The sequence below is a fragment of the Type-C symbiont of Plautia stali genome (genome assembly GCF_059730935.1).
Genome location: NZ_AP035923.1, coordinates 114,672 through 230,014, shown reverse-complemented (window position 1 = coordinate 230,014; position 115,343 = coordinate 114,672). Strand labels below are relative to the sequence as shown.

Below are 115,343 nucleotides of genomic sequence, written 5' to 3'. Positions count from 1 at the left end.
CAGTAAAGATATGAGTTTTAACCAGTTAACTTATGGCTATGCACAATCCACGTTATGCATCGTCATGATATGAAATTATATGGCTTGCAGCGACGCGATGATTCACGCCGCTAAGCCATAGTGACTGCTTACGACAACGGCGGATAAATATCGAAACGGTGGCTTTTGGTCACCACCGCTGATTGGGTGGCGACGCCGGCCAGCGGCGGTGCGTAATCCGGGCGCTTCACCACGATGCGCTTCTTCGCCAGACGGCGCGCCGGTTCGAGCAGCGCATCGGCATCCTCGTCCGGCCCCACCAGCGACTGAAACACCCGCATCTCCTTCTTCACCAGCGCGCTTTTCTGCCGGTGCGGATACATCGGATCGAGATACACCACGTCCGGTGCCGGCGTAATATCACTCAGCGCCTGCTGGCTGACCACATGCAGCAGCGTCAGGCGCTCGCGCAGCCAGCCGCCGATCTCCGCATCTTCATAACCACGCCGCAAACCATCTTCCAGCAGCGCCGCGACCACCGGATGACGCTCCAGCATACGCACGCGACAGCCCAGCGCGGCCAGCACAAAGGCATCGCGCCCCAGTCCTGCCGTCGCATCCACCACGTCGGGCAGGTAATCCCCTTTGATGCCCACTGCTTTCGCCACCGCTTCGCCGCGTCCGCCGCCAAATTTGCGCCGGTGCGCCATCGCGCCGGAAACGAAATCGACAAAGATGCCGCCGAGCTTCGGCTCGTCCACTTTACGCAGCTCCAGATGCTGCGCTGTCAGCACCAGCGCCAGCGTGGCGCTGTCGTCCTGCTCCAGCCCCCAGCGCTGCGCCAAATGTAATAAGGCGCCGTCTCCGGCGCCTGTTTCATCCACTAAACCGATCTTCACAAGCAGGCTTATCCCTGAATTCCGTAGTGTTCCAGCATCGCATCCAGCTGCGGTTCACGGCCGCGGAAACGTTTGAACAGCTCCATCGGCTCTTCGGAACCGCCGCGCGTCAGGATGTTATCGAGGAACGACTGACCGGTCTGGCGGTTGAAGATGCCCTCTTCTTCGAAGCGCGAATACGCATCGGCAGCCAGCACGTCGGCCCACAGATAGCTGTAGTAACCCGCCGCGTAGCCACCGGCAAACACGTGGCTGAAGGCGTGCGGGAAGCGGCCCCACTCCGGGCTCGGCACCACGGCAACCTGCTTTTTCACTTCACGCAGGGTTTCGAGGATTTGCGCACCCTGCGCCGGATCAAACTCAGTATGCAGACGGAAATCGAACAGGCCGAACTCCAGCTGACGCAGAATGAACAGCGCCGCCTGATAATTTTTCGCCGCCAGCATTTTATCCAGCAGCGCTTTCGGCAGCGGCTCACCGGTTTCGTAATGGCCGGAGATGAACGCCAGAGCTTCCGGCTCCCAGCACCAGTTTTCCATAAACTGGCTCGGCAGCTCGACCGCGTCCCACGGCACGCCGTTGATGCCGGATACGCCCGGCGCTTCGATGCGCGTCAGCATGTGGTGCAGGCCGTGGCCGAACTCGTGGAACAGCGTGGTCACTTCATCATGAGTGAACAGCGCCGGTTTGCCCTGGACCGGGCGATTGAAGTTACAGGTCAGGTACGCCACCGGCTTCTGCAGGCTGCCATCGGCTTTACGCATCTGCCCGACGCAGTCATCCATCCACGCGCCGCCGCGCTTGTGCTCGCGCGCGTAAAGGTCGAGGTAGAAGCTGCCACGCAGCTCGCCGCTCTCGTCGAACAGGTCGAAGAAACGCACGTCCGGATGGTAAACATCCACGTCGGTACGCTCTTTGGCGGTGATGCCATAAATACGCTTCACCACTTCAAACAGGCCGTTTACCGCGCGTGATTCCGGGAAGTACGGACGCAGCTGTTCGTCGCTGATGGTGTACAGATGCTGTTTCTGCTTCTCGCCGTAATAGGTGAGATCCCACGGATTCATCTCGTCCACGCCAAACTCTTTTTTGGCGAAGGCACGCAGCTGCGCCAGCTCTTTTTCACCCTGCGGGCGCGCGCGTTTGGCGAGGTCGTTCAGGAAGTCGATCACCTGAGACGGGCTTTCCGCCATTTTGGTTGCCAGCGATTTGTCGGCGAACGAGTCAAAGCCCAGCAGCTCGGCCAGCTCGTGGCGCAGCGCCAGCTCTTCCGCCATGATTGGGCCATTGTCCCATTTACCGGCGTTCGGGCCCTGATCGGAGGCACGGGTGGAATAGGCGCGATACATCTCTTCACGCAGCGCGGCGTTGTCGCAGTAGGTCATCACCGGCAGATAGCTCGGGATATCCAGCGTCAGCAGCCAGCCTTCCTGCTGTTTGGCTTCCGCCTGCGCTTTGGCTGCGGCCAGTGCGCTCTCCGGCATTCCCGCCAGTTCAGCTTCGTCGGTGATCAGTTTGCTCCAGCCCATGGTGGCGTCCAGCACGTTGTTGCTGTAAGCCGATCCCAGCTCGGAGAGGCGCGCGGCGATCTCGCCATAGCGTTTCTGTTTCTGTTTATCGAGGCCGATACCGGACAGCTCAAAGTCGCGCAGGCTGTTATCCACCGCTTTCTTCTGCGCGGTATCCAGCTGTGCGTAGCTCTCGCCCTCACGCAGGTTGCGATACGCCTGATACAGGCCTTCGTGCTGACCCACCCAGGTGCTGTATTCGGACAGCAGCGGCAGCGTCTGCTCGTAGGCTTCGCGCAGTTCCGGGCTGTTTTTTACCGAGTTGAGATGGCTGACCGGCGAGAAGATGCGGCCCAGGCGATCGTCCACTTCCGCCAGCGGCTGGACTAAATTTTCCCAGGTGTAAGGCGCGCCCTGCGCCACTACGCGCTCCACCGCCGCGCGACAGTCGTTCAGCGCTTCAGTTACAGCGGGAACCACGTGCTCAGGTTTGATGGCGGAAAAAGGCGGTAGCGTAAAAGGCGTGAGTAACGGATTGGTCATAAGCGCAGTCCTTTCATCATGGAGTGGGGCCGCGCGCAGGGGCGCGACGCAATTTTACTAACATGCGGCCAGACGAGGGGAAAATCAATGCCACCCGCAAGGGCAGAGAGAAAAACGCGCGATGAATCGCGCCGCTACAATAAGTGCACGTATCAGTAGCGGCGCGATCTAGCGCGCAATGTTGAAAAAAAAGCCCGCCAGACGGCGGGCCAGAGGTTATTTGATGGTCAGCTGATAATGGATCACATCATACGGCGCGACCCACGGTGGCAGCGGCTCGCGCTCGTAAATATCTTTCGCCAGCGCCCAGCCTTCCACTGCGCCGCCTTTACCAGTCAGCGACATGCCTTCCTGCAACAGTGGCGGCAGGCTGTCGTTGAACGGCACCTGATCGTGCGAAAAATCGTTGATTACCTTGCCGCTCAGAGTGGTGACGCGGACACTGACCGCTGCCTGCTGGTCCGGCAGCAGTTTGCCTTTGACGCTTTTCACCGCAAACCACTGCATGCCGAGATCTTTCTTCAGCGCTTTACGCTTCGCCACTTTCTTGTCCAGCTGCGCGTAACCTTTTTCAATCAGTGCGTTCAGTCCTTTGCCAATGGAGGCCTGCATAGTGGCGTAACGGCGCGCCATCTCTTCGCCATCAAGTAGCGAATCACCGCTTTGCAGCTGGGTGGTTAAGCCGGCAATCAGCTGATCCATACTGATGCTGAGGCCGATGTCTTTGACCATCTGCAGCTGCACCACCGCATTGCTGGCGATGAACTGACCCAGCGTGTAGCCATCGCGTTCGGCATCGCTCTTCGGGGCAGAAAGTTTCGGCGCGGCGGCCGGTTGCTGCTTCGCCGCCTCCAGTTCCCGCGTCAGCTGCGCCAGGTTGTGCGCCTGCTGCTGTTTTTCGCTATCCAGCGCGGCGAGTTGTTTTTCACGCTCGGCCTGCTGCGTCTGCAGCGCGGTGAGCTTCTTCTCGCTTTCCGTCTGCTGTGACTGTAACGCTTTCAGCTGTTTGTCGCTTGCAGTCTGCTGCGCGGCCAGTTTTTGGGCGCTCTCAGCCTGTTGCGCGCTGAGCTGCTGTTTGGTTTCAGCCTGTAATGCCGCCAGCTTTTTATCGCTTTCCGCCTGCTGGGCGCTGAGCTGCTTTTTGCTCTCAGCCTGCAGCGCCGCCAGCGCCTTGTCGTTTTCTGCCTGTAGCGCCGCCAGTTTTTTGTCGTTCCCGGCCTGCTGGGCGCTGAGCTGTTTTTTGCTCTCAGCCTGCAACGCCGCCAGCGCTTTCTCGTTTTCGGCTTTCAGCGCTTTCAGCGCGTCGACGCTCTGGGTGGCCGCTGCGCGCGCGTCGCTGAGCTGTTTCGTCAGCTGGGCGCTGCCGGCGCTTTGCTGCTGCTGAGCCTCTTTCAGCGCCTGCTGCAGCGTGGCGATGTTTTTCTCCTGCTGCTGCTTCTCCGCGCTGAGCGCTGCCAGCTTTTTATCGTTCCCGGCCTGCTGGGCACTGAGCTGCTTTTTGCTCTCAGCCTGCAGCGCCGCCAGCGCTTTCTCGTTTTCGGCTTTCAGCGCTTTAAGCGCATCGGCGCTCTGGGTGGCCGCCGCGCGCGCGTCACTGAGCTGCTTCGTCAGCTGGGCGCTGCCGGCGCTTTGCTGCTGCTGTGCCTCTTTCAGCGCCTGCTGCAGCGTGGCGATATTTTTCTCCTGCTGCTGCTTCTCCGCGCTGAGCGCTGCCAGTTTTTTATCGTTCCCGGCCTGCCGGGCGCTGAGCTGCTTTTTGCTCTCTGCCTGCAGTGCCGCCAGCGCCTTGTCGTTTTCCGCTTTCAACGCTTTAAGCGCATCGGCGCTCTGGGTGGCCGCCGCGCGCGCGTCGCTGAGCTGTTTCGTCAGCTGGGCACTGCCGGCGCTTTGCTGCTGCTGTGCCTCTTTCAGCGCCTGCTGCAGCGTGGCGATGTTTTTCTCCTGCTGCTGCTTCTCCGCGCTGAGCGCTGCCAGTTTTTTGTCGCTGGCAGCCAGCTGCGCCTTTAACGCATCGTCCGCTTTCACCGCAGGTGCCGCAGACAGCTTTTCGAGTTCCGCCACGCGGAGGCGCAGACGCGTCAGTTCCGCACTGTGATCGGGCGCTGTTGCGGCTTTTTTCTCTGCCTTGCTGACGGTTTTCGCCGCCGGTTTAGCGGCCGGTTTTGCAGGTGGCTGTGGTTTTGCTGCCGGTGCCGGCGGCAGGGTGCGCGCTGCTTCGCTGAACGCGCGCAGCATGTCATCATCAGCCGCTGACGCGGCCTGTCCGGGTAGCAGTAAGGCCGCGCTAATCAGCACCGCCAGCAGATGACGCTGTGTCATCAAAACCTCCAGTCGCGGCTCCTTGCCGCTAAGAAACAAAAGGCCTCATCTCAATATGTTAATTGAGATGAAGCCATCCACCGCGCGAGGTTGTCGCGCTGTTAAAAAAGGGGTCGGCTTACGCCGTTATTGTTAACCGGCCTGGCGAATAATCAGCTGTGACAGACGGGTTTTAATGCGGAAGCACAGTTCACGGATCTGGAACTGATAGCGCGGCATGACTAAATCGTTAATATCCGCGCCGATCGAATCTTTAATCTGCAGATATTTGTTGGTCTGCGCGCCAATTTTCTGGAATTCCGCCTGGTAGCTGTCATAAGACGCCTGGCTGTAGAGACGCATCGCATCCAGCTCTTTACGGCACTGCTGAATGTTGCTGGCGCGATCGTCAGCGAACGAGGCAGCGGCCGGCTGGGCTGGCGCTTCGGTTACAAACGGCTGGCCGTCAGGCCGTGCAGCGGATTCAGCCATCGGCTGAGCGTCGGCGGCGGGCGGCGTTACCAGGCTATGAACAGGCTGTTGTTTCGCGCAGCCGGCCAGTGCCAGCAGGCTTGCCACCGCGATACCAGTCATTTTTTTCATTATTGTCACCAGGAGTTATTAAGGATGCTTGAAGCAAAAAATTATACGGCCATGGCCGAAAAGTTTCCTTGCCAGAGACGCATTCCTGGCATTTCGCTCGCGACCGCTTCGTTTTCGGCTACTAACTTACTTAATCTGCGGTAAAATTTCGAGAGTCGAATTATCCCTGAGTGAAATTAGTTCTCTACCAGACCGGTCGCATTCCGCTAAAGCGACCCGCACGCTGAAAACTTAAGCGGATGGTAAAACGTCAGCAATTTTTATGCGGCGCGGCTATAATCGCGCCACACACGATCTATTCGACTTCATTGATCCAACCGCGGACCCCTCTTTTTTATGCTGAGTTATCGCCACAGTTTTCATGCCGGCAACCACGCCGACGTGCTGAAACACACCGTTGAAAGCCTGATCCTCACCGCCCTGATGGAGAAGGAGAAACCTTTCCTCTATCTGGACACTCACGCCGGTGCCGGACGTTACCAGCTGAGCGGTGAGCACGCCGAACGTACCGGCGAATATCTGGAAGGCATTGCGCGTATCTGGCAACAGCCGGACGCACCGGCGCTGCTGAAGCCCTATCTGGCGGCGATTCGCAACCTCAACCCAACCGGCACGCTGCGCTATTACCCTGGCTCGCCGCTGATCGCCCGCCATCTGCTGCGCGACGAGGATAAGCTGCAGCTCACCGAACTGCATCCGACCGATTACCCGCTGCTGCGCAGTGAGTTCAGTAAAGATGCGCGCGCCCGCGTTGAACGCGCGGATGGCTATCAGCAGCTGAAGGCCAAACTGCCGCCACCGACCCGTCGCGGCCTGATCCTTATCGACCCGCCGTACGAAATGAAAAGCGATTATCAGGATGTGGTGAAAGGCATTCAGGAAGGTCACAAACGTTTCGCCACCGGCGTCTATGCACTGTGGTATCCGGTGGTGTTGCGCCAGCAGATCAAGCACATGCTGAAGGATCTGGAAGCCACCGGCATCCGCAATATTCTGCAGATCGAGCTGGCAGTGCGTCCGGACAGCGATCAGCGCGGCATGACCGCGTCCGGGATGATTGTCATCAACCCGCCGTGGAAGCTGAAAGCACAGATGGAAGAGCTGCTGCCGTGGCTGCACCAGAAACTGGTGCCCGCCGGCACCGGTCACTACAGCGTGACGCAAATCGTGCCGGAATAAGCGCTACACCTCAAATATCGCAAAATCATGCGCCAGTTCGGTGGCCGGAAACACCGACTGGCACTCAGCCAGTAGCCTTTCCCGATCCTGTGACAAATAGCGCGAGCTAAAGTGCGTAGCGATCATGCGTTTTGCGCCAGCGCGCTGTGCCACGCTGGCCGCCTGCACCGTAGTGGAGTGGCCGCGCCCGTTGGCTTTTTCCGCCATCGCCGCTTCAAGCGTGGTTTCATGCACCATCACATCGGCGTTCGCCGCCAGCTGCAACGCCACCTCGGTAGGGCCGGTATCGCCGAAGATCGCCAGCACTTTGCCTTTGGTGGCCGGGCCAAGATAGTCGGCACCGTTGATCTCGCGGCCATCTTCCAGCGTGATGCGTTTGCCCTGTTTCAGGTCCTGATACCACGGGCCGCGCGGCACACCTTCCGCCTTCAGGCGCGGTGCGTCAAGGAAGCCCGGCTTATCATGCTGTTCGATGCGGTAGCCATAGCACTCAACCACGTGATTCAGCGCATAAGCAGTGACGCGAAACTCACCGTTATCCAGCACCGGACCGGCTTCGATCTCTACAATCTCCAGTGGATAGCCGGTATAAGAGCCACTCAGGCTGAGCGCGGTGTCGACAAACTGGCGCAATCCTTTCGGACCGTACAGCGTCATCGGCTCGGTCAGGCCCGCCATCGAACGGCTGGTGAGCAGACCCGGCAGGCCAAAGATGTGATCGCCATGCAAATGGGTAATAAAGATTTTTTCCAGCTTGCCGGGCTTAAGCGCCGATCGCATAAACTGATGCTGCGTCGCTTCGCCACAGTCGAACAGCCAGGTTTCGCCGCGCTTCGACAGCGTCAGCGCAATGGCGGTGACGTTGCGCTGCAGGCTGGGCGCGCCCGCGCCGGTACCAAGAAATGTCAGGTGCATGATAAGTTCCTTTGAGCCAACCCCTTGCCGGCATTCAACCCTATTACATACATAGGTGCAAACTTTGCGCCGGTAACTGAAGCGGCGTTACACTCTATGCCAGTTTTCCTCCAACAGATGGACACAACGGATGACCAGACATTTTGATTACCTCGCCATTGGCGGCGGCAGCGGCGGTATCGCCTCCATTAACCGTGCGGCGATGTATGGCCAGAAGTGCGCGCTGATCGAAGCGAAAGAGCTGGGCGGCACCTGCGTCAACGTCGGCTGTGTACCGAAGAAAGTGATGTGGCATGCGGCGCAAATCGCCGAAGCGATTCACCTGTACGGTCCGGATTACGGCTTTGATACCACCGTTAATCGCTTTGACTGGTCAACGCTGGTGAAAAATCGCAGCGCCTACATCGACCGTATCCACACCTCGTACGACAACGTGCTGGGTAAAAACCAGGTGGAAGTGATCAAAGGGTTCGCGCGCTTTGTCGATGCCCACACGGTGGAAGTCAACGGCGAGACCATTACCGCCGACCATATCCTGATCGCCACTGGCGGTCGTCCCAGCCATCCGCAGGTGCCGGGCGCAGAGTACGGCATCGATTCCGACGGCTTCTTTGAACTGGAGGCGCTGCCAAAACGCGTTGCGGTGGTAGGCGCAGGCTATATTGCGGTAGAGCTGGCCGGCGTGGTGAATGCGCTGGGCGCAGAAACTCACCTGTTTGTGCGTCAGCATGCGCCGCTGCGCAGCTTTGACCCGCTGATTGTTGAGACGCTGGTAGAAGTGATGCAGGCGGAAGGTCCGACGCTGCACACCGAATCGATCCCGAAAGCGGTGATCAGGAACGCTGACGGCAGCCTGACGCTGCAGCTGGAAAACGGTCAGCAGCAGACGGTGGATTGCCTGGTATGGGCGATTGGCCGCGAGCCCGCCACCGATAACCTCAACCTGGCGGTGACCGGTGTGGCGCTGAATGACAAAGGCTACATTCAGGTCGACAAGTTCCAGAACACTAACGTTAAAGGCATCTATGCGGTAGGTGATAACACCGGTGCGGTCGAGCTGACGCCGGTGGCCGTGGCGGCAGGCCGTCGCCTGTCCGAACGCCTGTTTAATAACAAGCCGGACGAGCATCTCGACTACAGCAACGTTCCCACCGTGGTGTTCAGCCATCCGCCGATTGGCACCGTCGGTCTGACCGAGCCGCAGGCGCGTGAGCAGTATGGCGACGACCAGGTAAAAGTGTACAAATCGTCGTTCACCGCCATGTATACCGCCGTGACCCAGCACCGTCAGCCGTGCCGCATGAAGCTGGTATGCGTGGGGCCGGAAGAGAAGATTGTGGGTATTCACGGTATCGGCAACGGCATGGATGAGATGCTGCAGGGCTTTGCGGTGGCGCTGAAGATGGGCGCCACCAAAAAAGACTTCGACAACACCGTGGCGATTCACCCGACGGCGGCGGAAGAGTTCGTCACCATGCGCTAACACCGCCTCAGCGCCATCATCGCAGCCCCCGCCTGGGGGCTTTTTTGTTTGCTGACTACTCAACAGCGCGCATACCCGCTATGATTTTTGCTTTGCTGGCCCGGCGGCCAGCGTTTTGCGGTAACGGGACGACGTCAGCACGTGAATATCATCAGCATAATTATGGAGTCGGGCAAAGCCGCGGTCGACGTCGCGCTTTATACCCTGATTCCCATCATGGTGGTGATGCTATTCATCATGAAATACCTCGAAGTGAAAGGCGTGCTGGATTTTGTCGTGCGCCACGCCACGCCGTTACTGAAGCCGCTGGGGATTACCGGCCTGGCGCTGTTCGCACTCATCCAGTTAAATTTTGTCAGTTTTGCCGCACCGCTCGCCGCGCTGGCGATCATGGAGAAGCGCGGCACTTCAGACCGCCACATGGCAGCCACGCTGGCGATGCTGTTTGCGATGGGCCAGGCCAATGCCTTTTATCCGCTGATTCCTGACGGGCTCAACTGGAGCGCCGCGCTGCTGTTCTCCATCAGCGGCGGCGTGCTGGCGGCCGCCTCAACCTATCACTTTTTTGCCCGCAAACTTTCCGACGTCGCGCTGCGCGATGAAGACCAGGGCGTGGAGAACAGCGACGCGAAGCCGGGGCTGATCGCCATCATCAACACCTCGGGTGCCGACGCCATTCGCCTCGCGCTCGGTTCGCTGCCGATGCTGATCCTTTCCTTGTCGGTAGTGGGCATCCTGAAGAGTGCCGGCGCCATTGAGCTGCTGACGCAGCTGCTGGCACCGCTGTTACACAAACTGCATATCGCCGAGGTGTATGTGCTGCCTGCCCTGACCAAATGCCTGGCTGGCGGCACCGCCTATTACGGCGTGGTTGCCGGTCTGGTCGAACAGGGGCAGTACAGTGCGCACAACATCAACGCCTCGGCAGGCCTGCTGATTCAGACCTTCGACCTGCCCGGCATCGGCATTTTCCTCGGTCTCTCCAGCCGTTTTCCGCGCCTGTTCCGCTTCGCCGTGCCCGGCATTTTGCTCGGCATTGCGCTGCGCGCCACGGCGCACAGCCTGCTGTTCTGATGCCCAACGCTTAATATTGACGTGATTCAGGCCGCTTTGAAAGCGGCCATCCCGACTCACGTAGCGAAAAATGACAATATTACATCCAGAGCAGCTCAGGCTTATTGAAGGTAACAAATTTCTCGGTAAAGAACCGACACTCATCAATAGCCAGATTAATTTTCATGGTAAGAACAATATTCTGGTATGTGAGGAGGGCGTAGTCCTGCAGGATTCCGTAGTGGATTTTCGGGCGGATAATTCAATCATTTATTTGAGCCAAAGTGCGATACCCTATATCGTTAAAATAATTGCATTCTCAAATTCGGTCTGCTTCATTGGCAGACATAATTACTTCAATGAAAAGTTAACGCTGATTCTCTCAGAAGAAAAAAATATCATCATTGGCAATCATTGTTGTCTCTCCTTTGGTATCTGGATGCGAACCGCCGATCCTCATCTGATATATAACATTGCGGATAATCAGCGCATCAATCATTCCCGTAGCATTTATATCGGCGATCACGTGTGGATCGGACAAAACGCGATGATTTTAAAAGGTTCATCGATCCACTCCGGCAGCGTAATTGGTGCCATGAGTCTGGTGGCGGGGAAAACGATACACTCCAATAGCTGCTGGGGCGGTAACCCAGTGAGAATGCTTAAAGAGAATATTGCCTGGTCCGGAGAAAGCGTTCATCACTGGACAGAAGCGACAACGCGTGCCTTTAACATGTGCGATACCGAACCAATGCAGTTTAACCATGACGACCATGTATTAAATATTGCCGTGGTTGAACAGGGGTTTAAAGATGCCCGTAATGTTGTTGATAAATGCCAATATCTGTTGAAGCAGATCGTTAAAAACGAAAATAAAAACCGTTTTTATGGTTAAGGTAAATAAAAGGGCCAACGATGTCAGCCAGTCCGTGTCAACCAGCCGCAGACCGCCATTAATAACGGTCTGCGCAACCAGGTGACACGGCAAAGTTACGCATCCGCGCCAAACGCCAGCGCTTTCTGCGTTCGCAGTTCTGCCAGCCGGGCTTCCAGCGCGGCTTCGATGTGCTGATAGGCCGTGCTGCCCAGCGCCAGCCGCAGCGGCATCGTTTCCTGATCCAGCGTCGCCAGCGTGGCCGCCACGCATTTTCCGGCATCACCCAATATAGCAAAGTCACCCGCTTCAATCGCCCGACGGAACTGACCGGATGCGTTATCACGATAGGCGTCGAGCGGCGCGGCGATATCCAGCCCGCTGGCGAAGTTGGTAACGGTCGGGCCCGGCTCCACCAGCAGCAGCTCGATGCCAAAGCTGGCGACTTCCTGGCGCACCGCTTCGACAAAACCTTCAATGCCCCATTTGCTGGCGTGATACAGGCTGAAATTGGGATACGCCACCTGGCCGCCCTCGGACGAGATCTGCGCAATGCGGCCACCGCCCTGCTGGCGCAAATGCGGGATGACGGCGCGAATCAGCTGGATCGATCCGGTGAGATTGGTGGCGATCTGACGTGCAATCTGCGCATCGCTCAGCTCTTCCGCCGCGCCAAACAGACCGTAAGCGGCGTTGCTTACCACCACATCAATACGCCCGACGCGGGCAAAGGCAGTGGCGATGGCCGGTGCGATACTGGCCGTTTCGGCCAGATCCAGCCGCATCACCAGCAGCCGATCGCCATATTGCTGCTGCAAATCAGCCAGTGCCTGCTCACGGCGCACCGTTGCCACCACGCGATCGCCGCGCTCAAGTAAGCGTTCACTCATCAGTCGGCCCAGTCCGCTGCTGGCACCGGTAATTAACCAGGTTTTCATTTTGCGCTCCTCATGTTGAAAACCTGATGATAGATCGCTTTACTGGTGGTCATAATCTCCCCAATCGCACATGACCTGGTGAGGAAATACCACCAATGAAACGCCCTTCATGGCACGAACTGCAGGCGATCAAAACGCTGGGCGAGCAGCGCAGCTTCCGGCGCGCTGCCGAGCTGCTTGGCCTGAAGCGATCTTCGCTCAGCCACCTGGTGAAAACGCTGGAGCACAACCTCGGCGTGCAGCTGTTTCAGCGCACCACACGCAGCGTGTCGCTGACCGACGCCGGTGAGCAGCTATTACAGCGCCTCGCGCCGCTGCTCAATCAGATGGATGAGGTGCTGCACGAGGTCAGCCTGAGCCGCCAGCAGCAGTACGGTACGCTGCGCATCAGCGCCAGCGATGTGGTGATTGGCCTGCTGCTGGATCAGGTAGTGCCCGAGTTCAGCGCACGCTATCCCGGTATTCAGCTTGATTTCGCCGCTCAGGGCGCGCTGGTAGATATCACCGCCGCCGGGTTTGATGCCGGCATCCGTCTGATTGAAGATGTGCCGCAGGATATGGTGGCTATTGCGCTCGGCGGCCCGCTGACCTTCGTTACCGTAGCCTCGCCCGACTATCTGGCGGCGCACGCGCCGGTGCGTCAGCCGCAGGATTTACTGCAGCAGCAGTGTATTCGTCATCGCCTGCCCGGGGGCAAACGCTATCGCTGGGAGTATCAGAGTGCGGAAGAAAGTCTGGAGATTGACGTGCCGGGTACGCTGACGTTAGACAATAACGCGCTGATGGCGCGCGCGGCCATCAACGGTTCAGGGATTGCGTTCGTGCCCTCACTGTACGTTAGCGAGGCACTGCAGCAGGGGAAATTAGTGGAGCTGCTGGCCGACTGGCGCATTCAGTCGGCGGGAATCGCGCTGTGGTTCCCGCCGAACCGGCATCAGTCGATGGCGCTGCGGCTGTTTATCGACGCATTGAAAACCCGCCTGCCGCACTACCGCTGAATCAGCCCTGACGCTGCGGCGCTTTGTGCACCATGGTGTAGGCGTAGTCGACGCCCATGCCGTAGGCACCGCTGTGCTCACGCACCAGATCCATCACTGCATCGTAGGTCTCTTTGCGTGACCAGTCGCGCTGGTACTCCAGCAGCACCTGCTGCCAGGTCACCGGCACCGCACCCGCCTGCACCATGCGCTGCACGGAACGTTCGTGCGCATCAACACTGGTGCCGCCGGAGGTATCGGTCACCACATACACTTCGTAACCGGCTTTCAGCGCCATCAGAGCCGGGAAAGTCAGGCACACTTCGGTCCACAGCGCCGAGATGATCAGTTTTTTGCGGCCGGTTTTCTCTACCGCCTCGACAAATTTCGCGTCTTCCCAGGAGTTCATGGAGGTACGCTCAATCGGCTTCGATTTCGGGTGCACCGCCAGCAGTTCTGGCCAGATGTAGCCGCTGAAGCTTTCCGTTTCTACCGAGGTGTAAATCACCGGCACGTCGAAAATTTTCCCCGCTTTCGCCAGGGCGACGGTGTTATTTTTGAGCTGCTGGCGGTCAATATTGGCGACACCAAACGCCATCTGTGGCTGGTGGTCGATGAAGATCAGGGTTGAGTTCTGTGGGTCAAGCAGGTCGAGTTTAGACATGATAGTTTCCTCTAAAGTGGTTTTAAATTTGTGTGTTGTGCTGCTGGAATAAACTTTAGAGAAAGCGCGGACAAAGAGATAACGCAAAGAATTTTACAACTTGTTCAAAGCGTTTTTAGAAGATTGATTTAAATGGATTAATTCACTCAAACGCAGCATTTTTGCTGGTAAAACAGCGGCTCACCGGCGTTGATTCTGCGCCTGCGACGGGCGTAATCTGTGGCGACAAAATCATAAAAAACACCATCGCAAAATGATCGTACGTCCTCATCAACACTGGTTTCTCCGGTTGTTTGACTGGCACGGCTCAGTGCTGTCTCGCATTGCGTTCCGCCTGTCGCTTAACCTGCTGATGTCAGTGATCGCCATTCTGGGTTATCCCTGGTATTCCACGCTCGGCATTCACCTGACCACCGCACCGTTCAGCCTGATTGGCGTGTCGATCGCCATCTTTCTTGGCTTTCGCAATAACGCCAGCTACGCGCGCTTTATTGAGGCGCGCACGCTGTGGGGCAATATGCACATCACTCAGCGCTCGCTGCTGCGCCAGGTGAAAACGCTGCGCGGACTGCGTGTGGAACAGGTGCAGGAGTTTATCGGGCTGCAACTGGCATTTAGCTGGAGCCTGAAACACCGGCTGCGTAAAACCGATGCGCAAGCCGATCTGCAGCGGCTGTTGCCGCCCGCATGGCACGCCGCGGTGCTCGGCCATCCGATGCCGACCTCGCAAATCATGTTATGCATGGGCGAATGGCTGGCGCAGCGGCGTGATGAGGGATTAGTGACGGATATCGTCTGGCAGAGTATTGATGACAACCTTAACCATTTGTCGGCGTATCTGGGTGGCTGCGACCGGCTGGCCAGCACACCGATTCCCTTCGCCTACAGCCTGATTCTGCACCGCACGGTGTATCTGTTCTGCACCCTGCTGCCGTTTGCGCTGGTGGCGGATTTGCACCTGATGACGCCGCTGGTGTCGGTGTTTATTTCGTACACCTTTTTGTCGCTGGAGTCGCTGGCGGAGGAGCTGGAAGATCCGTTCGGCACCGCGCCCAATCACCTGCCACTGGACGCGCTGTGCGTGAATATCGAACGCAATCTGAAAGCGATGAACAACGATTTCCCGCTGCCGGCAGCGAGCCAGCCGGACCGGTATTTTAATCTGACGTGACGGCACGAGCTGATTCAATCGCCATGCTCGCTGAGCGCACCGCATCGTAGCGGCGCGATTTATCGCGCTAATCCGACCGCTGCGCCGCTGTTTTTTGCGCAATAAATTGCGCCGCTACGGTTTGTGCGGAGGGTTACTGCAGCGCCGCTGCAAGCGCTCCTGGATTGATGCGCCAGTAAAGAAATTATCCCAGCTTATCCAGCCAGCGGACATACGCCTGGTCCCACAGCGCGGCGGGGGTGCCGGCTTTACCGAGGCCAAAGCCGTGGCCGCCGCTGCTCAGTTCGATTAGCTCAACCGGCACGCGCATACGGCGGCAGGCGTCGCGCATCAGCTCGGTGTTATGAGGGTTGGAGGTATGATCGTCCTCCGCCTGCGCCAGAAAGGTTGGCGGGTAGGCGCGGGTGACGTAATTTTGCACTGACCAGTTGGCTTCCTGGGTCGGCGTGGCGTCATTGCCCACGATCATCTGGTGAGTACGGGTGTGCTGATAAGGCGCTTCAAGGGTGATAACCGGGTAAATCAGCCCGACGCTGTCTGCGGTTGGCCGGATGTCATCCAGCGAATCCTGCGGTGAATAGGTAACGAAGTCAGGCCGCGCTGCCGCCATGCCGAGCAGATGGCCGCCGGCCGAAAAGCCCAGCAGGTGCACCTTGTTTTCCATCGCGCGCACCATGCGAATCGCGCGCTGCGCATCCTGCAGCGGCGCCAGTCTGCCGGCCTGCCACTTTTCACCCGGCAGACGATAGCTCAGCACGTAGGCGGTATACCCGTTGGCATTAAGCCAGCGCGCGACCGGCCAGGCTTCGCGCCCCATGCCGATAAAACGGTAGCCACCACCAGCCGCAACGATCACCGCTTCGCCGTTGGGATTCTCCGGACGAAAGCGCTGAATGGCGGGAGAGACGATATTGGTCCACGAACCGTTAGCGCTGACTTTCAGTAAGCCAGACGGACCGCCGCCGCCCGGTGGGTCGTCCGGCCAGAGCGGAATAATGTCATCCCGGGCAAACAGTTTGCCCGCCGTCATGGAGAGTACGGTTGCTCCGCTAGCCAACAGAAAACGACGCCGTGTAATCATCTTGCCCAGTAGCCGGTATGGAAAATGCGCCAGCCCGAAGGCGGCGTCTCATTATGTGATGCAGGTCCTGTTTCAATCTGGCGATAATGTACGCATTTCGTACAAAAAAGCCATAAAAAAACGCGCCAGAAAAGGCGCGTATTCACGAAGAGAAGGGAAAATTAATCCTGCTGCTGGAATTGAGTCATCACCGTCTGCTCACACTGCTGCTGATCGTGGCGCAGCTTCGCCCGCTCTTCTTCGCCCAGCTCCAGCCAGCCGTTGACCACTTCCTGCGCGGTTTCCTCGTTGAAGGAAGGCTTGTTCATGGCCGACGGTGACTGGCTGGCCGCCAGCTGTGACTTCATTTTCTCAGTGTAGCTCTGCATGTCACCGGTTTTCTGCTCCCCGCTAACAATGTGGCACAGCTGGCTGGCATAGATATTCTCCTGCGCGTCGGCATCCGTATCATCCGCCAGCGCGCTGGCGGACAGCGACAGCCCTACCAGGGCGATAAGCAATGCTTTCATAATAAGCTCCCGTTATTTCCAGAAAATCAAGTTTCATCTTGCTGCGTGCGTGCCGCCTGCCGGGCAGCACGCCAGTTCAGTAGCGGCGTCACCGTGATGCCGTGCAGCACAATGCTGCACACCACCAGCGTCAGCGCCATGTCCATCATCTGTTCCGCCTGCGGGCCCTGCAGGCCATGCACCCAGGCATAAGCAATATAATTGATACTGCCGATGCCGCGAATCCCCAGCCAGCCAATCAGCATCCGCCGCATAAACGGCATTTCGCAGCGCCAGGTGGTCAGCCATACCGCCAGCGGCCGCACCACCACAAACAGCAGCAACGCCAGGCCGATGCCGGTGAGATTCCAGTGATGCGCCAGCGTGATGCCCAGCACCACCATCATCGCTGCCGCCAGCAGGCGTTCGATAGTATCACCAAACGACAGCGCATCGCCGACCACCAGGCCAACCGATTTTACCGGGCTGCCGCCCTGCTGCTTCAGACGCTGGTTAGGATTGACCAGCACTTCTGCCGGCAGGTAGCGCTTCTCTTCCGGCAGATCTTCCAGCGGAAAGCGTTTGGTCACGCGCAGCTCGGCGCGGCGCAAGCCGACGCCTGCTGCAAAGGTGGCAAGAAAGCCAGACGCATCCACCGACTGCGCCGCCGCGTAGCTCAGGGCGATCAGTGCCAGCGCGAGAAAATCATTGGGCGCCACGTCGTGATGCGCGCTGCGCAGATGGGTCGCCAGCTGGCCGATCAGTCGTCCGAGCAGGTAACCAATCGCCAGCCCGCCGCCAATCGCCCACAGCACATCGCGCGCCGCCCAGCCGCCCAGCAGCTCGAGACTGATGGCGCCCGGATGCATCAGCAGCAGCGCCAGCATCAGCAGCGGCAGCGCCGAGCCGTCGTTCATACCAGCTTCGCTGGAGAGCGCCACGCGCAGCGCATCGTCATCGCGCGCATCGTTAACGGAGATCAGACTGGCGAGTACCGGGTCAGTCGGGGCAACAATGGCACCAAACGCCAACGACAGCGGCCAGCCAAAACCGGTAATCCAGTGAATCAGGCAGGCCATGCCGCCGACGGTCAGCAACATCGCCGGGAATGCCAGCCGCAGCCCGACACGCCACGCGTGCGCGCTCATCGGCAGACGCAGCTTGAGCCCGGTGATAAACAGCGAGGCGGCCATGGTGATTTCGGTGATATGGGCGGCGAGCTCGGCGTGGCCGATAATGTCGATTTGCAGCAGATTAAGCATCCACGGGCCGCACAGAATGCCCGCGAACAGGTAGAGACCAAACGACGTCACCGGCCCCCGGTGAATCCAGCCGGAAGCCAGTGACATCAAAAGTAGCAGACCGCCAGTGAGGGCGGTCCAGGCCAGGAAGTTCATAACGCTCCGTTTTTAAATAACATTCTCCTTTAAGCCTGGCACAGGATCGTGAATTAGTTTTGCAGATGGCGACTGGCGAGGCGAATCAGCAGCGCAAGCACAGCGGCAGCCGTCGCAAGGCTGACCACGCCATTCCAGCCGAAATGGGCCAGCGCCAGGCTGCCGAGCGCCGCGCCGGTCGCCATACCGATAAACACCACGGTGAACATCAGCGCATTGAGGCGGCTGCGCGCTTCCGGCGCCAGGCTGTAGACCAGCGTCTGATGCGCCACCAGCGTGGCCTGCACGCCAAGGTCAAAGCCGATGGTGCTGAGGATAATCAGGCCGAGCTGCGCCGGCACCGGCAGCACCGGCAGCAGGAACATCAGGGCAAACGACACCATCACCAGCGTGGCGCCATACTGGGTGACACGCGCCGGGCCGATGCGGTCGGCAAAACTGCCCGCCAGCGGCGCGGCCAGCGCCCCGGCGGCACCGGCCAGACCGAAGGCCCCTGCCACGGCGCTGTCGAGATGGAAGCGATCGCTCAGCATCAGCGCCAGGGTAGACCAGAAGGCGCTAAAACTTACCGACAGCAGGCCCTGCGCCAGCGCCGCACGGCGCAGCGTCTGGTGATGCTGCCACAGATGCGCCAGCGACAGCAGCAGACGCGGATAGCTCACCGTGGTGCCCGGCGTAAAGCGCGGCAGCGCGCGCCACAGCGCCAGACTGCTCAGCAGCACCGCCGCCGCTGCCATCATGTACATGGTGCGCCAGCCCAGATACTCCGCCACTACGCCGCTCACCACGCGCGACAGCAGAATGCCGACCAGCAGCCCGGTCATCACCGTGCCGACGGTTTTGCCACGGCTGCGCTCCGGTGCCAGCGCCGCTGATGCCGGCACAATGTCCTGCGCCACGGTAGCGGTTAATCCGGTAACAAAGCTGGCAATCAGCAACGCATTGATGCCGCCGGAAAAGCCGCACAGCAGCAGCGCGGCGACCAGCAGCAAGCCTTTAACCAGAATGATGGTGCGGCGATCGTGGCGGTCACCGAGCGGGGCCAGCAGCAGAATCCCCAGCGCGTAACCAGCCTGGGTCAGCATCGGCACCATACCGACGCTGCCAATGCCCACATTGAACTGCTTACTGATGATATCCAGCATCGGCTGGCTGTAGTAAATCGATGCCACGCTAAGACCGGCACCGGCCGCCAGCGTAAACACCAGCGGCGCCGGCAGCTTTTCAGCAGGCATGGCAGAAGATTGAGACATGGCAGACATAGTGGTTTCCCCCGTGATAATGCGCTTATTAAAGCGCGTTGCGGCCATACGCGGTAGACTGCTATGACACAGAACTGTTATGCATGGTACGTATGAGCACACTCACCAGCGTTGACCGCATCGAACTGATGCAGACGTTTATCCGCATTGTTGAAAGCGGCTCGCTGTCGGCGGCCGCGGCGCAGCTCGGCACCACCCAGCCCACCGTGAGTCGCCGTCTGCAGGCGCTGGAGCAGCGGCTCGGCCTGAAACTGATTTTACGCACCACCCATGCGCTGAAACTCACCGACGACGGGGAACGCTGCTATGCCCAGGCGCGGCAGCTGGTGGCGACCTGGCACGCGCTGGAAGATGAGTTAACCGGCGCGAATGACGACCCGATCGGCACCCTGCGCGTGCGTGCGCCGCATGCATTTGGTCAGGATCAGTTGATTGCACCGCTGATGGATTATCTGCAGCGCTATCCGCGCCTGGCAGTAGAGTGGATGCTCAACGACCGCACGCCGGACTTTGTCAGTGAAAACGTTGACTGCGCCATTCAGGTCGGCGCGCCCACCGATCCGTCGGTGGTGGCGGTGCTGCTGGCGGAAGTGCCGCGCTTTGTCGTTGCGGCACCGGCGCTGCTGGCGGCTCATGCGCCGGTGAAAGAGGTTACCCAGCTGACGCAGCTGCCGTGGCTGGCGCTGACCAGTTTTTATCGTAACGAAATCGCGCTGCAGCGTCTCAGCGACGGCCAGCCGATCAACCTGGCGATTGCCCCGCGCCTCGCCAGCGATAGCCTGTACGCGGTGCGTAAAGCCGCGCTGGCGGGCATGGGCGCCGCGATTGTGTCGTCATGGGTGGTGCAGGAGGATTTAGCCAGCGGCGCGCTGGTGCAGCTGGTGCCCGACTGGCAGGCACCGCCGCTGCCGGTGTGGCTGACCTACCCGTGGGCCAGTTATTATCCGGCCCGCCTGCAGCATTTTTTCGCGATGATCAGGGACGTGATGCCGCAGCTGACCGGCACGCAGCCGGTGCGGTGATGGGCCAGGTCGCCATGAATGGCGACCCTACGGGGCACTGCGGTTTTTACAGGGTGCGCATTTATGCGCACCTGGTGCAATCGGTCAGCTCGTGCGTGAAGGTCACGATTTTTTTTCAACCTTCGACATATTATCCAGCCAGCCCATCACAAAGGCCGACAGCACGAAGGTCAGGTGAATGATCACGTACCACATCAGCTTTTCGTTGGCGACGTTGCGCGCATCCATAAAAATACGCAGCAGGTGAATCGATGAGATCGCCACAATCGAAGCTGCCACTTTGTTTTTCAGCGAGCCGGAATCCATCTTGCCGAGCCAGCTCAGCTTCTCTTTGCTTTCATCGATATCCAGCTTGGAGACAAAGTTCTCATAGCCGGACAGCATCACCATGACCAGCAGGCCACCAACCAGCGTCATGTCCACCAGCGACAGCAGCAGCAGAATCAGATCGTTTTCCGCGATGCTGAGAATGTTGGGCAGCAGGTGAAAAATTTCCTGAAAAAATTTAACCGTCAGCGCCAGCAGCCCCAGCGAAAGTCCAATGTAAACCGGTGCCAGCAGCCAGCGCGATGCATACATCAGGTTTTCGGTAAAACGTTCCATAAGTTCCCATTTATCAACAGACAAGCCATCGAGTATAACCGAACTTATGTGAAGTTATTTCAGTGCTTCTTCAGAAATTTCAGGCGCGACTGGCAGCGGCAGCGACAGGCGAAACACCGCCCCGCCCTGCGGCCGGTTTTCCGCCCAGATGCGACCGCGATGTGACTCAATAATGGTTTTGCTGATGGCCAGCCCCAGCCCGACGCCCGGCACGGCCGACTCCTTGTCGCCGCGGGCAAACTTGTCAAAAATGCGCGTCAGATTCTCCGGCGCAATGCCCGGTCCGTTATCCCATACGGCGATCTCCAGCCGGGTTTTATCGCGCCAGGCGCGAATGCCGTGCTGCGCGGCATTGCCGGCATACTTCAGGCTGTTTTCGATCAGGTTAGTAAACACCCGCTCCAGCATCGCGCTGTCGCCTTTGATCAGCACCAGCTCCGACGGCAAATCCAGCGTAAAGTCGTGCCCTTTCAGCGACGGTCCCATGCTGCTTAGCGCGCCGCCAATCACCTCGTCCAGCGCCACCCACTCTTCGCGCAGGTTGAGCCCGCCGGACTGAATACGCGCCATATCCAGCATGTTACTCACCAGCCGGATGGTGCTCAGCGTCTGTTCGCGGATCTGATTGGCCTGGCCGACGTATTTCGACTGCTCGCTGGCGAGGTCCAGCATCAGCATCTCAGCCTGGCCAAACAGCACCGTCAGCGGCGTGCGCAGATCGTGGGACAGCGCCGACAGCAGCGCATTACGCAGCTGCTCGCGCTCGGCGGCCAGCCGTGACGCGGCTTCGCTGTGCGACAGCGCCATGCGTTCCAGCGCGTTGGCAATCAGCACCGTAAACGTCTCCACCAGCCTCTGCTGTTCGGGAATCATCAGCTGGCGCAGGTTGTCCGGCTCAACCACCAGCAGGCCGCGGCAGTGCGCCCCGCTTTTCAGCGGCAGAATCTGGTACGGCACCGCCGGTAACGTATCGGTGCCGGCACCGGCCGGTTGCCCTTTGCTGTAGCTCCATTTGGCGATGCCGAGGTCGGGCGGCGTCCCGATGGTGCTTTCACCCGCCGACTGCAGCTCACCCTGTTCGTCGGGCAGCAGCAGCTGGCTGCGCGCCTGCAGCGTCACCTCAATAACGCGCTGGCTGGTGGCAGCGATATCCTGCGGCGTCAGCGCGCTGCCGAGCGATTTCGCCATCTCATACAGATGACGCGCGCGCTGTTCACGGTAGCGCGCCACCCGCGCCTGATAGCGCACGCCGGCGGTGAGATTGCCGACAATCACCCCGACCGCCAGCATCACCGCAAAGGTCACCAGATATTGCAGATCCGATACCGCCACCGTGCCGGTGGGGGCCACAAACACCAGGTCGAAGGCCAGAATATTGATTACCGTGGCGAATACCGACGGCCAGCGGCCAAAGCGCAGCGCCACCAGCACCACCGCCAGCAGATAGATCATCACCGCGTTGGCGGTATCAAACTCCACCAGCCACCAGCGGCCAATCAGCGTCACCAGCACGCAGAGCGCGATCGCCATCAGACACCCGCGCAGGTGCAGCCGCCATTTCTCGCCGCTGGCACGCTGGCCGCTCAGGGCCGCTGGCACATCGCGCACCGGCTCATCCAGCGCCACTACCAGCAGGTCAAGCTCCGGCCCCAGCTCGCCGAGACGCTGGGCAAAGCTGTCGCGTCGCCAGCGCCGCTGCGGCTGCCGGCCGGTAACAATTTTGCCGAGATTGTGCTCGCGCGCATAGCGCAGCACCGCGCGCGCCTCGTCCGGATCGGACAGCGTGGCGGTCTCCGCGCCCAGCTCCTGCGCCAGCTGCAGCGTGCGCAGAATGGCGCGCCTCTGCGCTTCCGGCAGTCGGTTGAGGCGCGGCGTTTCCACATACACCGCATGCCACTCGCTGCCGAGCCGGGCAGCGAGACGGGCGGCGGTGCGTACCAGCTTTTCACTGCCGGTGTCGTCACCGATGCATAGCAGAATCGCGTCGCGCGTGTGCCACACTTTGTCGCGCCCCTGCTGATCGCGCCATGCGCGCATCTGATCGTCTACCCGGTCGGCCGTGCGGCGCAGCGCCAGTTCACGCAGCGCGAACAGGTTGCCTTTGCGGAAGAAATTTTCGATGGCGCGCTCGGCGCGGTCGCCGACGTACACTTTGCCCTCTTTCAGCCGCTGACGCAGATCGTCCGGCGGCAGATCCACCAGCACCACTTCGTCGGCGCTGTCGAAAAAGGGATCGGGTACGGTTTCGCGCACCTGAATGCCGGTGACGCCGCCCACCACATCATTCAGGCTCTCCAGATGCTGCACGTTGACGGTGGTAATCACGTCGATACCGGCATCCAGCAGCTCTTCAATGTCCTGCCAGCGCTTGGGATGGCGCGAGCCCTGTACGTTGGTGTGCGCCAGTTCATCCATCAGGATCACCGCCGGGTGGCGCGCCAGCGCGGCGTCGAGGTCGAATTCCGCATGGCGCGACCGACCAGTGGCGCGCCGCGCCAGCACCGCCAGTCCCTGCAGCAGCGCGGCGGTCTCTTCACGGCCGTGGGTTTCGACCACGCCAGCCAGCACGTCCAGCCCCTGCGCACGCAGGCGCTGCGCCTCCTGCAGCATGGCGTAGGTTTTCCCTACGCCCGCGCAGGCGCCGAAGTAGATTTTCAGTTTACCGCGATGGCTGTCGCTGTGATTGAGCAGCAGGGCATCGGGATCGGGGCGCGGTAATTCGTCGTTCATGCGAGGTCCATTTTTATCGCGTGCACCAATGTGGCATTGCGCAATAAATTGCGCCGCTACGGTATGTGCACATTTTTGTAGCGGCGCGATTCTTCGCGCGGTTTGAAACTATCCCTGCAAATCATCCAGCGCCATATTCAGCCGCAGCACGTTCACCGTTTCTTCGCCGATAAACGGCAGCAGCGGGCGCTCGGTGTTGCGCGCAATCAGCGCCTCGACGTCTTTCAGCGTCATGTTGCGCGCTGCCGCAACGCGCGGTGCCTGCCACAGCGCAGCTTCAGGGGAGATGTCCGGATCCAGGCCGCTGCCTGAAGCGGTTACCAGCTCCACCGGCACCGCTGCCGGCGCCTGCGGATTGGCAGCGCGCAGCGCAGCCACCCGCTCCGCCACCGCTTTATCCAGCGCCGGATTACTGGCGGCAAGGTTGCTGCCGCCTGATGCCTGCGCGTTGTACGGCACGTCGCTGGTGGCCGATGGACGGCCCCAGAAGTGGCCCGGCTGGCTGAACGCCTGACCGATCTGCTCTGAGCCGCGCACCGCGCCGTCGCGCTCAATCAGCGAACCGTTGGCCTGCGACGGAAACCACCACTGCGCCAGGCCGGTGGTCAGCAGCGGATAGACCGCGCCGGTCAGCAGGGTAAGCAGCACTAACAATACTATAGCCGGACGTAACTGACTCATTTCTCTTCTCCTTACACCAGGCCCGACAGCGTCAGCAGCAGGTCGATCGCTTTAATGCCAATAAACGGCACCACTAAACCGCCTACGCCATAAATCCACAGATTGCGGCGCAGCAGCGCCGCCGCGCTCATCGGCCGATAGCTCACGCCTTTCAGCGCCAGCGGAATCAAAAACACAATCACCAGCGCGTTGAAGATCACCGCCGACAGAATCGCCGAGGCCGGTGAATGCAGCGCCATCACGTTCAGCATATTGAGCTGCGGATAGGTCACGGCAAACGCCGCCGGGATGATGGCGAAGTATTTCGCCACATCGTTGGCGATACTGAAGGTGGTAAGCGAACCGCGCGTCATCAGCATCTGTTTGCCGATGTGCACCACTTCCAGCAGTTTGGTCGGGTTGGAGTCAAGATCGACCATGTTGCCCGCCTCTTTCGCCGCCTGGGTACCGGAGTTCATCGCCACCGCCACGTCAGCCTGCGCCAGCGCGGGCGCATCGTTGGTGCCGTCGCCGGTCATCGCCACCAGGCGCCCTTCCGCCTGATACTGGCGAATCAGCGCCAGCTTGGCTTCCGGCGTCGCTTCCGACAGGAAGTCATCGACACCGGCTTCCGCCGCAATCGCCGCGGCGGTTAACGGGTTATCACCGGTGATCATCACCGTTTTGATGCCCATCTTGCGCAGCTCGGCGAAACGCTCCTTAATGCCGCCTTTAACGATGTCCTTCAACGCCACCACGCCCAGCACCTGCGCGCCTTCAGCCACCACCAGCGGCGTACCGCCGGCGCGTGCCACCTCTTCCACCCGGGCATTGACCTCAGCCGGGAAGCTGCCGTGGCTGGCTTCGATATGACGGCGTACCGCGTCGACCGCGCCTTTACGGATCAGGCGATCCTGCACGTTGACGCCGCTCATGCGCGTCTGTGCGGAGAATGGGATAAAGCTGGCGCCCATGCTGCTGAGATCGCGTTCGCGCAGGTTAAATTTCTGCTTCGCCAGCACCACGATGCTGCGCCCTTCCGGCGTTTCATCGGCCAGCGATGCCAGCTGCGCCGCGTCGGCCAGCTGCTGCTCGCTGACGCCCGGCGCGGGCAGGAACTGCGTCGCCTGGCGGTTACCGAGCGTGATGGTGCCGGTTTTGTCCAGCATCAGCACATCCACGTCACCGGCAGCCTCCACGGCGCGCCCGCTGGTGGCAATCACGTTGGCTCCCAGCATGCGGCTCATGCCCGCCACGCCAATCGCCGACAGCAGTCCGCCGATGGTGGTGGGAATCAGGCACACCAGCAGCGCCACCAGCACCGTCACGCTAACCGGCGTGCCGCCCCAGGCGGAAAACGGCCACAGCGTGGCGGTCGCCAGCAGGAACACAATGGTCAGCGACACCAGCAGGATGGTCAGGGCGATTTCGTTGGGCGTTTTGCGGCGTTTCGCGCCTTCCACCATGGCGATCATGCGGTCGAGGAAAGTCTCGCCCGGATTGACGCTGCACTGAATCACCAGCCAGTCCGACAGGATGCGCGTCCCGCCGGTTACCGAGGCAAAATCCCCGCCGGATTCACGAATCACCGGTGCCGATTCGCCGGTAATGGCGCTCTCATCGACCGATGCGCCGCCCTCCAGCACTTCACCGTCGCACGGGATGATGTCCCCGGCTTCCACCAGCACCACATCGCCTTTGCGCAGCGTATCGGCCGCCACCGGCCGCCACTGCGCACCGTGAAACGGTTCCGCCAGTTTCTTCGCATCGCTGTGCTTGTTCACCCCTTTCAGGCTGTTGGCCTGCGCCTTGCTGCGCCCTTCCGCCAGTGCTTCGGCGAAGTTAGCGAACAGCACGGTAAACCACAGCCAGATGGCGACCGCCGCGGTAAAGCGGGCGCTGCCGTTCAGCTGCCCCGCCGCCATACCGATGGCCAGTAGCGAGGTGAGCACGCTGCCGATCCACACCAGAAACATCACCGGGTTGCGAAACTGTACGCGCGGATCGAGTTTTTTCACCGCATCCAGCATCGCGGTGCGCGTCAGCGCCGCATCAAACAGCGCCAGTTGTTGACGACTCATGATTCCGTTATCCCTGAATAAGTTGCAGATGTTCCGCTACCGGGCCAAGCGCCAGCGCGGGAACGAAGGTCAGCGCACCCACCAGCAGCACGGTGCCCACCAGCAGTGCGATAAACAGCGGGCCGTGAGTCGGCAGCGTGCCGTTGCCCACCGGCTGAATTTTCTTCGCCGCCAGCGAACCGGCAATGGCCAACACCGGAATGATGATGCCGAAGCGGCCGACCAGCATGCAGAAGCCCAGCAGCAGGTTCCAGAACGGGGTGTTGGCGCTGAGACCGGCGAAGGCGCTGCCGTTGTTGTTGGCCGCCGACGACACCGCATACAGCACCTCGCTGAAGCCGTGAATGCCAGGGTTGGCCATACCGGCGCGTCCGGCTTCGGTCATCATCGCCAGCGCAGTACCCAGCAGCACCAGCGTCGGCGTCACCAGAATCGCCAGCGCGGTCATTTTCATCTCCCACACATCGATCTTTTTGCCCATGTACTCCGGCGTACGGCCAATCATCAGACCGGCGATAAACACCCCGAGCAGCACAAACAGCAGCATGCCGTACAAGCCGGCACCGACGCCGCCGAACACCACTTCGCCCAGCTGCATCAGCCACATCGGCACCATGCCGCCCAGCGCAGTGAAGGAGTCATGCATGGCGTTTACCGCACCGCACGACGCCGCGGTGGTGATCACCGCAAACAGGCTGGAGTTGAGAATGCCGAAGCGTGTCTCCTTGCCTTCCATGTTGATCGCGCTATCGGCGCCCAGGGTCAGAAAATGCGGATTGCCACGCAGCTCAGCCCACATCACCGCGACCACCGCCAGCACAAACATGATGCTCATCGCCCACAGCAGCATATGGCCCTGACGGCGATCGCCCAGCTGCTGACCAAAGGCAAAGCACAGCGCGGCCGGGATCAGGAAGATGCTCAGCATCTGCACAAAGTTGGTCAGTGCCGTAGGGTTTTCGAACGGATGCGCCGAGTTGGCGTTAAAGAAACCGCCGCCATTGGTGCCGAGCATTTTGATCGCTTCCTGCGAGGCTACCGGCCCGAGCGGCAGCGTTTGCTGCGCGCCTTCCAGCGTGGTGAAGGCATGATAGGGTTCAAAGTTCTGAATGCTGCCCTGGCTGACAAAAAACAGTGCCATCAGCAGGCTAATCGGCAGCAGCACGTAGACGGTGATGCGCGTCAGGTCACGCCAGGCGTTGCCGAGCGTTTCCAGCGAACGGTTGGCAAAACCGCGCATCAGCGCAAACGCCACCGCAATACCGGTTGCCGCCGAGAGGAAGTTTTGCACCGTTAAGCCCGCCATCTGGCTGAAGTAACTCAGCGTGCTCTCGCCCGCGTACGCCTGCCAGTTGGTATTGGTGACAAAACTGATCGCCGTATTGAGCGCCAGATCCCAGCTCAGGCCAGGCAGATGCTGTGGATTGAGCGGCAGCGCGCCCTGCCCCATCAGCATCGCCAGCAGCAGCACAAAGCCGAGCGCGTTAAACAGCAGGATGGCCAGCAGATAGTGCGGCCAGCGCATCGCCGCGCCGTCAACGCCGGCCAGACGCCACAGCACGCGTTCGCTGCGCGCCAGCAGGGGCTTATCCGCCACCATCAGCGCCAGCAAGCGGCCCAGCGGCTGCGCCAGCACCATCAGCACCAGCAGATAGCACGCAATCAGTAAAAACGCATTCGCCGCCATCAGAATGCCTCCGCATTAAGCAGGGCATAAATCAGGTAGCCCAGTAATAAAAATACCAGCACGATGCCGGCTATCACGCCCACACTCACAGCAACCTCCAGAGGATTTGGTAGTGCAGCAAGCATGCGCGGCGCGGCATAAAGAAGGGGTAAAAAGGCGCAGAGCGGGCGTAAAGAAAGTATAAAAACGCGGGCAGATCAGGCGCTTTCCAGCGCCCAGATGCGATTCAGGTCAACGTTGTGCCACAAGCCGCTGTCCTCAGCGCCGGTGATGGTATCGGTGCAGAAGCTGTCGCCGAGGTCCAGCGCTTCCGGTTTGACCTCGCGCTGCGAATGCAGCGACCAGAACACATGCACTTTGGGCTTCAGCAGCGATTTTTCCCCGGCCTGCACCACCAGCGCCACGCGCCCGGAAGCCAGCCGTACCAGCGAGCCCACCGGATAAATACCGATGGTGCGCACAAACGCGTGCAGCAGCGCACTGTCAAAGTGGCCGCGCCAGCTCAGCATATTGTGCATCGCCTCCGCCGGCGTCCAGCCTTTGCGATACGGGCGATCGGAGGTCACCGCGTCGTAGACGTCACACACCGCCGCCATGCGTGCGTAGAGCGAGATCTCTTCGCCCTGCAGCCGATGCGGATAGCCGCTGCCATCGAATTTTTCATGGTGATGCAGCGCAATATCCAGCAAATCTTCATCCGCATGGGCTTCCATCAGCATTTGCGCACCGACGATTGGATGCTGGCGCATAATCGTAAACTCTTCGTCGGTGAGCTTATCCGGCTTGTTGAGGATGGTCAGCGGCACCGCGGCTTTACCGACGTCATGCAGCAATCCGCCCATGCCCACGCGACGCAGCTGCTGCTCATCCAGCCCCATTTTCTTGCCCAGCGAAATCATCAGACCGCACACCGCCATGGAGTGCAGGTAAGTGTAATCGTCATGATTTTTCAGCCGCGCCACGCTGAGCAGCGCGGTTGGCTCGCGGGTAATCGATCCGGCAATTTCATCGACCAGCTCAAGGGTAAAGGCAAGATCGAGGCCCTGCCCCATGCGCGCTTCGTTGAACATCGCCAGCACCTGCGGCTTGCCCTGGTTGAAGATGCACTGCGCCTGATCCATCTCGCGGAAAAACGGCGTCTGTGGAATGTCTTTTTTCGGCTGCGGCGTGGCAGGCGCGCGCACCGACCGCTCGGGATCGATCCATACCTGCTGGATCCCCTCGTTACGGATCAGGGCGATCTGACGCTTATCGGTGATCAGCATCTGGTTGCGAATGCGTTTGTCCTTGATCCACCAGACCTCAAGCTTGTGGATAAACATGCCTGGCCGCAGCTCGTCAACGGTAATCAGCTTTATCACGATATCGCTCCTTAATATCAGTGGATGGTAAGGAGTGATATCGGCAGCTGAGCAAAAAATCTTCAGGGCGGCGTGACTGGTCGGGACAGGCAGGAACGTTTAAGCATTGCGCAATAAATTGCGCCGCTACCGCGCAGTGCATTAAGCCACTTTAATGCCAGCCTTTTGCGCCGTTTTCTCTTCTGTGGCAACGGCAGCGTTGTGCCGATCGCCTACGCGTTCAATCGGGCCCATCACCAGCAGGAACAGCAGTGCCGCGACGACACAGTGCGCACCGACGAACACCAGGCCAATGCTGTAGCTGCCGGTCAGGCCAACGATCACGCCAAACAACAGCGGCGTGATAAAGCCCGCCATGTTGCCGATGCCGTTGAAGATCGCGCCGGCGAGGCCAACCGCCTCTTTGGGCGCCGTATCGCTGACCACGGTCCAGGTGCCCGCGCCCGCCGCCACGCCTTTGCCGAAGAAGGCAAACGACATGATGGCGATAATGCTGGCGTTGGAAGGGATCACCGCCGCCAGAATCAGCGAGGCGGCCATCAGCATGCCAACGATGTACGGCGTTTTGCGCGCCCACGACAGGCTCCAGCCGCGCGCCAGTAGCTTATCTGAAATGTAGCCACCGCTGATGCCGCCCAGAAAGCCAAACAGCGCCGGTGCAATGGTGGCGAAACCGGCATCCAGAATGTTCATGCCGCGCGCCTGCACCAGATAGATCGGGAACCAGGTAATGAAGAAGTAGCTAAGCGCGATGGTGCAATACTGGCCGAGGTAGGCGCACCACAGCATGCGGTTGGTGAGCAATGTTTTGAACATCGCTTTGCTGACCGGTGGCCGTGCGCGCAGCGTTTGCGCGGCGTCGATATCCACCAGCGCGCCGCCCTGTTCAATGTAATGCAACTCGCTGGCGGAAACGTGCGGATGCTGACGCGGGCTGCGCATATAGCCCGCCCAGACAAACACCGCCAGCACGCCGATGCCGCCGAGCACAAAGAATGGCCATTCCCAGCCATAACGCGACACCAGCCAGCCGGAGAGCGGTGAGAATATCGCCACGGCAAAGTATTGTGCCGAGGCAAACAGCGACGATGCGCGTCCGCGCTCTGCGCCCGGGAACCACATGATGACTGCGCGGGCGTTAGCGGGAAAGCTCGGCGCCTCAATCAGGCCCAGCGCGAAGCGCAGCGCAAACATCAGCGTCAGCGCCATGGTCATGCCACTGGAAAACTCACCGACAAATCCCATCAGCAGGGTCGAAACCGACCACAGCGCCAGCGTCACGCCGTAGACCTTTTTGGTGCCGAAGCGATCGAGAATCAATCCGCCGGGGATCTGGCCGATGACATACGCCCAGCTGAAGGCCGAAAGGATCAGGCCGAGCTGGATCGCCGACAGGCCAAACTCCTGTTTGATCGCCGAGCCGGAGATCGACAGGATCGAGCGATCGGCATAAGCGACCACTGACAGGAACAGAATCAGGCAAAGGATCCAGATGCGCACATGGCTGTTCTGGCTGCGGTTTTTGCGTTGCAACATAGGCTGAATTCCTTGATGGAGGAGCATCCTGCCCCGAAGCGATGATGGTCAGGAATACCGCGCAGATTTCCCTGTTCAGCAACTATAGGAAGCCAGTGTTGCTCTGGTCATTGTGCGAATGAAGGAATCCGCGCGGCGAAACGGCGCGGGTTTTGGTCGCTGACACAAAGCCGGGTGCGGTAGCGCACAAAATCTTTAATCCGTGCTGGCTTTCGCCGCGGAATGTGCGCCAGCGCTGAGAAAAGAGTTTGCGCGATCACTATGAGCAGGCAAAGCATCCATGCGCGTCGGGCAAATTGTGCGCTGCACAGCAAATTACCACGCAGCAGATTGCCAGCTCTGCTGCCGGCTCGTAGGCTGAAAATGATTTCATTGAGCCATTTTCAACACCAATGAAAAATTTATTCTAATAAACAGCTTACTCTGGAGTCTGCGATGAAAACCCTCAAGGCGATACTGTTACTTGGCCTGCTGACCAGTTCAGCCTCCGCGCTGGCGGAGAAGATTGGCGTGTCGATGGCCTATTTTGACCAGAACTTCCTTACCATTATTCGTCATGCCATCGATAAAGAAGCCAAAGCGCGCGGACTGGATGCCCAGTTTGAAGATGCGCGCGGCGACGTCGGCCGCCAGACCGACCAGGTGCAGAGTTTTATCAGCGCCGGCGTGGATGCCATCATCGTCGATCCGGTGGATTCTGCCAGCACACCACAGCTGACCAGACTGGCGCAGCAGGCGAAAATTCCGCTGGTATACGTCAACCGCACGCCGGGCGATAAAACCCTGCCGCCCGGCGTAGTGTTTGTCGGTTCGGACGAACGCGAATCCGGCACGCTGCAAATGGAGGCGCTGGCTAAACTGGCGAACTATAAAGGTAACGTGGCGATCATGATCGGCAACCTGACCGATGCCGGCGCGCTGCAGCGCACCAAAGATGTCGAGCAGGTGGTGGCGAAATACCCGGGCATGAAAGTGGTACAGAAGCAGCCAGCAAATTATGCGCGCAACGAAGGCATGGACCTGATGCTCAACTGGATTGGCAACGGGGAAGCGATCGATATCGTCGCGGCCAATAACGATGAGATGGCGATTGGTGCGGCAATGGCGCTGGCAAAGAGCAATAAAAAGATTCTGGTGGGCGGCATCGACGCCACGCCGGACGGCCTGAAGGCTCTGGCGCAGGACAAGATGCAGGTGACGGTGTTTCAGGACGCCATCGGTCAGGGCAAAACCTCGGTAGACGTGGCGCAGAAGCTGATTAAAGGCGAGAAAGTGGCTTCACACGTGTGGATTCCGTTCGAGCTGGTGACCAAAGAGAATATGCAAAAGTACGTCGAGCGCAGCCAGTAGCAGGCGGACACTGCCGGGGCGCGATTATGGCGAGCTGGGTTGCCTGGTGCGCATGAATGCGCACCCTACAGATATTCTGTGAGCACTGTAGGGGCGCCATTTATGGCAACCTTATTCCCGGTGCGCATGAATGCGCACCCTATAGATATTCTGTGAGCACTGTAGGGGCGCCATATATGGCGACCTGGTTCCTGGTGCGCATGAATGCGCACCCTGCAGATATTCTGTGAGCACTGTAGGGGCGCCATTTATGGCGACCTGGTTCCTGGTGCGCATGAATGCGCACCCTACAGATATTCTGCGAACACTGTAGGGGCGCCATTTATGGCGACCTGGTTACAGGGCGCCCTGGTTACAAAGCGACGCAACCATCACTCGCGTAGTATCGCCATGACGATGATGTCGTGGTACTCGCCCTCGCGCAGGCAGGCTTTGCGCTTCACGCCTTCCTGCTCAAAGCCCAGGCGCTGATACAGACGCAGCGCGCGCTGGTTGTCGTGAAACACTTCCAGCTCAACGCGAATCACGCCCAGCCAGTTAAAGGCATAGTCGATACCGGTGCGGATCAGCCGCTCGCCGATGCCACGACCGCTAAACGCCGGATCGACGCCAATACCAAAACTGATGCTGTGACGCGTACGCGGCCGCTGTTCGGTAAACAGCGTCAGTTCGCCCACCATCTGCCCGTCGATTTCCGCCACAAAGCCGATATAGCCTTCGCTGTCCATCCGCTCGAATTTTTTCTGCCAGGTGGCGACGCTGGGAAACGGCAGCTGCGTAGTCCAGCGATAAACCTCGGGATGACTGTATAAACGTTGATAGGCGGCGGCATCGCCCGGTTCACGTCCGCGAATCTGCAAATCCATGTCGATAATCCCTGTTCAGTTGCACTAAGCTGTTAACTCTCACCGATCGGAAAGAGTGGCCTTATGTTGTATCGTCGTTTTGAACGTTTTATCAATATTTTTCAGGATGCCCCCACCGATTCCCCACCCGCCAGCGTGTGGCCGTTTTACCTCTATTATCTGCGTCAGGTGTGGCCAAGTTTTGTCGCGCTGCTGATTGTCGGACTGGCGCAGGCGCTGATCGAAGTGGCGCTGTTCAGCTATCTCAGCCGTATTATCGATCTGGTCAATCACACCACGCCCGCTACGCTGTTCAGCGATAACTGGCCGATTCTGCTGTGGATGGCGGCGGTGGCGCTGATTCTGCGACCGGTGGTGATCGCGCTGCACGATATGCTGGTGCATCAAAGCATTAACCCCAGCATGACCAGCATGATCCGCTGGCAGCATCATAACTATGTGCTGCGGCAGAGCCTCAATTTCTTCCAGAATGATTTTGCCGGCCGTATTGCTCAGCGCATCATGCAAACCGGTAACTCGCTGCGTGACTCGGCGGTCCAGCTGGTGGATGCGATCTGGCACGTGGTGATTTACGCCGTGACCTCACTGGTGCTGTTCGCGGAAGCCGACTGGCGGCTGATGATTCCGCTGATCGTCTGGATTGTGGCGTACAGTCTGTCGCTGCGCTTCTTTGTGCCGCGCGTCAAGCAGCGCTCGGTGGTGTCATCCGAGGCGCGCTCGAAGCTGATGGGCACTATCGTTGACGGTTACACCAACATCGCTACCCTGAAACTGTTTGCCCATAACGATTTGGAAAAACGCTACGCGCGCGACGCCATTCAGGAACAGACCGACAAAACCCAGCACGCCAGCCGCATGGTGACCAGCATGGATATCACGCTGTCGACGCTCAATGGCCTGCTGATTGTCAGCACCTCCGGCCTCGCGCTGTGGCTGTGGAGCCAGTCGCTGATCAGCGTAGGCGCCATCGCGCTGGCCACCGGGCTGGTGATTCGCCTGGTGAACATGTCCGGCTGGATCATGTGGGTGGTGAACGGCATCTTCGAAAACATCGGCATGGTGCAGGATGGCCTGAATACCATTGCGCAACCGCTCAGCGTGCAGGATGCGCCGCAGGCGAAAAAGCTGCAGGTGACGCGCGGCCAGATCCGCTTTGAGGATGTGCGTTTTGACTATGGCGGCGGCCGCCAGGTGATTAATCGCCTGAATCTCAACATCAAGCCTGGCGAGAAAATCGGTCTGATTGGCCCCTCCGGCGCCGGTAAATCGACCCTCGTGAACCTGCTGCTGCGGCTGTATGACATCAACGGCGGGCGCATCCTGATTGACGATCAGGACATCGCGCAGGTCACGCAGGCGAGCCTGCGCAGTCAGATTGGCATGATCACCCAGGATACGTCGCTGCTGCACCGCTCGATTCGCGAAAACCTGCTGTACGGTCGTCCGGATGCCAGCGAAGCCGAACTGCAGGCGGCGATTGCGCGCGCCCGCGCCGACGAGTTTATCCCGCTGCTCTCCGATCCGCAGGGCCGTACCGGGCTGGATGCGCACGTCGGCGAGCGCGGCGTCAAACTCTCTGGCGGCCAGCGCCAGCGTATTGCCATCGCCCGCGTGCTGCTGAAAGATGCGCCGGTTCTGATCATGGATGAAGCCACGTCGGCGCTCGACTCGGAAGTGGAAGCGGCGATTCAGGAGAGCCTGGAGACGCTGATGCAGGGCAAAACGGTGATCGCCATCGCCCATCGCCTGTCGACCATCGCGAAAATGGACCGGCTGGTGGTGCTGGAAAATGGCGGCATTGTTGAGATGGGTAACCATCGCGAACTGCTGGCGCACGGCGGGCTGTACGCGCGCCTGTGGCAGCATCAGACCGGCGGATTTGTCGGCGTCGATTAATCGCCGCGCCGGTAAGGCAGGGCGTCGCGCGCTTCCTGTGCCCAGGCGCGCACCCCTGCCCGCTCCTGCTGCAGAAAATCCCCGACCGCGTCACGCAGCCCCGGATGGCACAGATAGTGCCAGGAGTGGGTGAGTTGCGGTTCAAAGCCGCGCACCAGCTTGTGCTCGCCCTGCGCACCGGCATCAAAGCGCTGCAGCCCTTCGGCGATGGCGAAATCCATGCCCTGGTAGAAACAGGTCTCGAAGTGCAGCCGGTCAAACTCTGCCAGACAGCCCCAGTAGCGGCCATACAGCGTGTCGTCATCCACCAGACAGAAGGCCATGGCGGCGGGCTGCTGCTGTAGCGTGGCGATCACCACGCGAATCGCCTGCGGCATCCGCTCCGCCAGCAGGCTGAAGAAGGAGCGCGTCAGATAAGGTCGCTGGCCGCGCACCGCGTAGGTGTTGGCGTAGCAGGTATACACAAAATCCCACTGATCTTCACGCAGCTCATCGCCGCGATACCAGTTAAACGCAAAGCCGCTGCTGGCCACCTGTTCGCGCTCTTTACGCAGCTGCTTGCGTTTGCGCGACATCAGCGTGTCGAGAAAGTCGTGAAAATCGCGGTAGCCGCGATTGTGCCAGTGATACTGCACGCCGAGACGCGCCAGCCAGTCCGACTGGGTTGCCAGCAGCGCGTTGGCGTGCGGCGTGGTGAAGTTGATATGCGCCCCGCTTAAGCCGTGCCGCTGCAACGCATCGGGCAGCGCCTCCAGCATCGCGATGATGGCCGTCTCGTCGCCCAGCAGCCGCGCACCGGTCACCGGGCTGAACGGAATGGCCCCCAGCCATTTGGGGTAATAGGCGATGCCGGCACGCTGGCAGGCATCGGCCCACGCGTGATCGAACACATATTCGCCCCACGAGTTGCGTTTACGGTAGCCCGGCAGCGCCGCCCGCAGCCTGCCGTCTTGGCGCCACAGCAGATGATCCGGCTGCCAGCCGTTTTCCGCGCGCACGCTGCCACTCTCTTCCAGCGCGAGCAGGAAGGCGTGACGCAAAAAAGGTTGATTGTCAGGTAACAGCGCATCCCATTCGGCAGCGGTGATCTCCGCCAGCGATGACAGGTGAAGCAAAGGCATTGGTGGCTCCCGGCCAGCTTAAGGCGAATGCCTAGTTCAGCAGGTTTTGCCGCCGTGCGAAAGGTGCGGCGCACTGAATGTAAAGCGGATCGTTGCTCAATGCTGCGCACATTGCTGTCGCGGCCCGTGCCACGATTTTTCACTTCGCCTGTGTATACTCACCCTTTTCCCTTGCAGGAAATGCCATGGATCGTCTTGATTGTGATCGCATGTTTGTCGCCGTACTCGAAGTCGGCAGCTTTGCCGGTGCCGCCGCCCGGCTCGGCACCAGCAGCGGCCAGGCGTCAAAGCTGGTGTCGCGTCTGGAGCAGCAGCTTGGCGTGCAGCTGTTCAAGCGCAGCACACGGGCGCTGTCGCCCACCGAGATCGGCCGCGCCTATTACGAGCGGGTGAAAACCCTGCTGGAGGCGTTCGACGCGCTGGATGCCACGGTGCAGGAAAACGCCCGCTCACCCACCGGTCGCCTGAAGATCAGCGCCCCCGGCACCTTCGGCACCGCGGTGCTGGCCAGCGTGCTGGTGGCGTTCGCGCGTCACTATCCGCTGATTGAGCTGGACGTCAACTTCTCCGACCGCGCCGTGAATATCGTCGATGAAGGCTTTGATATGGCGATCCGCATCGGCAAGCTGGACGACAGCAGCCTGATTGCGCGCCGTCTGGGCGAGGTACCGATTCGCCTCGCCGCCGCGCCCGGCTATCTGCTGCAGCACGGCACGCCGCAGCACTGGCGCGACCTGGCCACGCATCAGTGCATCAGCGACACCAACTTTCGCGATCCGTGGCACTGGCCGTTCGTCACGCCGTGCGGCGACAGCGTCAGCATGCCGATTCGCGGCCGCCTGTGCTTCTCCAACACCGAAGCCTGCCTGCAGGCGGCGCTGGCTGGCCTCGGCATTGCGCGCCTGCCCGGTTTTATCGCTGCACCGGCGCTGCAGCGGGGCGAAATCGTCACGCTGCTGGAGGACTTTGCGCCGCCAGCCATGGGCCTGTTTGCCCTGTATCCGCCCGCGCGCCACCTGGCGCAGAAAACCCGCCTGCTAATCGACTTTCTGGCCGAGCACTTCCGCCTGCATCCGCCCGGCTGATTCCTTCCATTCTGGAAACAATCAAAGCCGTTTTGCCCGGATTATCAGCATAACGGCAGCACGGTAAGCTGCTGACATCACTTCAGAGGAGCAGAGCGATGTTGGTAAACGGTAAGTGGAGCGCAGAGTGGCATCCGGTTCAGGCCACCGATAAACAGGGTGGCTTTGTACGCCAGACTTCCAGCTTTCGTCACTGGATTAGCGCCGATGGCAGCAGCGAATTTGCCGCCGAGCCGGATCGCTATCATCTGTATGTCGCGCTGATCTGCCCATGGGCCTCGCGCACGCTCATTGCACGCAGCCTGAAAGGGCTGGAGCAGATTGTCAGCGTGTCGGTGGTTGAGCCGCAGCTTGGCGCGCAGGGCTGGCGCTTCGGCGATTATCCCGGTGCCGATCGCGACCCGCTGAACAACGCTGAGTATCTCCACCAGCTGTATACCCGCGCCGACGCCGACTTTACCGGGCGCGCCACCGTGCCGGTGCTGTGGGATAAAAAAACCCAGACCATTGTTAACAATGAGTCGGCGGATATTCTGCGCATGTTCAACAGCGGCTTTGGCGATCTGGCAGACAACCGGCTCGATCTCTACCCTGAGGATCTGCGCCCGGAGATCGACGCGCTGAACGCAACGATCTATCCGCGACTTAATAACGGCGTTTATCGCACCGGTTTCGCTACTACCCAGGTGAGCTATCAGCAGGCGTTTAATGAGGTATTCGAGCAGCTGGATGAGCTGGAGCAACGGCTGAAAGATGGCCGCACTTTTCTGCTGGGTGAACGACTGACCGAAGCCGATATCCGCCTGTTCGTGACACTGATACGCTTTGACGTCGCCTATCACGGCCTGTTCAAATGCAACCTGCGCCGCCTGCGCGATTACCCGCTGCTCGATCGTTATCTGAAGAGTGTGCTGGCGGTCTCCGGCGTGCGGCAAACGGTGAACATCGATCACATCAAACAGGGCTATTATTCGATTAAAGCGCTGAATCCCAACGGCATCGTGCCGGCGGGACCGGATTTGGCGGACTACGGTTTTTAAGGAGCAGGGCAATGGCAAAAGCGTTAGTGGTGTTTTTACATGGCGTCGGCAGTAATGGCGCGGATTTGGCGGTGCTGGGGCAACACTGGTCAGCGCTGCTGCCCGACGTGGCATTTGCCGCGCCCGATGCGCCCTTTCCCTTCGAGCACGCTATGAGCTATCAGTGGTTCAGCCTGACCGGCATCACGCCGGAAAACCGTCCGGCACGCGTACGGGCTGCGCGCGACGCCTTTGACGCCACGCTGCAGCAGCTGATGGCGCAGCACGCGATGGCCGGCGCATGGCAAAAGGTGATTCTGGTGGGATTCTCGCAGGGCTCGATCATGGCGCTGGATGCGCTGGCCTCCGGACGCTATCCGCTGGCTGGTGTGGTGGCCTTCTCCGGTCGCCTGGCCTTTGACGAGGCGCTCACGCCGCCGCCGCATGCCTCCGCGCTGCTGATTCACGGCAAAGCCGATGAGGTCATCCCGTTCAGCGAAACCGTCTCCGCCGCGCAGCGCCTGCAGAGCGCGGGCGTCGCGGTCACCGCACAGTATGAACCCACCACCGGTCACACCATTTCCAGCCACGGCGCGATGCAGGCAGCGGCCTACATCGCCCAGTGCCTGCAGGATTAAGGCCAGTAGCGCTGCAGCGCCTGCCACGCCTGACGCGCGACCGCTTCCGGCGGCTGTGCTTTGAGGCGATCGTTAAACACTTCGATGCCCACCGGACCGCGATAGCCTGCACTTTTCAGCTTATCGACAAAGCGTTCCACTTCAATGATGCCGTCGCCGGGCAGTAAGCGCTGATGGCGCGCATAGTCGCTCAGCGCCTGCTTCTCCTGCGGTGGCATCTGCGCCATATCGCACAGCTGCACTTCATAAATGCGGTCGGCCGGAATGCCGTCGAGCTGCGAGGCATCGCCACCGCGTGCGCAGATGTGGAACAGATCGACCACCAGCCCGATATTGGGCTGATCCAGCCGCTGCAAACGCTGCCACGCCAGCGGCAGCGTATTATCGACGCTGCACCACGCCATCGGTTCATACATGATGCGCATGTTATAGCGCGCGGCTTCCGAGGCCAGCCAGCGCAGATCTTCATCAATGCGCTCCGCAACGCAGTCTTCGCGCGTGGTTGCCGGCGCCTGAATGGTATCGCAGCCCAGCGATTGCGCGACGCGAATGAAATCACGCAGTTCGGCGCGCTTTTGCAGCCGTTCGCTGTCCGGCGCGCCGGTAAAGTCACGCAGCACCTGCAGATTGGTAAAGCCCAGGTTTAGCTGCGCGGCCAGCGCCGCCGTATGCTCAGTAACCTCTTCCCGCCACATTTCAACCTGATCGAACCCGGCGGCACGCGCCGCCTGCAGCTTATGCGCCGATTCACCGTTTAACAGCACCAGGTTAAGGAATTTCGGGTTTGCAGACATCAACAGCTCCTTAATCGTCCGGATAAAGCGGTGACAGAGGCTGTGCGCCACCCGCACAGCATCCTGATCAGTATCCCCCTCTTAAGGGTGATTTCAAGCGTGTCGTTTAGCCCAGCAGGTTCACCACGGCGAAACCGGCAAAGGTCATCAGCAATGAACCGATGACATGCACCATCACGCTCGACATTGCCCACAGGTACTTTCCTGATTGTAGCAACACCACGATCTCGGCCGAGAAGGTCGAAAACGTCGTCAGCCCGCCGCACAGGCCGGTGACGATCAGCAGCTTCCATACGGGATCGATGTGCGGATTGCGCACAAACCACGCCATCGCCGCGCCAATAATAAAGCCACCGACCAGATTAACGATCAGCGTACCTGGCGGCAGGTTGGGGAATAACGTATTGAAACGCAAAGAGATAAGCCAGCGCAGCGTGCAACCGATGGCACCACCGATCATGACCGCGAACAGCGACTTCAGCATAGTCTGGAGCTCCTGAATTGAGATACGCGCAGGGCCGCGGCAGGACAGAAACTACACCTGACACACCGCCGTCTCCCGCGCAGGGATAAGCAAGTTGTCAGGCGTCATCAGCCGTCTGTAACCAGAGGGCGGTTGGGTAAGGTGGCACGCCATCACCTCAGAGGCACGATAATACGCTGGCGCGCCGGAGGTGACAATATTCACCTGCCGTCAGCGTATCGTCGGGAACGATTATGTTTTACCGTGGCAGACATCATCAGCGAGGAGATTCCGATGCGTACCCTGATTTTTGATACTGATATCGGCGTGGATGACGCCTTTGCGCTGGCGTATGCGGCGCGCACGCAGCGGCTACTGGGCATCACCACGGTGTTTGGTAATGTCGCGGTTGGCCAGGCGGTAAAAAACGCCCGGCTGTTCTGTGCAAAGATGAACATCAGCGCGCCGGTGTATCGCGGCTGTTCGCGTCCGCTGGCGCTGGCCCCTTCCGCACCGGCTACCCTGCACGGCGCAGACGGTCTCGGCGATGCCTTCGATAACCCGTATAGCGATGTCGCCGAAAGCGCGGTGCAGTTCATCATCGACAGCGTACGCGCGCAGCCGCATGCGATTACCCTGGTGGCAATCGGGCCGCTGACCAACATCGCCTGCGCCATCAACCAGGCGCCAGACATCATTCCGCTGGTGAAAGAGCTGGTGATCATGGGCGGTGCGTTTGGCACCGACGGCCACGCCGGTAACGTGACGCCGTTCGCCGAGTTCAATATCTGGAAAGATCCGCATGCCGCCGATCAGGTGCTGGCCTCGTCGCTGCCGGTGGTGATGCTGCCGCTGGATGTGACGCACAAGGTGCTGATCAGCGGAGAGGAAGTGCGCCAGCTGAATCAGCCGGTGTTGAGTGCCATCTGCCGGCCTTATCTGGCTTACAGCCTGCAAAAAGAAGGATTTGATGGCATGGCGCTGCACGATACCCTGACGCTGTCATGGCTGGCGCTGCCGCAGGCGTTCAGCGTGACGACAGCGCCGGTGCGCGTGGTGACCGAAGGCATCAGCCGCGGCCAGACGCTGCAGCGCGTGAGCACCCTCGCCTCGCGCGACGATCCATTCGCCGGCCTGCGCGCCCAGCGGCTGTGTCTGGGCGTCGACGCCGAGGCGGTACGGCAACATTTTTTTGCCACGCTGCGCGCCTGACACTCTCTCTAGCGGGCGAAATGGATGACGCCTTTGATCAGCTCAGGGTTGTTGATTACCCCGGGCTCAAAAGTCTCGGCCAGCGTCGAGAAGTCGTAATGGCGGTTGAGCATCATATCGGCCCGCAGCTGACCGCTGGCCATCAGGGCGCGCACCTTGTCGAAGTCTTCTCGCGTGGCGTTGCGGCTGCCCAGCAGCGTGGTCTCCTTTTTGTGAAACTCGGTGTCGGGGATCACCAGATCGCCTTTGTGCAGGCCAACAAACACGATGGTGCCGCCGTGACGAATCAGCTGCACGGCGCTGTTCATCGCCGCCGGACTGCCGGTGGCGTCAATCACTTTAGCGGCCAGCCGCCCGCCAAACTCTGCGCGCAGCGCGGCGATAAAATCATCGGCCAGCGGATCGATCGTCGCCAGCTGCAGCTGCAGCGCAACGTGCGCGCGCCGCTGAGCGCTGGTATCGGCCACCACCACCTGTGCACCGGCTGCGACGGCAATCGCCGCGACGCCCAGGCCAATCGGTCCGGCCCCGACCACCAGCACCTGCTCATCGGCGACCAGCGCCGCGCGTCGCACCGCATGGGCGCTGATGGCAAAGGGCTCAATCAGCGCCGCTGCTTCGGGCGCCACATCGTCAACCGCCAGCAAATTAGTGTCCGGCACGCTGAGAAACTCGCAAAAACCCCCGTCCTGATGCACGCCAATCACTGAAATCTGTTCACAGCAGTTGGTTTTGCCGCTTAAGCAGGCGTCGCAACGCTGACAGGCCACGTAAGGAATCAGCGCCACGCGCTGCCCTGGCTGAAATCCCTGCGCCGCCGCGCCCAGCGCCACCACTTCACCGCACAGCTCATGACCGAGCACGCGCGGATAGGAGAAAAACGGCTGATTGCCGGCCCAGGCGTGAATATCGGTGCCGCAAATGCCGGCGGCAATCGGTTTGATCAGGACTTCGTGTGCCGCTGGCGTCGGTACGCTGCGCTGCTGCCACACCATGCTGCGCGGTTCGGCGACCACCAGCGTTTTCATGTTCGTCATCGTTTCCTCCTGGGCTGTTCACGCAGTTATGGCGAAAATCGACCGCGGCGGGAGGTTGCGCTGTACGAAGTGTGAGTCAGCGCGATTTTTTTGGGCTTTGTGTGGTTTTTAATGCATAAAAAACCGGAGGGCCTTATGAGCCGAAGCCAGAATCTGCGCCAGAACGTCATCAATCAAATGCTGGAAGCTATTGCCCGCCGCCATGTGCGCTCGCCGCTGCCCCCGCAGGCAGCGCTGGCCGAGATGTTTAATATCAGCCGCACCACGGTGCGCCACACGCTGCAGCATCTGCATCAGCGCGGCGTGCTGGAAAAAGTGGCTGAGACCTACGTGATCGTGCGCGATCCCTGCGAGGAGGATGGGTTTAGCGTACTCAGCCCACCGATCGACCAACAGGCGGTGCAGTTTGAGCAGGCGTTTTTTAACCTGATTAACCAGCGTTTGCTGATGCCAGGCGACAGTTTCACCGAACTGCAGCTGGCGCAGCAGGTGCGGGTCAGCCCGGTAGTGGTGCGCGAGTTCCTGCTGCGCTTTATGCGCTATAACCTGCTGGAACCGGTTAAACGTGGCCACTGGCGGATGAAGAAATTCGATCAGGAGTACGCCGAAAAGCTGTTTGAACTGCGCGAAATGCTGGAAACGCACGCGCTGACCCGCTTTCTTAACCTCGCCGCCGGTGATGAACGCTGGGTGCAGGCGCGCGATCTGCTGGATCGCCATCGCGCGCTGCGCGACACCATCGCCAGCAACTATCGCCAGTTTGCCGCGCTGGATAAAGAGATGCATACGCTGATTCTCTCCGCCGCCAACAACCCCTTTTTCAACCAGTCACTGGAAATTATCTCTGTGATTTTTCACTCGCATTATCAGTGGGATGAAAGCGACCTGAAACAACGCAATATCGTCGCGCTGGAGGAGCATATGGCGATTCTCACCGCGCTCATCAGCCGCCAGGATGTGGACGCGCTGTGCGCGCTGCATGCGCATCTCAGAACCGCCAAACACTCAATGATCCGCTCTATCCGGCAGTACAATTAAAAACCGATTAAAAACCACAAAGCATAAGCGCCCGCACGAATCAGAAACATGTTTGCAACATCTCCCGCGGTTTACTTCTAGTCTCGAAGGCAGCCCCTTAGGGCAGCCCGTTTCGCTGCCGCAGGAACCCCAAGACTGATAACGATAAGTACCCGAACCTGGGAGGTTGCAATGGAAAATACATCAACGCGCGGCGGCACCAACGCGCCAGCACCCGAGCACGCCGGGCAGGATTATGTGCCGGCGCGCGCCGATGTGGTGCGCTCTCCGCGCATCCGTAAGATTCAAATCACCGCCATGCTGCTGCTGCTGTTCGCCGCCATCATCAACTACCTTGACCGCAGCTCGCTGTCGGTAGCCAACATGACCATCCGCGAGGAGCTGGGTTTATCGGCCACCGAGATTGGCGTGTTGCTGTCGGCGTTTTCGCTGGCCTACGGTTTAGCCCAGCTGCCGTGCGGCGCGCTGCTCGATCGCAAAGGTCCGCGCATTATGCTGGCCATCGGCATGTTCTTCTGGTCACTGTTCCAGGCGGCGGCCGGGCTGGTGCATAACTTCACGCAGTTTGTGCTGGTGCGCATCGGGCTGGGCATTGGCGAAGCGCCGATGAACCCGTGCGGCGTGAAGGTAATCAACGACTGGTTCAACATCAAAGATCGCGGTATGCCGATGGGGATGTTTAACGCGGCGTCGATGATTGGTCTGTCGGTGGCACCGCCGATTCTGGCGGCGATGATGCTGGTGATGGGCTGGCGCGGCATGTTTGTCACCATCGGCGTGCTGGGTATGTTTCTCGCCATTGGCTGGTATCTCACCTATCGCGACCGGGATAACAACAAACTGAGCGGCGAAGAGATTCACTATCTGCAGGCGGGCAGCGTGGCATCACGCAAAGAGCCGCTGAGTTTCGCCGAGTGGCGTGGGCTGTTTAAGCAGCGCACCATGTGGGGCATGATGATTGGCTTCAGCGGCATCAACTATACCGCGTGGCTGTACATCGCCTGGCTGCCGGGCTATCTGCAGTCGACCTATCATCTGGACCTGAAAAGCACCGGCCTGCTGGCCGCCATTCCTTTCCTGTTCGGCGCGGCGGGCATGCTGCTCAACGGTTACGTGGTGGATTCACTGGTGCGTCGCGGTTTTGACGCGGTGAAAGTGCGTAAAGTGTCGATTGTCAGCGGCATGCTGCTCTCCGCGGCCTTTACCACCTTTGTGACGCGCGCCACCGACACCACCAGCGCGGTGACGCTGATTGGTATGGCGCTGTTCTGCATTCATTTTGCCGGTACCTCATGCTGGGGCCTGATCCACGCTAACGTCACGGCGCGCATGACGGCGTCAGTGGGCAGTATCCAGAACTTTGCCAGCTTTGTTTTCGCCTCTTTTGCGCCAGTAATTACCGGCTGGGTGCTGGATACCACCAAATCGTTCAGCCTCGCGCTGATGATATGTGCTGGCGTCACGGTGGTCGGCGCGCTGGCTTACCTGCTGCTGGTCAGAAAACCGATCACCGATGGGGTGTAAAACCAGGGTTTCTGCTTAATGCTCTTCTCCGGGTGCGCAGGTTATGCGCACCCTTTCTTCATCCGCCCGCCACACCTATTCCAGCCGCCGCGTTATCGCCTGATTCTGGATCTGATCAGATAAATTAAACTGCATGATGGCAATTACTATCCAGCACTATTAAGCCCGAAATAAGGAAAATATACTGCTAAACACGCCGGTAATAGTTATTATTTTAAGACAAAACTCAAAGACGAATATTATAAATCACCATCCTCAGCGCATTATTATCCATTAATGCATTAACGAAGGTGAATTAATTAGCCACAGTAAACTTTTGTGGATTGGATCAAAGTTTGACCGCATAATTTAACTTACCGTTCAGTCACTATTAATGTTCAGGTATGAGCGTGGTGACCAAATGGATTTACAACGCAAGGCCCTTTTTATCTCTTTTGATGCCGTGGCATTATCGGGTATTACGGTAGAAGCCACTAAAATTGCCGTTCGTTTACGCGAGCAGGGAATCATTTCCTTTCTTGATATCGGCTACGACATAAAAATTGATAAGGGAAACTTCGGACGCCCCTATTCCGAAAGTGAAATTAATTCGCTGAAGCATCATTTTACATTAGTCCGGCACGATGAAATTCGTCAGGTGGAAGGTTATAACCCGGCCTTTCTGCAATATATTCATGACGTACTGATTAATCATAGCCAGACGCTGGATGCCGCCGCAGAAAAAATCCTGGTGCAGCAGACGGAGAAAATGGCGCAGGCAGTGGCCAGCGCGCTGTGCGCAAAATGGCAGGCGCTGGATATTAATTATTTAATCATCGAGAACGGGACGCTGCCGGATAATATTATTTTTACCCGCGCGCTCTATCTGGCGATTGCGCAATACGGCGCCGCTAAACAGCTCGGCCGGTTTGTATTGTGGCGCGACCATGACCTGATGTGGAACAGCGAATCCACTTCATCGCGCTACGGCAGCGCGCCCTGGCCACATGCGGTCCGCCCGCAGCCCTCGCCGCATATCACCTATGTCACGCTGAACCAGGCACTGGCCTCACAGCTGGCAGCCTGGTGCGAACATCAGGTCGAAATTGAGGTGATGCGTAATACCTATCCTTTTGACCCGAGCCATCCGCGCAAAGATTTACGCCGCCAGTTTGGGTTGCTGGCGCAGGACAAGGTGATTACCCGCACTACGCGAATTATTCCGGCTAAGCGACTCGATCGGGATATTCACCTGTTGCATGCGCTGAACAGTGAACTTATCGCGCAGCATCAGCCACAGCGCGTTTATTTAATGGTCGCTGGCGATCCGCTGGAAGACAGCGTGCATTATCACGCATTAAAGCAATTAATTAGCCGGTTCCAGCTGGAGCGTTACGTCATCTTTTTTGGCGCGTTAAATCACGACTTTATGGAGCGTAATCCACAGGCCACCACCATTCAGGATCTTTATCACGCCTGCGATGTGGTGTCGTTTTTAACCGCATGGGATTACGACAGCTACGGTAATCCGATTGGCGAGGCGATCAGCCATCAGCGCTGTTATATCGCCACCCGCTATGAATATTATCACGAGGTGTATGGCCAGTACGGTTTTGAAGGCGAACTGATGGCGATTTCCGCCAGCCATGATGGCCTGCCGGATGCCGATTTTATTCAGCGCGTCAGTGCTTTATTACAGGATGACGCACGCCGCGACGCCATCGCCACGCGCAATTATCAGAAAGGAAAATCCCTGTTGTCGGATCACATCTTCCGGCAGATATTTAATGTGTAGTTAAGGAGTGACTATGGATAACCGTTGTTTTATTTCTGTCGTGCTGCCGGTTTATAACGAGGCAGCACGTATTAACGCGGTGCTGGAATCAATATTGCAGCAGCGTTCACCCGGCGGATTGTTTAATTTTGATAATCTGGAAGTGATCATGGTGGATAATAATTCCACCGATAACTCGGTCGCGCTGATTGAAGCCTTTGCCGCGCAGCATCCGCAGCTGACGATTCATCAGCTGCAGGAGACGGTGCAGGGCGTCTCTTCGGCGCGGAAAAAAGGCATGGATTTCGCCTCACAGCGCGCCGGTCTGCGCGACGAGGCCAGCGGCTTTCAGCGCAAGCACTACATTCTTTCGGCCGATGCGGACTGCACCGTTGATGCACTGTGGATCGACGAACTGGTCGGCACCATGATTGCGCAAAACGGCGATCTGGGCACCTGTAACTACTACTACGAAACCGCGGATTTCCACGAGCGCCCGCGGCTGTATGCGGAGATTGATAAAACGCTGCGCTGCCGCCACGCTTCCTTCTCCCTGTTTGGCGGCTTTCCGGACGGCAAAGGCTTTGGCGTCGAAAAGCAGCTGTACGATGAAGTGGGCGGCATCGAGATTTTTTACCAGCTGAAAAACGGTGAGTTTGTTGAACATCTGTCAGACGACTGGGATTTTGGCATCAAGGTGATCGCCGCCGGCGGCAAACCGGTGTATGCGCCCAATTCCCGCGTGCAGATCAACAGCCGCCGGGTGGATAACCTGCTGCACGAAGTGATTGAAGGCGTGGCCTACGGCCATAACGGCACCATCATCATGAAAGATGTGCGACCCACGCTCACCGCACTGACGCCGTTCACCGATGTCAGCGCAGAGCAGGCGCAGCAGGCGTGGCACTACTCGATTAAAGATTACGAGCCAAAAAATCTGGTGCTGCCGGTGTTGCTGAATCCGTCGCTGCTGCGCGACGATGCCGCGGTGATTGATTTCTTCACGCCAGAGGTGGCTGAACGCCTGTTCGCCCGCATTCACAGCATGATGCTGGAGATGAGCGTGACCGATTTCCTGCCGATTCACAGCTACAAAACCCCGGCGTTTCGCCTCTATTTTGAATTCCGCCATGAGCTGTTTGCCGCGCTGCGTCGTGCCGTCGGCGCAGAGATTGGCGAGCCACCGCCGCTGCCGGCCTGCTTTGCCCGGGTGACGGAAAATGATTTCGCCCGCTTTGTCTGGTATTACTGCGAAGATCGCGAATCCGGTGAGGCGCATAACTACTTTGCAAACGGCGGGGTGTTCTGATGCGTGCTGCCTGGCTGCAATCCCTGCAGGATATCGATCGTCACTATCCTCGCCCGGCCATATGCGAGGTGCTCAGCCGGCCGGAAAACGCCGATTTGCTGGAATACGTGGTGCATGATCCTTTTGGTTGCCATGTATTTCCCGGTGATATTGACGATTTCCCGCTGCCGAATTTTTTCCGCGCCATGCAGCACAGCCTGAGCCATGCGCCGCAAATTCATCTGTGGGCGTATATCCCTACCTGCCGCTACAAGTGCCATTTCTGCCAGTTTCCTACGGTGATTGTAAATCCGCAGTCGCCGCGCGCGCCTGCGCTGTTCCGCGATATCGTCGATCGCAACATTCAGGAGGCGAAACTGTGGCTGGCGCAGCTGCCGGCACTGGGTGAAGTGCCGGTGGGTGAGTTCAACCTGTTCGGCGGCACGCCCTCGCTGCTGCCACCGGATGAGCTGCGGCGCTTAATGGATTTTTACCGCAACCATTTCAACTTCCGCGAGGCCACGCTGCGCTTCGAAGGCGAGCCCGGCACGCTGACGCGCGAATTCCTCGCGCAGCTGCGCGAACTGGGCTTCAGCAAACTGTCGTTTGGCGCGCAGTCATTCTCAGATCGCCTGATCAAAGGCTGTGGTCGCCTGCACAGCGCGGATGCCTGCTACAAGGTGATTCGTGATGCGCGCGAGCTGGGCTTCGCCCTGGTCAGCGTCGACCTGATGTATGGCCTGCTGGGACAAACGGTGGACGACGTGCGTGACGATCTGCAGCAGGCGCGCGCGCTTGACCTGTCGCATCTGGTGTTCACCAAGCTGCACATGAAGCCGTTCGCCGAGAGCCGCACCGGCGTGTCGGCGGAGGGAGAAAATGCCTGGCAGCGTAAGAATGCGGCGATGCCCAGTCTGGGTCAGCAGTATCAGATGCGCGCGCTGGCCGAACAGTGGCTGGATGGCGATTACCTTGAACATCCCACCATGTATTTCCACCATCGCAGCGCACCGCCGGAGAAGTGGAAAGCGATCATTACCGATCTCGACCAGCAGGCGCCGGAAGTGGCGATTGGCCTTGGCGGCAGCTCCAAATGTGCCGGCGCGGAGCTGATTAACCTGACCGACTACGCCGATTATCAGCGCGCACTGGATAACGGTGAGCTGCCGATCGCCTCGGTGCGCGGTATGTCGCCGGATCAGCAGGCCATCAACGGCTGCAAGATGGCGCTGTCAACGCTGATTCCTCTCGACGATGTGCTGTTTCAGCAGAAGTTTGGCGTCAGCCTGTTCGCCCAGCCGACCATCGCCCGTGCGCTGCGTGAGTTGCAGCAGCGCGAGTTAGTGCACAGCGATGGCCGCTATGTCACGCTCACCCCCGCCGGCCGCGTGCTGGTAGAAGCCATCATCAACACCCAGTTCGACTAAACCGCCCTTACCTCTCAACGGCACGCGACGGCGTGCCTGGAGCCTGTTATGTCCCAGTCTGTTTATAGCTTTTTTTATATCGCCATCGACACCGAAGCGGGCGTCACCGCAGAACAGTTTGAAACCTTCGTGCGCGAAAAAGGCGTGCATCTGCCCTGCTATCCCGGCTGGCGCTGGACGCTGTTTCGCGGTCTGCGCGGCGAGCGCGTCGATCAATACCTGATGCTGTTTGAAATGAAAGATGCGGCACAGCGCGCGCGCTTTATGCAGGATGACGGTGAACTTACCGCCGAGGCAGAGCACTTCTGGCACCTGCATCCCGACGCGGACGTGCTGCTCAGCGAGTGGCGCCAGCTGGCGACCTTCGCGCGGCGCCCGACAATTTTCACCCATTTCGATCTGCTGGCAGAGAATCCTCACAGTACGCTGCCGGGTGGCCCGCGATTTGATGCCCGCAGCGGCACCGCGCGCATTCTCGGTACCCACTATCTGGCGCTGCGACCGGGCGTGCAGCCGCAGGAATTTGAGCAATTCATCGCGCAGAATGCCGCGCGTATCGTTGATTATCCCGGCTGGAAGTTTCATCTGCTGAAAGGTCACAGCGGCAACCGGCTGGACGGCTATGTGGTGATGATGGAGATTGAGAGTGAAGCGGCGCTGAATGTGTTTTATCCGCAGCCTGATATCGCCACCGCCAGCGCGGCTGACTTTGCGCGCGCGCACCGGGATACCAAACAGATGTATGAAGAGTGGAAGCAGCTGGCGTCCTTTTCCGGTTCGCCGCAGCTGTATACCGATTATCTCGCCGTGGCGGAATGTGGCACGCTGAAGTGAGTGCTGGCGGCGCGCTCTGCTCATTGCTGAAACGCGCCGCCGGTTTTCTCCGTTACGACTGGTAGTAATACACCGCTTCAAAAGGCCGCAGGTGCGTCAATGCCCCAGGCGGCGATGCCTCACTGTAATTACTCATCAGCACCTGCCAGTTACCCTCAACTTCCGGCAGCAGCAGTGGCTGCGCGCTGTGACTCAGGTTCGCCACCACCAGCAGGCTTTCACGTGGCGAATTGCGACGATAACACCAGATGTGTGACGCTTGCGGTGCCAGATCCTGATAATCGCCCTCGGTGAAGATAGCGTAACGCTTACGCAGCCGAATCAGCGTTTGGTAGCCATAGAACACCGAGTTGCTGTCGAGCAGCGCGTTAGCCGCGTTGATCAGCGTATAGTTATCCGCCACGCCTATCCACGGCTCACCCCGCGTGAAGCCGGCATTGGCGCTGCTGTCCCACAGCATCGGCGAGCGGCTGTTGTCGCGCGATTTGCTGGCCAGAATCGCCAGGATTGCCGCCTCCGGCTTGCCCTGCGCCAGCCACGCAGTGTAGATGTTGTGGCTCTCGATATCCTGATACTGCTCAATGCGGGTAAAATGAGGGTTGGTCATCCCCAGCTCTTCGCCCTGATAGATATAGGGCGTGCCCTGCATGCCGTGCAGCAGCATCGCAAAGCATTTTGCTGAGGCGATGCGCAGCGCACCTTCATCACCAAAGCGCGTGACGATACGCGGCTGATCGTGGTTACACCAGAACAGCGCATTCCACGCCACGTCGTGCATCCCGCGCTGCCACTCCGCAAAAATCGCCTTGAGCTGAACGAAGTCCGGTGCCGCCAGCGTCCATTTGTCGCCCTGGGGATAATCCACCTTGAGATGGTGGAAGTTAAAGGTCATCGACAACTCGTTTTGCGCCAGCGAAGCATAGCGCTGGCAGTTGGCCAGCGTGGTCGAGGACATTTCCCCCACCGTCATCAGCCCGCGCGGCGTGAACACATCGCGGTTGAACTCCTGCAGGTAGTCATGGATGCGCGGGCCATCGGTGTAGAACCTCCGCCCGTCATGACCGGGCAGATCGTCGCTAAAATCCTGGTGCTTCGACACCAGGTTGATCACATCAAGCCGCAATCCATCGACGCCTCGATCCGCCCAGAAGTGACACACCTGCTTTAACGCCTCGCGCACCGCCGGATTTTCCCAGTTGAGATCGGCCTGCTCCGGCGCGTACAGGTGCAGGTAGTATTGCTGACGCCGTTCGTTCCACGCCCAGGCGCTGCCGCCAAACTTAGACTGCCAGTTGTTGGGTGGCGTGCCGGGCACCCCGTCGCGCCAGATATAGAAATCGACGTACGGCTGTTCACCGGCTTCGGCACGCTTAAACCAGGCGTGCTCGGTCGAGGTGTGGTTGAACACCATATCCAGCACCATGCGCATACCGCGCCGGTGCGTCTCCGCCAGCAGGTGGTCAAAGTCGGCCATGGTGCCGTAGGCGGGATCGATGGCGGTGTAATCCGCCACGTCGTAACCGTTATCAATCTGCGGCGACACATAGATCGGCGTCAGCCACAGCGCATCGACGCCCAGCTGCTGCAGATAATCCAGCCGCTGGATCACACCTTTGAGATCGCCGGTGCCGCGCGCCCCGCTGTCCTGAAAACTTTTGGGATAGATTTGGTAGATCACCGCCTGGCGCCACCAGGGATATTCAGCGTGCCTGTTCATGTTGCACCTCGGCCTGGCTGATGATGGCGGTTGCCGCTTTACGTTTGGTGATGATGATGGTCAGCAGCAGCGGAACCAGAATCGCCACCAGAATCGCCAGCGAGTAAACCGTCCAGTACTGTGGCTGAATCGAGAGGATGCCCGGCAAGCCGCCCACGCCGATGCCGTTGGCCATCACGCCGTTGAGGCCGCACAGCAGCGCCGCCAGCGCAGAGCCAATCATGGCGCACAGCATAGGGTAGCGGTACTTGAGGTTGACGCCGTACATCGCCGGCTCCGTTACGCCGAGCCACGCTGAAATAGCGGCCGGCACGGTGAGGTCGCGTTCAGCACGATCTTTGTTAGCGATAATGATGCCGACCACCGCAGCACCCTGTGCAATATTGGACAGCGCAATCAGCGGCCACACCGGCGTGCCGCCCATGCTCTGAATCATCTGCAGATCAACCGCCAGCGTGGTCTGATGCACGCCGGTGATCACCATCGGCGCATACAGGAAGCCAAACAGCGCGGCACCAATCGGCGCGAAGCTGCCGGTCATCAGATGACGCACCGCGAAGGCGATGCCGTCGCCAATCAGACGGCCAAATGGGCCAATCAGGCTGTGGGCGAGGAAAACCGACAGCAGCAGCGCACACACCGGCACCACCACCAGCGTCAGATAGGCGGGCACGATACGTTTTAGCGCCAGTTCGATTTTTGCCAGCGCCAGCCCGGCCAGCAGCGCCGGAATCACCTGCGCCTGGTAGCCGACCCGATCAATGCTAAACCAGCCGAAATTCCACACTTCCGGCACCTGGCTGCCAATCAGATACGCATTCATCAGCTGTGGTGAAACCAGCGTAATGCCCAGCACAATCCCAAGGATTGGCGTACCGCCCAGCTTGCGCACCACCGACCAGCAAATCCCCACCGGCAAATAGAAGAAGATCGCTTCGCCAATCAGCCAGAGGAAATCGTACAGCCCTTTCACACCGGGATAGAGCTGCACCAGGGTTTTATCATCCGCCACGGCAATATCGCCGAGCACGTTACGGAAACCGAGAATTAAACCGCCGCTAATTAACGCCGGTAATAACGGGAAAAATATCTCGGCAAAATGGGATAATAATGCCTCGTGCCATTTCATCTGGCTGCGCGCCGCAGATTTAATCTGCTCTTTAGAGGTCTCACTAATATTTAGTGCTTCTACTAACGCTTTATAATAAGTGTCAACTTCGGTTCCAATAATTACCTGAAACTGTCCGGCAGAGTTAAAGCATCCTTTAACGCCGGGCGTGGCGCGGATGGCCTCTGGATCGGCCTTGTCGACATCCTGCAGCACAAAGCGCAGGCGGGTAATACAGTGCGAAAGTGACAGAATATTTTCCCGACCGCCCACGCGGTCAATGAGATCGTTAATGATCTCGCGACTGATGGTTTTCATTATCATCCCTTATTTCCATGCCGGAATCGGCAGTGGACGATAATACGCCGCTGCTTTTAATTTTAACTATAGCAAAGCGAGGGAATTAGTTGGCGATCACAAAAATATTTACGTAATACATTGCAGGAAAATTAACTTAACAATAATTATTTAACCTGATAACTAAATCTGCGCCATATAAATATAAATTCGGGACATTTCGTATTGTTGAATATTTATTTAAACGGTAGCGCGGTGGCTGTGCAACGTTTGCCACCGCGCAGCAATGCGTCAGACGATGCGGTGGCGCAGACGACCAATCTTCTCAATTTCCACTTCGATCTCATCGCCAGGGAACATAAACAGCGGTGGCGTACGCTTTTTCCCCACGCCGCCCGGTGAGCCGGTGATGATGACATCGCCCGGTGAAAGCGGACTAAACGCCGAGATGTATTCAATGATCTTCGCCACCGGATGCACCATGCTGGCCGTGGTATCGTTCTGCACTTCACGCTGATTCAGCCAGGTTTTGATCGCCAGCTGCTGCGGGTCCGGGATGTCGTCGGCGGTGGTCATCCACGGGCCAAAGCCGCCGGTTTGCTGCCAGTTTTTGCCTGCGGTAAACCAGGTGAACTGCATGTCGCGCACCGTGGCATCCATAAAGCAGCTGTAGCCCGCCACATGCTGCAGCGCATCGGCGGCTTTTACCTGATAAGCCGCTTTGCCGATGATCACCGCCAGCTCGCCTTCGTAATCAAATTCAGCCGTGGTCGCCGGTTTCAGCAGGGGCTGCTCGTGCGCAGCCAGCGAATCGGCAAAGCGCACGAACAGCGTCGGCGCGTCGAGCGTGGCGGCAAACTCCTGGCGCTTGTCGGCATAGTTCATACCAACGCAGAAGACTTTGCCTGGGTTTTCCACCACCGGCAGGAAGCGAATCGCGCTGAAGGCATAGTCCACCGGCTCGCTCAGGTACACCTGCAGGTCACTCAGGCCACCGCGCTGCAGCAGAGTTTTCAAATCCGGACAGCTGTCGCCCAGCCGCGCACCGAGATCGATCACGCCGTCGGGTTGCACGATGCCATAACTTTTTCTTGCCTGGTCAATAAGAGAAAAACTGCACAGCTGCATGATGGCCTCAATGTTATAGAGAATTTGCGCGCAGGTTATCAAAAGCCAGACGGAAAAGCGGTATGACCTGAGGGTAAAGTAATTAATGTTTGTGAGTTTTGGTGACAGAGGTGCGCAGAGGGGAACGGCGCCGGGTGATAACCACAGGTCGATCCCTGACCGCGATTATCGAGGGTTTCTGGCGGAGCGCTTAGTTTAAGGCGCCCGGCGGTACGTGTTTGAAGGTCTCAACATAAGAGCGAAACACGGAGCGGAAAAAACGTTTCATGGTGCACCTGATACAAAAATTGTTGAAGAATTACGCGAAAATTATAACGCCCGCGCATTTTTCACGCAATTATTTTTGAACCAGATCACAAAAATGCGCCCACCTCAGGGTGCCAGACGTTAACGGAACAGCCCTAAGTGCTCAATCAGGATGGTGCAGCCAATACTGATCAGTACCACGCCGCCCAGCACTTCCGCCCATTTGCCCATTACCGGACCGATAAAGCGGCCGACCAGCACACCGGTGGTCGCCATGATAGTGGTAGCCGCACCGATGGTGAGCGCGGTGAGCACAATGTTAACCTGCAGGAACGCGAGGCCAACCCCCACCGCCAGCGCATCAAGGCTGGTCGCTACCGCCGTCAGCGCCAGTACCATAAAGCCGTGGCGCTGCGGCGCTTCGCACGGCTCGTCGGCCGTCTGACGGAAACCTTCCATGATCATTCGTCCGCCAAGAATGCCCAGCAGACCAAATGCCACCCAGTGATCCCACGCCATAATGTAGTGGCTGGCGGCCAGCCCGATGGCCCAGCCCACCAGCGGCGTCAGCATTTCAATGACGCCAAAAATCAGCCCTGTGCGTAATGCTTCTTTGAAACCCGGACGATACAGCGACGCGCCTTTGCCCAGTGCTGCAGCGAAAGCGTCCATCGACATACCAAAGGCCAGAATCAGGGTTGCGATAAATGTCATGGTTTTCAGTCAATGCGGTGAAATAAGACGATTAAGCCTGCACTTTGTCCGCATATCGGGTTCAGTAATGAAAAAGTGCGCGCAGTCTAGCACGCTAACCCGTTAAAAAAAAGACAACAAAATCATGGGTTTAAGTATAGCAAAGGCTATAACTCTTAACTGCCGCTATTTCTGCAGCTAAGTGGATGGAATAGAAGAAATTTCTTAACGCGCGCTGCTGCGGGGATTGCACCGCGCCGCGGTTTTATGCGCTAATGCCCGCGCTAACTGATTTGGAATGATGCGATGAAAAACCCGTTTGAAACGCTGATCATCCCGGGCGGCATTCTGCTGCTGGGCTTTCTTTCGGCGCTACTGCTGCCCGCCCCTTCGTTTGGCGTGGCGCTGGCAAAACAGCTGCAGCAGGCTCTGCATCTGCAGGATGTGAATCAGCTGTACACCATAGTGTTCTGCGTCTGGTTTTTGCTGCTGGGTACCGTTGAGTTTTTCATTATCCGCTTCGTCTGGCGCCGCTGGTTCCAGCTGCGCTGAACGGTGCACGTGATGCATTTTTCTTCTGACGGGCGCCTGACACGGTGCCCAAATTAAAAGTCACACAAATGTAACATTATTTTTACACGATCTGGCGAAACATCAGGCAACATAAAATCCGCATAAAAAATCAATTTCGCTAAAACCTATCGTTTTCAATGGGTTAATTTGTGATCCAGCTCACCGTGTGAAATCAACCCTCTCCATTTCCCTCACACTGTCGCAACAACTACGTTACTATAACTGCCTGATTAGGGGATAAAAATCCCTTATGACAGCGCCGTCGGGCTGATTAATTCTTATGCTGAATCATTTCTGCATTTAAAAAATAAACAAACGTTTAATTCCGATACGAGAATGTTATATTCGAATGCATATGCATAACGTGCAGTTAACCGTTATCACACCTATGGCTTAAACCTGAGTCTTAACCTTTGAGAAATAGCGCAACGCGCTTGCAAAAAGCGTGGCTGTTTCGCCTGCGAACCTGTTGAGCTTCAGGGCAACAGAGAGGAGATGTCGCCTCATGAGCAACACTGCGGTAAATCTGGCGCTAGCCGCCGCTGGCATGGAAAGCACACACCTTCAGGAACGAAAAGACGTAGATGTCCTGCTGATCGGCGCAGGCGTGATGAGTGCTACCTTAGGCACCTGGCTGCAGGATCTCGAGCCAGACTGGTCGATTGAGATGGTCGAGCGGCTGGATGATGTCGCGGTCGAATCCTCTAACGGCTGGAACAATGCCGGCACCGGCCACGCGGCGCTGGCCGAGCTGAACTATACGCCCGAAAGAGCGGATGGCAGCATCGACATTGCCAAAGCGGTGGCGATTAACGAATCCTTCCAGATTTCCCGCCAGTTCTGGGCGTATCACGTACAGAAAGGCAACCTGAGTAATCCACAAAGCTTTATTCACAGCACGCCGCACATGAGTTTTGTCTGGGGCGAGGCCAACGTAGCTTTCCTGCGCAAGCGCTTCCAGGCGCTGCAGAAAAGCACCCTGTTCCGCGGCATGAACTATTCCGAAGATCGTGACCAGATCGCTGAGTGGATTCCGCTGGTGATGAACGGGCGTGACCGCAAGCAGAAAGTGGCGGCCACCTGGACCGACATGGGCACCGACGTTAATTTCGGTGAGGTGACGCGCCAGCTGATTGCCGCGCTGGAGAAGAAAGAGAATTTCCGCCTGCGTCTGCGTCAGGAAGTACGCGACATCAAGCGCCTGAGCGATGGGCGCTGGCAGGTAAGCCTGCACAACCTCGCCAGCGGTGAGTCGCGTGTGCTGACCGCGCGCCAGCTGTTTATCGGTGCCGGCGGTGCCGCGCTGCCGCTGCTGCAAAAAACCGGCATCCCGGAAGTAAAAGGCTACGCCGGTTTCCCGGTGGGCGGCTCGTTCCTCGTCACGGAAAACCCGGACGTGGTGGCGCAGCACATGGCGAAGGTGTACGGCAAAGCCAGCGTGGGCGCACCACCGATGTCGGTACCGCACGTTGATACCCGTGTGCTGGATGGCAAGCAGGTGCTGCTGTTTGGCCCGTTTGCGACCTTCTCCACCAAATTCCTCAAGCAGGGCTCGCTGCTGGATATGTTCGGCGCGATGAACAGCAGTAACCTGCTGCCGATGATGCAGGTTGGGCTGAAAAGCTTCGATCTGGTGAAATATCTGGTCGATCAGGTGCTGCAGAGCGATGACGATCGTATGGAAGCGCTGCGCGCTTATGTGCCGCAGGCAAAACAGGAAGACTGGAAGCTGGTCACGGCCGGTCAGCGCGTACAAATCATCAAAAATGATGAAAAAGAGGGCGGCGTGCTGCGTCTCGGTACCGAAGTGGTCACCTCGGCCGACGGCTCGATCTCTGCGCTGCTGGGCGCGTCACCGGGTGCCTCCACCGCAGCACCGATTATGCTGGAGCTAATGGCGAAAGTATTCCCGGAGCAGATGCGCTCGCCAGAGTGGCAAACCAAAATCCGCGCGGTAATCCCGTCGTGGGGCCGCAAGCTGAACGGCGACGTGGCACTGACCGAGAAGGTGCTGGCCGAAACCAGTCGCGTGCTGCAGCTGGATTACGCACCGGTCATCACGCCGGAAGCCGCCAACGACGAAGGCCGTGAAACCGCCCATGTGGTGGGCAAGTAAGCGGCGACGCCTGTTCCTTCACCGGTAAATACAGACCTGCCTGAGGCCGCAATCGCGGCCTCTTTTTTTGATTACGGTGTCGCCTTTTGGATGATGCAATCCCTGACGGTTCAGCCAGGGATTTATTCACCAGGAAGCGCGCGTTTGTTAGCGGCACAATACATTGCACATTGCGCGATAAATCGCGCCGCTACATCAGGGTGCGTCGTACGGCTTCGTTAACTGACCAGCCCCCCCATATTGTGCCCCTGCTTACCGCGCCATCCAACGCCGTGGCATCAGCTCAACAGCAGCGCGTCATACAGCATCCAGCCGGTGGTTGCCACCAGCGACAGCGCCATTAGCGTATTGAACGCCTGACGTTTCCACGCAATCTGCAGGTGATGGCGCAGCCGATCGCCCAGCGCTGCCCAGATTAAAATGCACGGCAGGTTGAGGGCGGCAAAGCCGAGCAGCACCGCCAGCACACCGTTGCTGTTGGCGTACATCAGCGCCACGTTGGTGACCATCAGCCAGGCTTTGGGATTCACCGCCTGGAAACACACGCCGCCCAGCAGGGTCATCGGACGCGGACGTTCGCGCAGCTGCGGCGCACCGGCGCGGAAGATTTTCCACGACAGCCACAGCAGATAGCTGCATCCCACCACCGTCAGCGGCAACCGCACAGACGCCATCCAGTGCAACAGCAGCTCCAGCGCCACGCTCGCCAGCAGCATCTGTAACGCACAGCCGAGCAGGATGCCAAACAGCATCGGCAGCGTGCGCCGGAAGCCAAAATTGACGCCGGACGTGGCCAGTAACAGATTGTTCGGACCCGGTGTAATCGACATCACCGTAACGTAGCTAAAGAAGGATGGATCGAGCATGGTGCGTTTCCCTGAGAATCAACGAAACACCATGCTAATGCGCAAATTACAATGGCAACAGAGACACAAAATCACTATTGTGATGGATACAGTTAAGGCAATTTTAAATTGTACCTATCGCGCGCGGAGGCTTTTGTGTCCCTTCCTCTCTCATCCGGCCAGACGCTGTACCAGCAGCTGGCGGACAGTTTTGCCGAATCTATCCATCAGGGCACGCTGAAGCCGGGTAAGCGCCTGCCGGCCATCCGGCGCGTGGCGCAGTCGCACCAGGTCAGCATCAATACCGTGTTAAGTGCCTGGCATATCCTGGAAGATCGCGGCCTGATAGAAGCCCGTCCGCAGTCGGGCTACTACGTGCGTGGCGTGCTGCCCGCGGTGACGCGACCGCTCAGGCCAATGAGCGCCAGCGTTAATGACCCCAGCACGCAAAAATTGGAACTGATCGAGCAGGTGTTCGCCGCGCAGAATCACCCCGACTACACCAATATTTCGCTGGCCTGCCCGCAGGATAGCGAACTGTTTCCGGCAGCGAAACTGGGACGCATTACCGCCTCCCTTATTCGCCGCGATAACGACATCATTGGTCGTTATGCGCTTCCGCCGGGTAGTGAGCGCTTACGGGAGGAGATTGCGCGCCGTAGCCTGCACACCGGCCTGAATCTGACTGTCGCGGACATCACCCTGACCCACGGCTGCATGGAGGCGCTGCAGCTGGCGCTGCGTGCGGTGACGAAGCCGGGCGACTGCGTCGGGCTTGAATCGCCGACCTACTTCTTTCTGTTCCCGCTGCTGGCCTCACTCGGGCTGAAGGCGCTGGAAATCCCCACCGATCCGCAAAACGGCCTGTCGCTGGATGCGCTTGAGATGCTGCTGCAGGAGCAGCGCATTCAGGCGCTGATCGCCATGCCGGGCGCGCAGAATCCGCTGGGCTACGTGATGCCGCTGGAAAATAAAAAGCGTCTCGCGAAGTTAGTGAATACTTACCACGTTCCGCTGCTGGAAGATGGGCTGTATGACGAATTGCAGTTTGACTGGCCGCTGTCGCCACCGGTCAAAGCCTTTGACCGCGACGGCTGGGTGATTTACTGCACCAGCTTTACCAAAACCGTCGCGCCCGATTTTCGCGTGGGCTGGACGGCTGCCGGCCGCTTCCACCCGGCGATTGCGCGGCTGAAAGCGGTATCGTCGATGACCGAATCAAAACTGCTGAGCGAAACGCTGGCCGAATTCCTCGCCAGCGGCGGTTATGATCACCATCTGCGTTCGCTGCGGCGTCGCTATGCCGCCAATCTGGATGCGGCGCGCGGCATCATTGCCCGTCACTTCCCGCAGGGCACGCGCGCTACCCTGCCGCGCGGCGGCTTTGTGTTTTGGGTCGAACTGCCGGGCAAGGTTGACACGGTGGAGATGTTCCATCGCCTGTTACAGGAGCAGATTTGCGTCACGCCAGGCGCGCTCTATTCGCTGAGCGATCGCTATCGCCATGCGCTGCGTCTCTCCTGCTGCTATCCGTTTGATGAGCGTTACACCTGGGCACTGAAACGCACCGGCGCGCTGGCCTGTGAAATCACCGGTCTCGCGCCGGGTCAGGATCAGGGCTTACCGTTGCGGCCCCAGGTAGTGTAACCCTCGCGTTCGGTCAGCCGCTCGTAATAGGTTTGCACGGCAGGGAAGTCCGGATGGTCGAGCGGGGTTTCAAACCAGCGGTTCACCGCCAGGCCAACCGGAATATCGGCCAGGGTAAAGTTACGGCCCGCGACGTAGCGCCCGGTTTTTTCCAGCTGCTGATTAAGAATACCCATGGTGTGGCTCCAGCCTTTGATGGCGGCAGCCAGCAGGCGCGGATCCTGATGGGCTGGCGAATTGCGCACCAGCGACATAAAAGCATAGCGCCATGAGGTGTTGAGCTCAGTGGCCTGCCAGTCCATCCACTGATCGACCGGCGCGCGCGCGCGCGGATTATCCGGGTAGAGCCATTCACCGCCGTTGCTGTTGGCGAGATAGCGCAGAATCGCGTTGGACTCCCACATCACGAAGTCATCTTCGATGATCACCGGCACCATAGCGTTGGGATTGAGCGCCATAAACTGCGGTGAGTGCAACGACTGCGGGTCTTCGCCCCACGGCTCGTGCTCCCAGGCAATATCCAGCTCTGAACAGAGCCACAGCACTTTACGAACGTTGATTGACGAGTTACGGCCCAGAATTTTTAACATAGCGGACTCCGCTGGCAGAATTGTTAATCTATTCATAGTCCTGTTAGACGCCTTAAGCAATCAGCAGGATGTAAATCCGGATTTCAGACAACCTCAATGAGGAAAGGAGCGAACATGCAGGTGGCGTTTAAACAAGTGGATGTGTTCTCCACAGGCGCGTTCAGCGGCAATCCGCTGGCGGTGATTATGGATGCCCAGGGTCTGAGCGACGCACAGCTGGCGGCCATCGCACGCTGGACCAATCTGTCGGAAACCACCTTCGTGCTGCCACCACAGGATGCCACAGCCGACTATCGTGTGCGCATCTTTACGCCTGGCGGCGAACTGCCGTTTGCCGGACACCCCACGCTTGGCACCGCGCATGCCTTGCTGGAAGCCGGCTGGCCCCTGAAAACAGCGGGTAAGATTGTGCAGGAGTGCGGCGTGGGCCTGGTTGAGGTGCAGATTGGCGCTGACGGTACGCTGGCCTTTGCCGCACCGCACGCCAGCCTGACGCCGTTCAGCGATGCGCTGATGAGCAGCGCACTGCACAGTGACGCGTTCGATCTCAGCCAGACGCCAGCCGTGGCGGATATGGGGATTCGCTGGCTGTTAGTTCCGATGAGCAGCGCGCAGGCGGTGCTGGAGGTGGTCACCCAGGCGGACGATTTACTGCGGCTGCAGCAGCATGCGGGTGTGAACGGCATCGCCCTGTTTGGCCCGCTGCCGCAGGACGCAGAGGCGCAGTACGAGCTGCGCGCGCTGCTGGTCGAGAACGGTAGCCTGGTCGAAGATCCGGTCACCGGCAGCGCCAACGCCTGTCTGGCACGCTATCTGGCGGCGCAGGGCCAGCGGCAGGATTACTGTGCGCGTCAGGGCAGCGCCATCCAGCGTGCCGGTCGCATTGTGGTGCGTTTTGCCGGTGAGACAATCTGGATCGGCGGGCAAACTCTCACCCTGATTGATGGCACGATTGAGGTGTAAAACGGGCGCTGCTCCGTTCGTTAACACGATTCGATCGCAGCGCGATGTTTTTACAGTGCCTGACCGCCAGAGGCCTCGATGCGCTGGGCGGTAATCCAGCTGGTTTCGTCGCTCAGGATCGCGCTGATGGCATCACCGATGTCATCCGGCAGACCAACGCGGCCCAGCGCGGTCACTGAAGCGATATGCGCGTTCAGATCTTTGGTGTCGCGCACGCGACCGCCGCCAAAGTCGGTTTCAATCGCCCCTGGCGCCAGAATGTTGACGCGAATGCGGCGCTCGCCCAGCTCCTTCGCCTGATAGCGCGTCAGCACTTCCATCGCCCCTTTCATGGCGGCGTAAGTACCTGAACCCGGCAGCGTCATACGCGTCAGACCGCTGGAAATGTTCAGGATGCGTCCACCATCGGCGATCAGCGGCAGCAGTTTCTGCGTCAGGAAATACGGCCCTTTAAAATGTACATTCACCAGCGCATCAAACTCCTCTTCACTGGTTTCGGCCAGCAGCTTGTAATGACCGTGGCCAGCATTGTTCACTAAATAATCAAAGCTGTCGCGCTGCCAGGTTTCGTTCAGCGTTGCTTTGACCCGCGCCGCAAAGTCATCAAACTGCTTACTGTCGCCCACATCCAGCTGCAGCGCCACCGCACGCGCGCCCAGCGCCTCAATCTCCTTCACGACCGCCTGCGCTTCTTCAGCATGACCGCGCCAGGTAAACAGAATATCGACGCCCTTAGCGGCCAGTTTTAGCGCGCCATTCTTGCCCAGACCGCGGTTACCGCCGGTAATCAATGCAATTTTATGAGACATGTTTCGCTCCGGTTGGAAAATTGAACACGGATTAAGGATATTCGCGAATAATTGATCTATAAACGCAGGGGAATACACAGCACTGTTTCACTAACAACAACAATCGGTGAACAACATGGATAAAATTCACGCTATGCAGGTGTTTGTGCGGGTGGCAGAAATGGGGAGTTTTACCCGCGCGGCTGAGAGTCTGGGTTTACCCAAGGGCAGCGTGTCCCGCCAGCTGCAGGCGCTGGAAAACCAGATGGGCACACGCCTGCTGCACCGTACCACGCGCCGTGTGCATCTCACCCAGGATGGGCTGGTGTATTACGATCGCTGCCTGGATTTGCTGTCGATGCTGGATGATATGGACAGCCTGTTCCAGCACGATCCTGCCACGCTGAGCGGCAAGCTGCGCGTCGATATGTCGGTGGCAATGGCGACCGGTTTTATCCTGCCGCGTCTGCCGGAGTTTTTGCAGCATTATCCGGGCGTGGAGATTGAACTGAGCAGCAGCGATCGTCAGGTTGATGTGATTCGCGAGGGCTTTGACTGCGTGTTGCGCGTTGGCGAACTGAAAGATTCCGGCCTGATTGCGCGAAAAATTGGCTCGCACGCCTTGATCAACTGCGCCAGCCCTGGCTACCTTTCCCGCTTCGGCATGCCGGTGCGGCTGGACGATCTCGGCCAGCACGCCATGGTGCACTATACCCAACAGTTGGGGCAGCCCTCGCCGGGCTTTGAGTACTTTGATGGCAAACAGTGCCACTATGTGCAGACCGGCGGCGTGGTGACGGTAAACAGCACCGAAACCTATCGCGCCGCCTGTATCGCCGGGCTGGGCATTATTCAGGTACCGGCGATTGGCGTGCAGCCGCTGCTGGAATCCGGCCAGCTGGTCGAAGTGCTGCACCACTTCCCGGCCAAACCGATGCCGATTTCCCTGCTCTATCCTCACCGTCGCAACGTGGCGCGCCGGGTGCGGGTGTTTATGGAGTGGCTGAGTCAGGTGCTGCAGGAATACGTGACCTGAATGGGCAGGCTATAATTTTATTTTCGCTGTGAACAGGATGCAGAAGGTCTATGACGGACAAAACCACAAAAGCCTCAGCGGCTGAAGCTAAGCCGCTGATTGATATCAAAACCGGGAACAAAACGGTGGATGGCTCGATCAGGCGCGTCTCACGCTTTGCCGCCTGGTTTCAGGCGATCCCGGCAGTAGCGCACTTTTTGCGCGCGCTGGAGCGCTTTAACGATCGCCTCGGCAGCCAGTTTGGTGCGGCGATCACCTATTTTTCATTTCTTTCGCTGATACCGATTTTGATGGTCTCCTTTGCGGCGGTCGGCTTTGTGCTGGCGTCCAATCAGGACCTGCTTTCTGAGTTGATCAACAAAATCGTTAACAGCATCAGCGACCCGACGCTGGCCACTACGCTGAAAAATACCGTGAATACCGCGATTCAGCAGCGCGCGACTGTCGGCCTGACCGGTTTGCTGCTGGCGCTCTACTCCGGCATTAACTGGATGGGTAACCTGCGCGAAGCGGTGCGCGCCCAGTCGCGTGACGTATGGGAACGCAAGCCGGATGACCAGGAGAAGTGGTGGAAGAAATATCTGCGCGACCTGGTTTCGCTGCTGGGTCTGATGCTGGCGCTGGTGATTACGCTGTCGCTGACCTCGATTGCCGGCGCAGCGCAGGCGGCGATCGTGAATGCGCTGGGGCTGGGCGATATCGAGTGGCTGCGGCCGGCGATGACCATTATCGCGCTGTCGATCTCCATCTTCGCCAACTATCTGCTGTTCCTGTGGATTTTCTGGATCCTGCCGCGCCATAAGCCACGCAAAAAAGCGCTGCTGCGCGGTACGCTGCTGGCGGCGATTGGGTTTGAGGTGATCAAGTTTGTTATGACGCTGACGCTGCCGAAGCTGGCGACGTCGCCCTCCGGCGCCGCCTTTGGATCGGTGCTGGGGCTGATGGCCTTCTTCTACTTTTTCGCGCGTCTGACGCTGTTCTGCGCCGCGTGGATCGCCACCGCAAAATACAAGGATGATCCCGAGATGTCGCAGCCGCATCACCCGGCGTAACGCGACAATTCAGTTACATTTGCCGCAACAGCAAAAAATGTTTCCTGCTGGCTACTAAAGCAGCAAAAACCAGCAGGAAACGCTGGAGGGTCACTTTTATTTGGCCCTTTTGCAGAGAATCACGCCAGAAAAGCCGCGCTTCCCCTTCCCATCCGCCGCCGATTGCCGTAACTCAGAAATTATCCTCTTTTTCGCCGCTAAAGCCCGGTCTGACGCGGTTTTTCGTCATTGAATGCGGCAAAACAGGTGCGTAAGATTCTTTGTTTACATTTACAATTAAGAAACAGTTATGCAAGCCTCCATCTCCGAAACACCCGACCAACCACACGACGGCACACCGGTTAACTCACGCAGTAAAGTGGTAGTTGCCTCGCTGGTCGGCACTGCGATCGAATTCTTCGATTTCTATATCTATGCCACCGCCGCGGTAATTGTTTTTCCGCATATCTTCTTCCCGCAGGGTGACGCTACGGTTGCCACGCTACAGTCGCTGGCCACCTTCGCTATCGCCTTCGTTGCGCGCCCTATTGGCTCCGCGCTGTTTGGTCACTTTGGCGACCGCGTGGGCCGTAAAGCGACACTGGTTGCCTCGCTGCTGACCATGGGCGTTTCTACCGTACTGATCGGCCTGCTGCCGGGTTATCAGACCATTGGCGTGGCGGCACCGCTGCTGCTGGCGCTGGCGCGTTTTGGTCAGGGCCTGGGACTGGGCGGCGAATGGGGCGGCGCAGCGCTGCTGGCCACCGAGAACGCCCCGGCGAAGAAACGCGCGCTGTACGGCTCGTTCCCGCAGCTGGGCGCACCGATTGGCTTCTTCTTTGCCAACGGCACGTTCCTGCTGCTCTCGTGGCTGCTGACCGATGAGCAGTTCATGAACTGGGGCTGGCGCGTGCCGTTTGTGCTCTCTGCGGTGCTGGTGATTATCGGTCTGTATGTGCGCGTATCGCTGCATGAGAGCCCGGTGTTTGCCAAAGTGCAGAAAGAGAAGAAACAGGTGCGGATCCCCATCGGCACGCTGCTGAGCAAGCATATGACGGCGACCATTCTCGGCACGTTTATCATGCTGGCGACCTATACGCTGTTCTACATTATGACGGTGTATTCGATGAGCTATGGCACCGCGCCGGCGCCGGTCGGCCTCGGTTATTCGCGCAACAGCTTCCTGTGGATGCTGATGGTGGCGGTTATCGGTTTTGGCGTGATGGTGCCGATTGCCGGCCTGCTGGCGGACCGTTTTGGCCGTCGCAAAACGATGATCACCATTACGCTGATGATCATCGCCTTTGCGCTGATGTTCCCGCTGCTGCTCGGCTCCGGCTCGCAGATTCTGGTGATGGGCTTCCTGCTGCTCGGCCTGAGTATTATGGGTCTGACATTCGGCCCGATGGGCGCGCTGCTGCCAGAACTGTTCCCGACCGAAGTACGCTATACCGGCGCGTCGTTCTCTTACAACCTGTCGTCGATTCTTGGTGCCTCGGTGGCGCCTTATATTGCGACCTGGCTGAATGCGAACTACGGCTTGCAGGCGGTGGGCTTCTATCTGGCCTCCATGGCGGTGCTGACGCTGATCGCGCTGATCGCCTGTAAAGAGACGCGCCATCAGACGCTGTATGAAGCGGTGTGATTGATTGCATATTGACAGAACCCGGCTCCGGCCGGGTTTTTTATTGGCGGTGTGGGGATCGTGCGGTGTGTCCCTCACCCTGGCCCTCCCGGCCCTCTCCCCGGCCCTCTCCCGTAAACGGGAGAGGGAGCGTCCGCGCGATGTTGATAGATAAGTGTAGAAACATCAGCCCGCACCGAACGGTTCCCTCTCCCGCCAGCGGGAGAGGGCCAGGGTGAGGGTGAGGGTGAGGGTGAAAAAACCCTTCTGCCCCCAGACATAAGACATAAAAAAACCCCGGCAAGCCGGGGTTTGATTGGGCTGAAAACTGTGTCTCGCGTGCCTTAGCCCGCGACGGCGATGCGTTTCATGTCGGTCATATAGCCACGCAGTTTGCGGCCAACGGCTTCGATTGGATGCTGGCGGATCGCTTCGTTCACGTCGCGCAGCTGCGCGTTATCCACCTGCGTGCCTTCTACCGCTTTGCCCAGGTCGCCAGGCTGCAGCGTGGTCATAAACTCTTTCAGCAGCGGAACGGCCGCGAAGGAGAACAGGTAGTTACCGTATTCTGCGGTATCGGAAATTACCACGTTCATTTCATACAGACGCTTACGGGCGATGGTGTTGGCAATCAGCGGCAGCTCGTGCAGCGATTCATAGTAAGCCGACTCTTCGATGATGCCCGCGTCAACCATGGTTTCGAATGCCAGCTCAACGCCCGCTTTCACCATCGCGACCATGACCACGCCTTTGTCGTAATACTCCTGCTCGTCGATTTTGCCTTCGAACTGCGGGGCATTTTCGAACGCGGTTTTGCCGGTCTCTTCACGCCAGGTCAGCAGGTTTTTGTCGTCGTTCGCCCAGTCAGCCATCATACCGGAAGAGAATTCACCCGAGATGATGTCATCCATGTGCTTCTGGAACAGCGGTGCCATGATGGTTTTCAGCTGCTCAGACAGTGCGTAAGCGCGGATTTTTGCCGGATTAGACAGACGATCCATCATCAGCGTGATGCCGCCAAACTTCAGCGATTCGGTGATGGTTTCCCAGCCGAACTGAATCAGTTTCTCGGTATACGCCGCGTCGTGACCTTCGGCCACCAGCTTGTCGAAGCACAGCAGTGAACCGGCCTGCAGCATACCGCACAGAATGGTCTGCTCGCCCATCAGGTCTGATTTGACTTCTGCCACGAAAGACGATTCCAGCACGCCTGCACGGTCGCCGCCGGTGGCTGCAGCCCAGGCTTTGGCAATCGCCATGCCTTCGCCTTTTGGATCGTTTTCCGGGTGAACAGCGATCAGCGTTGGAACGCCGAAGCCACGTTTGTACTCTTCACGCACTTCGGTACCCGGGCACTTCGGTGCCACCATCACCACGGTGATGTCTTTACGGATGGTCTCGCCCACTTCGACGATGTTGAAACCGTGAGAGTAACCCAGCGCGGCACCGTCTTTCATCAGCGGCTGAACGGCCTGCACAACGGCAGAGTGCTGCTTGTCCGGCGTCAGGTTAACCACCAGATCCGCCTGCGGGATCAGCTCTTCGTAAGTACCCACTTTAAAACCGTTTTCGGTGGCTTTACGGAACGATGCACGCTTCTCAGCGATGGCTTCAGCGCGCAGTGCGTAAGACACATCGAGGCCAGAGTCACGCATGTTCAGACCCTGGTTCAGGCCCTGCGCGCCGCAGCCGACAATGACCACTTTCTTACCTTTCAGGAAGCTAGCGCCATCCGCGAATTCATCGCGCGACATGAAGCGACATTTGCCTAACTGCGCTAACTGATTGCGCAGATTCAATGTGTTGAAGTAGTTAGCCATGGGTACTCCGCTCAGATGTTGTGTTTGCTTTTGTTCAGTAACGGCGCCGGATTTAGCGCCGCGAATGACCCCATCATATGACAGGAAATCTGTTGCTTAAATTGATATATTAACAACGTCACATTGCAGAATTTGCAACATCACGCTGAGGGCAAAACGCGCATGGATTTACGAGACCTGAAACTGTTTCTTCACCTGGCGGAAAGCTGCCACTTTGGCCGCACCGCGCGCGCCATGCACGTCAGCCCGTCGACATTATCACGCCAGATTCAGCGGCTGGAAGAGGATGTCGGACACGCGCTGTTCCTGCGCGACAACCGCACCGTGACGCTGACCGAAGCCGGCGAGCGGCTGCGTCAGTTCGCCCAGCAGACCCTGCTGCAGTATCAGCAGTTGCGCCATGTCATGGACCTCAACGGTCCGTCGCTGAGCGGCGAGCTGCGCCTGTTCTGCTCAGTAACCGCCGCCTACAGCCATCTGCCGCCGATTCTCGACCGCTTTCGCGCGGAGCATCCGCAGGTGGAAATTAAACTCACCACTGGCGACGCCGCCGATGCCATTGAAATGGTGCAGTCCGGCGAAGCGGATCTGGCCATCGCCGGCCGCCCGGAGTCGCTGCCCGCCAGCATCGACTTTACGCCGCTGGGTTTGATTCCGCTGGTGCTGATCGCCCCGGCGCTGCCCTGCCCGGTGCGCAGCCAGGCGACGCAGGAACAGCCGGACTGGTCGCAGATTCCCTTTATCCTGCCGGATCAGGGGCCGGCGCGGCGCGGTATTGATTTATGGTTTCGCCGCCACCGCATTGCCAACCCGCAGATTTACGCCACGGTGTCTGGCCATGAGGCGATTGTGTCGATGGTGGCGCTCGGTTGCGGCATCGCGCTGCTGCCGGATGTGGTGCTGGAAAACAGTCCGGAACCGGTGCGCAATCGCGTGCTGACGCTGGAGAATGTCGAGTCGGTGGCACCGCTGGAGCTCGGCGTATGCGTACAAAAAAAGCGGCTCGGGGAGCCGCTGATCAATGCTTTCTGGCACCTGCTGTAGTTTAGCCAGCGAGGAAGAAGCGAAACGCCGGATTGCTGGCCTCGTCGTGCCACTCATAGCCGAGCGCGTTGAGGTGAGTGTCGAAATCCGGCTCTTTGTCGTTGATCTCGAACGCCGCCAGCACGCGACCAAAATCGGTGCCGTGGCTGCGATAGTGGAACAGCGAAATGTTCCAGTGCGCGCCCAGCGTCTGCAGAAACTTCAGCAGCGCGCCCGGCGCTTCCGGGAATTCGAAGCTGAACAGCCGTTCACGCAGCGGTTTTGACGGGCGTCCGCCCACCATGTAGCGCACGTGCAGCTTCGCCATCTCATCATCCGACAAATCCACCACCTGATAGCCGCCTTCAGCCAGCTGGCTGATGATCTCGCTGCGCTCCTCAAGGCCGCGCGTTAAACGCACGCCAACAAAGATGCAGGCGTTATCGGCATCGGCATAACGGTAGTTGAACTCGGTTACCGCGCGGCCACCCAGCGTCTGGCAGAAACGCAGGAAGCTGCCCTGCTGCTCAGGGATGGTGACCGCCAGCAGCGCTTCACGCTGCTCACCCAGTTCACAGCGCTCAGAGACATAGCGCAGACCGTGGAAGTTGACATTGGCGCCCGACAGCACGTGCGCCAGCCGCTCGCCTTTGATGTCGTGCTGCTGGATGTACTTCTTCATGCCCGCCAGCGCCAGCGCGCCGGAAGGCTCCGCCACCGCACGCACATCCTCGAACAGATCCTTCATCGCTGCGCAGATGGCATCGCTGTCCACGGTGATGATGTCGTCGAGGTATTCTTTGCACAGGCGGAAGGTTTCGCTGCCGATACGCTTGACCGCCACGCCTTCGGCAAACAGCCCGACGCGCGGCAAATCCACCGGCTCGCCGGCATCAAGCGCCGCCTTCAGGCAGGCAGAGTCCTGCGACTCGACCGCGATAACCTTGATTTGCGGCATCAGCTGTTTAATCAGTACCGCCACACCCGCCGCTAAGCCGCCGCCGCCTACCGGCACAAACACGCGATCGAGATGCGCATCCTGCTGCAACAGCTCCATCGCCAGCGTGCCCTGACCGGCAATCACCGCCGGATGATCAAACGGCGGCACGAAGGTGTAACCCTGCTGCTCCGCCAGCTCGATCGCTTTGGCTTTTGCCTCGTCAAAGTTTGCTCCGAACAGGTAAGCCTCACCGCCAAACGCGCGCACTGCATCAACCTTGATGTCCGCCGTCGCCACTGGCATCACAATCAGTGACTTAATGCCGAGCGTGCTGGCCGAGAGCGCCACGCCCTGCGCGTGGTTACCCGCCGAAGCAGTAACCACGCCGCGCGCTTTCTGCTCTTCCGTCAGGCCGGCGATCATGGCGTAAGCACCGCGCAGCTTGAAGCTGTGCACCGGCTGGCGATCTTCGCGCTTCACCAGAATGGTGTTGCCAAGACGCGACGAAATTTTTTCCATTTTTTGCAGCGGCGTTACCTGGGCAATTTCGTACACAGGCGCACGCAGCACCGCGCGCAGATACTCCGCGCCATTGGGCGACGCGGAAAGCGGTTGAGACTCAGCCATCAGAGATTAGCCTCCCAGCTTGGACTTATCGCGCACCGCGCCCTTGTCAGCGCTGGTGGCGAGCGATGCATAAGCACGCAGTGCGAAGGAGACCTGACGCACGCGACCGTGCGGCGTATAAGCCGCTTCGCCACGCGCTTCCTCTTCTTCACGACGGGCATGCAGTTCGTTATCCGGTACCGCCAGCTTAATGCCGCGATTCGGGATATCGATTTCAATGATGTCGCCATCTTTAACCAGCGCGATGGTGCCGCCGTTCGCCGCTTCCGGCGATGCGTGGCCAATGGAGAGGCCCGAGGTGCCGCCCGAGAAGCGTCCGTCAGTGATCAGCGCACAGCTTTTGCCAAGGCCCATCGATTTCAGATAAGTAGTCGGATAGAGCATTTCCTGCATGCCCGGACCGCCTTTCGGCCCTTCGTAGCGGATCACCACCACGTCACCGGCCACCACTTTGCCGCCGAGAATCGCTTCCACCGCATCGTCCTGGCTTTCATACACTTTTGCCGGACCTTTAAAGGTAAGGATCTCTTTGTCGACGCCGGCGGTTTTCACGATGCAGCCATCTTCCGCCATGTTGCCGTACAGCACTGCCAGACCGCCATCCTGAGAGAACGCGTGTTCGCGCGTGCGGATACAGCCTTCCTGACGATCGTCATCCAGCGTGTCCCAGCGGCAGTCCTGTGAGAACGCCTGGGTAGTACGGATGCCAGCCGGGCCGGCGCGGAACATCTTCTTCACCGCTTCGTCTTTGGTCAGCATGATGTCGTACTGATCGAGGGTTTCGCGCAGATTGAGACCCAGCACGTTGCGTACGTCGGTGTGCAGCAGGCCGGCACGATCCAGCTCGCCAAGAATACCGATTACCCCGCCCGCGCGGTGCACATCTTCCATATGATATTTCTGTGTGCTCGGCGCCACTTTGCACAGGTGCGGCACTTTACGTGACAGGCGATCGATGTCGGAAATGTTGAAATCGATCTCGCCTTCCTGCGCGGCGGCCAGCAGGTGCAGCACGGTATTGGTGGAACCGCCCATGGCGATATCCAGCGTCATGGCGTTTTCGAACGCGGCTTTGCTGGCGATGTTACGCGGCAGCACGCGCGCATCATCCTGCTCGTAGTACTGTTTGGTCAGGTTAACGATGCGCTTGCCGGCGTTGATGAACAGGTCTTTACGATCGGCGTGGGTTGCCAGCAGCGAGCCGTTGCCCGGCTGCGACAGGCCCAGCGCTTCGGTCAGACAGTTCATGGAGTTGGCGGTGAACATGCCGGAGCACGAGCCGCAGGTCGGGCAGGCGGAACGCTCAATCTGTTCGCTGTCGGCATCGCTGACGTTCGGGTTCGCACCCTGAATCATCGCGTCCACCAGATCCAGCTTGATGATTTTGTCTGACAACTTGGTTTTACCGGCTTCCATCGGACCGCCGGAGACAAAGATCACCGGAATGTTGAGGCGCAGCGAGGCCATCAGCATGCCGGGGGTGATTTTGTCGCAGTTGGAGATACACACCATGGCGTCGGCGCAGTGGGCGTTCACCATATATTCCACGGAGTCGGCAATCAGCTCACGTGAAGGCAGTGAATACAGCATGCCGCCATGACCCATGGCGATACCGTCATCCACCGCGATGGTGTTGAACTCTTTGGCTACACCACCCGCGGCTTCGATTTGCTCAGCGACCAGTTTGCCAAGATCGCGCAGGTGCACGTGGCCCGGTACGAATTGGGTGAAGGAGTTGACCACGGCGATAATCGGCTTACCGAAATCGTCGTCGGTCATTCCGGTGGCGCGCCACAGGGCACGGGCACCCGCCATGTTACGACCATGGGTGGTGGTGGCGGAACGGTACTTAGGCATGCTCTATTTACTCCAGTCTGAAAAATGACGCGGGCGCTGCTGCACCCGCGTTACTGTCTTGTTATGGATTCACCTGATCCAGCCAGCCGTACTTGTCTTCGGTTTCGCCGGTGAACAGGCCAAAAAACGCCTGCTGGATTTTGGTGGTTACCGGGCCACGTTTGCCCTCACCCACCTGGATGCCGTCCACGCTGCGTACCGGCGTAATTTCTGCGGCAGTACCGGACATGAACACTTCATCCGCCAGGTACAGCGATTCGCGTGACAGCACCTGCTCGCGCACTTCGATACCGAGATCCTTCGCCAGCTTGATGATGGCGTCGCGGGTGATGCCCGGCAGCGCTGAAGAGGTGAACGGCGGGGTGAACAGGATGCCGTCTTTCACTTCAAACAGGTTTTCGCCAGCACCTTCGGAGATATAACCCTGGGTATCCAGCGCGATACCTTCCTGATAGCCGTGGCGGCGCGCTTCGCTGCCAACCAGCAGGGAAGAGAGATAGTTACCGCCTGCTTTCGCCGCGGTTGGCAGGGTATTTGGCGCCACGCGATTCCAGGAAGAAACCATGGCGTTGATGCCCTGCTCCAGCGCTTCGGCACCCAGGTAAGCTCCCCACGGGAACGCAGCGATGATCACATCGGTGGTGAAGCCGTCTGGCGGGTTAACGCCGAGACCCACGTCGCCGACAAAGGCCAGCGGACGAATGTAGGCACTCTTCAGTTTATTAACGCGAATGACTTCGCGGCACGCTTCCATCAACTCATCCACGCTGGCTTTGATCGGGAAACGGTAAATTTTGGCGGAGTCGTGCAGACGCTGCATGTGTTCACGGTGACGGAACACCACCGGACCTTTGTGTGAGTCGTAGCAGCGAACGCCTTCGAACACAGAGGTGCCGTAATGCAGTGCGTGAGACATAACGCTAACTTTGGCGTCTTCCCACTTAACCATCTCTCCATTGAACCAGATAAAGTCTGCTTTCTTCGTACTCATTGTTATTTCCTTTGGCGACTAGGCGCGGATTTGTTGTGTTGTCTGTTGCTGGATCTCGACACAGGCGACATCCATAAGTTTGCTTAACTGCGAAGACAGTAAATCGACAGAGCGCTGGCTGGCAACGGTCATTTCGATATTAATGTTCTCCGCATTGACGGCGGACGCCATATTCATCGCGCAGACCTGGAAGCCACGGTGACGCACGACGCGCAAAATGCGCTCCAATATTTCAGGGCGAAAGCGGGCTTCGATAGACAATTGATGCTGGTTCATACGGTTTTCTCCATCATGTTTGCGTTGCTGGCACCCGGCGGTACCAGTGGCCAGACGTTTTCATGCTCATCAATCGCAACATGCAGGAAGTAAGGACCTTCACTGTTCAGCAGAGCATCAATCGCGGCGTCGACCTGATCTTTACGGCTAATGCGCTGGCCCGGAATATCAAAGGCGCTGGCCAGCGTGAGGAAATCGGGGTTATCGGTGAGGATGGTTTCGCTGTAGCGACCATCAAAGAACAGCTGCTGCCACTGGCGAACCATGCCAAGACGCTGGTTATCCAGCAGCAGGATTTTTACCGGCAGCTGCTTACGCTTGATGGTGCCCAGCTCCTGAATATTCATCATGATTGAGCCGTCACCGGACACGCAGATAACGGTGTCATCCGGACGGGCAACCTGCGCGCCCACCGCAGCCGGCAGCCCAAAGCCCATGGTGCCCAGGCCGCTGGAGGTGATGAAGTTTTCCGGCGCGCTGAAGCGCATGTGCTGCGCCGCCCACATCTGGTGCTGGCCAACGTCGGTGGTTACCACCGCGCTGTCAGGTTTACGATCTGACAACTGCTTCAGCAGCAGCGGCGCGTAGATCGCCTCGCCGGGATGGTCGTAACGCCACGCGAACTCCGCGTTCATCGCTTTAACTTCAGTACGCCAGCCGTCGATCTGCAGCGGCATGCTCAGCGCCGGCAACATCTGGTTGAGATCGCCCTGCAGCGAAACGTGAGCGCGACGCAGTTTGTTCAATTCCGCCGGATCGATATCAATATGGATGACGCTGGCGTGCGGCGCGAAGGTATCCAGCTTACCGGTGACGCGGTCGTCGAAGCGTGCGCCGACGGCAATCAGCAAATCACAGGATTGCACCGCCAGGTTGGCCGCTTTGGTGCCGTGCATGCCGAGCATACCGAGATAGAGATCGCTGCTGGCTTCGGCGCTGCCCAGCCCTTTCAGGGTAGAAACCATCGGGATGCCGGTCTCCTGCGCCATAGCCCGCAGCGCCGGGACGGCCTGCGCCATGCCGACACCGCCGCCGATATACAGTATCGGTTTTTGCGCCTGCGCCATCAGCGCGCGCGCTTCGGCAATGTGCTGCGGTGAATGGCTCAGTGCCTCTTCAACCGGCAACAGGTGCGGCGTCAGGTCACCGCTGGCAATTTGAATATCTTTGGGAATGTCGACCAGCACCGGTCCCGGACGGCCGGACTGCGCGATGGCGAAAGCTTCCGCCATCACCGAGGGTAAATCATCCAGCGATTCAACGAGGAAGCTGTGTTTAGTACAGGCTAATGACAGGCCAAGAACGTCGATCTCCTGAAAGGCGTCGGTACCAATAAACGCTGAAGAGACCTGCCCGGTGATGGCGACAACCGGAACGGAATCCATCATCGCATCGGCCAGACCGGTGATCAGGTTGGTGGCGCCTGGTCCGGAAGTCGCGATGCAAACCCCGGTTTTGCCGGTCGCACGCGCATAACCGATCGCTGCCATCACCGCACCTTGTTCATGACGACACAGTAGATGTTCCACGCCGCCATCGTAGAGCGCATCGTACACTGGCATGATTGCTCCGCCAGGATAACCAAACACTGTGTCGACACCCTGCGCGCGTAAAGCCTGAACTACCCACTGTGCACCTGTCATGGTTATTCTCCTGTATTCCTGCTGGAACAACAGAATTTTATGCTACTGCTCATAATCTGTTCCTCGCTGATTCGCTGATATTTCGTCTGGTCGAAAAAAAACCCCCGGACCTTACGGTGCGGGGGTTTTTCGAATTCCAGGCTTGATTTTTAAGCCTTTCTTTCTCCAAGCGTAGCCCCGCACGGTGGGTTAATAATCACCACCACGCTAATCACGACTAGGCTAATCACTTGTAGAAAGGCTTTCATGTGTCGTCTGTTTTTTCGTTAGTTCGAAGTAATACCTACAGAGTTACCATAGTTAGCAGGGGATTTACAATAATTTTCATCGGAAAATTTTATGACGCGCGCAGTTGACGTGCGTTATCGCTTTGTAAGTAAAAGGTTATTCGCATTTGTGATAATTATTCATTACGCCCGCGACGCAACCGTTATTTTGCTTTTGCGATCTGGCTGCGAAAATTAATGAACAGGATGAAAAGCACAGCGATTTTCCTGAATACCGCTTCAGGATGATAGTTTCAGCGGTCGCCGTGTGGATTTTTTTCAGCAAGGATAAAGGCAACAAGGAGCGGTTATGTCTTTATCGAAAGTATTAACACGCGCGGCGCTCGGAGTGCAGGCTCCACTGGTGACGATTGAAGTGCATATCAGCAACGGTCTGCCAGCATTGACACTGGTAGGTCTGCCGGAAACCACCGTCAAAGAAGCCCGCGAACGCGTGCGCAGCGCCATTATCAATAGCGGTTTCACCTTTCCGGCGAAGCGCGTCACCATTAATCTCGCACCAGCTGATTTACCTAAAGAGGGTGGGCGCTACGACCTGCCGATCGCTATCGCCATTCTCGCGGCCTCAGAGCAGCTGCCAGGCGATAAGCTGGCCCATTATGAGTTCCTGGGTGAGCTGGCGCTAAACGGCGCGCTGTGTGGCGTTCAGGCCGCGATTCCTGCTGCCATGGCGGCGCTGCAGGCCGGACGTCAGATGGTCTTAGCGGAGCAGAATCAACAGGATGTCGGCCTGATACAACAGGGTGAAACGCTGGTGGGCAAGCATCTGGTGGAGATCTGCGCTTTCCTGCATAACCAGACGGCGCTGACGGTCGCCCATTACCAGCCTGAAACGGTGCCGCACGAGCAGCAGGACCTGAGCGATATTATTGGCCAGCAGCAGGGACGGCGCGCGCTGGAAATTACCGCCGCCGGTGGCCATAACCTGTTGCTGCTGGGCCCGCCCGGCACCGGTAAGACCATGCTGGCAACCCGATTGCCCGGCATTATGCCGCCGCTGGATGACCAGGAAGCGCTGGAGTGCGCCGCAATTGCCAGCCTGGTCAGCAGCGGTACGCTACATCATCAGTGGCGTAGACGGCCGTTCAGAGCGCCTCATCACAGCGCATCGCTGTATGCGCTGGTCGGCGGAGGATCCCTGCCGCGGCCGGGCGAAATTTCGCTGGCGCACAATGGGGTGCTGTTTCTTGATGAACTGCCCGAGTTTGAGCGCAAAGCGCTGGATGCGTTACGCGAACCGATTGAGTCCGGTGAAATCGCCATTTCCCGTTCCCGCGCCAAAGTCACTTTCCCTGCGCGCTTTCAGCTGATTGGTGCAATGAATCCCAGCCCGACGGGCCATTATCAGGGGAATCATAATCGCTGCACGCCGCAGCAGGTGCTGCGCTATCTCAGCCGGCTGTCTGGCCCGTTTCTGGATCGCTTCGACCTGTCGCTGGAGATTCCGCTGCTACCGGGCGGCTCGCTTAGCCAGAAGCAGCAGCACAGCGAAACCAGCGCGCAGGTGCGCGCCCGCGTACTGGCCGCCCGGGCGATACAGATGGCACGCGCGGGCAAAGTGAATGCGCAGCTGTCGAATCCGGAGATCGCCCGTGATTGTGTGTTACAGCAGCAGGACGCGGAATGGCTGGAGGAGATCCTGAATGCACTGGGATTATCGGTGCGTGCATGGCAGCGCATCTTAAAGGTGGCGAGAACCATCGCAGATTTAGCGGGTGAACGGCAGATTACGCGTCAGCATCTGCAGGAGGCGGTGGGATATCGCAGTATCGATCGTTTACTGATTTACCTGCATAAAAGCCTGGAATGACAACGGGGCTGAAATCAGCCCCGTCATGTTAATCGTCGCTATCGCTGAAGTCTTCCACCGTGTCCATCTGCGGTTTACCGCCGGACAAGGTATGAAAACGTTTCGGACGCTTGATACGTGCAGTGTATTTTGACCAGACACGTTCAGCCTCAGTCTGCGGCTCACGCAGACCACGACAGACTTCAATAAACAGACGCTCTTCTTCGGTCTCCGGATCGCGCTTAGCGAGATCCAGTTCGTTGAAAGCGTATCCGTGGCGTTCCAGAAGCTGAGCTTCTTTAATGGTGAAGTCACCATGACGCGAAAAACCACGAGGGTAATGTTTGTTATCAAAGAAACGATTAGTTGTTGCGAAGCTGTCCGCCATCTTACACGCTCCTGATTCTCATATGGCCGTGCTATTTATGGCGCGGAGTATTAGATAGGCTTGACAGAGTGTAAAACAAAACATTTAAATCAGTACGACAAACATTTTTTGGGAGAATGCTGTGGATACGGAATTACTGAAAACTTTCCTCGAAGTGAGCAGAACGCGTCATTTCGGGCGTGCTGCTGAAGCGCTTTACCTCACGCAATCTGCCGTTAGTTTTCGCATCCGACAGCTGGAAAATCAGCTGGGCGTTAATCTTTTTACCCGTCACCGCAATAATATCCGGCTGACTTCAGCAGGCGAGCGCTTATTGCCCTACGCTGAGAGCCTGATGAGTACCTGGCTGATGGCAAAAAAGGAGGTTTCGCATACCCAGCAGCACCATGAGCTATCAATCGGTGCCAGTGCATCGCTCTGGGAAGCGTATCTTACGCCCTGGCTGCAGACGCTATACGAGAACCGGGAGAGCCTGCATCTGGAAGCACGTATTGCTCAGCGCCATTTGCTGGTCAAGCAGTTACATGAGCGTCAGCTCGATTTGCTGATCACCACCGAAGCGCCAAAAATGGATGAACTCACCAGTCAGCAGATCGGTCATATTTCACTCGCGCTCTTTCGCGCACGCAAAACTGAAAAGCGTGAAAAATATGATTACATCAAACTCGAGTGGGGCGCGGATTTCCATCAGCATGAAAGTTATCTTTCCAGTGATGACGTACCGGTATTAACTACCACTTCAGCACATGTGACCCGCGAATTGCTGCATACCACGGGAGCCTGCGCTTTTTTACCTGATTTCTGGCACGGCATTTACAGTGATTTGATGGTTATTCCAGACACACCTGTCGCAGTGCGACCGTTATATGCGGTATGGCTGCAGAATAGCGATCAACAGGCACACATTCGTCAGCTGCTTAAATATCCGGTCCTGACTCACTGAAGCAATAAATGAGGGAGTTTGAGTGGAAGAAATGAAACTCAGGCTCTTGCGTGTGCCGAATTTCAGGCAAAAAAAATCCTTTGCCGAAGCAAAGGATTATTTTCTGGCAGGGGCGGAGGGACTCGAACCCCCAACACCCGGTTTTGGAGACCGGTGCTCTACCAATTGAACTACGCCCCTAATTAGGGTGGCGGAACGGACGGGGCTCGAACCCGCGACCCCCTGCGTGACAGGCAGGTATTCTAACCAACTGAACTACCGCTCCACCGATTCTGTACTGATATCAGACCGTCGCTGATTTCAGGTGTTTCGCCCTTTCCGCGTCACCGGGAAGGTCACGACCCGATTAGGGGTCTTAAATTGATGCCTGGCAGTTCCCTACTCTCGCATGGGGAGGCCCCACACTACCATCGGCGCTACGGCGTTTCACTTCTGAGTTCGGCATGGGGTCAGGTGGGACCACCGCGCTGTTGCCGCCAGGCAAATTCTGTTTTCATCCGCGTCTTTCGCGCTCTGACTGCGTTGCCCCGCTCGCGCCGCTCAGTCACATACTTCTGTATGCTCCTTCCCGTCGTCTCGCGTGCCGCCTTGTCACAGCACAAAATCCACTGGACGTAATCCGGTGAACAAAGCTGAAAATTCTTTCGGTCTCTCAGACCAAAACGCCTCTGGCGTTGTAAGGTTAAGCCTCACGGGTCATTAGTACCGGTTAGCTCAACGCATCGCTGCGCTTACACACCCGGCCTATCAACGTCGTCGTCTTCAACGTCCCTTCAGGACCCTTAAAGGGTCAGGGAGAACTCATCTCGGGGCAAGTTTCGTGCTTAGATGCTTTCAGCACTTATCTCTTCCGCACTTAGCTACCGGGCAGTGCCATTGGCATGACAACCCGAACACCAGCGGTGCGTTCACTCCGGTCCTCTCGTACTAGGAGCAACCCCCCTCAATTCTCCAGCGCCCACGGCAGATAGGGACCGAACTGTCTCACGACGTTCTAAACCCAGCTCGCGTACCACTTTAAACGGCGAACAGCCGTACCCTTGGGACCTACTTCAGCCCCAGGATGTGATGAGCCGACATCGAGGTGCCAAACACCGCCGTCGATATGAACTCTTGGGCGGTATCAGCCTGTTATCCCCGGAGTACCTTTTATCCGTTGAGCGATGGCCCTTCCATTCAGAACCACCGGATCACTATGACCTGCTTTCGCACCTGCTCGAGCCGTCACTCTCGCAGTCAAGCTGGCTTATGCCATTGCACTAACCTCCTGATGTCCGACCAGGATTAGCCAACCTTCGTGCTCCTCCGTTACGCTTTGGGAGGAGACCGCCCCAGTCAAACTACCCACCAGACACTGTCCGCAGCCCGGATTACGGGCCTACGTTAGAACATCAAACATTAAAGGGTGGTATTTCAAGGTTGGCTCCACGCAGACTGGCGTCCGCGCTTCAAAGCCTCCCACCTATCCTACACATCAAGGCTCAATGTTCAGTGTCAAGCTATAGTAAAGGTTCACGGGGTCTTTCCGTCTTGCCGCGGGTACACTGCATCTTCACAGCGATTTCAATTTCACTGAGTCTCGGGTGGAGACAGCCTGGCCATCATTACGCCATTCGTGCAGGTCGGAACTTACCCGACAAGGAATTTCGCTACCTTAGGACCGTTATAGTTACGGCCGCCGTTTACCGGGGCTTCGATCAAGAGCTTCTCCTTGCGGATAACCCCATCAATTAACCTTCCGGCACCGGGCAGGCGTCACACCGTATACGTCCACTTTCGTGTTTGCACAGTGCTGTGTTTTTAATAAACAGTTGCAGCCAGCTGGTATCTTCGACTGGCCTCGGCTCCGGGAGCAAGTCCCTTCACCTACGCGCCAGCGTGCCTTCTCCCGAAGTTACGGCACCATTTTGCCTAGTTCCTTCACCCGAGTTCTCTCAAGCGCCTTGGTATTCTCTACCTGACCACCTGTGTCGGTTTGGGGTACGATTTCGTGTTACCTGGAGCTTAGAGGCTTTTCCTGGAAGCAGGGCATCAGTTACTTCACCGCCGTAGCGGCTCGTCGTCACGCCTCAGTGTTAAAGAAGACCGGATTTGCCTGGTCTTCACACCTGCACGCTTAAACCGGGACAACCGTCGCCCGGATAACCTAGCCTTCTCCGTCCCCCCTTCGCAGTAACACCAAGTACAGGAATATTAACCTGTTTCCCATCGACTACGCTTTTCAGCCTCGCCTTAGGGGTCGACTCACCCTGCCCCGATTAACGTTGGACAGGAACCCTTGGTCTTCCGGCGAGCGGGCTTTTCACCCGCTTTATCGTTACTTATGTCAGCATTCGCACTTCTGATACCTCCAGCATGCCTCACAGCACACCTTCAGCGGCTTACAGAACGCTCCCCTACCCAACAACACATAGTGTCGCTGCCGCAGCTTCGGTGCATGGTTTAGCCCCGTTACATCTTCCGCGCAGGCCGACTCGACCAGTGAGCTATTACGCTTTCTTTAAATGATGGCTGCTTCTAAGCCAACATCCTGGCTGTCTGTGCCTTCCCACATCGTTTCCCACTTAACCATGACTTTGGGACCTTAGCTGGCGGTCTGGGTTGTTTCCCTCTTCACGACGGACGTTAGCACCCGCCGTGTGTCTCCCGTGATAACATTCCTCGGTATTCGCAGTTTGCATCGGGTTGGTAAGCCGGGATGGCCCCCTAGCCGAAACAGTGCTCTACCCCCGAGGATGAGTTCACGAGGCGCTACCTAAATAGCTTTCGGGGAGAACCAGCTATCTCCCGGTTTGATTGGCCTTTCACCCCCAGCCACAAGTCATCCGCTAATTTTTCAACATTAGTCGGTTCGGTCCTCCAGTTAGTGTTACCCAACCTTCAACCTGCCCATGGCTAGATCACCGGGTTTCGGGTCTATACCCTGCAACTTAACGCCCAATTAAGACTCGGTTTCCCTTCGGCTCCCCTATGCGGTTAACCTTGCTACAGAATATAAGTCGCTGACCCATTATACAAAAGGTACGCAGTCACACCCGAAGGTGCTCCCACTGCTTGTACGTACACGGTTTCAGGTTCTGTTTCACTCCCCTCGCCGGGGTTCTTTTCGCCTTTCCCTCACGGTACTGGTTCACTATCGGTCAGTCAGGAGTATTTAGCCTTGGAGGATGGTCCCCCCATGTTCAGACAGGATACCACGTGTCCCGCCCTACTCGTCGGACTCACAACTCATGCATCTTCGTGTACGGGGCTGTCACCCGGTATCGCGCGACTTTCCAGACGCTTCCACTGATGCACAAGCTGATTCAGGTCCTGGGCTGCTCCCCGTTCGCTCGCCGCTACTGGGGGAATCTCGGTTGATTTCTTTTCCTCGGGGTACTTAGATGTTTCAGTTCCCCCGGTTCGCCTCGTTTGACTATGTATTCATCAAACGATGATGCACAGAGTGCACCGGGTTTCCCCATTCGGACATCGACGGCTGTAGCGGTTCATATCACCTTACCGTCGCTTTTCGCAGATTAGCACGTCCTTCATCGCCTCTGACTGCCAGGGCATCCACCGTGTACGCTTAGTCGCTTAACCTCACAACCCACAGGCGTTTTGCAACGCTGCGGACTGCAAGCATTTGAGAGACCCGAACGCATCGTTAATTTCATTCTTATTACGGAGAATGAATACGACGCGTCGTTTCAAATTTTCAGCTTGTTCCGGATTGTTAAAGAGCAAATACTTCGCAGCACACCGTCGCCGGTATACTCTGAAGTAAGTTTCAGTACTGTAATGGTGGAGCTAAGCGGGATCGAACCGCTGACCTCCTGCGTGCAAGGCAGGCGCTCTCCCAGCTGAGCTATAGCCCCATACAGTCACTGCAGAGACCATCTACATCCACTCACCAGGAGTCACGTTTCTCACACGGGAAATGTGATTTCGTCTCAGGCAAGGCATGTTTTCGCGAAGCATAGTGAACTATGCGAGCCGGAAACATAACGCGGCATGAGAAGAAATCTGGTAGGCCTGAGTGGACTTGAACCACCGACCTCACCCTTATCAGGGGTGCGCTCTAACCACCTGAGCTACAAGCCTGTAGAGGTTTTTTCTGCTCGTTACTTTTCTATCAGACAATCTGTGTGAGCACTTCGCGGGAAGGTATCTTCAGGTAAGGAGGTGATCCAACCGCAGGTTCCCCTACGGTTACCTTGTTACGACTTCACCCCAGTCATGAATCACAAAGTGGTAAGCGCCCTCCCGAAGGTTAAGCTACCTACTTCTTTTGCAACCCACTCCCATGGTGTGACGGGCGGTGTGTACAAGGCCCGGGAACGTATTCACCGTAGCATTCTGATCTACGATTACTAGCGATTCCGACTTCATGGAGTCGAGTTGCAGACTCCAATCCGGACTACGACGCACTTTATGAGGTCCGCTTGCTCTCGCGAGGTCGCTTCTCTTTGTATGCGCCATTGTAGCACGTGTGTAGCCCTGGCCGTAAGGGCCATGATGACTTGACGTCATCCCCACCTTCCTCCGGTTTATCACCGGCAGTCTCCTTTGAGTTCCCGGCCGAGCCGCTGGCAACAAAGGATAAGGGTTGCGCTCGTTGCGGGACTTAACCCAACATTTCACAACACGAGCTGACGACAGCCATGCAGCACCTGTCTCAGAGTTCCCGAAGGCACCAAAGCATCTCTGCTAAGTTCTCTGGATGTCAAGGCCAGGTAAGGTTCTTCGCGTTGCATCGAATTAAACCACATGCTCCACCGCTTGTGCGGGCCCCCGTCAATTCATTTGAGTTTTAACCTTGCGGCCGTACTCCCCAGGCGGTCGACTTAACGCGTTAGCTCCGGAAGCCACGCCTCAAGGGCACAACCTCCAAGTCGACATCGTTTACGGCGTGGACTACCAGGGTATCTAATCCTGTTTGCTCCCCACGCTTTCGCACCTGAGCGTCAGTCTTCGTCCAGGGGGCCGCCTTCGCCACCGGTATTCCTCCAGATCTCTACGCATTTCACCGCTACACCTGGAATTCTACCCCCCTCTACGAGACTCAAGCCTGCCAGTTTCAAATGCAGTTCCCAGGTTAAGCCCGGGGATTTCACATCTGACTTAACAGACCGCCTGCGTGCGCTTTACGCCCAGTAATTCCGATTAACGCTTGCACCCTCCGTATTACCGCGGCTGCTGGCACGGAGTTAGCCGGTGCTTCTTCTGCGGGTAACGTCAATCGGCAAGGTTATTAACCTCACCGCCTTCCTCCCCGCTGAAAGTACTTTACAACCCGAAGGCCTTCTTCATACACGCGGCATGGCTGCATCAGGCTTGCGCCCATTGTGCAATATTCCCCACTGCTGCCTCCCGTAGGAGTCTGGACCGTGTCTCAGTTCCAGTGTGGCTGGTCATCCTCTCAGACCAGCTAGGGATCGTCGCCTAGGTGAGCCATTACCCCACCTACTAGCTAATCCCATCTGGGCACATCCGATGGTGTGAGGCCCGAAGGTCCCCCACTTTGGTCTTGCGACGTTATGCGGTATTAGCTACCGTTTCCAGTAGTTATCCCCCTCCATCGGGCAGTTTCCCAGACATTACTCACCCGTCCGCCACTCGCCACCCAAAGAGCAAGCTCTTCTGTGCTGCCGTTCGACTTGCATGTGTTAGGCCTGCCGCCAGCGTTCAATCTGAGCCATGATCAAACTCTTCAATTTAAAGTTTGATTTGCTGCAACGAGTGCAGCGATGCTCTGTGAATTAAACTTCGTAATGAATTACGTGTTCACTCAGCAAAGACTTGATATTTTTTAAAGCCCGTAGGCTTGTGATATCAATCCTGCGAGTGCCCACACAGATTGTCTGATAAATTGTTAAAGAGCAGTGCCGCGATTTCTCAAGCGGCGCGGGATGCGTATATTACGCTTTCCGCTTTCTCAGTCAAGCATTTATTTTTGCTTTTCTGAAGGTTGCCGTTAAGGGCCACCTCACTAACAGCGCGCTTCGTAAGCCGTTGTGCCGTGTCAGTGGAGGCGCATTATAGGGGTTCTTTCGGGCTGACAAGGGCTAAATGCAAATTAATTTTCGAGTGCTGTTTTTTTCGGCGAAAGCCCGTCAAATCGCCAGTTTTTCCAGCAGCGGGAAGCCATAACGCTGCAAAACCGGTGATAATTGCACCACTTCGTCATCCATACGCGTACAAAATGCCACATTCTGTCCGCTGGAACGCGCCTGAGGCGCTTCGTGCTCTAACAACCAGGCAGTGCGCCGTGCAATGGCTGCGCCCGAATCCACCAGCCGGGTGCCATCAGGCAACACCTGCTGCAGCTCTTCACGTAACAGCGGGAAATGGGTACAACCCAGCACCACGGTATCCGGCGGCTCTTTCATACGCAGCCACGGTTGTACTGCGCGACGCACATCGTCCAGCGACACCGTTTCTCCGTGCAGTTTGGCTTCCGCCAGTTCGACCAGTTCCGCCGACCCCAGCATTTCGATTTTACATTCGCGCGCAAACTGCGCCACCAGCTCATGGGTGTAAGGTCGTTTCACCGTGCCGCGCGTGGCCAGCAGGCCGACCACGCCGTTACGCGTCAGACGGGCCGCCGGTTTAATCGCCGGCACGACGCCAACGACCGGGAATTCAAAGCGCTGACGCAATGCTGGCAGCGATACAGTACTGGCGGAGTTACAGGCGATGACCACTAACGCCAGCGGCACGCGCTGCACGATAGCCTCCACCACCGCCACGACCCGCTCAACAATATACTCTTCGCTTTTTTCACCGTAAGGGAAGCCGGCATTATCGAAGGCATAGAGATAGTGCAGGCCCGGCAGCAGTTGCCGGACCTCATCATAGACGGAGAGCCCACCGACGCCGGAGTCAAACACCAGCACGGTGGGGCGCAGATCAGAAGCTGTAGCTGGCGCTGAGATAGTACTCCGTTCCTGGAGTTTGATAGCCATACACTGTCTCGTAGTCTTTATCGAACAGGTTGGCAATTCTACCACGAACGGTGAGCTGTGATGTGACCGGATACGAAACTGCCAGATCCCATAAACTTACACCGCCCAGTTTGACGCGCTGCGGGGTAAAGGCGTGGTTGTAATCCGTATCATAGCGATCGCCGAGATAATGATAGGTCAGTGACCAGTCAAACTCATAAATCGTCCAGTCGAGCTGGTATTTCACCTGCTGCTTCGCACGGCGCACCAGCGGTTGATCGGTTTCAGCATCGCGCGCATCAACATAATCGTAAGAAATCTGATGGCTAAGCGGACCGGTATCGAACGACGCCGTGGCTTCTACGCCCTTAATGCGCGCTTTATCGATGTTGTAATAGATATAGGTGGTGGGATCGCTATCAATCAGATTATCGATATCGTTACGATAACCGGATACGCGCCAGTTTACCGGCCCGGTCAGGCCAGAGAAGCCCGCTTCCCACTGTTTACTCTCTTCCGGCTTCAGGTCGCTGTTGCCATAAGAACCATACAACTGGCCGAGACGAGGCGCTTTATACGCCGTCGCGTAATTGGCAAACACGCTATAGCCATCAACAAACGCCCACGACGCCCCGCCCTGCCAGGTGCCGTGCCAGCCAAACTGGCTGTTGTCGTCACCGCGTACCGCGCCTTCCAGCGTTACGCTGCCCAGCTGCTGCTGGGTGGTGGCATAAATGCCGGTGTTACGCAGCTCAGTACTGTCAGCCACGTAAGCGGTGCCGGGTTCTGTGGTCTGTTTCTGCCAGTCCACGCCCGCGCTTACGCTGCCCTGCGCCACCTGCAACGTATTGCCCCACTGCACATTGTACTGCTTGCTGTCATCCAGCGTGGTCGACGGGCCGTAGCGGCCTGTACGCGGATCATAGTTATAATCTTTGCTGCGGCTGTAGCTGGCGATCAGCTGCGTCGAATAAATGTCGTTGCTGTAACGCAGGCCGCTGTCCCAGGTCTGGCTGTAGAGCTGGCGGGTATCGTTTAATCCGTTGATGTTAAAACTGTTATCGTAGCTGTAGGTGCCGTCGTAGGCCGTGCGGTTGTCAAAACCGTAGCCGCGGACAAAGCCGCTCAGCCCGTCACTGAACTGGTGCTCCAGCGCGCCATACAGTGTCTTGTTCATGAAGCCATCGCGATCTTTCTGCGCCGGATCGCCATACACATCCGGCAGGTTTGCCACCACATCATAGCCGCGCGTATAGGTGTAGTTGCCCGCCATGGTCAGCTTCGTGGCTGTGCCCAGCTGCTGCTGGGTTGAACCTTCATAGTTTTGATAGCCTTTCGAGCCCACGCCCGCGCTCAGCGTCGTGCCCGGCTTATCACGATCGGTGATGATGTTCACCACGCCGCCAATTGCATCGGAGCCATACACCGCCGAGCGCGCACCGCGCACATATTCGATGCGCTGGACCAGAGAAAGCGGAATCTGGCTTAAATCAGACGATCCGGACACACCCGCCTGGTTTAGCCGGATACCGTCGATGAGTATAAGTACGTGGCTGGAGTTGGTGCCGCGCACAAACAGCGAGCTCAGCTGGCCGAGGCCACCGTTTTGCGCGATGTCCACGCCAGGCAGGCGACGCATGACGTCCGTCAGGCTTTTCGCCTGCCAGCGATCGATATCGTCGCGGGTCACGACTGTCGTCGGCGCGAGAACGGAGGAAACCGGCTGCAAAAACCGGTTAGCGGTAACGATTTGCGTATCATCATTCTGCTGCGCGTAGCCAGATTGCGCCCAGAGCGACAACGCCGTTGCACTAAAGGCAAACAGCGAAGCGTGTGTTGTTTTCATTGTTATAGCATCCAAAAGACGAAGCAGGATGCCGCAGGTCCGGGATCGATAGCACGCGATGATCTCAGAAGTTGCGACGTCACACCGGCAGGTCTTCGGGCTGGGAATCATAAGTGGTGAAGACTTCCCATCCGCGAGGACAGTGTCTGCAATTGCGATCACCACGACATTCTTTTACCGCTGCGCGTCAGCTCCAGATTCACACTGGATTCCCTTTTAACTCAAGGAGGCCGGCAGCCGCAGTCTACGTTTAAGAAGGCCGGAAATCCAGACTGCCAGCCTTCCTGCACTGTCTGGGGCTGGACATCAGCAGGTGAATGCCTACAATCGCCCGGCAGGCAGGCTTAACACCAGGATTGAAGATGACACCCGAACAACTCCCGATTGAACAATACGACGCGCAACTGGCGGAAAAAGTCAGCCGCTTACAGGCGATGATGGACCCCTACGCAGCGCCCGACGTAGAGGTGTTCCGCTCGCCGGTCAGCCACTATCGTATGCGCGCCGAATTCCGCATCTGGCACGACGGTGACGATCTTTATCACATCATCTTCGATCAAGAGACCAAACAGCGTATCCGCGTCGATCAGTTTCCGGCGGCCAGCCAGTTGATCAATACGCTGATGCCAAAGTTGATCGCCGCGATCCGCGATAATCGTGCGCTGCGTTTCAAACTGTTCCAGATCGATTATCTCTCCACCCTCAGCAACCAGATCGTGATCTCGCTGCTGTATCACCGCAAGCTGGAAGCCGACTGGACCGAAGCCGCGACTGCGCTGCGCGATAGTCTGCGTGCAGAAGGGTTTGATGTGCAGCTGATTGGCCGTGCCACGAAAACCAAAATCTGCCTCGATCGCGATTACGTCGATGAGCGCCTGCCGGTAGCCGGTCAGGAGATGATCTATCGTCAGGTGGAGAACAGCTTCACCCAGCCAAATGCGGCGATGAATATTCAGATGCTGGAGTGGGCGCTGGACGTGACGCAAGATTCGCGCGGCGATCTGCTGGAGCTGTACTGTGGCAATGGCAACTTTTCGCTGGCGCTGGCGCGTAACTTCCGCCGCGTACTGGCGACGGAAATCGCCAAACCGTCGGTGGCTTCGGCGCAGTACAACATTGCGGCCAACCACATCGACAACGTGCAAATTATTCGTATGGCAGCCGAAGAGTTTACCCAGGCGATGAACGGCGTGCGCAGCTTCAACCGTCTGGAAGGCATCGATCTCAACAGCTATCAGTGCGAGACCATCTTTGTCGATCCGCCGCGCAGCGGGCTGGATGACGAGACGGTGAAGATGGTGCAGGCCTATCCGCGTATTCTCTATATTTCCTGTAATCCGCAGACGCTGTGCGACAACCTCAGCGTACTGAGTGCCACGCATACCGTCACGCGGCTGGCGCTGTTTGACCAGTTCCCTTACACCCACCATATGGAATGCGGTGTGTTACTGACGCGCAAAGCCTAAAAAAACGGGAACCCTGCGGTTCCCGTGATTGTTTTCAGTGCTTGTTCTTGCTGCGGCGGAAGCGCATGGCGATCCAGAACACCAGCGCCACCATCAGAATGGTCGGGATGAAGTTAGACCCGATATCCGGATATTCGGCACGCACCAGCGCGCTGTACACCAGAATCCCCAGCAGAAAAAATGCCGCCGCCAGCGAAGGCATGCCGTCCGGCATATTGCGGTTGAGATAGCGCTGATGCAGACACCACGCGGCAAGGCCAAGGGCGATCAGCGGGAAAATCGAAAAGGGAACAAAGGTGCTGAACAGCACCGAAAAGGAGCCGTTGATAGCTAAACCGGTGATAAAAGCCAGTAACAGCGTTCCTTTATCGCGAGGGTTTTGCTCAATCATTTCATTATCCTTATCACATTACTCTTCGGGGGTTTCCAGGGTAACCGCCAGGCGCTCTTGCTCCCGGCGATACCAGTAATAAGCGCCTTTGGCGATCATTCGCAGCTGCAGCACCAGACGCTCTTCCAGTTTGCGCCGCTGTTCGATATCCACATCCAGCGCTTCCGCGCCGGCGCTGAACACAATCGTCACCATCGCTTCCGCCTGCGCTTCGGTAAAGCTGCGCGGCATGCGGTTTTCCAGCTCAAGGTAGTCGGCCAGTTCAGCGATAAAGTGCTGAATCTCCCGCGCGACCGCCGCACGAAAAGCCGCTGACGTGCCGGAGCGCTCGCGTAGTAAGAGACGAAAAGCGTTGGGATTGTTCCCGATGAACTCCATAAACGTGGCGACCGAGGTTTTGATGATGCTGCCGCCTTTGGCAATGCGCTGGCGCGCCTGGCGCATCAGTTGGCGCAGCATCAGGCCACTTTCATCAACCATCGTCAGGCCGAGTTCATCCACATCGCGAAAGTGACGGTAAAACGAGGTCGGTGCAATGCCGGCTTCGCGTGCCACTTCGCGTAAACTCAGGCTGGCAAAACTCCTTTCTGCACTTAACTGACTGAATGCCGCTTCAATCAGTGAACGTCGTGTACGTTCTTTTTGTTGCGCTCGAACGCCCATTTTCCCGGCCTTGTGAGTAATCAGGCAGGCACTATAACAAACTTTTCAGCGTACAGCGGCGCAAAGTTTGTGACCGCCTGTTAACCTCACTGATTGTCAAACTTTGCCAATTTACGCTGTTAGAATTCAGATGTGCGCGGCGAGATGTTAGAATCTCGTTGTAAAAATGTATAGAAACATAGGACGTACTGGTATGCAAAAGTCTTACGATTACGATGCCATTGTGATTGGCTCCGGTCCGGGCGGCGAAGGTGCGGCGATGGGGCTGGTGAAGCAGGGAGCGCGCATTGCAGTGATCGAACGCTACCACAACATCGGCGGCGGTTGTACTCACTGGGGAACCATCCCTTCCAAAGCTCTGCGTCACGCTGTCAGCCGTATCATCGAGTTCAATCAAAACCCTCTTTATAGCGATCACACCCGACTCCTGCGCTCCTCGTTCGCCGACATTCTGAATCATACTGAGAACGTCATCAGCCAGCAGACTGCCATGCGTCAGGGCTTTTACGAGCGTAACCGCTGTGAGCTTTATCAGGGCGACGCCCATTTTGTTGATGCCAACACCATCGAAGTGGAACAGCCAGACGGCACGCGCGAGCGCTTAACCGCAGAGAAGTTTGTCATCGCCTGTGGTTCCCGCCCGTATCATCCGGCGGACGTCGATTTTACCCATCCGCGCATTTACGACTCCGACTCCATCCTCAACCTGCATCATGAACCCGGCCACGTCATCATTTATGGTGCGGGCGTGATTGGCTGTGAATATGCGTCGATTTTCCGCGGTCTTAACGTCAAGGTTGACCTGATCAACACCCGCGATCGCCTGCTGGCGTTCCTCGATCAGGAGATGTCTGATTCGCTCTCTTATCACTTCTGGAACAGCGGCGTGGTGATTCGTCACAACGAAGAGTTTGAGAAGATTGAAGGTGTCAGCGATGGCGTCATCATGCACCTCAAATCCGGCAAAAAGGTCAAAGCCGATTGCCTGCTGTACGCTAACGGCCGTACCGGTAATACCGATTCACTGGCGCTGGAAAACGTCGGGCTGGAAGCCGATGGCCGTGGACTGCTGAAAGTGAACAGCATGTATCAGACCGCGCAGCCGCATATCTATGCGGTGGGCGACGTGATTGGCTACCCGAGCCTGGCCTCTGCCGCTTACGATCAGGGCCGCATTGCTGCGCAGGCGATAATCAAAGGGGAAGCCACCGCGCACCTGATTGAAGATATCCCGACCGGGATTTACACCATTCCGGAAATCAGCTCCGTCGGCAAAACCGAACAGCAGCTGACGGCGATGAAAGTGCCGTATGAAGTGGGCCGTGCGCAGTTTAAGCATCTGGCGCGCGCGCAGATTGTCGGCATGCACGTCGGCAGCCTGAAGATCCTGTTCCACCGCGAAACCAAAGAGATTCTGGGTATTCACTGCTTTGGCGAGCGTGCGGCGGAGATCATTCACATCGGCCAGGCCATCATGGAGCAGAAGAACGGCGGTAACACGATTGAGTATTTCGTGAACACTACCTTCAACTACCCCACCATGGCCGAAGCCTACCGCGTGGCGGCGTTAAACGGCTTAAACCGCCTGTTTTAACGAACGGTCCAGGTAACCCTGCATGTGGGTTTTAATTGCTTCTGCCAGCTGCTCATAGCGGCTGCGCAGAGGCGATCCCGGACGATACACCAGCGCGATGGTGCGCTGCGGCACCGGTTTGTAACACGGCAAATAGCACACGCCATCACGTACGCGCTCATTCGGTACCGCCAGCGACGGCAGCAAAGTGATACCGCTGCCGGCTGCTACCATGTTGCGCAGCGTTTCCAGGCTGGTCGCGCGGAAATGGGTATCTTCATCAGCGCCGGCTTCGAAGCAGAAGCCCATCGCCTGATCGCGCAGACAGTGACCATCTTCCAGCATCAGCAGTTTCTCACCGGCCAGATCCGACATCGGCACGCGATCGCGATCGTGCCACGGATGATCCTGGTAGATCGCCAGCTTCATCGGCTCATCAAACAGCGGCACTTCAATAAAAGCTTCGCTCTCTTTTACCAGCGCCAGAATCGCGCAGTCGAGCTTACCGCTGTCGAGCTGCGCCAGCAGCTGCTGCGTTTGCGCCTCGTGCAGATACATCTCGAGTTTCGGGAAGGTCTGATGCAGCATCGGAATAATATGCGGCAGCAGATAGGGACCGGTAGTCGGAATCAGACCAATGTGCAGCGGCCCGGACATGGTTTCGCCCTGCTGGCTGGCCATCTCCTTCAGTACCTTCACTTCACGCAGCACGGTTCGCGCCTGATCCACCAGCAGCAGTCCAGCCTGAGTAAACAGCACCTTACGGCTGGTCCGTTCCAGCAGCATCACACCCAGTTCATCTTCCAGCTTGCGAATCTGCCCGCTCAGGGTCGGCTGGCTGACATGACAGGCATCAGCGGCACGACGAAAGTGGCGATGTTCCGCCAGCGAAACCAGATATTCCAGATCACGAATGTTCATTGATAGCCTCCAAACCACGATAGCCCGTGGCGATAGATAGAATAGCAATGAACGATTAGCCCTATCAAGCGGTGAACAGGAATAATACCGGCCATCTGATTAAGACCAGAGATTGTTAAAGCGGCTAACGCAGACACGCAACAACAACAATCTGGAGCAGCACCTGCAACCTGCTCACGAAATCACTGAGTTGGCCGGGAGTGCCAGCCCTTTGATGATGTGCCTATAACTATATGTAATTCCGAAGCTAGAGGTTGGCGGGCTACTTAAAGCCCGCTTTTTTTGCCTCTGCATCACAGTGGCACATCACCCAGCAACTGCTGCAAATCCTGCTCCGTCAGCACCAGGGAGTGGCCGACGATACCGGACTGCGTCAGCTCCTGCTGCAGATCGTCATTATTCAGCACCAGCTCATACTGCTGCGTGGCCGGGTTAAGCTCCGCGTCCTGGAACAGGTTAACCGGCACGCTGGCCAGCAGGTCGTGCAGATGCAGGCCGCTGAGCGCCTCCGGCCGGGCCACGTCTTCCGTAACATCATCCGCGACGATCAGGCTGACCGGCGCACTGACATTCCCTGCGCCGCATGTCACCACGATCTGATGCTCGCCAGCGGCCAGCGCATGAGACGGCGTAAAGGTCCATTTGTGATCGCTATCGACCAGCGCGCTGCCGAGCGGCTCATCGTTATCAAACAGCTCAACCCGGCTGCCGGGCTGGCCTTTACCGGAAAAGGTCGGCTGGGTTTGCGTAGTGCTCTCTTCCGGCCAGATAAACTGCGCACCGCTGTGCATGGCGGTTAGCGTGACCGGCACAAAACCGGCGTCTTCGACGATCAGCGTGAAGGGCGCGCTGGCGCTCTGCGGCATTGCCGCCACCTGTGCCATGAACTGATGACTCCCGCCCGCCAGCGCGGCAGGCAGCGTAAAACTGAAGTAGCCTGTCTGAGCATCGCTGAGCGTGCTGCCCACTAACTCGCCGTTATGGTAACACTCAAGCGTGACGCCACGGCCGGCATAGCCGTTCAGCGCAGGGCGCGTATCGCGGGTGATCTCGCCATCGACAATAAAACCGCCGTCATTCACCGAGGCGGAATCGAAGGTGACAGGAACCTGGTTTTCAACGGCCGGCTCCAGAGGAAAGAAAGGGTAGCCAAAGCGTGAAGTGCTCATTTATGTTCTCCAAATTAACTGCGAGCACACTTTAAGAACTCTTCACGCCAGGCCGATCAAGAATTGTCTCTTTTTTGCGAAAGAAATTTCCTGGCGCGCATTACGCCAGGTTTAAGCGCTGCTTCGCTTCGCCAATCGCCAGCGCCACCTGCTGTGGTGCGACGCCGCCGCGCGCGTTACGCTTATCGAGACAAGACTGCAGCGACAGCACCGGATAAACATCTTCCCCGATCGCCGCGCTAAACTGCTTAAGCTGCGCCAGACTTAATGCTTCCAGCGCGACGCCTTGTTTGATCGCTTCCACCACGGTTTCGCCGACAATGTGGTGCGCTTCGCGGAACGGCACGCCTTTGGCTACCAGATAATCGGCCAGTTCGGTCGAGTTGGCGTAACCCTGCTCGGCGGCTTCCTGACAGCGCGGACGCTTCACCTGAATGCCGTCCAGCACCAGCGCTGACATATGCAGGCAGTCAAGCCAGGTATCGAGCGCATCGAACAGCCCTTCTTTGTCTTCCTGCATATCTTTGTTGTACGCCAGCGGCAGCCCTTTCAGCGTCATCATCATGCCGGTCAGTGCGCCCTGCACGCGACCGCACTTGCCGCGGATCAGCTCCAGCGCGTCCGGATTTTTCTTCTGCGGCATCAGCGATGAGCCCGACGTCACTTTATCGGACAGCTCAATAAAGCCGGCTTCACCTGTGTTGAAGAAGATCATGTCTTCAGCGAAGCGCGACAGGTGCACCATGCCAATCGAGGCATCAGACAGCAGCTCCAGCACGTGATCGCGGTCGGACACGGTATCCAGGCTGTTACGCGTGGCAGAGGCGAAGCCGAGCCAGCCGGCCAGCTGCTCACGGTCGATCTCATAAGCAGTACCGGCCAGCGCGCCGCAGCCCAGCGGGCTGACATCCAGCCGCTTCAGCGTATCCTGCAGACGGCTCTCGTCGCGCGCCAGCATCTCAACGTAGGCCAGACACCAGTGGGCAAACGTCACCGGCTGCGCCCGCTGCAGGTGGGTGTAGCCCGGCATCACGGCATCCTGATTGGCTTCAGCCGTGGCTACCAGCGCTGACTGCAGCTCGCGCGTAGCTTCCAGCAGCAGTGCCACCTGCGTTTTACACCACAGTTTGAGATCGGTCGCCACCTGGTCGTTACGGCTGCGCCCGGTGTGCAGCTTTTTGCCCAGCGCGCCGACTTTATCGATCAGCTTGCCTTCCACCCAGCTGTGAATATCCTCGGCATCGCTCTGCAGAATCTGCTGCGGGTTGGCGCGAACCTCTTCCAGCAGCGCATTCAGCGCGGCTTCCAGCTGCTGCTGCTCTTCACTGCTCAGCACGTTTACCGTTACCAGCGCTTTTGACCAGGCCACCGAACCGATGATGTCCTGCTCCGCCAGGCGGTAGTCAAACCGCAGTGAATCGTTGAACTGTTTAAACCGTTGATCTGCCGCCTGTGAAAAACGTCCGCCCCAAAGTGCCATCTGCTTGCTCCTGAATCTGTTAAACAAAGGGCGGCCCGAAGCCGCCCCTGCAAAATATGTCGCCTGCCGCCGGTATTACTTCTTCTGCTCGTTCAGCGCGCGAATGCGTGAAGAGAGCGAGAACAGACGGATAAAGCCGCCCGCGTGACGGTGATCGTACACTTCGTCTTCGCCGAAGGTGGCAAACTCTTCTGAGTACAGGCTGTTCGCCGATTTTTTCTGGATCGCCGTGGCCTGGCCTTTATACAGCTGCAGTACCACTTCACCGTTCACCAGCTCTGCCAGCGATGCGGCAGCGGCCTGGATTGACTGACGCAGCGGTGCGAACCAGCGGCCGTCATACACCACGTAAGACATCTCCTGACCCAGCTGTTCACGCCATTTAAAGCTGTCGCGATCCAGTACCAGCTGCTCAACCGCACGCAGCGCGTTAACCATGATGGTGCCGCCAGGGGTTTCGTAGCAGCCGCGTGATTTGATGCCCACCAGACGGTTTTCCACGATATCAATCCGGCCCACGCCGTGTTTCGCTCCCAGCGCATTGAGTTTTTCCAGACACTGGAACGGGCTCAGTTTCTCACCGTTCACCGCAACAACCTGGCCTTTCTCCACGCTGACGGTGACGTTTTCTGGCTGATCCGGCGCTTCCAGCGGATCGACGGTCCACACCCAGCAATCTTTGTTTGGCGCGTTCCACGGGCTCTCCAGCACGCCACCTTCGGTCGAGATGTGCCAGGCGTTCTCATCACGGCTGTAGATTTTTTCCAGCGACGCGGTGGTCGGGATATTGCGCTCTTTCAGGTAATCCAGCAGCGCTTCACGCGAACGCAGGTTCCACTCACGCCATGGCGCCACCACTTTAAGCTGCGGTGCCAGCGCGGTATAGGTGGTTTCGAAACGCACCTGATCGTTGCCTTTACCGGTTGCGCCGTGGCACAGCGCGTCTGCGCCCACTTTCAGCGCCAGTTCAACCTGCGCTTTGGCGATGACAGGACGCGCCATCGAGGTGCCCAGCAGATAGGTGCCTTCGTACAGCGCACCGGTCTGCAGCACCGGGTAAACGTATTCGCTGATAAACTCTTCACGCAGATCGACCACGTGGCACTCAGACGCGCCCGACTGCAGCGCTTTCTTCTCTACGCCTTCCAGATCGGCCGGATCCTGACCAATGTTGGCCACGAACGCCACCACTTCACAACCACCGTAGTTCTCTTTCAGCCAGGGAATGATGGCCGAGGTATCCAGACCGCCCGAGTAAGCCAGAACGATTTTTTTGATGTTTTGCGTGCTCATGTCGTAATCCTTGATTATGCGAGAATCCGGGTGCCAATCGACACGCCGTTGAAAAGGGTTGGCAGCTGTTCAGCATGACGCCAGCTGGCAATATCCACCGGGCGGCCCAGCGTACGCGCCGCGTCGAGCGCCGCATGCACTTTCACAATCATGCCATCGGTAATAATGCCCTGGGCAATCAGCTGCTCGGCTTTGGCTGCAGTCATCTCGGCGATGCGCTGACCTTTGCCGTCGAGAATACCGCTGACGTCTGACAGCAGTACCAGATCGGCACCGATCGTCGCCGCCAGCGCGGTCGCGGCCTGGTCGGCGTTGACGTTCATCAGTTCGCCGCCGTCGGTGATGCCAATCGAGCTGATCACCGGCATATAGCCTGCATCCAGCAGCGTATTGATCAGCTGCGGATTACCCGGCGTGGCGTTGCCGACATGCCCCAGCTCCTCATCGAACTGTGCCACGTTCACCAGGCCGGCATCGCCGAGGCATAAACCCACTGCGCCAATGCCGTACTTCTTCGCCCATGCCAGCAGCGTTTTGTTGGCGGTGCCGGCCAGCGCACCGGTAATAATGTCGATCTGATCGGCTGGCGTCACGCGCAAACCGTTCTTCTTTTTCACCGGCAGCGCCAGTTTCTTCATCAGCTCGTCCACCAGGCAGCCACCGCCGTGGACGATGATCAGCGGACGCTGATACTGCGTGCGGTACGCCAGCAGGGCATCAAACAGACGCGCCAGCGCTTCTTCGCTATCCAGCAGTACGCCGCCCAGCTTAATGATCAGAGGATTGCTCATGGTCAGGTTATCCGTCCGTTAAATCAGAGACAGCGTTTCGGGGAAGCCGAAACGAATATTGAGACACTGCACCGCCTGTGAGGAGGCGCCTTTCAGCAGGTTGTCTTCCGCTGCGACAACAATCAGGTGCTCGCCATGCACGGCAAAGCCGATATCGCAGAACGGCAGGCCAACCACCCCTTTCAGCGCCGGTACGCCTTTGTCGTACAGCCGCACCAGCGGTTTGTCGTGGTAAGCGCTGTGGTACGCCGCCGCCACATCCTGCTGGCTCACGCCGGCGTTCAGACGACAGGTGATGGTTTCCAGAATGCCGCGCGGGAAATTACCGAGATGCGGCGTGAAGATCACCGGCGTGCCGAGATGGGCCACAATCTCCGGATGGTGACGGTGATTGAAGAGACCGTACGGCTGCAGGCTGACTTCACAGAAGCTGGTGGTGACACTGGCTTTACGCCCGGCACCGCTGACGCCACTGGTGGCATTGATGACCGGCCACTGAGCCGGATTAAGCAGGCCAGCCTTAATCAGCGGCTTAAGCGCCAGCTGCGCGGCGGTCGGATAGCAACCCGGTACCGCCACCAGCTGCGCGTCTTTAATCTGCTCGTGGTTCCATTCGGCCAGGCCGTAAACGGCTTTGTCGAGCCACGCCTGGTGCTGATGGCTGAAACCGTAATACTGTTGATAAAAGCCGTCGTCGTTAACGCGGAACGCACCTGAGAGGTCGAACACCACGCAGCCGGCTTTCAGGAATTCCGGGGCCAGATCGTGGCTGACTTCGTGCGCGGTGGCGAGGAACACCACATCGACCTTGCCGGCCCACTCTGCGGCATCACCCAGCGGCTGCAATGGCAAATCGACCCTGCCTTTCAGCTGCGGATGGAGATCGGAGAGTAACTTTCCGGCATCCGGGCTTTGCGCTGAAACCGCCAAAGCGGTTATGTTCATATGCGGGTGGCGATTCAGGTAGGTGGCAAGCTCTACGCCAGCATAACCACTGGCACCAACGATCAGCGTATTCAACATCAGGCTGTATACCTTATTACAGTCACACGTATCGGGTCGCGGCATTGCCCCGTTGCCCACGATGCCGTTTGCAGCTTTTTTCAGTTCACATGCAGACGACGTTAATGTATTTTTATTCACTATTAATGCATTAATATTGATACATCCTAACCCAGGGACCGTCAACAGTGAAGACAAAAATTCCACCTTTTATCGAACTCTACCGCCAGCTGATTGCAACACCGTCGATCAGCGCCACCGACAGCGCGCTGGATCAGAGCAATGAAACTTTAATCAATTTGCTGGCGGGCTGGTTCCGCGATCTCGGCTTCAGCGTGGAAGTCCAGCCGGTGCCGGGTACGCGCCATAAATTCAACCTGCTGGCGCGCAGCGGCAGCGGCACAGGTGGCCTGCTGCTGGCGGGCCATACCGACACCGTGCCGTATGACGACGGCCGCTGGACGCGCGATCCCTTTACCCTGACCGAACACGACAACAAGCTGTACGGCTTAGGCACCGCCGACATGAAAGGCTTCTTTGCCTTTATTCTTGATGCGCTGCGTGACGTTGACGTGACGAAGCTCAGCAAACCGCTGTACATCCTTGCCACCGCCGATGAAGAGACCACGATGGCCGGCGCGAAATACTTCTCTGAATCGACCCAGCTGCGGCCGGACTGCGCCATCATCGGCGAACCGACGTCGCTGAAACCGGTGCGCGCCCATAAAGGCCATCTGTCGCACGCCATCCGCATTCAGGGTCAGTCCGGTCATTCCAGCGATCCGGCACGCGGCGTGAACGCGATCGAGCTGATGCATGAATCCATTACTCAGTTGATGCAGCTGCGTAATACGCTGAAAGAGCGCTATCACCACGACGGCTTCGCCATTCCCTATCCGACCATGAACTTTGGCCATATCCACGGCGGCGACGCGGCGAACCGCATCTGCGCCTGCTGTGAGCTGCATATGGATATCCGTCCGCTGCCGGGACTGACGCTGAGCGATCTCGACGGTTTACTCAATGAAGCGCTGGCACCGGTGAGCGCGCGCTGGCCGGGCCGTCTGACTGTCGGTGAGCTGCATCCGCCGATTCCCGGTTACGAATGCCCGGCCGATCATGAACTGGTCAAAGTGGTGGAGAAGCTGCTGGGCGTGCCGACAGAAGTGGTGAATTACTGCACCGAAGCGCCGTTTATCCAGCAGTTGTGCCCGACGCTAGTGTTAGGGCCTGGATCCATCAATCAGGCGCATCAGCCAGACGAGTTCATTGATACCGCATTTATTAAGCCGACTCATGCGCTTATCACTCAGGTTGTGCAGCATTTTTGCCATTGATGATTAAAAGATGGGGCATTTCACTGCGAAATCAGCAAATTGCCCCGTCATTATCCGGGATTTGATAATAAGAATAACTTATCCCACCTCCTGTCAATTAAATTCGATGAATTTCCGATAGTTAGCAGCACGATACCGGCAATTTAAGTCAATTGACGAACAGGAAGAACCGTGGCTAGATAAAAGACGATGTTATGCCCGTTGGGTATAGAGGTTTTATATTTAAGACGATAAGGGTGTCAGGGTCACATGAACGAACAATATTCCGCAATGCGAAGTAATGTCAGTATGCTCGGCAAACTGCTCGGGGATACGATAAAGGATGCACTGGGAGAGAACATCCTCGATCGGGTGGAGACCATCCGCAAGCTCTCTAAGTCATCCCGTGCAGGAAATGACACTCATCGTAAGGAACTGCTCTCCACGCTGCAAAACCTGTCTAACGACGAGCTGCTGCCGGTGGCACGCGCGTTCAGCCAGTTCCTTAACCTCACCAACGTGGCAGAACAGTATCAAACCATTTCGCGCAGCGGCGACGGTGCTAACCATCCGGAGCTGCTGAAAAAGACCTTCGAGCGCCTGAAGCAGCAGAGCGATCTCAGCGAGCCGGCCATCCGCCAGGCGATTGAGGAGCTGTCGCTGGAGCTGGTACTCACCGCCCACCCGACCGAAATTACCCGCCGCACGCTGATCCACAAGCTGGGCGAAGTGAACAGCTGTCTGCAACAGCTCGACCACAGCGACATCACCGACTACGAACGCAACCAGGTCATGCGCCGTCTGCGTCAGCTGGTGGCGCAGGCGTGGCACACCGATGAGATCCGTAAATATCGCCCGACGCCGGTAGATGAAGCCAAATGGGGCTTCGCGGTGGTGGAGAACAGCCTGTGGGAAGGCGTACCGGCGTTTCTGCGCGAGCTGAACCAGCAGGTGGAAGAGAGCTTCGGCATCCAGCTGCCGGTGGATTTTGTGCCAATCAAATTTACCTCGTGGATGGGCGGCGACCGTGACGGTAACCCGAACGTCACCGCACCGATTACCCGCCACGTGATGCAGCTAAGCCGCTGGAAAGCCGCCGACCTGTTCCTGCGCGACATCGGCGTGCTGGTGTCCGAGCTGTCGATGTCCGAGTGCAGCGACGAAGTGCGCGAACTGTGTGGCGATGCGGAGGCGCTGGAGCCGTATCGTGTGATTCTGAAGCGTATCCGCAGCCAGCTGATGAGCACCCAGAGCTATCTGGAGCGCCGTCTGAAGGGTGAGCGCCTGCCGCGTCCGGCCGATCTGCTGGTCTCTAACGATCAGCTGTGGCAGCCGCTGTTTGCTATTTACCAGTCGCTGCAGCAGTGCGGCATGGGCATCATCGCCAACGGCCAGCTGCTGGATACGCTGCGCCGCGTGAAATGCTTCGGCGTGCCGCTGGTGCGTATCGATATCCGTCAGGAGAGCACCCGCCACACCGAAGCGATTGCCGAAGTAACGCGCTATCTCGGACTGGGCGACTACGAAAGCTGGTCGGAAGCCGACAAGCAGGCGTTCCTGATCCGTGAACTGAATTCCAAGCGGCCGCTGCTGCCGCGGCAGTGGGAGCCCAGCGACAACACGCGTGAAGTGCTGGATACCTGCAAAGTGGCGGCAGAAGCGCCGCAGGGCTCGATTGCCGCCTATGTGATTTCGATGGCCAAAACGCCGTCTGACGTGCTGGCGGTGCATCTGCTGCTGAAAGAGGCCGGTATCCCTTACGCAATGCCGGTGGCACCGCTGTTTGAAACCCTCGACGACCTCAACAACGCCAATGACGTGATGAGCCAGCTGCTGAATATCGACTGGTATCGCGGCTTCATCAACGGCAAACAGATGGTGATGATTGGCTATTCCGACTCGGCAAAAGATGCCGGCGTGATGGCAGCCAGCTGGGCGCAGTATCAGGCCCAGGATGCACTGATTAAAACCTGCGACAAAGCCGGCATTACCCTGACGCTGTTCCACGGACGCGGCGGTTCGATTGGCCGCGGTGGCGCACCGGCGCATGCAGCCCTGCTGTCACAGCCGCCAGGCAGCCTGAAAGGCGGCCTGCGCGTGACCGAACAGGGCGAAATGATCCGCTTCAAATATGGTCTGCCGGAAGTCACCATCGCCAGCCTGTCGCTTTACACCGGGGCGATTCTGGAAGCCAACCTGCTGCCACCGCCAGAGCCAAAACGCGAATGGCAGGAGATCATGAACGGCCTGTCAGCCTATTCGTGCGCCATGTATCGCGGCTATGTGCGTGAAAATCCGGACTTCGTTCCCTACTTCCGCTCGGCGACGCCAGAGCAGGAGCTGGGCAAACTGCCGCTCGGGTCGCGCCCGGCGAAACGGCGTCCGACCGGCGGCGTAGAGTCGCTGCGCGCCATTCCGTGGATCTTCGCCTGGACGCAGAACCGCCTGATGCTGCCCGCGTGGCTGGGGGCCGGCGCGGCGCTGCAGAAAGCGATGGACGAAGGCCATCAGGATCAGCTGGAAACCATGTGCAGCGAATGGCCGTTCTTCGCCACGCGCCTCGGCATGCTGGAGATGGTGTTCTCGAAGGCTGACCTGTGGCTGGCGGAGTATTACGATCAGCGTCTGGTGGATAAATCGCTGTGGCCGCTCGGCAAACAGCTGCGCGATCAGCTCGATGCCGACATCAAAGCGGTGCTGACCATCGCGAACGATGCGCATCTGATGGCGGACCAGCCGTGGATCGCCGAATCCATTGCGCTGCGTAACGTCTACACCGATCCGCTCAACGTGCTGCAGGCGGAACTGCTGCAGCGTGCGCGTGCGCAGGAAGAGCGCGGCGACGAACCTGATGCGCGCGTAGAACAGGCGCTGATGGTCACTATCGCTGGCGTCGCGGCCGGCATGCGTAACACCGGCTAACGGCTGGCGGCGCATCACGCCTCGCACAGCAAAAAGGGGGCCCTGAGGCCTAATGCCGATCAGTTAAGACAAAAATGATCGGTTGAACGATCCGGTCGCTGTGTGAAAATCCGTAATCTCTCATGGATGATTACGGATTTTTTTATGCTCCTCAGCCAGGCCCTTGATGCTGTTCTTAAGTTCTCTCCGAAAGAGTTTTCTGCGCTTTCTGACCTGCTTTCACCTGAGCTTATTGATGAATGCCTGGCGGATACCGGGGTTGTCACGGTGCGAAAGCGCCGTCTGCCCATGGAAATGATGGTATGGGCCGTGACCGGCATGGCGCTTTTCCGCTCTCTTTCCATGAATCAGCTCGTTTCCCACCTTGATATTGTCCTCCCGGGTAAACGTCCCTTCGTCGCACCCAGCGCGGTTGTGCAGGCACGTCAGCGGCTCGGGGCTGAAGCCGTCCGCCTGGTTTTTGAAAAGACCCGCCAGCTCTGGTTCGAAAAAACACCGATGTCGCACTGGAACGGCCTCACGCTGATGGCGGTGGACGGGACGCTGTGGCGAACGCCGGACACGCCGGAAAACGACGCCGCATTCGGCCGCACGGCCAATGAACACGCCCGTTCTGACTGGCCACAGCTGCGCATGGTCTGTCAGATGGAGGTCACCAGTCACCTGTTGTCGGGCGTTGCCTTCGGCAGCGTCTCTGAAACCAGCGAAGTTGAGCTCGCCGCCCGGCTGGCGGCACAGACGCCTGCTCATTCCCTGACGATAATGGACAAGGGCTTCTATGCTCCGGGCCTCCTTCATCACTGGCAGACATCAGGCACCGAAAAGCACTGGATGATACCGCTGCGAAAAGGTGCTCAGTACCGGGTAAAAGAGAGGCTGGGTCCCGGACATGAGCTGGTTGAGCTGAGCCTGACGCCGCAGGCGCGAAAAAAATGGAGCGGCGCACCGGCCAAGCTGACGGCAAGACTTATCAGTAAGGAAACCGGCGGCAGAACGGTACAGATACTGACGTCCATGTGTGATCCGCTTCGCTATCCGAAAGCCGATATCGTGGACCTGTACGGTCATCGCTGGGAAATCGAGCATGGCTTCAGGGAGATGAAGCAGCACCTGCTGAATAATGAGCTGACGCTGAGAAGTAAAAAGCCGGAGCTGGTGCAGCAGGAGCTGTGGGGGGTGGCACTGGCGTATAACCTGCTGCGCTTTATGATGGCACAGATGGCATACAGCCTTAAAAATGTGGAGCCTTATCAGCTGGGCTTTAAACAGGCGGCGTTGTATCTGAGCGGTCAGCTGAGTCTGCTGCCTGCGGTTGCACCGGGAAGAATACCGAAGGTGATGAATGAAATAATGGCGATGGCGGGAAGCTTCGTATTACCCGGCCGTCGTCAGCGGCATTATCCGCGGGCGGTAAAAAAGAAACCGCAGCGTTACCCGCTGCGGCGTTCTTAAAAGCTTAACTGACAAGCATTAGGCCCTGAGGCCCCCTTCTCTTTTTTATCCTTTCACGCTTATGCCGCCAGCGTCGGGCGAACACCCAGCGTGTGGCAGATAGCGTAGCTCATCTCGGCGCGGTTCAGCGTGTAGAAATGAAAGTCCTTCACCCCTTCGCGCGACAGGATTTTCACCATGTCCATGGCGATGTTGGCACCGACCATTTTGCGCGTCTCCGCATCATCATCCAGCCCGTCAAACATGGCGTTCATCCAGCCCGGTACGCGCACGTTGGTCATGGTGGCGAAACGCTGCAGCTGTTTAAAGTTGGAGACCGGCAGAATGCCCGGCACGATCTCCACGTCGATACCGGTAGCCACGCAGCGATCGCGAAAGCGCAGATAGCTCTCCACGTCGAAGAAAAACTGGGTAATCGCGCGACTGGCGCCGGCATCAATTTTTCGCTTCAGGTTGATCAGATCCGCCTGCGCACTCTTCGCTTCCGGATGCACTTCGGGATAGGCCGCTACCGAGATGTCGAAATCACCGACCTCTTTCAGCAGCGACACCAGATCGCTGCCGTACATGTCCGGTTTGCCGCCGCCCGGTGGTAAATCGCCGCGCAGCGCCACGATATGGCGAATGCCGTTATTCCAGTAGTCACGCGCAATGGCGCGCAGTTCATCGCGCGTCGCATCAATACAGGTGAGATGCGGTGCCGCTTCCAGTCCGGTGCGCTCTTTAATACCTTTGATGATGCTGTGAGTGCGGTCGCGCTCGCCGGAGTTGGCTCCGTAAGTGACCGAGACGAATTTGGGTTTCAGGCTGCTCAGGCGGTCGATGGAGTTCCACAGGGTTGCTTCCATTTCGCTGGTGCGGGGCGGGAAAAACTCAAAAGAGACATTAATTTGCCCGTTCAGCTCAGCCAGGCTCTGGTTCAGCGCTTCGCGCTGATTGGCATGAAAGAAACTCATCCTGTTACCTCATCATCACATATCGATTAATTTGCGAACCGCGAACATCCATACGTTTAGACGTCCAGATGCACAAAATGAACGATCTTCAGCTTAGCGTCAACATAAAATTGCTTGCCGGGCGTGACAAATATTCAACCAAAGTGAAAGGGATTCACCTGACGGGGAAGCAGAGGGAAAAACGCAGACAGCAGACGCCGTCTGCGCAGCAGATTTACAGCAGTTGGGCGAGACGATTGATATCAGACTGTAGCGCACCGGCGGTGACATCCCGGCCGGCACCCGGCCCGCGGATCACCAGCGGATTGTCGCGATACCAGCGGCTTTCGATGGCAAACACGTTATCGCACGGCAGCAGCGCCGCCAGCGGATGCTCCGGACGCACCGCTTCCACGCCGACGCGCGCTTTACCGTTGGCATCGAAACGCGCCACGTAGCGCAGCACCAGCCCCATCTCCTGTGCGGCTTCGAAGCGCTGCAGCATCTGCTCGTTCAGCTCGTCGGCGTTTTCGAAGAAGTGGTCGATGGATTCGCCTTCGCACTGTGACGGCACCAGCGATTCAACCCGCACCTGATCCGGTTCGATGTCGTAACCGGCTTCGCGCGCCAGAATCACCAGTTTGCGCATCACGTCCTGACCGGAGAGATCAACGCGCGGGTCGGGCTCGGTCAAGCCCTGCTGCCACGCCTGATCGACCAGCTCGCTGAACGGCACCGTGCCGTCAAACTGCAGGAACAGCCACGACAGCGTGCCGGAGAAGATACCGCTGATCGCCAGAATGCTGTCGCCGCTTTCACGCAGGTCGCGCACCGTATGATTGACCGGCAGTCCGGCACCCACGGTCGCGTTATACAGCCAGTGGCGGCCGGTTTTGGCGAAGGCATCGCGTACCTGACGCCAGCTCTGGCCGCTGGCAGCGCCGGCCACTTTGTTGGCGCTGATGACGTGGAAGCCGTGGCTGGCAAAATCGTGATACTGCTGCGCCAGCGAATCACTGGCGGTGACGTCCAGCACCACCAGATCGTCAAACGGGTGTGCGCGCATCCACAGGAACAGCGACTCTTCGTCGCGCGCTTCGGCTTCATCATCAAAGAAGGCCAGCGCCCGGCTGGCGTCGAGACCGTCATAGCTCAGCAGGCTGCGGCTACTGTCCGCCACGCCCGCCAGCACAAATTCAAACCCGGTACGCGCCGACAGCGTCTCCTGCTCGCGCGCGAACAGCTCCAGCCAGCGTGAACCGATATTGCCTTTGCCAAACAGGATCAGGCCGATGCGCTTCTCGGCGCGGAACAGCGACTGGTGCAGTCCCTGAATCAGGTGCTGGGTCGGTCCGACGCGTAGCACCGCCACCAGGCTGATGTGATCTTCTGACTGCCAGACGAATTCGACCGGCTGGTCTTTGATCTGCTGCCAGAAGCGATGGCTGTGCAGCGGATTACGCGTCACGCCAGCGCCGACCAGCGCCACCAGCGCCAGACCGTCGCGCAGCTGCAGATGACCGGGCAGCGCCGCGTCCTGCAGCAGGTTAAAGGCGCTGTTGACCACTTCCGAGGTGTAACACAGCTGCAGCAGGCGACGATCCGGATGGATACCCATCGCCAGCGGACGCAGCTGCGCGCGCTTCAGCAGCAGATCGATCTCTTTCTGCTGGGTGGCAAAATCGTGGCTATCAGGAATCTGAATCTCAACCAGGCAGACATCGTCGTGGCTGGTGACAATGCGCGCGCCGGTGCCGGACGCCAGCACGCGCTCAATGCGCGTTGAGCCCTGCTCCGGCTGATAGCTGCAGCGCAGCTGTAAATCGATGTCGCTGTTGGAGACCGGCTGCAGCGTACGCGTGTGCAGCACCGGCGCCGCCAGTCGGGCCAGCTCGCTGGCCTCATCCAGCCGCAGCAGCGGCAGCAGGCAGGCATCAGAGACCTTGCGCGGGTCCGCGCTGTAAACGCCAGCCACGTCGCTCCAGATGGTGACGCGGTTCACGCCCGCCAGCGCGCCAATCTGCGTTGCCGAGTAGTCAGAGCCGTTACGGCCGAGCAGCACGGTTTCGCCCGCTTCGCTGCGGCTGATGAAACCCGTCACCACCAGACGCTTATGCGGATGCTGCGCCAGCAGCGCCTGCAGCAGCGGCCAGGATTTGCCTTCATCTACCTGCGGCTGTGCCGCACGTTCGGCACGCAGGAAGTCGCGTGCGTCCAGCCACGCCGCTTCGATATCGCGCTGGCTGAGCACCGCCGCCATCAGGCGCGCCGACCAGATTTCGCCGTGGCCAACCACTTCGGCGTACACCGCATCAGTGATGGCGCCGTCGAGCAGCGCCGCCAGGCGTTCAAGATCGCGGATGAAGGCTGCGGTCAGGGTTTCTGCATATTCAGCAGGCAGCAGTGCAGCGATCAGCTCGCTGTGAAAACGGCGTAACGCCTGTTGCACCTGATGGGCCGATAAGCGATCGCTCTGGCTCAGCTTGAGCCAGCTGATCAGCTGGTTAGTGGTGCTGCCTGCGGCAGAGACCACCATTAAGTCGCCCGGCTGGCTGTAATCGGCCATGATACCGGCGACGCGCTGATAACAGCGCGCGTCGGCCAGGCTACTGCCACCAAATTTATGCAACTGCTTGATCGGCGTTCCCGCGCCTGCTGAAATCGTCATGGTTACCCCTCGGCTGCGATCCTGAATGCATTATCCAGGTCGGCGATTAAATCTTCGTGATCTTCAATTCCGACAGAAATACGCAGCAGCGAGTCGGAAATGCCCGCTGCGGCACGCGCGTCCGCCGACATGCCGGCGTGCGTCATGGTGGCGGTATGCGAAATCAGACTTTCCACGCCGCCCAGCGACTCCGCTAGCGTAAACAGCTGCAGCGCTTTCAGGAAGCGGCGCAGCCGCGCCTCATCGGCGTCGAGTTCAAAACTGAGCATGGCGCCAAAACCGCGCTGCTGACGCGCGGCAAACTGGTGTCCGGCGTTCTCTGGCAGAGACGGATGATACAGCTTTTTCACCAGCGGTTGTTGCTTCAGGTAATCAACAATCGCCAGTGCGTTACGCTGCGCCGCCGCCATGCGCGGTGCCAGGGTGCGCAGGCCGCGCAGCAGCAGATAGCTGTCAAACGCCGCGCCGGTGACGCCAATGTTATTCGCCCACCAGGCGAGTTCCGTGACCAGCGCCGGATCTTTAGCGATAACCGCACCGGCCACCACGTCCGAGTGACCATTGAGGTATTTGGTGCAGGAGTGGATCACCAGGTCGGCACCCAGCGCCAGCGGGTTCTGCAGCGCCGGGCTGAGGAAGGTGTTGTCCACTACGCTCACCGCCCCGGCAGCACGCGCGGCGGCGCAGATGGCCGCAATGTCCACCACGCGCAGCAGCGGATTGCTCGGGCTTTCGACCAGCACCAGCTTTGGTTTTTCCGCCAGCGCCGCCGCCAGCGCCGCTTCATCGCCCTGATCGACAAACTTCACGCGGTAAGCGCCGCGCTTGCTCAGGCTGTCAAACAGACGATAGCTGCCGCCGTAGCAGTCGTGCGGCGCCACCAGCAGATCGCCTGGCTTCAGGAACACCGTCGTCACCAGATGAATCGCCGACATCCCGGTGTTGGTCAGCACCGCGCCCGCGCCGCCTTCCAGCTCAGCCAGCGCGCGCTGGACCACATCGCGCGTCGGGTTACCGCGGCGTGAATAGTCATGCGCGCGCGGCTCGTTGAAATCGAGGAAGTTATAGGTGCTGGAGAGGTGAATCGGTGGGACAACGCAGCCATATTGCTCGTCATCATTCAAACCGCTGCGTACTGCGATGGTTGCCTGTTTACGCGTCATGGTGCTTACTGTTCCTGAAGTGTAATAAAAAAGTGGCAACAGAATAACATTCCGCAACTGGACGTCAATACATCTGGACATCTAAATGTCTTTGCGTATAGATTGAGCAAAGCCGCAATACCCGCTAAAATTACGCGTCATCGCCTGGTGTTCAGCGCGCTTTCCTGTGAAACGCGATGTGTAAGCATAAAACCGGCAGTTTAAGCGGTCAGGCATCGAAAAATCGGGCATAATCAACGGATTTCCCCATATTCAACTTTTTATTGATTAAGGTAACCCATGGCTGAATGGAACGGCGAATATATCAGCCCTTACGCTGAACACGGTAAGAAGAGCGAGCAGGTTAAGAAGATTACGGTTTCTATCCCGCTGAAAGTGCTGAAGATTTTAACGGATGAGCGTACCCGCCGTCAGGTGAACAATCTGCGTCACGCCACCAACAGCGAACTGCTGTGCGAAGCCTTTTTGCATGCCTTCACCGGGCAACCGCTGCCGAATGATGTTGATCTGCGTAAAGAGCGCAGCGACGAGATTCCGGAAGAAGCAAAACAGATTATGCGTGAGATGGGCATCGATCCCGACAGTTGGGAATACTAAGGCCAGAAATAAAAAAACCCAGCCGAGGCTGGGTTTTTTCTTGCAACCGAATCGTGAAGATTCGCCGGCAAATAATCTTATTTCTTGCTGCCTGGGATGCTGAAACGCTTGTTGAAGCGATCAACACGACCACCAGAGTCAACAACACGCTGCTTACCGGTGTAGAACGGGTGGCATTTGCCGCACACGTCCAGGTTCAGGGTACCAGTCATGGTTGAACGGGTGTTGATCACGTTGCCGCAAGAGCAGGTGATGGTCACAGCTTCGTATTTCGGGTGAATACCTTGTTTCATGGGAGAACCTCATAAAAGGCCGTGTCGCTCTCCGTGCCAGGCGAACCTGCACAGCACCACACGCGGTTAATAAATGGTGTATCTTTGACGAGTCATCTCATCAAAGGCGACATAGTATACAGAAAATGAGCGCATTGATCAAATCCGCGCAATGCGCCGTGCTCTGTCACTCCGGATAAACACCTGCAGCCAGCGCCGCCGCGCGCTGAAGTATGACGGGGGTGACGCCAGCGTGTACACTACTTCTCCTTTTTACAGAACCGGATAGAGATCGACATGCCCGTTGTTCAGGTTGCCCTGCCCGTTCCGCTGCCTCGCCTGTTTGACTACCTGCTGCCCGCCGATGCGCCGCAGCCGGTGGCCGGCGCGCGCGTGAGCGTGCCGTTCGGCAACCGGAAAATGACGGGCATCGTGGTTAGCACGCGCGCCACCAGCGATCTCCCCCTTGCCCAGCTGAAACAGATTGATGCGTTGCTCGACGACCGCTCGCTGTTTTCGCCGGCGCTGTGGCGCATCCTCAACTGGGCCGCCGGTTACTATCACTCTCCGCTCGGCGAAGTGCTCAGCCATGCGCTGCCGGTGCTGCTGCGTCAGGGCAAGCCGGCCCAGGAAGCGCCGCTGTGGCAGTGGGTGATCAACGACGCCGGACGCGAAGTGGCGCTGGAAAGCCTGAAGCGCGCGCCGAAACAGCAGCAGGCGCTGGCGGCGTTGCGTCAGCGGCCGCTGTATCGTCACCAGATCGGCGAGCAGGATTTTACCGATGCCGCGCTCCAGGCACTGCGTGCCAAAGGGCTGTGCGACCTGCGCGAACATGCGCCACAGCAGCACGACTGGCGCGCCAGTTTCGCGGTGAAAGGTGAACGGCTGCGACTGAATACCGATCAGGCGATGGCGGTGGGCGCCATTCGCAGTGAGGACGAACATTACGCCGCGTGGCTGCTGGCAGGCATTACCGGATCGGGTAAAACCGAGGTCTATCTCAGCGTGCTGGAGAATGTGCTGGCGCGCGGTAAACAGGCGCTGGTGCTGGTGCCGGAAATTGGCCTGACGCCGCAAACCATCGCCCGTTTCCGTGAACGCTTCGATGCGCCGATTGATGTGCTGCACTCGGCGCTCAATGACAGCGAGCGTCTGGCGGTCTGGTTGCGCGCGCGCAGCGGCGAGACCGCCATCGTCATCGGCACACGATCCGCGCTGTTCACACCGCTGGCGCGGCCGGGCGTGATCATCATTGATGAAGAACACGACAGCTCCTACAAACAGCAGGAGGGCTGGCGCTACCAGGCGCGCGATCTGGCGGTATTCCGCGCTCACGAAGAAGATGTGCCGATTGTGATGGGATCGGCGACGCCGGCGCTGGAGACGCTGCACAACGTGCGTGTCGGCAAATATCGCCAGCTCAACCTGACCAAACGCGCCGGTAACGCCAAACCGGCGCTGCAGCAGCTAATCGATCTCAAGGGACAGCAACTGAAAGGCGGTCTTGCGCCGGCGCTGCTGGGCAAGATGCGCCAGCACCTGCAGGCGGATAATCAGGTTCTGCTGTTTCTCAATCGCCGCGGCTTTTCGCCGGCGCTGATGTGCCACGACTGCGGCTGGCTGGCGGAGTGTCAGCGCTGCGACAGTTATTACACGCTGCATCAGCAGCATCGTCAGCTGCGCTGTCACCACTGCGACAGCCAGCGTCCGCTGCCGCATCAGTGTCCGGGCTGCGGTTCAACCCATCTGCTGCCGGTCGGCGTGGGCACGGAACAGCTGGAGCAGCAGCTCAGCACGCTGTTTCCTGGCGTACCGGTGTCGCGCATCGATCGCGATACCACCAGCCGCAAAGGCGCGCTGGAACAGCATCTGGCCGATGTGCATCGCGGCGGGGCGCGCATTCTGGTCGGCACGCAGATGCTGGCCAAAGGCCATCACTTCCCGGACGTGACGCTGGTATCGCTGCTGGATGTTGATGGCGCGCTGTTTTCCGCCGATTTCCGTGCCGCCGAGCGCTTTGCCCAGCTCTACACGCAGGTCGCCGGCCGCGCCGGCCGCGCCGGTAAGCAGGGCGAAGTGTTACTGCAGACGCACCATCCGGAGCATCCACTGCTGCAAACGCTGCTGCATCGCGGCTATTTTGCGTTTGCCGATCAGACGCTGCTGGAGCGCCAGTCTGTGCAGCTGCCGCCGTGGACCAGCCACGCACTGTTTCGCGCGGAAGATCTGGATAATGCGCAGGCGGCGGAGTTCCTTACGCAGCTGCGTAACCTGCTGGAAGCCAGCCCGCTCAAAGATGAGGCGATGTGGCTGATGGGGCCGGTGCCGGCGCTGGCACCGAAGCGCAGCGGACGCTGGCGCTGGCAACTGCTGCTACAGCATCCGTCGCGCAAGCGGCTGCAGCAGTTGCTGAGCAGTTCACTGCCGCTGGTCACCACCCTGCCCGCCGCGCGCAAAGTCAAATGGACGCTGGATATCGACCCCACCGAGAGTTAAGCCGCGCCACATCTGCGAGTCAGATCGAAAAAAGTCGCACAAGTCACAATTTTTATGCAAATTAAGTAACAACCTCACACGGCGTTGGGTTAACAATAGTGCCCGTCCCGGCTCTGGGCCGGCTATGTGTGAATATCTATGCGCTGTACCGCGTCAGGAGTTAACGTTGGATCAGAAGCAACCCTCATCGGCAGCCACCATGAAAGATGTGGCCGAGCAGGCTGGCGTCTCTACCGCCACGGTTTCGCGCGCGCTGATGAATCCGGAAAAAGTTTCCGCCGCGACCCGGCAGAAAGTGGAACAGGCGGTGCAAGCCGTCGGCTATGCGCCGCACGGTCTGGCGCGCAACGCCAAACGCGGCGACACGCAAACCATTCTGGTGATTGTGCCGGACATCTGTGACCCTTTCTTCAGCGAGATTATCCGCGGCGTGGAAGTGACCGCCGCGCAGGAAGGCTATCTGGTGCTGATTGGTGACTGCGCGCATCAGGATCAGCAGGAGAAAACCTTCCTTAACCTGATGCTGACGCGCCAGATTGACGGCATGGTACTGCTGGGTTCGCAGCTGCCGTTTGACGCCGGCATTGAAGATCAGCGTAATCTGCCGCCGATGGTGATGGGCAACGAGTTCGCGCCGGAGATGGCGCTGCCCACGGTGCATATCGATAACCTGACCGCGGCCTTTGAAGCGGTGAATCACCTGTTACAGCTGGGCCATCGGCAGATCGCCTGCATCACCGGACCGGAACATATCCCGCTCAGCCAGTATCGGTTGCAGGGCTACATCCAGGCGCTGCGCCGCAGCAATATCGCCATCGATCCCACGCTGATTGTGCACGGCGACTTCACCTTTGAAGCCGGTGCCAGCGCGCTGAAGCAGCTGATGAGCCTGCCGCAGCCGCCGAAAGCCCTGTTCTGCCATAGCGATCTGATGGCGCTGGGCGCGATGAACCAGGCGCGCAAGCTGGGAATGCGTATTCCGCAGGATCTGTCGGTGGTCGGCTTCGATGATATCGAGCTGGCGCAATACTACGATCCGCCCCTGACCACCGTGGCACAGCCGCGTTTTGCCATTGGCCGCGAAGCGATGCTGCTGCTGCTGGATGAGCTGCAGGGCAAACGGGTCAACAACGGTTCACGCCTGCTCGACGCCGAACTCCGCGTCCGCGGCAGTACCGCACCGGCAGCAAAACGCGAAAAATGAATGCGGGAACCCTGCATTTTCAGCAGATTCTGAAGGCAGACTGTGCTGGTCAAAGTTCCAGCCCTTGAGTAACATGACGCATTCCTTGCCGGGCAAAATTAACACCCCATTTACACGCCCAGTGGCATTTTTTTGAAGGGTATCAGAACGAAAGTGGCACAGAGAGATTACGTAGGCCGCGGGCGTTCAACAGGGACGCGTCGCAAAAAACCGGCAGGCCGCAGCAAGAAAAGCAAAGGCGGCTCCGGCACTTCAAAGCTGATGATAGTACTGGCCGTGGCAGTGCTGGTGACCTTTGCCGGTGGTTTATGGTTCATCTCGCATCACAAAAAAGAAGAAACACCGGTGATTCCGAATCATAAAGCCAACGGTAATGGCCTGCCGCCGAAGCCGGAAGAGCGCTGGAAGTACATCAAAGAGCTGGAAAATCGTCAGGTGACCGTGCCGTCGCCCACCGAGCCGTCTGCCGGTGGCGAAATCAAGTCGCAAACCCAGCTGACCGACGAACAGCGTCAGCTGCTGGAGCAGATGCAGGCCGATATGCGCCAGCAGCCGACCCAGCTGAATGAAGTGCCGTGGAACGAACAAACCCCGGCTCAGCGCCAGCAAACGCTGCAGCGTCAGCAGCAGGCACAACAGCAACAACAGCAGTTGCAGCGTCAGCAGCAGCAGTTACAGCAGCAGCGTCAGCAACAGTTGCAGCAGCAGCGCCAGCAGGAATTGCAGCAGCAGGCGGCACGCCAGCAGCAGCAACAGGCCGCACCGATCACTCGCGAGCCGGCGAAGCCGCAGGAGAGCGCCAAAGCCAAAACGGAAGAGAAAGCGAGCACCCAGCGCTGGATGGTGCAGTGTGGCTCGTTTAAAGGCACCGATCAGGCGGAATCGGTACGCGCCGGTCTGGCGTTTGAAGGTTTCGAAAGCCGCATCACGACTGGCGGCGGCTGGAATCGCGTGGTGATTGGACCGTTTAAAGACCGCAGCAGCGCAGACAGCACGGTGAAGCGCCTGCACAGCTCCGGCCACAGCAGCTGTATCCCGCTCGCCCTGCCTTAACCCTCCCTGCTCGCCCCCGGCAATTTGCAGCATCAGATATTGCCGGGGGTTGAAACCCCACAGGATTACCCCATATCTGGTTGCATGATACGCCGCGCCCGCTGCGCGGTGTCTTTTTTCCACTGCAACAAGGGGTCTGCCCGTGACAACAATAGTAAGTGTACGACGCAACGGCCGGGTCGTGATCGGTGGTGATGGCCAGGCGACGCTCGGCAATACCGTAATGAAAGGCAATGTTAAAAAGGTGCGTCGTCTCTACAACGACAAAGTGATCGCGGGCTTTGCTGGCGGCACCGCAGATGCCTTTACCCTGTTTGAACTGTTCGAACGCAAACTGGAGATGCATCAGGGCCATCTGGTGAAAGCCGCGGTCGAACTGGCGAAAGACTGGCGTACTGACCGGATGCTGCGCCGCCTTGAA

General features: G+C 58.4%; 93 protein-coding genes, 4 tRNA genes, 3 rRNA genes and 2 riboswitches (1 of these 102 only partly in view). Of the genes, 39 read left to right on the top strand and 61 right to left on the bottom strand.

Going from position 1 to position 115,343, the window contains the following annotated elements; translation table 11 throughout:
* Positions 1-128 precede the first annotated feature (128 nt).
* From rsmJ to AC6I7J_RS01025, 4 genes are all read right to left on the bottom strand, one after another.
* Positions 129-878 carry a 16S rRNA (guanine(1516)-N(2))-methyltransferase RsmJ gene (rsmJ, locus tag AC6I7J_RS01040; protein WP_021508104.1) on the bottom strand — a complete coding sequence of 250 codons (750 nt, stop codon included), beginning with the start codon at positions 876-878 and terminating at the stop codon, positions 129-131.
* Between the two features lie 8 nt (positions 879-886).
* Positions 887-2,929 carry an oligopeptidase A gene (gene prlC, locus AC6I7J_RS01035; RefSeq protein ID WP_058775174.1) on the bottom strand — a complete coding sequence of 681 codons (2,043 nt, stop codon included), beginning with the start codon at positions 2,927-2,929 and terminating at the stop codon, positions 887-889.
* Positions 2,930-3,145: 216 nt separating this feature from the next.
* Positions 3,146-5,248 carry a hypothetical protein gene (locus tag AC6I7J_RS01030; protein WP_394517011.1) on the bottom strand — a complete coding sequence of 701 codons (2,103 nt, stop codon included), beginning with the start codon at positions 5,246-5,248 and terminating at the stop codon, positions 3,146-3,148.
* Between the two features lie 132 nt (positions 5,249-5,380).
* Positions 5,381-5,830 carry a YuaE family lipoprotein gene (locus tag AC6I7J_RS01025; protein WP_021508101.1) on the bottom strand — a complete coding sequence of 150 codons (450 nt, stop codon included), beginning with the start codon at positions 5,828-5,830 and terminating at the stop codon, positions 5,381-5,383.
* Positions 5,831-6,166: 336 nt separating this feature from the next.
* Here AC6I7J_RS01025 and AC6I7J_RS01020 point away from each other — a divergent pair, with 336 nt between their 5' ends.
* Positions 6,167-7,009, top strand: coding sequence for a 23S rRNA (adenine(2030)-N(6))-methyltransferase RlmJ (locus tag AC6I7J_RS01020; protein ID WP_021508100.1), 843 nt, complete (start codon positions 6,167-6,169; stop codon positions 7,007-7,009).
* Between the two features lie 3 nt (positions 7,010-7,012).
* Here AC6I7J_RS01020 and rnz read toward each other — a convergent pair whose 3' ends face one another.
* Positions 7,013-7,924 (bottom strand): ribonuclease Z, encoded by a 912-nt coding sequence (rnz, locus tag AC6I7J_RS01015; RefSeq protein ID WP_059012345.1) that lies wholly within the window; start codon positions 7,922-7,924, stop codon positions 7,013-7,015.
* A 130-nt stretch (positions 7,925-8,054) separates the two neighbouring features.
* Between rnz and gorA the strand changes: the two genes are divergently transcribed.
* From gorA to AC6I7J_RS01000, 3 genes are all read left to right on the top strand, one after another.
* Positions 8,055-9,407: a glutathione-disulfide reductase gene (gene gorA, locus AC6I7J_RS01010; RefSeq protein WP_058770933.1), complete on the top strand. Its 1,353-nt coding sequence runs from the start codon at positions 8,055-8,057 to the stop codon at positions 9,405-9,407.
* A 141-nt stretch (positions 9,408-9,548) separates the two neighbouring features.
* The gene (locus AC6I7J_RS01005; protein ID WP_104094180.1) at positions 9,549-10,481 is read left to right on the top strand and encodes a nucleoside recognition family protein; all 933 of its coding nucleotides are present in this window, start codon (positions 9,549-9,551) and stop codon (positions 10,479-10,481) included.
* 70 nt (positions 10,482-10,551) lie between these two features.
* Complete coding sequence (locus tag AC6I7J_RS01000) at positions 10,552-11,355, top strand: acyltransferase (RefSeq protein WP_498006549.1); 804 nt, start codon at positions 10,552-10,554, stop codon at positions 11,353-11,355.
* A gap of 95 nt (positions 11,356-11,450) precedes the next feature.
* Here the strand turns inward: AC6I7J_RS01000 and AC6I7J_RS00995 are convergent, their stop codons facing one another.
* A complete protein-coding gene (locus AC6I7J_RS00995) occupies positions 11,451-12,272 on the bottom strand; it encodes an SDR family oxidoreductase (protein ID WP_498006547.1) in 822 nt (273 codons plus the stop codon).
* Between the two features lie 95 nt (positions 12,273-12,367).
* Between AC6I7J_RS00995 and AC6I7J_RS00990 the strand changes: the two genes are divergently transcribed.
* The gene (locus AC6I7J_RS00990) at positions 12,368-13,270 is read left to right on the top strand and encodes a LysR substrate-binding domain-containing protein (RefSeq protein WP_058775167.1); all 903 of its coding nucleotides are present in this window, start codon (positions 12,368-12,370) and stop codon (positions 13,268-13,270) included.
* A 1-nt stretch (position 13,271) separates the two neighbouring features.
* On the opposite strand, the gene AC6I7J_RS00985 is transcribed toward AC6I7J_RS00990, so the two are convergent.
* Entirely contained in the window at positions 13,272-13,913 is a 642-nt protein-coding gene (locus AC6I7J_RS00985; protein ID WP_498006544.1) for a hydrolase, read from the bottom strand.
* A 253-nt stretch (positions 13,914-14,166) separates the two neighbouring features.
* On the opposite strand from AC6I7J_RS00985, the gene AC6I7J_RS00980 reads away from it, so the two are divergent.
* Complete coding sequence (locus AC6I7J_RS00980) at positions 14,167-15,084, top strand: bestrophin family protein (RefSeq protein WP_059012349.1); 918 nt, start codon at positions 14,167-14,169, stop codon at positions 15,082-15,084.
* 184 nt (positions 15,085-15,268) lie between these two features.
* Here the strand turns inward: AC6I7J_RS00980 and AC6I7J_RS00975 are convergent, their stop codons facing one another.
* The 4 genes from AC6I7J_RS00975 to AC6I7J_RS00960 form a co-directional block, all read right to left on the bottom strand.
* Positions 15,269-16,165, bottom strand: a complete 897-nt coding sequence (locus AC6I7J_RS00975) for an alpha/beta hydrolase (RefSeq protein WP_058759350.1) — start codon at positions 16,163-16,165, stop codon at positions 15,269-15,271.
* A gap of 161 nt (positions 16,166-16,326) precedes the next feature.
* A complete protein-coding gene (locus AC6I7J_RS00970) occupies positions 16,327-16,674 on the bottom strand; it encodes a hypothetical protein (RefSeq protein WP_021507870.1) in 348 nt (115 codons plus the stop codon).
* Positions 16,675-16,700: 26 nt separating this feature from the next.
* On the bottom strand, positions 16,701-18,050 hold the full coding sequence (locus tag AC6I7J_RS00965; RefSeq protein ID WP_498006542.1) for a cation:proton antiporter: 1,350 nt from the start codon (positions 18,048-18,050) through the stop codon (positions 16,701-16,703).
* 53 nt (positions 18,051-18,103) lie between these two features.
* Positions 18,104-19,312, bottom strand: coding sequence for an MFS transporter (locus AC6I7J_RS00960; RefSeq protein ID WP_031279767.1), 1,209 nt, complete (start codon positions 19,310-19,312; stop codon positions 18,104-18,106).
* Between the two features lie 92 nt (positions 19,313-19,404).
* Here AC6I7J_RS00960 and AC6I7J_RS00955 point away from each other — a divergent pair, with 92 nt between their 5' ends.
* Entirely contained in the window at positions 19,405-20,334 is a 930-nt protein-coding gene (locus AC6I7J_RS00955) for a LysR family transcriptional regulator (protein WP_021507873.1), read from the top strand.
* 102 nt (positions 20,335-20,436) lie between these two features.
* Here AC6I7J_RS00955 and AC6I7J_RS00950 read toward each other — a convergent pair whose 3' ends face one another.
* The 8 genes from AC6I7J_RS00950 to AC6I7J_RS00915 form a co-directional block, all read right to left on the bottom strand.
* Complete coding sequence (locus tag AC6I7J_RS00950; RefSeq protein ID WP_021507874.1) at positions 20,437-20,937, bottom strand: TIGR00645 family protein; 501 nt, start codon at positions 20,935-20,937, stop codon at positions 20,437-20,439.
* A gap of 54 nt (positions 20,938-20,991) precedes the next feature.
* Positions 20,992-23,667, bottom strand: a complete 2,676-nt coding sequence (gene kdpD / locus AC6I7J_RS00945) for a two-component system sensor histidine kinase KdpD (RefSeq protein ID WP_498006539.1) — start codon at positions 23,665-23,667, stop codon at positions 20,992-20,994.
* Between the two features lie 108 nt (positions 23,668-23,775).
* Positions 23,776-24,348, bottom strand: coding sequence for a potassium-transporting ATPase subunit KdpC (kdpC, locus tag AC6I7J_RS00940; RefSeq protein WP_021507876.1), 573 nt, complete (start codon positions 24,346-24,348; stop codon positions 23,776-23,778).
* A gap of 11 nt (positions 24,349-24,359) precedes the next feature.
* Entirely contained in the window at positions 24,360-26,408 is a 2,049-nt protein-coding gene (gene kdpB / locus AC6I7J_RS00935; protein ID WP_498006537.1) for a potassium-transporting ATPase subunit KdpB, read from the bottom strand.
* A 7-nt stretch (positions 26,409-26,415) separates the two neighbouring features.
* On the bottom strand, positions 26,416-28,095 hold the full coding sequence (kdpA, locus tag AC6I7J_RS00930; RefSeq protein ID WP_088516523.1) for a potassium-transporting ATPase subunit KdpA: 1,680 nt from the start codon (positions 28,093-28,095) through the stop codon (positions 26,416-26,418).
* Entirely contained in the window at positions 28,095-28,184 is a 90-nt protein-coding gene (gene kdpF / locus AC6I7J_RS00925) for a K(+)-transporting ATPase subunit F (protein WP_021507879.1), read from the bottom strand. Before kdpF ends, kdpA begins: the two co-directional genes overlap by 1 nt.
* A gap of 108 nt (positions 28,185-28,292) precedes the next feature.
* Entirely contained in the window at positions 28,293-29,456 is a 1,164-nt protein-coding gene (locus AC6I7J_RS00920; RefSeq protein WP_021507880.1) for an HD-GYP domain-containing protein, read from the bottom strand.
* A 141-nt stretch (positions 29,457-29,597) separates the two neighbouring features.
* A complete protein-coding gene (locus AC6I7J_RS00915; protein ID WP_498006535.1) occupies positions 29,598-30,992 on the bottom strand; it encodes an MFS transporter in 1,395 nt (464 codons plus the stop codon).
* Between the two features lie 435 nt (positions 30,993-31,427).
* On the opposite strand from AC6I7J_RS00915, the gene AC6I7J_RS00910 reads away from it, so the two are divergent.
* Positions 31,428-32,342, top strand: a complete 915-nt coding sequence (locus AC6I7J_RS00910; RefSeq protein WP_021507882.1) for a sugar ABC transporter substrate-binding protein — start codon at positions 31,428-31,430, stop codon at positions 32,340-32,342.
* A 371-nt stretch (positions 32,343-32,713) separates the two neighbouring features.
* Here AC6I7J_RS00910 and AC6I7J_RS00905 read toward each other — a convergent pair whose 3' ends face one another.
* On the bottom strand, positions 32,714-33,208 hold the full coding sequence (locus tag AC6I7J_RS00905; RefSeq protein ID WP_021507883.1) for a GNAT family N-acetyltransferase: 495 nt from the start codon (positions 33,206-33,208) through the stop codon (positions 32,714-32,716).
* A gap of 63 nt (positions 33,209-33,271) precedes the next feature.
* On the opposite strand from AC6I7J_RS00905, the gene AC6I7J_RS00900 reads away from it, so the two are divergent.
* A complete protein-coding gene (locus AC6I7J_RS00900) occupies positions 33,272-35,104 on the top strand; it encodes an ABC transporter ATP-binding protein (protein WP_498006533.1) in 1,833 nt (610 codons plus the stop codon).
* Here AC6I7J_RS00900 and AC6I7J_RS00895 read toward each other — a convergent pair.
* Positions 35,101-36,225, bottom strand: a complete 1,125-nt coding sequence (locus tag AC6I7J_RS00895; RefSeq protein WP_498006531.1) for a GNAT family N-acetyltransferase — start codon at positions 36,223-36,225, stop codon at positions 35,101-35,103. The two genes, AC6I7J_RS00900 and AC6I7J_RS00895, sit on opposite strands and share 4 nt — an antisense overlap.
* A gap of 185 nt (positions 36,226-36,410) precedes the next feature.
* Here AC6I7J_RS00895 and AC6I7J_RS00890 point away from each other — a divergent pair, with 185 nt between their 5' ends.
* From AC6I7J_RS00890 to AC6I7J_RS00880, 3 genes are all read left to right on the top strand, one after another.
* A complete protein-coding gene (locus tag AC6I7J_RS00890; protein WP_058759361.1) occupies positions 36,411-37,310 on the top strand; it encodes a LysR family transcriptional regulator in 900 nt (299 codons plus the stop codon).
* A 98-nt stretch (positions 37,311-37,408) separates the two neighbouring features.
* Positions 37,409-38,350: a glutathione S-transferase family protein gene (locus tag AC6I7J_RS00885; protein WP_058759362.1), complete on the top strand. Its 942-nt coding sequence runs from the start codon at positions 37,409-37,411 to the stop codon at positions 38,348-38,350.
* Positions 38,351-38,361: 11 nt separating this feature from the next.
* Entirely contained in the window at positions 38,362-38,967 is a 606-nt protein-coding gene (locus AC6I7J_RS00880; protein ID WP_498006529.1) for an alpha/beta hydrolase, read from the top strand.
* Here the strand turns inward: AC6I7J_RS00880 and AC6I7J_RS00875 are convergent.
* Positions 38,964-39,761 carry a sugar phosphate isomerase/epimerase family protein gene (locus tag AC6I7J_RS00875; protein WP_058759364.1) on the bottom strand — a complete coding sequence of 266 codons (798 nt, stop codon included), beginning with the start codon at positions 39,759-39,761 and terminating at the stop codon, positions 38,964-38,966. The genes AC6I7J_RS00880 and AC6I7J_RS00875 overlap by 4 nt on opposite strands.
* Positions 39,762-39,867: 106 nt before the next feature.
* Positions 39,868-40,245: a fluoride efflux transporter CrcB gene (crcB, locus tag AC6I7J_RS00870; RefSeq protein WP_021507890.1), complete on the bottom strand. Its 378-nt coding sequence runs from the start codon at positions 40,243-40,245 to the stop codon at positions 39,868-39,870.
* A 91-nt stretch (positions 40,246-40,336) separates the two neighbouring features.
* A riboswitch (Fluoride riboswitch) is annotated at positions 40,337-40,411 on the bottom strand.
* Between the two features lie 107 nt (positions 40,412-40,518).
* Here crcB and AC6I7J_RS00865 point away from each other — a divergent pair.
* Complete coding sequence (locus AC6I7J_RS00865) at positions 40,519-41,436, top strand: nucleoside hydrolase (protein WP_021507891.1); 918 nt, start codon at positions 40,519-40,521, stop codon at positions 41,434-41,436.
* 8 nt (positions 41,437-41,444) lie between these two features.
* Here the strand turns inward: AC6I7J_RS00865 and AC6I7J_RS00860 are convergent, their stop codons facing one another.
* A complete protein-coding gene (locus AC6I7J_RS00860; protein WP_498006526.1) occupies positions 41,445-42,473 on the bottom strand; it encodes a zinc-binding alcohol dehydrogenase family protein in 1,029 nt (342 codons plus the stop codon).
* Between the two features lie 135 nt (positions 42,474-42,608).
* Between AC6I7J_RS00860 and AC6I7J_RS00855 the strand changes: the two genes are divergently transcribed.
* From AC6I7J_RS00855 to AC6I7J_RS00830, 6 genes are all read left to right on the top strand, one after another.
* Complete coding sequence (locus AC6I7J_RS00855; protein ID WP_021507893.1) at positions 42,609-43,511, top strand: GntR family transcriptional regulator; 903 nt, start codon at positions 42,609-42,611, stop codon at positions 43,509-43,511.
* Between the two features lie 171 nt (positions 43,512-43,682).
* Entirely contained in the window at positions 43,683-45,035 is a 1,353-nt protein-coding gene (locus tag AC6I7J_RS00850) for an MFS transporter (protein ID WP_348880210.1), read from the top strand.
* Positions 45,036-45,435: 400 nt separating this feature from the next.
* A complete protein-coding gene (locus AC6I7J_RS00845; protein ID WP_498006524.1) occupies positions 45,436-46,809 on the top strand; it encodes a glycosyltransferase family protein in 1,374 nt (457 codons plus the stop codon).
* 13 nt (positions 46,810-46,822) lie between these two features.
* Positions 46,823-48,097: a glycosyltransferase family 2 protein gene (locus tag AC6I7J_RS00840; RefSeq protein ID WP_498006522.1), complete on the top strand. Its 1,275-nt coding sequence runs from the start codon at positions 46,823-46,825 to the stop codon at positions 48,095-48,097.
* Positions 48,097-49,503, top strand: a complete 1,407-nt coding sequence (locus tag AC6I7J_RS00835) for a radical SAM protein (RefSeq protein WP_166711928.1) — start codon at positions 48,097-48,099, stop codon at positions 49,501-49,503. The genes AC6I7J_RS00840 and AC6I7J_RS00835 overlap by 1 nt, the downstream gene beginning before the upstream one ends.
* Before the next feature lie 48 nt (positions 49,504-49,551).
* Positions 49,552-50,337 (top strand): hypothetical protein, encoded by a 786-nt coding sequence (locus tag AC6I7J_RS00830; RefSeq protein ID WP_498006519.1) that lies wholly within the window; start codon positions 49,552-49,554, stop codon positions 50,335-50,337.
* Between the two features lie 52 nt (positions 50,338-50,389).
* Here the strand turns inward: AC6I7J_RS00830 and treC are convergent, their stop codons facing one another.
* The 5 genes from treC to mntP all read right to left on the bottom strand — a co-directional run bounded on the left by treC (position 50,390) and on the right by mntP (position 55,547).
* Positions 50,390-52,054: an alpha,alpha-phosphotrehalase gene (treC, locus tag AC6I7J_RS00825; RefSeq protein ID WP_498006517.1), complete on the bottom strand. Its 1,665-nt coding sequence runs from the start codon at positions 52,052-52,054 to the stop codon at positions 50,390-50,392.
* Complete coding sequence (treB, locus tag AC6I7J_RS00820; RefSeq protein WP_058770908.1) at positions 52,038-53,480, bottom strand: PTS trehalose transporter subunit IIBC; 1,443 nt, start codon at positions 53,478-53,480, stop codon at positions 52,038-52,040. The genes treC and treB overlap by 17 nt, the downstream gene beginning before the upstream one ends.
* Positions 53,481-53,750: 270 nt before the next feature.
* Positions 53,751-54,587: a fumarylacetoacetate hydrolase family protein gene (locus AC6I7J_RS00815; protein ID WP_104094200.1), complete on the bottom strand. Its 837-nt coding sequence runs from the start codon at positions 54,585-54,587 to the stop codon at positions 53,751-53,753.
* A gap of 190 nt (positions 54,588-54,777) precedes the next feature.
* The gene (gene azuC, locus AC6I7J_RS00810; RefSeq protein WP_125310475.1) at positions 54,778-54,855 is read right to left on the bottom strand and encodes a stress response protein AzuC; all 78 of its coding nucleotides are present in this window, start codon (positions 54,853-54,855) and stop codon (positions 54,778-54,780) included.
* Between the two features lie 119 nt (positions 54,856-54,974).
* A complete protein-coding gene (gene mntP / locus AC6I7J_RS00805; protein WP_021507902.1) occupies positions 54,975-55,547 on the bottom strand; it encodes a manganese efflux pump MntP in 573 nt (190 codons plus the stop codon).
* Positions 55,548-55,832: 285 nt separating this feature from the next.
* Between mntP and AC6I7J_RS00800 the strand changes: the two genes are divergently transcribed.
* Together AC6I7J_RS00800 and mqo are read left to right on the top strand one after the other, a co-directional pair.
* Positions 55,833-56,078 (top strand): DUF1158 domain-containing protein, encoded by a 246-nt coding sequence (locus tag AC6I7J_RS00800; protein ID WP_132466520.1) that lies wholly within the window; start codon positions 55,833-55,835, stop codon positions 56,076-56,078.
* Positions 56,079-56,604: 526 nt separating this feature from the next.
* Complete coding sequence (gene mqo / locus AC6I7J_RS00795; protein ID WP_021507903.1) at positions 56,605-58,215, top strand: malate dehydrogenase (quinone); 1,611 nt, start codon at positions 56,605-56,607, stop codon at positions 58,213-58,215.
* A 278-nt stretch (positions 58,216-58,493) separates the two neighbouring features.
* Here mqo and AC6I7J_RS00790 read toward each other — a convergent pair whose 3' ends face one another.
* The gene (locus AC6I7J_RS00790; protein ID WP_058759374.1) at positions 58,494-59,081 is read right to left on the bottom strand and encodes a LysE family translocator; all 588 of its coding nucleotides are present in this window, start codon (positions 59,079-59,081) and stop codon (positions 58,494-58,496) included.
* Positions 59,082-59,216: 135 nt separating this feature from the next.
* On the opposite strand from AC6I7J_RS00790, the gene AC6I7J_RS00785 reads away from it, so the two are divergent.
* Positions 59,217-60,707, top strand: a complete 1,491-nt coding sequence (locus AC6I7J_RS00785; protein WP_150361661.1) for an aminotransferase-like domain-containing protein — start codon at positions 59,217-59,219, stop codon at positions 60,705-60,707.
* Here AC6I7J_RS00785 and AC6I7J_RS00780 read toward each other — a convergent pair.
* Positions 60,674-61,297, bottom strand: a complete 624-nt coding sequence (locus AC6I7J_RS00780) for a glutathione S-transferase family protein (protein WP_021507906.1) — start codon at positions 61,295-61,297, stop codon at positions 60,674-60,676. The two genes, AC6I7J_RS00785 and AC6I7J_RS00780, sit on opposite strands and share 34 nt — an antisense overlap.
* A 114-nt stretch (positions 61,298-61,411) precedes the next feature.
* Here AC6I7J_RS00780 and AC6I7J_RS00775 point away from each other — a divergent pair, with 114 nt between their 5' ends.
* Positions 61,412-62,260 carry a PhzF family phenazine biosynthesis protein gene (locus AC6I7J_RS00775; protein ID WP_498006514.1) on the top strand — a complete coding sequence of 283 codons (849 nt, stop codon included), beginning with the start codon at positions 61,412-61,414 and terminating at the stop codon, positions 62,258-62,260.
* 50 nt (positions 62,261-62,310) lie between these two features.
* Here the strand turns inward: AC6I7J_RS00775 and AC6I7J_RS00770 are convergent, their stop codons facing one another.
* Positions 62,311-63,069, bottom strand: a complete 759-nt coding sequence (locus tag AC6I7J_RS00770) for an SDR family NAD(P)-dependent oxidoreductase (RefSeq protein ID WP_498006512.1) — start codon at positions 63,067-63,069, stop codon at positions 62,311-62,313.
* A gap of 115 nt (positions 63,070-63,184) precedes the next feature.
* Between AC6I7J_RS00770 and AC6I7J_RS00765 the strand changes: the two genes are divergently transcribed.
* The 3 genes from AC6I7J_RS00765 to AC6I7J_RS00755 all read left to right on the top strand — a co-directional run bounded on the left by AC6I7J_RS00765 (position 63,185) and on the right by AC6I7J_RS00755 (position 66,760).
* On the top strand, positions 63,185-64,084 hold the full coding sequence (locus AC6I7J_RS00765; protein ID WP_031279769.1) for a LysR family transcriptional regulator: 900 nt from the start codon (positions 63,185-63,187) through the stop codon (positions 64,082-64,084).
* Between the two features lie 50 nt (positions 64,085-64,134).
* The gene (gene yhjD / locus AC6I7J_RS00760; protein ID WP_166720081.1) at positions 64,135-65,136 is read left to right on the top strand and encodes an inner membrane protein YhjD; all 1,002 of its coding nucleotides are present in this window, start codon (positions 64,135-64,137) and stop codon (positions 65,134-65,136) included.
* Between the two features lie 289 nt (positions 65,137-65,425).
* Positions 65,426-66,760 (top strand): MFS transporter, encoded by a 1,335-nt coding sequence (locus AC6I7J_RS00755; protein WP_021507911.1) that lies wholly within the window; start codon positions 65,426-65,428, stop codon positions 66,758-66,760.
* Between the two features lie 323 nt (positions 66,761-67,083).
* On the opposite strand, the gene ilvC is transcribed toward AC6I7J_RS00755, so the two are convergent.
* Positions 67,084-68,559, bottom strand: coding sequence for a ketol-acid reductoisomerase (gene ilvC / locus AC6I7J_RS00750; protein WP_021507912.1), 1,476 nt, complete (start codon positions 68,557-68,559; stop codon positions 67,084-67,086).
* Positions 68,560-68,721: 162 nt separating this feature from the next.
* On the opposite strand from ilvC, the gene ilvY reads away from it, so the two are divergent.
* Positions 68,722-69,603 (top strand): HTH-type transcriptional activator IlvY, encoded by an 882-nt coding sequence (gene ilvY, locus AC6I7J_RS00745; protein ID WP_021507913.1) that lies wholly within the window; start codon positions 68,722-68,724, stop codon positions 69,601-69,603.
* Position 69,604: 1 nt separating this feature from the next.
* Here ilvY and ilvA read toward each other — a convergent pair whose 3' ends face one another.
* From ilvA to ilvL, 6 genes are all read right to left on the bottom strand, one after another.
* Complete coding sequence (ilvA, locus tag AC6I7J_RS00740) at positions 69,605-71,149, bottom strand: threonine ammonia-lyase, biosynthetic (RefSeq protein WP_058759907.1); 1,545 nt, start codon at positions 71,147-71,149, stop codon at positions 69,605-69,607.
* 6 nt (positions 71,150-71,155) lie between these two features.
* Positions 71,156-73,006, bottom strand: coding sequence for a dihydroxy-acid dehydratase (gene ilvD, locus AC6I7J_RS00735; protein ID WP_021507915.1), 1,851 nt, complete (start codon positions 73,004-73,006; stop codon positions 71,156-71,158).
* A gap of 61 nt (positions 73,007-73,067) precedes the next feature.
* On the bottom strand, positions 73,068-73,997 hold the full coding sequence (locus tag AC6I7J_RS00730; protein WP_021507916.1) for a branched-chain amino acid transaminase: 930 nt from the start codon (positions 73,995-73,997) through the stop codon (positions 73,068-73,070).
* Between the two features lie 18 nt (positions 73,998-74,015).
* Entirely contained in the window at positions 74,016-74,273 is a 258-nt protein-coding gene (ilvM, locus tag AC6I7J_RS00725; RefSeq protein WP_008106624.1) for an acetolactate synthase 2 small subunit, read from the bottom strand.
* Positions 74,270-75,916, bottom strand: coding sequence for an acetolactate synthase 2 catalytic subunit (gene ilvG, locus AC6I7J_RS00720; RefSeq protein ID WP_498006509.1), 1,647 nt, complete (start codon positions 75,914-75,916; stop codon positions 74,270-74,272). Before ilvG ends, ilvM begins: the two co-directional genes overlap by 4 nt.
* A gap of 149 nt (positions 75,917-76,065) precedes the next feature.
* Complete coding sequence (gene ilvL / locus AC6I7J_RS00715) at positions 76,066-76,164, bottom strand: ilv operon leader peptide (RefSeq protein ID WP_104094203.1); 99 nt, start codon at positions 76,162-76,164, stop codon at positions 76,066-76,068.
* 328 nt (positions 76,165-76,492) lie between these two features.
* Between ilvL and AC6I7J_RS00710 the strand changes: the two genes are divergently transcribed.
* Positions 76,493-78,013, top strand: a complete 1,521-nt coding sequence (locus AC6I7J_RS00710) for a YifB family Mg chelatase-like AAA ATPase (protein WP_021507918.1) — start codon at positions 76,493-76,495, stop codon at positions 78,011-78,013.
* 28 nt (positions 78,014-78,041) lie between these two features.
* Here AC6I7J_RS00710 and AC6I7J_RS00705 read toward each other — a convergent pair whose 3' ends face one another.
* A complete protein-coding gene (locus tag AC6I7J_RS00705) occupies positions 78,042-78,380 on the bottom strand; it encodes a MaoP family protein (protein WP_021507919.1) in 339 nt (112 codons plus the stop codon).
* Between the two features lie 121 nt (positions 78,381-78,501).
* On the opposite strand from AC6I7J_RS00705, the gene hdfR reads away from it, so the two are divergent.
* A complete protein-coding gene (hdfR, locus tag AC6I7J_RS00700) occupies positions 78,502-79,323 on the top strand; it encodes an HTH-type transcriptional regulator HdfR (RefSeq protein WP_031279770.1) in 822 nt (273 codons plus the stop codon).
* A gap of 104 nt (positions 79,324-79,427) precedes the next feature.
* Here the strand turns inward: hdfR and AC6I7J_RS00695 are convergent.
* From AC6I7J_RS00695 to btuB, 9 genes are all read right to left on the bottom strand, one after another.
* Positions 79,428-79,503, bottom strand: a tRNA-Trp gene (locus tag AC6I7J_RS00695).
* An 8-nt stretch (positions 79,504-79,511) separates the two neighbouring features.
* Positions 79,512-79,588: transfer RNA gene (locus tag AC6I7J_RS00690), tRNA-Asp, on the bottom strand.
* A gap of 100 nt (positions 79,589-79,688) precedes the next feature.
* Positions 79,689-79,804 (bottom strand): 5S ribosomal RNA (rrf, locus tag AC6I7J_RS00685).
* 197 nt (positions 79,805-80,001) lie between these two features.
* Positions 80,002-82,905 (bottom strand): 23S ribosomal RNA (locus tag AC6I7J_RS00680).
* 199 nt (positions 82,906-83,104) lie between these two features.
* Positions 83,105-83,180: transfer RNA gene (locus tag AC6I7J_RS00675), tRNA-Ala, on the bottom strand.
* Positions 83,181-83,329: 149 nt separating this feature from the next.
* A tRNA-Ile gene (locus tag AC6I7J_RS00670) sits at positions 83,330-83,406 on the bottom strand.
* 74 nt (positions 83,407-83,480) lie between these two features.
* Positions 83,481-85,022 (bottom strand): 16S ribosomal RNA (locus AC6I7J_RS00665).
* Together the 16S, 23S and 5S rRNA genes with 4 tRNA genes alongside form the textbook arrangement of a ribosomal RNA operon.
* A 396-nt stretch (positions 85,023-85,418) precedes the next feature.
* Positions 85,419-86,270, bottom strand: coding sequence for a glutamate racemase (murI, locus tag AC6I7J_RS00660; protein ID WP_040679621.1), 852 nt, complete (start codon positions 86,268-86,270; stop codon positions 85,419-85,421).
* Complete coding sequence (btuB, locus tag AC6I7J_RS00655; RefSeq protein WP_498006506.1) at positions 86,215-88,095, bottom strand: TonB-dependent vitamin B12 receptor BtuB; 1,881 nt, start codon at positions 88,093-88,095, stop codon at positions 86,215-86,217. Before btuB ends, murI begins: the two co-directional genes overlap by 56 nt.
* Before the next feature lie 68 nt (positions 88,096-88,163).
* Positions 88,164-88,345: riboswitch (cobalamin riboswitch) on the bottom strand.
* A 112-nt stretch (positions 88,346-88,457) separates the two neighbouring features.
* Between btuB and trmA the strand changes: the two genes are divergently transcribed.
* Positions 88,458-89,561, top strand: a complete 1,104-nt coding sequence (gene trmA, locus AC6I7J_RS00650) for a tRNA (uridine(54)-C5)-methyltransferase TrmA (protein WP_132466977.1) — start codon at positions 88,458-88,460, stop codon at positions 89,559-89,561.
* A 34-nt stretch (positions 89,562-89,595) separates the two neighbouring features.
* Here the strand turns inward: trmA and AC6I7J_RS00645 are convergent, their stop codons facing one another.
* Together AC6I7J_RS00645 and fabR are read right to left on the bottom strand one after the other, a co-directional pair.
* Positions 89,596-89,952 carry a YijD family membrane protein gene (locus AC6I7J_RS00645; protein ID WP_021506823.1) on the bottom strand — a complete coding sequence of 119 codons (357 nt, stop codon included), beginning with the start codon at positions 89,950-89,952 and terminating at the stop codon, positions 89,596-89,598.
* A gap of 18 nt (positions 89,953-89,970) precedes the next feature.
* The gene (fabR, locus tag AC6I7J_RS00640; RefSeq protein ID WP_031279587.1) at positions 89,971-90,615 is read right to left on the bottom strand and encodes an HTH-type transcriptional repressor FabR; all 645 of its coding nucleotides are present in this window, start codon (positions 90,613-90,615) and stop codon (positions 89,971-89,973) included.
* Positions 90,616-90,808: 193 nt separating this feature from the next.
* Between fabR and sthA the strand changes: the two genes are divergently transcribed.
* The gene (sthA, locus tag AC6I7J_RS00635) at positions 90,809-92,209 is read left to right on the top strand and encodes a Si-specific NAD(P)(+) transhydrogenase (protein WP_021506825.1); all 1,401 of its coding nucleotides are present in this window, start codon (positions 90,809-90,811) and stop codon (positions 92,207-92,209) included.
* On the opposite strand, the gene oxyR is transcribed toward sthA, so the two are convergent.
* The 6 genes from oxyR to argC form a co-directional block, all read right to left on the bottom strand.
* The gene (gene oxyR, locus AC6I7J_RS00630) at positions 92,192-93,109 is read right to left on the bottom strand and encodes a DNA-binding transcriptional regulator OxyR (RefSeq protein WP_021506826.1); all 918 of its coding nucleotides are present in this window, start codon (positions 93,107-93,109) and stop codon (positions 92,192-92,194) included. The two genes, sthA and oxyR, sit on opposite strands and share 18 nt — an antisense overlap.
* A 293-nt stretch (positions 93,110-93,402) precedes the next feature.
* Positions 93,403-94,278 (bottom strand): Ig-like domain-containing protein, encoded by an 876-nt coding sequence (locus tag AC6I7J_RS00625; protein ID WP_498006503.1) that lies wholly within the window; start codon positions 94,276-94,278, stop codon positions 93,403-93,405.
* A gap of 100 nt (positions 94,279-94,378) precedes the next feature.
* Complete coding sequence (gene argH / locus AC6I7J_RS00620) at positions 94,379-95,758, bottom strand: argininosuccinate lyase (protein WP_058758137.1); 1,380 nt, start codon at positions 95,756-95,758, stop codon at positions 94,379-94,381.
* Between the two features lie 75 nt (positions 95,759-95,833).
* Entirely contained in the window at positions 95,834-97,051 is a 1,218-nt protein-coding gene (locus AC6I7J_RS00615; protein WP_498006501.1) for an argininosuccinate synthase, read from the bottom strand.
* Positions 97,052-97,065: 14 nt separating this feature from the next.
* The gene (gene argB / locus AC6I7J_RS00610; RefSeq protein ID WP_058775576.1) at positions 97,066-97,842 is read right to left on the bottom strand and encodes an acetylglutamate kinase; all 777 of its coding nucleotides are present in this window, start codon (positions 97,840-97,842) and stop codon (positions 97,066-97,068) included.
* Positions 97,843-97,860: 18 nt separating this feature from the next.
* Complete coding sequence (gene argC, locus AC6I7J_RS00605) at positions 97,861-98,865, bottom strand: N-acetyl-gamma-glutamyl-phosphate reductase (protein WP_498006498.1); 1,005 nt, start codon at positions 98,863-98,865, stop codon at positions 97,861-97,863.
* Positions 98,866-99,032: 167 nt separating this feature from the next.
* Between argC and argE the strand changes: the two genes are divergently transcribed.
* From argE to AC6I7J_RS00590, 3 genes are all read left to right on the top strand, one after another.
* Entirely contained in the window at positions 99,033-100,181 is a 1,149-nt protein-coding gene (gene argE / locus AC6I7J_RS00600) for an acetylornithine deacetylase (protein ID WP_498006496.1), read from the top strand.
* Between the two features lie 249 nt (positions 100,182-100,430).
* Positions 100,431-103,082: a phosphoenolpyruvate carboxylase gene (gene ppc / locus AC6I7J_RS00595; protein WP_031279588.1), complete on the top strand. Its 2,652-nt coding sequence runs from the start codon at positions 100,431-100,433 to the stop codon at positions 103,080-103,082.
* 144 nt (positions 103,083-103,226) lie between these two features.
* Complete coding sequence (locus AC6I7J_RS00590) at positions 103,227-104,534, top strand: IS4 family transposase (protein ID WP_498007218.1); 1,308 nt, start codon at positions 103,227-103,229, stop codon at positions 104,532-104,534.
* A gap of 59 nt (positions 104,535-104,593) precedes the next feature.
* On the opposite strand, the gene metF is transcribed toward AC6I7J_RS00590, so the two are convergent.
* The 3 genes from metF to metB all read right to left on the bottom strand — a co-directional run bounded on the left by metF (position 104,594) and on the right by metB (position 109,300).
* Positions 104,594-105,490 carry a methylenetetrahydrofolate reductase gene (gene metF / locus AC6I7J_RS00585; RefSeq protein ID WP_021506834.1) on the bottom strand — a complete coding sequence of 299 codons (897 nt, stop codon included), beginning with the start codon at positions 105,488-105,490 and terminating at the stop codon, positions 104,594-104,596.
* 214 nt (positions 105,491-105,704) lie between these two features.
* Complete coding sequence (locus AC6I7J_RS00580; RefSeq protein ID WP_021506835.1) at positions 105,705-108,137, bottom strand: bifunctional aspartate kinase/homoserine dehydrogenase II; 2,433 nt, start codon at positions 108,135-108,137, stop codon at positions 105,705-105,707.
* A gap of 2 nt (positions 108,138-108,139) precedes the next feature.
* Positions 108,140-109,300 (bottom strand): cystathionine gamma-synthase, encoded by a 1,161-nt coding sequence (gene metB / locus AC6I7J_RS00575; RefSeq protein ID WP_021506836.1) that lies wholly within the window; start codon positions 109,298-109,300, stop codon positions 108,140-108,142.
* 279 nt (positions 109,301-109,579) lie between these two features.
* Here metB and metJ point away from each other — a divergent pair, with 279 nt between their 5' ends.
* Complete coding sequence (gene metJ, locus AC6I7J_RS00570; protein WP_007885403.1) at positions 109,580-109,897, top strand: met regulon transcriptional regulator MetJ; 318 nt, start codon at positions 109,580-109,582, stop codon at positions 109,895-109,897.
* A 77-nt stretch (positions 109,898-109,974) separates the two neighbouring features.
* Here the strand turns inward: metJ and rpmE are convergent, their stop codons facing one another.
* On the bottom strand, positions 109,975-110,190 hold the full coding sequence (gene rpmE, locus AC6I7J_RS00565) for a 50S ribosomal protein L31 (protein WP_021506837.1): 216 nt from the start codon (positions 110,188-110,190) through the stop codon (positions 109,975-109,977).
* 276 nt (positions 110,191-110,466) lie between these two features.
* On the opposite strand from rpmE, the gene priA reads away from it, so the two are divergent.
* From priA to hslV, 4 genes are all read left to right on the top strand, one after another.
* Complete coding sequence (priA, locus tag AC6I7J_RS00560) at positions 110,467-112,665, top strand: primosomal protein N' (RefSeq protein WP_211724990.1); 2,199 nt, start codon at positions 110,467-110,469, stop codon at positions 112,663-112,665.
* A 166-nt stretch (positions 112,666-112,831) separates the two neighbouring features.
* The gene (gene cytR / locus AC6I7J_RS00555) at positions 112,832-113,869 is read left to right on the top strand and encodes a DNA-binding transcriptional regulator CytR (protein ID WP_021506839.1); all 1,038 of its coding nucleotides are present in this window, start codon (positions 112,832-112,834) and stop codon (positions 113,867-113,869) included.
* A gap of 153 nt (positions 113,870-114,022) precedes the next feature.
* Positions 114,023-114,922: a cell division protein FtsN gene (gene ftsN / locus AC6I7J_RS00550; protein ID WP_072208558.1), complete on the top strand. Its 900-nt coding sequence runs from the start codon at positions 114,023-114,025 to the stop codon at positions 114,920-114,922.
* 142 nt (positions 114,923-115,064) lie between these two features.
* A protein-coding gene (gene hslV / locus AC6I7J_RS00545; protein ID WP_031279590.1) for an ATP-dependent protease subunit HslV crosses the window boundary here: on the top strand, positions 115,065-115,343 show its 5' portion. The gene runs 252 nt beyond the window's last position; only the first 279 of its 531 coding nucleotides appear in the window; it begins with the start codon at positions 115,065-115,067; its stop codon lies off the right edge, out of view.

Bases quoted from the DNA above. Each gene is read 5' to 3' on its own strand.
- AC6I7J_RS00975 (WP_058759350.1), bottom strand. From the start codon at position 16,165: ATGATTACACGGCGTCGTTTTCTGTTGGCTAGCGGAGCAACCGTACTC.
- AC6I7J_RS00875 (WP_058759364.1), bottom strand. From the start codon at position 39,761: ATGTCTGCAAACCCGAAATTCCTTAACCTGGTGCTGTTAAACGGTGAA.
- gorA (WP_058770933.1), top strand. From the start codon at position 8,055: ATGACCAGACATTTTGATTACCTCGCCATTGGCGGCGGCAGCGGCGGT.
- AC6I7J_RS00955 (WP_021507873.1), top strand. From the start codon at position 19,405: ATGAGCACACTCACCAGCGTTGACCGCATCGAACTGATGCAGACGTTT.
- AC6I7J_RS00905 (WP_021507883.1), bottom strand. From the start codon at position 33,208: ATGGATTTGCAGATTCGCGGACGTGAACCGGGCGATGCCGCCGCCTAT.
- ilvG (WP_498006509.1), bottom strand. From the start codon at position 75,916: ATGACAGGTGCACAGTGGGTAGTTCAGGCTTTACGCGCGCAGGGTGTC.
- ilvD (WP_021507915.1), bottom strand. From the start codon at position 73,006: ATGCCTAAGTACCGTTCCGCCACCACCACCCATGGTCGTAACATGGCG.
- btuB (WP_498006506.1), bottom strand. From the start codon at position 88,095: ATGAAAACAACACACGCTTCGCTGTTTGCCTTTAGTGCAACGGCGTTG.
- AC6I7J_RS00910 (WP_021507882.1), top strand. From the start codon at position 31,428: ATGAAAACCCTCAAGGCGATACTGTTACTTGGCCTGCTGACCAGTTCA.
- AC6I7J_RS00980 (WP_059012349.1), top strand. From the start codon at position 14,167: ATGATCGTACGTCCTCATCAACACTGGTTTCTCCGGTTGTTTGACTGG.
- AC6I7J_RS00840 (WP_498006522.1), top strand. From the start codon at position 46,823: ATGGATAACCGTTGTTTTATTTCTGTCGTGCTGCCGGTTTATAACGAG.
- AC6I7J_RS01020 (WP_021508100.1), top strand. From the start codon at position 6,167: ATGCTGAGTTATCGCCACAGTTTTCATGCCGGCAACCACGCCGACGTG.
- AC6I7J_RS00990 (WP_058775167.1), top strand. From the start codon at position 12,368: ATGAAACGCCCTTCATGGCACGAACTGCAGGCGATCAAAACGCTGGGC.
- yhjD (WP_166720081.1), top strand. From the start codon at position 64,135: ATGACGGACAAAACCACAAAAGCCTCAGCGGCTGAAGCTAAGCCGCTG.
- metB (WP_021506836.1), bottom strand. From the start codon at position 109,300: ATGACGCGTAAACAGGCAACCATCGCAGTACGCAGCGGTTTGAATGAT.
- ilvC (WP_021507912.1), bottom strand. From the start codon at position 68,559: ATGGCTAACTACTTCAACACATTGAATCTGCGCAATCAGTTAGCGCAG.
- AC6I7J_RS00765 (WP_031279769.1), top strand. From the start codon at position 63,185: ATGGATAAAATTCACGCTATGCAGGTGTTTGTGCGGGTGGCAGAAATG.
- AC6I7J_RS00895 (WP_498006531.1), bottom strand. From the start codon at position 36,225: ATGCCTTTGCTTCACCTGTCATCGCTGGCGGAGATCACCGCTGCCGAA.
- kdpD (WP_498006539.1), bottom strand. From the start codon at position 23,667: ATGAACGACGAATTACCGCGCCCCGATCCCGATGCCCTGCTGCTCAAT.
- AC6I7J_RS00780 (WP_021507906.1), bottom strand. From the start codon at position 61,297: ATGTTAAAAATTCTGGGCCGTAACTCGTCAATCAACGTTCGTAAAGTG.
- AC6I7J_RS00850 (WP_348880210.1), top strand. From the start codon at position 43,683: ATGGAAAATACATCAACGCGCGGCGGCACCAACGCGCCAGCACCCGAG.
- mqo (WP_021507903.1), top strand. From the start codon at position 56,605: ATGAGCAACACTGCGGTAAATCTGGCGCTAGCCGCCGCTGGCATGGAA.
- treC (WP_498006517.1), bottom strand. From the start codon at position 52,054: ATGAACAGGCACGCTGAATATCCCTGGTGGCGCCAGGCGGTGATCTAC.
- AC6I7J_RS00880 (WP_498006529.1), top strand. From the start codon at position 38,362: ATGGCAAAAGCGTTAGTGGTGTTTTTACATGGCGTCGGCAGTAATGGC.
- AC6I7J_RS00960 (WP_031279767.1), bottom strand. From the start codon at position 19,312: ATGTCTGCCATGTCTCAATCTTCTGCCATGCCTGCTGAAAAGCTGCCG.
- kdpC (WP_021507876.1), bottom strand. From the start codon at position 24,348: ATGAGTCAGTTACGTCCGGCTATAGTATTGTTAGTGCTGCTTACCCTG.
- AC6I7J_RS00890 (WP_058759361.1), top strand. From the start codon at position 36,411: ATGGATCGTCTTGATTGTGATCGCATGTTTGTCGCCGTACTCGAAGTC.
- ilvL (WP_104094203.1), bottom strand. From the start codon at position 76,164: ATGAAAGCCTTTCTACAAGTGATTAGCCTAGTCGTGATTAGCGTGGTG.
- argC (WP_498006498.1), bottom strand. From the start codon at position 98,865: ATGTTGAATACGCTGATCGTTGGTGCCAGTGGTTATGCTGGCGTAGAG.
- rpmE (WP_021506837.1), bottom strand. From the start codon at position 110,190: ATGAAACAAGGTATTCACCCGAAATACGAAGCTGTGACCATCACCTGC.
- AC6I7J_RS00815 (WP_104094200.1), bottom strand. From the start codon at position 54,587: ATGCAGCTGTGCAGTTTTTCTCTTATTGACCAGGCAAGAAAAAGTTAT.
- sthA (WP_021506825.1), top strand. From the start codon at position 90,809: ATGCAAAAGTCTTACGATTACGATGCCATTGTGATTGGCTCCGGTCCG.
- prlC (WP_058775174.1), bottom strand. From the start codon at position 2,929: ATGACCAATCCGTTACTCACGCCTTTTACGCTACCGCCTTTTTCCGCC.
- AC6I7J_RS00590 (WP_498007218.1), top strand. From the start codon at position 103,227: ATGCTCCTCAGCCAGGCCCTTGATGCTGTTCTTAAGTTCTCTCCGAAA.
- AC6I7J_RS00900 (WP_498006533.1), top strand. From the start codon at position 33,272: ATGTTGTATCGTCGTTTTGAACGTTTTATCAATATTTTTCAGGATGCC.
- AC6I7J_RS00705 (WP_021507919.1), bottom strand. From the start codon at position 78,380: ATGGCGGACAGCTTCGCAACAACTAATCGTTTCTTTGATAACAAACAT.
- AC6I7J_RS00830 (WP_498006519.1), top strand. From the start codon at position 49,552: ATGTCCCAGTCTGTTTATAGCTTTTTTTATATCGCCATCGACACCGAA.
- metF (WP_021506834.1), bottom strand. From the start codon at position 105,490: ATGAGTTTCTTTCATGCCAATCAGCGCGAAGCGCTGAACCAGAGCCTG.
- rnz (WP_059012345.1), bottom strand. From the start codon at position 7,924: ATGCACCTGACATTTCTTGGTACCGGCGCGGGCGCGCCCAGCCTGCAG.
- kdpA (WP_088516523.1), bottom strand. From the start codon at position 28,095: ATGGCGGCGAATGCGTTTTTACTGATTGCGTGCTATCTGCTGGTGCTG.
- oxyR (WP_021506826.1), bottom strand. From the start codon at position 93,109: ATGAACATTCGTGATCTGGAATATCTGGTTTCGCTGGCGGAACATCGC.
- AC6I7J_RS00775 (WP_498006514.1), top strand. From the start codon at position 61,412: ATGCAGGTGGCGTTTAAACAAGTGGATGTGTTCTCCACAGGCGCGTTC.
- AC6I7J_RS01025 (WP_021508101.1), bottom strand. From the start codon at position 5,830: ATGAAAAAAATGACTGGTATCGCGGTGGCAAGCCTGCTGGCACTGGCC.
- AC6I7J_RS00865 (WP_021507891.1), top strand. From the start codon at position 40,519: ATGCGTACCCTGATTTTTGATACTGATATCGGCGTGGATGACGCCTTT.
- crcB (WP_021507890.1), bottom strand. From the start codon at position 40,245: ATGCTGAAGTCGCTGTTCGCGGTCATGATCGGTGGTGCCATCGGTTGC.
- AC6I7J_RS00995 (WP_498006547.1), bottom strand. From the start codon at position 12,272: ATGAAAACCTGGTTAATTACCGGTGCCAGCAGCGGACTGGGCCGACTG.
- priA (WP_211724990.1), top strand. From the start codon at position 110,467: ATGCCCGTTGTTCAGGTTGCCCTGCCCGTTCCGCTGCCTCGCCTGTTT.
- argB (WP_058775576.1), bottom strand. From the start codon at position 97,842: ATGAGCAATCCTCTGATCATTAAGCTGGGCGGCGTACTGCTGGATAGC.
- AC6I7J_RS00845 (WP_498006524.1), top strand. From the start codon at position 45,436: ATGGATTTACAACGCAAGGCCCTTTTTATCTCTTTTGATGCCGTGGCA.
- AC6I7J_RS00645 (WP_021506823.1), bottom strand. From the start codon at position 89,952: ATGATTGAGCAAAACCCTCGCGATAAAGGAACGCTGTTACTGGCTTTT.
- AC6I7J_RS00985 (WP_498006544.1), bottom strand. From the start codon at position 13,913: ATGTCTAAACTCGACCTGCTTGACCCACAGAACTCAACCCTGATCTTC.
- argH (WP_058758137.1), bottom strand. From the start codon at position 95,758: ATGGCACTTTGGGGCGGACGTTTTTCACAGGCGGCAGATCAACGGTTT.
- AC6I7J_RS00835 (WP_166711928.1), top strand. From the start codon at position 48,097: ATGCGTGCTGCCTGGCTGCAATCCCTGCAGGATATCGATCGTCACTAT.
- fabR (WP_031279587.1), bottom strand. From the start codon at position 90,615: ATGGGCGTTCGAGCGCAACAAAAAGAACGTACACGACGTTCACTGATT.
- AC6I7J_RS00710 (WP_021507918.1), top strand. From the start codon at position 76,493: ATGTCTTTATCGAAAGTATTAACACGCGCGGCGCTCGGAGTGCAGGCT.
- azuC (WP_125310475.1), bottom strand. From the start codon at position 54,855: ATGAAACGTTTTTTCCGCTCCGTGTTTCGCTCTTATGTTGAGACCTTC.
- AC6I7J_RS00970 (WP_021507870.1), bottom strand. From the start codon at position 16,674: ATGAAAGCATTGCTTATCGCCCTGGTAGGGCTGTCGCTGTCCGCCAGC.
- AC6I7J_RS00965 (WP_498006542.1), bottom strand. From the start codon at position 18,050: ATGAACTTCCTGGCCTGGACCGCCCTCACTGGCGGTCTGCTACTTTTG.
- AC6I7J_RS00915 (WP_498006535.1), bottom strand. From the start codon at position 30,992: ATGTTGCAACGCAAAAACCGCAGCCAGAACAGCCATGTGCGCATCTGG.
- AC6I7J_RS00855 (WP_021507893.1), top strand. From the start codon at position 42,609: ATGAGCCGAAGCCAGAATCTGCGCCAGAACGTCATCAATCAAATGCTG.
- AC6I7J_RS00800 (WP_132466520.1), top strand. From the start codon at position 55,833: ATGAAAAACCCGTTTGAAACGCTGATCATCCCGGGCGGCATTCTGCTG.
- ilvM (WP_008106624.1), bottom strand. From the start codon at position 74,273: ATGAACCAGCATCAATTGTCTATCGAAGCCCGCTTTCGCCCTGAAATA.
- trmA (WP_132466977.1), top strand. From the start codon at position 88,458: ATGACACCCGAACAACTCCCGATTGAACAATACGACGCGCAACTGGCG.
- ppc (WP_031279588.1), top strand. From the start codon at position 100,431: ATGAACGAACAATATTCCGCAATGCGAAGTAATGTCAGTATGCTCGGC.
- ilvA (WP_058759907.1), bottom strand. From the start codon at position 71,149: ATGGCTGAGTCTCAACCGCTTTCCGCGTCGCCCAATGGCGCGGAGTAT.
- AC6I7J_RS00730 (WP_021507916.1), bottom strand. From the start codon at position 73,997: ATGAGTACGAAGAAAGCAGACTTTATCTGGTTCAATGGAGAGATGGTT.
- AC6I7J_RS00790 (WP_058759374.1), bottom strand. From the start codon at position 59,081: ATGCTCGATCCATCCTTCTTTAGCTACGTTACGGTGATGTCGATTACA.
- mntP (WP_021507902.1), bottom strand. From the start codon at position 55,547: ATGACATTTATCGCAACCCTGATTCTGGCCTTTGGTATGTCGATGGAC.
- AC6I7J_RS00950 (WP_021507874.1), bottom strand. From the start codon at position 20,937: ATGGAACGTTTTACCGAAAACCTGATGTATGCATCGCGCTGGCTGCTG.
- AC6I7J_RS00580 (WP_021506835.1), bottom strand. From the start codon at position 108,137: ATGACGATTTCAGCAGGCGCGGGAACGCCGATCAAGCAGTTGCATAAA.
- AC6I7J_RS01030 (WP_394517011.1), bottom strand. From the start codon at position 5,248: ATGACACAGCGTCATCTGCTGGCGGTGCTGATTAGCGCGGCCTTACTG.
- kdpB (WP_498006537.1), bottom strand. From the start codon at position 26,408: ATGAGTCGTCAACAACTGGCGCTGTTTGATGCGGCGCTGACGCGCACC.
- AC6I7J_RS00885 (WP_058759362.1), top strand. From the start codon at position 37,409: ATGTTGGTAAACGGTAAGTGGAGCGCAGAGTGGCATCCGGTTCAGGCC.
- AC6I7J_RS00860 (WP_498006526.1), bottom strand. From the start codon at position 42,473: ATGACGAACATGAAAACGCTGGTGGTCGCCGAACCGCGCAGCATGGTG.
- murI (WP_040679621.1), bottom strand. From the start codon at position 86,270: ATGGCTATCAAACTCCAGGAACGGAGTACTATCTCAGCGCCAGCTACA.
- treB (WP_058770908.1), bottom strand. From the start codon at position 53,480: ATGAAAACCATCAGTCGCGAGATCATTAACGATCTCATTGACCGCGTG.
- AC6I7J_RS00625 (WP_498006503.1), bottom strand. From the start codon at position 94,278: ATGAGCACTTCACGCTTTGGCTACCCTTTCTTTCCTCTGGAGCCGGCC.
- AC6I7J_RS00770 (WP_498006512.1), bottom strand. From the start codon at position 63,069: ATGTCTCATAAAATTGCATTGATTACCGGCGGTAACCGCGGTCTGGGC.
- metJ (WP_007885403.1), top strand. From the start codon at position 109,580: ATGGCTGAATGGAACGGCGAATATATCAGCCCTTACGCTGAACACGGT.
- AC6I7J_RS00755 (WP_021507911.1), top strand. From the start codon at position 65,426: ATGCAAGCCTCCATCTCCGAAACACCCGACCAACCACACGACGGCACA.
- AC6I7J_RS01000 (WP_498006549.1), top strand. From the start codon at position 10,552: ATGACAATATTACATCCAGAGCAGCTCAGGCTTATTGAAGGTAACAAA.
- AC6I7J_RS00615 (WP_498006501.1), bottom strand. From the start codon at position 97,051: ATGAGCACGCAAAACATCAAAAAAATCGTTCTGGCTTACTCGGGCGGT.
- ilvY (WP_021507913.1), top strand. From the start codon at position 68,722: ATGGATTTACGAGACCTGAAACTGTTTCTTCACCTGGCGGAAAGCTGC.